This is a genomic window from Xanthomonas sp. NCPPB 1062 (assembly GCF_041481705.2).
Classification (GTDB): Bacteria; Pseudomonadota; Gammaproteobacteria; order Xanthomonadales; family Xanthomonadaceae; genus Xanthomonas; species Xanthomonas euvesicatoria.
Genome location: NZ_CM192987.1, coordinates 3,366,765 through 3,482,107 on the forward strand (window position 1 = coordinate 3,366,765; position 115,343 = coordinate 3,482,107).

The following is a 115,343-nucleotide window of genomic DNA, read 5'->3' on the forward strand; positions in this document are numbered from 1 at the left end:
CGCACACAGCGTTCCGTGCCGTGCACAGCAGGGAGACGATAATGCAGCGTTCCCCCGGCCAAGCCCCCATGTCTCAGCCCGTCCCCACCTTGCGCGCCTACGCCACCATCAAGCCGCTGCTGTGGCTGGTGTCGCTGGCCATCTTCATGCAGATGCTGGATGCGACCATCGTCAACACGGCGTTGCCGTCGATGGCGCGCAGCCTGCGCGAAAGCCCGCTGCAGATGCAGTCAGTGGTCTTCAGTTATGCGCTGGCAGTGGCGATGTTCATCCCTGCCTCGGGCTGGATCGCGGACCGCTTCGGTACGCGGCGCACCTTCCTCGCCGCGATCATCGTGTTCACCTTGGGCTCGCTGCTGTGCGCGGCAGCCCAGCACCTGCCGCAGTTGGTGGCCGCACGCGTGGTGCAAGGCATCGGCGGCGCGATGCTGCTGCCGGTCGGGCGGCTGGCGGTGCTCAAGACGGTGGCACGCGCAGACTTCCTGCGCGCGATGAGCTTTATCGCCATTCCCGCCCTGATCGGCCCGCTGATCGGCCCCACCCTGGGCGGCTGGCTGGTCGAAGTCGCCTCGTGGCACTGGGTGTTCCTGATCAACCTGCCGATCGGGGTGCTCGGGTTTATTGCCGCGCTGAAGATCATGCCCGACCACTATGGCGATGCACGCAGGCGCTTCGATCTGGTCGGCTACCTGATGCTGGCGTTCGGCATGGTGGCCTTGTCGCTGGCGCTGGATGGCATCTCGGAACTCGGCCTGCGCCATGCGTTCGTGATGTTGCTGGCCATCGGCGGACTGGCTGCACTGGCCGGCTACTGGCTGCATGCGGGCAACACCGCCAACGCGCTGTTTCCGCTGGCGCTGTTCAAGGTGGCGAGCTACCGCATCGGCATTTTGGGCAACTTGTTCGCGCGCGTGGGCAGCGGCTCGATGCCATTCTTGATCCCGTTGCTGTTGCAGGTGGGCCTGGGCATGAGCCCGATGAATGCCGGGCTGATGATGGTGCCGGTGGCACTGGCCGGCATGGCCGCCAAACGCGCGGCGGTCAAGCTGGTGGGGCGCTTCGGCTACCGGCGCGTGCTGATGCTCAACACCGTGTTGGTCGGCGTGGCCATGGCCAGCTTTGCGCTCATCGATATCGGCCAGCCGCTGTGGCTGCGCCTGGTACAACTGGCCTGCTTTGGCGCGGTGAACTCACTGCAGTTTACGGTCATGAACACCGTGACCCTGCGCGATCTGGACCGCGACCAGGCCAGCCCAGGCAACAGTCTGCTGTCGATGGTGATGATGCTGGCCACCGGTTTCGGCGCTGCGGCAGCGGGCAGCCTGTTGGCGGCATTCAATACCCATCTGGGCGATACGCATGGCGCTACCGCCGCCTTGCATGCCACCTTCCTGTGTGTGGGCGGCATCACCTTGTCGTCGACGTTGATCTTCTGGCAGCTGGCCGAGACGCGCCCCCACCCCAAGGAAGTGGAAGCGGTTGCCGAGTAGGTGCTGCGCTGGGGCACTGTCACTTCCGCCGCGGCTACGCCCCATCGCGCGCGCGGGCATGCCGCAACGCCTCGGCGATGGTATTGGCCAACATCTCGCCGGTGAGTGGCTTGCGCAGGAAACGGTCGAAACCCGCTTCCTGCGCGTTCGGTTCGGCGGCTTCATCGGAGCGTGCGGTCACCGCGATCAACGGCATCTCGTAGCCGAAGACGCGCAACTGCCGCGCCAACGCAAAACCATCCAGCCCGGGCAGGTCCAGATCCAGCAATGCCAGATCGAACGTGTTGTCGGCCGCTTCGGTCAACGCCGCCAGTCCGTGCGGCGCATGCACCACCGAGTGCCCCTGCGCGCGCAGCAGGCCGATGATGACCTCGGCGATGGTCGGGTCGTCTTCCACCAGCAGGACGCGCTGCGGATCGACGGGGCTGGCGGCATGCGCCACCTCGCCGTCCAGCGTTGCATCCGACGCCACCCAGCGCAGCGGCAGATCCACCACAAAGCGCGTCCCGGCGCCGAGCCGGCTGATCACCTCGATATGCCCGCCCATCGCCATCGCCAGCTCCTGACAGATGGCCAGGCCCAGGCCACTGCCGCCATAACGTGAGGTGGTCTTGGCACCGTCGCCCTGCTCGAAGCGCTGGAACAAGCGCGCCTTCTGTTCGGCATTGATGCCCGGGCCCGTGTCGGCCACTTCGAAGCGCAGGCCTTGATAGGAACCGAGCGTGGTCAGCTTCAGCGCGACCACGCCGCGCTCGGTGAATTTGATCGCGTTATTGAGCAGGTTGAGCAGGATCTGCCGGATACGGGTGGAATCGCCGCTGGCGGTGATGTCGCCCAGCAGCCCGATGTCCAGGCTGAAACGCAACCCGCGCTCTTGCGCCAATGGCGCCATCAGCGCTTCGACTTCGGCCACGAGCTGACGCACCGAAAATGGCTGGAAATCCAGTTCAAGCCGGCCCGATTCGATGCGCGCCAGATCCAGCGCATCGTTGACCAGCCGCAACAGATGCGCACCCGCACGACGGATCGACTCGGTGTAGCTGCGCTGCGTGGCGTCCTGCGTGGTCTTGAGCAGCAATTCGCTCATGCCCAACACACCCGTCATCGGCGTGCGCACTTCATGGCCCAGCGTCGCCAGAAACCGGGTCTTGGCCAAGGACGCCTGTTCGGCCAGCTCCTGTTTGTGCACGGCCAGCTGCCAGGCATTCAGGCGCCGCAGCCGACGGCGATACAACAAGATGGCCGCGGCGATCACGCACACGCTCAGCACCGCCAACAGGCCCAGACCCCACGGTGACAGCCACCACGGCGGCAATACCTGGAAACGGACGATCTGGCTGGCCGACCAGATGCCATCTGCCGTGCGCCCCTGCACTTCCAGCGTGTAATGCCCGGAAGGCAGGCGCGAAAACAGGCGTTCGCCGGTGGAGCCCACGTCGACCCAGTCCGGATCGTAGCCACTGAGGCGGAAGCGGTAACTGGTGGATTCGGGATTGGTGAACGTGGGCATCCGCGCCACGATATGCAGGTCGCGATCGCCGTCCTGCACCTGCAGCGGCGCCTTGCCGGTGACATCCAGTTCGCGCTCGCCGCGTCGCAGGCTGACACGTTCGATCAACAGCTGCGGTCGGCGCAGATTCGGACGCATCGTGGCCGGATCGAACACCACGATGCCATCGGATGTGCCGCCCAGGATCTGCCCCGTGCTTGCCTGCACCAGCGTGGCCACCTGCATGGGCGAACTGGGAAGTCCGTCGTGCACGTCGTACACACGCACCAGCTTGCTGCCGGGGTCGACCCGGATCAGCCCACGATGACTGGAGACCCAGGCCACGCCACCGGCATCGATCACCAGGCCGGTCGGCGAGACCATCGGAAATTCCTGGTCCTTTCCCACCGTATCCAGATGCGTGAGCTGCTTGCCGTCCCAGAGATAGCGCCGCAATTGTCCGGCCAATCCGATCCAGACGATGCCACCATCTCCCTGGCGAAACACATAGGTTGGCAGGAACGGCGCGCCGCGTACCGGAACGAACTGGTCGGCAAGCGGATCCCATCGCCACAGCCCGGCATTGTTGCTCAGCCAGATCTGCCCATCCGGCCCGATCCGCATATCCAGGACAGTCAGCGCCTTCAGCCCGTGGCTTCCGTAGTCGAGCGTCCTGAGCAGCTGGCCCTCGCTGCTCCACAGCTGCACCCCGTGCGTCAGCAGCGCCACCCAGATGCGACCCTGTGCATCTTCGGCCATCCTGCCAGGCCTGCCGACATCTTCGAGATCGGCTGCGGAATCCTGGTGCCCGAGCAGTGGCCAACGCCTGGCCTCGCCCGTCTTCGGGTTGTACCGAACCAGCCGTTCCTGCACGCCGATCCAGACCATTCCCTGCCTGCTTTCGATGACCGTATCGGGAATGCGTTCCGGATCGACCGGGGCCAGGCGTGGCTCCACGCGGCCGGTGACGGGATCGAAATGCTCAAGCGTTCCACGCGTGCCGACCAGCCAGATGCCGCCGGTGACCGAAGGCGCTGTGGCGACAACCGAGGGATTGGCGAGCGATTGCGGATCATCTGCGCGATGCGAAAACAACGCGAAGGTGTCCCAGCGCGGAGGCAGGTGCCACAACCCGCCCTCCAGGCTGGCGAACCACAGACCTCCTTCGCGGTCCTGGTAGGCGGTGATCCAGTTCCGGTTGACCAGACCGTGCGCTGAAAAACTGTAGACCGGCACGCGTTCGACGCCACCGTCGCTGGAACTCATGCCCAGGCCGGTGGCGGTATCCAGCCAGTAGCGCCCGAGCCGGTCACGGAGCAGGACGCCCCGGACCTGCGCGGTGTCCTTACCGCTTTGCCAGCGGCGGGCCACGGGCCGCCCGACCGTGTTGAACTGGACGGGGTTGCCGTCGAAATCGGCAACCCAGAGCACCTTGCCGTCGGGCTCCTTGTACATTCGGTTGACCGACTGGGACGGGCCCGGAAGCGGCACGCGCTCCAGGCGCCGACCATCCCAGTGCACAAGCCCGCCCCAGGTGCCGATCCACAGGCCGCCGTCGGGCGCGACTTCCAAACCAACGATATTGTCGGACGGCAAGCTAGCGGCATCGCCCGCCTTGGCAGAAAAGTGCTGCATGCGCCCGTCGGGGCGATAACGATAGAGGCCCTGCTTGGCGGTGCCGATCCAGATATCCCCGTCCGGCGTTTGTGCCAACGACCACAGGATGGCGTCGCGCAGTTCGGGGAATTGCGGATCTTCCAGTCGTTTGAACGTGCGCGTGTTCGCTTCCAGATAGCCGACGCCGCCGTCCTCGAAGCCCATCCACACCCGATCGTTGGCATCGACACAGATGGTCCAGACCACGTTGCTGGTCAGGCCATCTTCCATCCGCCAGATCCGGTAGTTGCGGCCATCGAATCTGGCCAGGCCGTCATCGCTGGCAAGCCACAGATATCCCTGTCTGTCCTCGGCCAACTGATTGATCGTGTCCGACGGCAGCCCGTCGGCGATCGTCAGCTGGATGGGCACCGGTGTTGCAGGCGTCCGCGCCTGCACCGGAAGCACTGCCAGACACAGGCATACCCAGAGCACAGCGAGCAGCCGATGGGGCAAGCAGGATAGAAAGCGCACCGGATCAACTTCACGACAAGTCGGCGCATAGTGCGGGCCACGCGCGGTGCGGGCAAGCGCGCTCTGCGCGTTGTGCGCACGCGCTCAGGCTGCAAGCGCACGCGCGGCAGCGTCATTGGTCAGTCCGTTGCACGTTGCAGGGCTTGCGAAAAGCGGGCCCGACAATTCTTTCTGCCGACACTTGCTTGCAACGCAACCGCTCGCCGCGCCCCGGGTGGCAGGGCACCTGCAGCGCCCTTCCGCCTGGCCAGACCATCGCGACCCGCATCGCTGTTCGAGCGGCCCAGGAGCGGACGAACACGCCGCGTGATACTTGGATGCCTGCTCAGGTGAAAGAGCATCGGCAGCGCTTGTCAGCGCTTGCTGCGTAACGCTTCGGCAATGGTGGCCGCCAGCATGTCGCCAGTGAGCGGCTTGCGTAGGAAGCTGTCGAAGCCGGCTTCCTGCGCACTTGGTTCGGCGACCTCGTCGGCGCGTGCAGTCACGGCGATCAACGGCATGTCGTAGCCGAAGACGCGCAACTGCCGCGCCAGCGCAAAACCATCCAGCCCGGGCAGGTCCAGATCCAGCAATGCCAGATCGAACGTGTTGTCGGCCGCTTCGGTCAGCGCCGCCAGGCCATGCGGGGCATGCACGACCGAATGCCCCTGCGCTTGCAGCAGGCCGACGATGACCTCGGCGATGGTCGGGTCATCTTCCACCAGCAGGATGCGCTGCGGTTCGATAGCCGTCTCGGCATGCGCGGTCTCGCCACCGAGCGCGGCGTTGGAAGCCACCCAGCGCAGCGGCAGATCCACCACGAAGCGCGTCCCCGCACCGAGTCGGCTGATCACCTCGATCTGCCCGCCCATGGCGATTGCCAGCTCCTGGCAGATCGCCAAGCCCAGACCACTGCCGCCGTAGCGCGAGGTGGTTCTGGCACCATCGCCCTGCTCGAAGCGCTGGAACAGCCGCGCCTTCTGTTCGGCGTTGATGCCCGGCCCCGTGTCGGCCACTTCAAAGCGCAGGCCTTGATAGGAACCGAGCGTGGTCAACTTCAAACCGACCACGCCGCGCTCGGTGAATTTGATCGCGTTATTGAGCAGGTTGAGCAGGATCTGCCGGATGCGGGTGCAATCGCCACTGGCAGTGATATCGCCGAGCAGCCCGATCTCCAGGCTGAAGCGCAGGCCACGCTCCTGCGCCAGCGGCGCCATCAACGCCTCCACTTCGGCCACCAGCTGACGCACCGAAAACGGCTCCACATCCAGCTCCAGCCGCCCGGATTCGATGCGCGCAAGATCCAGCGCATCGTTGACCAGCCGCAACAGATGCGCGCCTGCGCGGCGGATCGACTCGGTGTAACTGCGCTGTTTGAGATCCAGCGAGGTCTTGAGCAGCAGCTCACTCATGCCCAAGACGCCCGTCATCGGCGTACGCACTTCATGGCCCAGGGTCGCCAAAAAACGCGTCTTGGCCAGGGACGCCTGCTCGGCCACTTCCTGTTTGTGCACCGCAAGCTGCCAGGCATTCAAGCGACGCAACCGCCGGCGGTACAACAAGATGGCTGCAGCAATCACGCATAAGGTCAGCAGGGCCAGCAGGCTCAAGCCCCACGGCGACAGCCACCATGGCGGCAACACCTGAAAACGCAAGGTCTGGCTCGCCGACCAGATCCCGTCTGCAGTGCGCCCCTGCACTTCCAGCGTGTAACGGCCTGAAGGCAGACGCGAAAACAGGCGCTCGCCACTGGGCCCGACATCGATCCAGTCCGGGTCGTAGCCGCTCAGGCGGAAGCGGTAGCTGTTGGATTCGGAGTCGGCGAAGCTGAGCAGGCGGGCGACGATATGTAAGTCGCGATCGCCGTCCTGCATGACCAAAGGCGTGACATGACTCAGATCCAGCCCGCTCTCGCCGCGACGTAGCCCCACACGTTCGATCACCAACGGCACCCGATGATCATTCGGCTTGAGTTCGGCAGGATCGAAGATCACCAGCCCATCCGGCGTCGCGCCGACGATCATGCCCTTGGACGATTGCACCAAAGAACGCGCAACGAATTGCGGATTGGGCAGGCCGTCATGAACTCCGAACACGCGCACGCCCCGCGTGGCCGGGTCAACGCGAATCAGGCCACGCATACTGGACATCCAGGCAACACCGTCGTGGTCGACCACCAGTCCCTGTGGCGCAAGCGCAGGGAAGTTCTGCTCGGGCCCCACTGTATCTAGATGTTGCAGGGTGCCGTTCTTCCACAAATAGCGATGGAGCTTCCCTAGCCCGGCAAACCAGGCGATCTGGTTGTCGCTGAAGCGAAAAGTGAAGATAGGTTCGTCGGGCGCGCCGGCAATGCGCTCGAAGCGCGCAACCGACGCGTTCCAGCGCTGCAGACCACGATTACTGGCCAGCCAGAGCGCTCCGTCCGGCCCAGCCTGCAGGTCGTAAACCACCAGATCTGCTGCAAGGCCGTGGGTCCCGCGCAACATGGTGCGCAGCAAGCGACCTTGTTCGTCCCGCTCTTGTAGCCCAAGCGTGGCATGGACCCAGATGTGACCATCGGCGGTCTGCTGCAGCGCTTCCAAGGAAGCGTCCAGTGTCGCGTCCTGTGCAGCCGCGTCCGAGCCGCTTGCTGCAGCCTTCCAGTGCTGCACCTGGCCAGTAGCGGGATCAAAGCGCACCAGCTCGGCAAACTGCCCGACCCAGACGTTACCCTTGCGATCCTCCAGCACGCTATTGGACCAGCTGGCAGACCCCAGGGTGGGCAATACACGCTCGATTTTGCCGGTGGCAGGATCTACGCGTTCGAGCACGCCCGAGGTGCCCACCAACCACATCCGACCATCGCGCGATTTTGCAGTGCCCTGGATCGCCAGGTTGCCACCTTGGCCACCGTCGTCCATGTAGTTGAAAACAACCGCGAAACGATGCCAATTCGAGGGGAGATGCCAGAGCCCGCCGTTGGGGCTGGCAAACCATACACCGCCCTCGCGATCCTGATATGCCGATTCCCAGTTGGGACGGATGCGCCCGTGCGCAGACAGACTGTACAGGGGGACATTGCGCACCTCCGCACCAGTCGTATGGCCTAGGCCGGCCAGGGTGTCCAGCCAATAGCTGCCGTCCTGGTCGCGCAACAACACGCCCAATACCGGATATTCTGCAGGTGCCTGCCAACGGTGCGGACTGAGATGACCACTTGGATCGCGCCGAAACAGCTTGTCGTCGCTGGTCCCGATCCAGATGCTGCCATCGGCATCGGCAGTTAGCCGGGTGATGATCTGTGCGGTGCCATCCGGAAATGCCTGCCGCTCGAAGTCATTACCCGTCCAATGCGCAGCACCATCGGCGGTCCCGATCCATAGTGTGCCGCGGGTATCGACATCGAGCCGATAGATCGCGTTGTCGGGCAAGCTGCGCGGATCGTCGGCACGATGTGCGAAATGCTCCAGCGAACCATCCGGCCGCAGCCGGTATAGCCCACTCATTTCAGTGCCGAACCATATGCTGCCGTCGTCGGTGGACTTGATGTTCCAGATCGCAGCGCCGCGAAGTTCCGGATAGCGCGCACCATCATAGAAAGTGAATTGATGGCGTGCGGGGTCCAGCATCGCAAGGCCTGCCATGCCGGTCCCGATCCAGACCCGGTTGCGCTTGTCGACGTGAACCGCCCAGATCTGGTTGTCGCGCAAACCGTCTTCGATGCGCCAGATACGGAAGTTTCGCCCGTCGTAACGCGCTAACCCATCGCTGCTGGCCAGCCACAAATATCCATTGGCATCCTCATCGAAGCCGTACACCACGTTGGATGGCAGCCCGTCGGCCACGGTCAGCTGCCGCGGCTGCGGCAGTACCGGCACGCCGGCCAGCGTAAGACTCGGCCAGCCTGACACGACGGCCAGGCAAAGCAGTAATAGAGCCCGCGTCATCAAGGCTTTCAGCGGCATGCGACGACTGGGGTGTTGTGGTGGTAGCAGCATGCGCTCGCGTGTCCTTTGCACGCATAGTGCGGACCTTGCCTGATGCTGGCAACACACATAAGCGCGCCAACGGTGATCGTTTACAGCAGGCAGGCATCGTACGGCCGTCTTTACGCGATTCGATGCCCGATGAGCACCGGCATCGTCAACGCATCGGGGCCGTGCACCCACGCTAGGTCGCGGCCTGCATGCCGGCGGCTGCGCGCGCAGCCGTCATCGCTTCCACCAGCAGATCGGCAGTGACCGGTTTGCGCAGGAATCCGTCGAAACCTGCGGCCTTGGCCTGGGTCTGCGCGGCGCTGTCAGCGCGTGCCGTGACTGCCAGCAGCGGGAAGCGATGGCCAAGTTGGCGCAGCTGCGATGCCAGGGCAAAGCCGTCCAGCCCGGGGAGATCCAGATCCAGCAGCGCGATGTCGAACCCGCCATCCACCGTTTCCGACAATGCAGCCAGCCCATGCGCGGCATGCACCACGCGGTGACCTCGATTGGTCAACAAGCCGCTGATCACCTCCGCCACGGTCGGGTCGTCTTCCACCAGCAGGATGCGCAGCGGCTCGCCTGCAGGCGCCTGCACCTGGCCGGTGGCGATACGTGTGCCGGAGCGGTCGATCGGCAAGGGCAGATCCACGGTGAACTGGGTGCCGACGCCAAGCCGGCTGCGCACGCGGATTCGGCCCTTCATCGCCACGGTGAGTTCCTGGCAGATCGCCAGCCCAAGCCCGCTGCCGCCGTAGCGCGAACTGGTGCGCGCACCCTCGCCTTGTTCGAAGCGCTGGAACAGTCGCTTCTGCTGTTCCGACCCGATGCCAGGACCCGTATCGCGCACCTTGAAGCGCAGGGCATCGCCGTGCTGGCTGACGGTGAGCGACACCTCGCCGCGTTCGGCAAACTTGATCGCATTGCCCAGCAGGTTGATCAGGATCTGACGCACCCGCGTTGCATCGCCCACGACCACCACATCCGTGGGAAGCTGATTGCGGTACTCCAAGCGCAGGCCGCGCGCGTCAGCGATGGGATGCATGAAATCAGCCAGTTCCTGGGTGAGCTGCGCGGGATCGAAGGGCTGCTGTACCAGCTCCAGTTTGCCGGCCTCGATGCGTGCCAGATCCAGTGCATCGTTGACCAAGCGCAGCAGATGCGTGCCGGCCTTGCGGATCGCATCGACATACCCGCGCTGCTTGGCATTCAGCGGCGTGGCCAGCAGCAACTCGCTCATGCCCAGCACGCCAGTCATGGGTGTACGCACTTCGTGGCCAAGCGTCGCCAGGAAATGCGATTTGGCGATCGATGCCTGCTCGGCCAGCTGTTGCCGCTGCTGTGTCAGCACCCACTCCTGCTGCCGCCGCACGCGCTTTCGCCAGGCCCAAACACTTAAGTACAGCAGCAGCATGCAGAGCGCTGCCGCCGCCAATTGCGCGGCCGTGCTCAACCACCACGGCGGCCGCACCTCCAGTTGCAACACCGGCGCAGCGACCCAATCGCCATCGCCGGCACGCGCCTGGACCTCGATGCGGTAGTCGCCAGGCGGCAATCGCGAGATCACGCGCTCGCCGCTGGCACCCTGCTCCACCCAGCGTTCGTCGTAGCCATTGACACGGTAGCGGTAATGCGCGGAGGCCGGATCGACAAACGACAACAGCCGTGCGCTGATGCGCAGATCGCGATCGCGCGCCTGCAGGATCACCGGCGCGTTGTGGGCAACCGTCTGCGGGCGCTCGGCATCGTTGCGCCGCACCTGCACCGATTCGATCACCAGACGGGCCAGCGGCGCAGGCGCAAATGGCCGCGACGGATCGAACAACACGATGCCGCTGGTCGTCAGCGCCAGCACCTGGCCGTTGGGACCAATCGCCGGCGGACGCATCGAAAACTCGCTATCTGGCAGGCCGTCGCGTGGACCGAACCGGCGGACCTGCGGCTGGCCGCGCTTGTAAGCGAACAGGCCCCGCGAGGTGGTGGCCCAGACCGTGTCGTCGCCGCCCAGCGCCAGGCCGCGTATCTCGGTAGGAGGCAGGCCGTGTTCGTGCCCGACCCGCTCCAGCAGGCGCGCCTGCCGCCCGTCCCAGCCGTAGCGTTCCAGCGCACCGGAACGCCCAACCCAGAACTCGCGCGGCGACACGAAGGCCAGCGCATAGACTTCATGATTGGCGTCCTCGATCACTGCGCGAAAGCGTTCGCCCTGCCAGACCCACACACCATCCCCGGCTGCGACCCAGGCGGTGCCATCCGGCCGCACCGTCAGTTGCTGCACCATGCCGCCGACTTCACTGAGATCGGTGCCGAAGCGGAACGTGGCCAGCAGCCGTCCATCCGCGGCACGTCGCTGTACGCCACCTTCCACGATCGAAACCCAGAATTCGCCATCGATGCCGGGTGTCATCAGTTCCACCCGATGCGTTGCGGAAACACCGATCTGCATTGCGAGCTTCTGCTGCTGGCCGGTCTCCGGGGTATAGCGCGTCACGCCATCGCGCAGCGCGATCCACAAACTGCCGCCGCCGGCCGGCAGCACCGACTGCACGGTGCCGCCGCCCAATGCGTCGCTGTGCAGGACCGGCACCAGCTCACCGTCATTGCCGAGCCGGTAGACGCCTTCGCCGGTCGTCACCAGAAAGCTGTCGCCATCGGCCACAGCGTTGACCAGATACAGGCTCTCCAGCGGCTTGCCCTGGGTCTGGAAAATGGTGGAGAACCGCCGCCAGTCCGGCGGCAAATACGCCACGCCCTGCGAAATCAGTCCGAGCCATAGCCCGCCCTGCCGGTCCTGCATCACATCGAGCACGCCGCTATGTGCGGTGAGGAAGCCGCTGCCGCGATCGCCTTCCATCAGGCGCAGCGCGGTTTCTCCCGGCGCCACCCGGAAAAATCCGTCGGCTGCACCAATCCAGTAGCCACCGTGCACATCGTGTACCACGGTCGCGGCACGCAGGGCATCGGCCCCGCTCCAGGACGCACGTTCCAGCGCACCGGTAGGCGTTACCCTGTACACGCCCTTGCTGGTCCCGACCCACACCGTACCGTCGGCATCCTTGCTGAGCTTGAAAACCGTCGTGCTCAGTCGGTCTGGCGCGATGCGCACGAAGCGCTCGCCGTCGCGCATCACCAACCCGCTGTCGGTGCCGATCCATAGCCGGCCGCGCGCATCGGTCAGCAGGCTCATGATGGTGTTGCTGGGCAGTCCGTCCGCCGCATCCGGTGTGGCACGGAACGCCGTCACCCGACCATTTTCTTCGCGCCGGCACAGCCCGGCACTGCTGGTTCCTACCCAGATCGCATCTTGTGCCTGGGCCAGTGCCCAGACCTGCCCATCGCATGCGCTGCCAACGTCGGGAAATGTCGTAAACGCCGAGCGCGCCGCATCCAGCATGCTCGGTGGCAAGCCGTTGATGCCAACCCATATCCGGTCGCGATCATCGACGAACAGCGTTTCCACTTCGTTGCCCGGAATCGAACTGGCGACATGCGGATCGTGCTGCCATACCTGCAAACCGATGCCGTCATAGCGCGCCAGGCCATCGCTGGTCGCCGCCCAGACATAGCCTTGCCTATCCTGCGCCAAGGCCAGCACCATGCGCGAAGGCAGGCCTTCGGCACCACCGAAGCGGCGCATGCGCGGGGTCTCGATCTGATTCACCGCCGCCGCATCCAGCCCGCTCAACAGCAAGAGCACGGCCAGCACCGACAACAGCACGTTCTTCATCGTCATCCGTGTCCCCATCGCCGCGTGTGCGCCCGGCGCTCCTTGTTGGGACTGCACTTTACCCGCTACGCCGCAGTTCTTGGTCCCAGGAACTGGCTGGCTCCCTGGCCGAGTTGCCGTTCTGCTGCCCGCTGCGACTGACCCGGCATGCGACCAAATGCTTGGCCGGCCAGTGCAGCAGGTATCTGCTGCGCATGGCACTGGTCGTGGCGAACGCACTGCTGGTTTACTGTCTGCCGTGCGGAACTAAGACAGCGCCAGCGCGAGGCTGCTGTCGCGTCCTCGCCTGGCTTGCACGTGGACCTACGCGTCGCCGGCCTCGCGTTCGCGCTGGCCATCATCGACATCGGCAAGCACCCGCGCCAAGGCCTGCGCCAGCAAATCGCCCGTGACCGGTTTGCGCAGAAAGCCATTGCAGCCGGCGGCCATCGCCTGCGGTTCGGCATCCGTGTCGGCACGTGCGGTCACGGCCACGATCGGGAAGCGCACACCGCGCGCGCGCAACTGCGCCACCAGCGCCGCACCATCGAGGCCGGGAAGATCCAGATCGCACAATCCCGCATCGAAACTGCGCGTGCTCACCTCTGCCAGCGCGGCAAGACCATGCAGCACATGCGTGACGTGATGCCCACGCGTCTGCAGCAGGCCCACGATCACCTGCGCCACGGTCGCATCGTCCTCGACCAGCAGCAGCTGCAACGGCGCTTGCTCACGCAGCGACGGAGCGCGCACTGCAGGCAGCGTGACCGCAGGCAAGGTGGACACCCAGTGCAACGGCAGCTCGACCACAAAACACGCGCCCTGCCCCAATTCACTGGTGACCGTCACCGCGCCGCCCATCGCCGCGGCAAGTTCGCGGCAGATCGCCAGCCCCAGCCCACTGCCGCCGTGCCGTGCCAGCGTGAGCGCGCCTTCGGCCTGTTCAAACCGCTGGAACAGCCGTCCGCGCTGCTCGGCGCTCATGCCCGGCCCGGTGTCGCGCACTTCCACGCGCAGACCCTGCCGGGTGTACTGCGGCAACGTGGTAAGGCGCAGGTGCACGCTACCGCGCTCGGTGAACTTGACCGCATTGAACAGCAGATTCAGCAGGATCTGCTGCACGCGACTGGCATCGCCATGCAATGCCGGCGGCAATGCCTCGTCGAGCTCGCACTGGAAGGCCAGCTGCTTCTGCTCGGCACTCGGGCGCACCAGTTCCACCACCTGGCCGACCAACTGGCGCAGATCGAAATCGCGGTAATCCAGCGGCAATTTGCCCGCTTCGATCCGGGCCAGATCCAGTGCATCGTTGACCAGACGCAGCAGGTGCTTGCCGGCCAGCTGGATCGCGCTTGCATAGCCTTGCTGACGGCCATCCAATGGGGTCTGCAGCAGCAACTCGCTCATGCCCAGCACACCGGTCATCGGCGTGCGCACCTCGTGACCCAACGTTGCCAGAAAGCGCGTTTTGGCCAGCGATGCCTGCTCGGCCAACTCGCGCTTGTGTTGCGCCAGCTGCCATTGCGCGCGCATGCGAATACGTCGCCGATATGCGGCGGCCAGCAAGGCGCTCAACAGCAATCCGGAAAACCCAATCGCCGCAATCCCGATCTCGCTACGCCACCAGGGCGGCCTGACCGAAAACTGCAGCGAACGTACCTGCGAGCGATTGCCCAGCGGGTCGATGCCCTGCAGCGCAAGCGCGTAGTTGCCGGCAGGCAGGCTGGCGAATTCGCGGATGCCGGTGTTGCCTATGGTCTGCCAGTCCGTATCGAAGCCTTTCAGGAAGCTGCGATACCGATTGGACAGCGGGTCGCTGTAAGACAGCAGGCGGCTGACGATCTGCAGCTGGCGGTCCTCCGGGCCCAGCTGGAACGGGCGGTCCATCGGCAAGGCGATGCGTGCGCCATTGCGCAGCACGCTGACGTGTTCCAGCTGCAGTGCCGGTACGAACGGGGCAACATCCGGCATTGCCGTATCCAGCAGCACGGTAGAGCCATCGCTGGTTGCCCCGATCAAGGTGTCGCCCGAGGTCAACAGGCAATGCTGGATGAACTCCTGACTGGTGAGGCCATCGCGCGTGCCGATATTGCGGACCCGCGCCGGATGCACCGAGGGATCGATCCGCCAAAGCCCGCGCAGACTGGAAATCCAGACACGGCCACGCGGGTCGATCTGCATGGCAGAGGCATCGAACCCGCTCAGTCCATCCGCTTCGCCTACCTGACGCACGCGCTTCCAGCCGGCGGCGCGCTTTTGCCACTGCTCTGCACCGGAGGCGCGATATACCCAAAGTGTGTCCGCAGACTGGCTGGCGAATGCCTGGATCGGCGTCCCCTCAAGCCCTGCCACCGGCACGAAGCGGCTTGTCGCGTCGTCCCATGCGAACATGCCGCCCTCGCCGGCCACCCAGACGCGTCCGTCGGGGCCCTGGTCCAGTTGCTGGATGTCGATCGCGCGTAGGCCATGCAGGTCTTGTTGGGTCATCCGCTGCAAGACCTTGCCGGTGCGTAGATCGCGCTGCTGCACCATGTCGATGAAGGCCATCCAGACGGTGTCGCCATGCTCCATGATCCATTCCGGCGCCGACAACGCCGATGACGGCTCGGGCCCATCGGACGGCCAGTGCACGAAGTCACCGGTCCGCAGGTCCATCCGCGAAAGGCCAAAGGTCAAATTCCCTAGCCACACCCGTTGCAGGCGATCTTCCAATGCCGACACCAACTCCATCCCTTTGAGCTGCGGCGACTGCAGGCCTGTCTGGAACGAATCGCCGGTGCTCGGATCCACGCGCAACAGACGCCCCTGCGCATCGACCTGCCATAAGCCCCCTGAGCGCTTGGCAGGCGCCAGGTTGCAATAGATCGCATCGCCCATCGGCACCGCGGGCTTGAGCACGGCACTGCGTTTCCAGTCGGCTGGCAGATACCCGAGCCCGGTGCCATGCATGGGCACCCACAGGCCGCCATCGGCCGCCCCCATCAAGCCGATCACGTTACGACGCGACAGCGGCCCCTCCCCGCTCAGGGCGGGCACCGGTGGACGCTCTCCGCGCGTGCGCCAAAGACCACGTCCGCTGCCCAGCCAGAATTCGCCATCCGGCGTCGCGACTGCGCCCCAGAATTCATTGCCATTGCCGAACATCGTTGACCAGGCAAGCGGTTGCCAGCGACCGTCGGCGCGCAGCACGTGCAATCCCGATTCGCTTCCCAGCCACAAACGGTCCCCGGCCCACTGCAAACCGAAGATGGCCGCTTCCCGGTTTGGCTCGTCCGCGACGTATTGGCGGTGCAGTTGCGTGCCGTCGTAATAGGCCAGGCCATTGCTGGTACCGATCCACAGGCGGTGCTGGTTGTCCACCGCCAGGTTCATGACCATGGCGTGATCCAGCGCGCCTTCGATCCCGCCTAGGTTCACCGACGACATTCCTCCGTCGGCACCGATGCGCACCAGCGCACCGGTGGTGGTGCCGGCCCAGATGCCGCCATCGAATGCGGCGATGCTGAAGATCTCGCCGTCCTTCAGCAATGGATAGTCTGCAGCGCGATAGTGAACAAAGCGCCTGCGGCCGGCATCCAGCACGCTCAGCGTCTTGCCGCAGCCCACCCAGACCCGGTCCAGCGCATCGATATGCAATGCCTGCACCGCGTTGCAGGGCAACGACCCGGGGTCGGCCGGATCGTGCCGCCAGGTCCTGAAGCCCGCGCCGTCGTACCGCACCAGACCGTCGAGCGTTCCAAGCCATAGATAGCCGGCGCGATCCTGGCTGATGGCAACCACCATCGTCGAAGGCAATCCTTCGCTGGGTCCCACGATCCGAAAGCGTGGCACTTCCGGAATCTTTGCCGCGCACGGCCAGATCGCCAACAGCACGGCCAGCACCACGATGAGTACACGCATGGGGGAATCCTTTCCTCGTCCAGCCGGCATGCTCGCAACGGATCGTTGCGAGCGCAAGCCGAGCGCGCGTTGCCGGGATATGTCTAGAATCCGCCCATGACAATCCTCGCCCGCCTATTGGTGTCCTCTGCCCTGGTTGCAACCAGCCTCGCCGCCACCGCTGCGCCTGTGCGGTATGCGCTGGATCCGGTGCATACCCGGGTGTTGTTCGCGGTGGAACATGCCGGCTTTTCCAAGGCATTGGGTACCGTTTCCGGAAGTAGCGGCACCTTGGTCTTCGACCCGGACGACTGGGCCGCCGCCCGGCTGGATGTCACCGTGCCGCTGCACCGCGCAGACCTGGGCGATGCCAAGTGGAACCAGGCCACCCTGGCACGCAACCTACTCGACGCCGAGCGCTTTCCCGACGCGCATTTCGTCTCCACGCACGTCGAGGCCAGCGGCGAAAACCACGCCAAGGTCAGCGGTAACCTGACCCTGCACGGGGTCACCCGCCCGGTTACCCTGGACGTCACCCTCAACGCGCTCAAGCGCCATCCGCTCCCGCCGTTCCGCCGTACGGCCGGTTTCTCCGCCACCGCCACGCTGAGCCGTTCCGAGTTCGGGATTGATGCCTGGAAATCGATGATCGGCGACAGCGTGGAGTTGCGCATCGAAGCCGAAGCCGTGCGCGAAGGGCGCGCCGACGACGAGACCCCCGAGCCGCAAGCCGCACCCACGCCTGCGGACGCCGCCACCACCCAGGAATCGGGCACATGAGCATGAAGAACCTCGAGCGCTGGGGCGGTGTGAGCCAGACCCTGCACTGGTTGATCGCACTGCTGATCCTGGTGCTGGGCATCGTCGGCCTGACCATGGGCGAGCTGCCCAAGACCCCGAAATACTTCTGGGTGTACACGGCGCACAAATCGGTGGGGCTGACTGTCCTGGCCTTGGTGATCGTGCGGCTTGGGTGGCGCATTTACGCCGGCGCACCGCCGCCGGTGGCCGGTACGCCGCGCTGGCAGGAGCGCATCGCCGGGTTCACCCACTGGCTGCTGTACGCCATGATCTTCGCCATGCCGCTGTCGGGCTGGTTGTACGACTCCACCAGCGGCCTGCGGCCGTTTCGCTGGTTCGGCCTGTTCAATGTGCCCAAGCTCAGCCCCCCGGACGAACAATTGCGCGCCATTGCGCACTTCGTCCACGAATGGGGTTTCTGGTTGCTGATTGCCGTGGTATTGGCGCATGCCGGCGCTGCGTTTTACCACCACCTGTTCCAGCGCGACGCCACCCTGGCGCGGATGTTGCCGCGTGGCTGGCTGGCTCCCAAACCATAAGGATTTCCCATGTCGTCCAAGTTGTTTGTCTCTCCGATGCTGGTCGCGGCCTCGCTGGTTGCCACGTTCGCCGCCGCCCCGGTGCTGGCCGCCGATTACGTGCAGGCGCCCGGCTCCAGCCTGGTATTTGCCAGCAAGTACGACGGTGAAGTGTTCACCGGCAAGTTCCCCGGCTTCGACACCACGCTGAGTTTCGATCCGGCCAATCTTGCCGGGGCCAAGCTCGATGTGCGTATCCCGCTGGCCAGCGCGGTCAGCGGCAACAACGATCGCGATTCCACCCTGCAGGGTCCGGATTTCTTCAATGTCGCCAAGTTCGCCACTGCGCGCTACCGCGCCGACAAGTTCCGCGCCCTGGGCGGCAACCAGTACGCTGCCGACGGCACCTTGGAACTGCGCGGTGTCAGCAAGCCGGTGATGCTGACCTTTACCTGGACGCCCGGCGCGCAGCCGGTGCTGTCCGGCAAGGCCGTCGTCAAGCGGCTGGACTTTGGCGTGGGCGGCGGCGACTGGGCCGACACCAAGACCATTCCCAACGAAACCGCGATCAGCACCAAGGTCGTGTTGAAGGCGAAGTAACGCCACAGGCTGCAACCGGACGCAGCCACTGAGCGGCGGACTACTCGTCGGGTCCGCCGCTTTTTTGTGCCCACATGGCGTGGGACAGCGAGCCGGTGCTCACCGGCTGCTATAGATTGCGGAGCCGGCGCGTTGTCGTGCCGCTCCTACCGCTTGGCGACGTCGTCGTCCAGCCATGCGCGCAAGCGCACGCGATCGAACGGCCAATCCAGCTCGCGTCCACGCGCATCGCGCAGCACCGGCACGCGCGCGCCGTAAACGACCTCAAGCGCCGCGTCGTCGTCGATGAACACGCTGTCGAAATCGCCTGCACGCGCCTGCGCCAGCACTTCCACGGCCTGGTCGCACAGGTGGCAATCGTCGCGCTGGTACAGGGTCAGGTGCATCGGCCGGGCTCTCATGCTGCGCTGCAGCCGTGCCGCAAGCGCCGAACGACTAGAATAGCTGCCTTTACGCTCACCTCTCCGGCACGCATGGCTGTCAGCACGTTCGACCTGTTCAAGATCGGTATCGGCCCAAGTTCCTCCCACACCGTGGGGCCGATGCGCGCCGCCGAGCGCTTCGTGCATCGCTGGCTGCTCGATGCCGGGCGCCTGCAGGACGTGGTGCGCATCCGCGCCGAAGTGTTCGGCTCGCTCGCCCTGACCGGCCGCGGCCATGGCACCGACAAGGCGGTGCTGCTCGGGCTGGAGGGCCACCGCCCCAACCTGATCGACCCGGACATCATCCCCGCCACGCTGGAGCGCATTCGTACCAGCAAGCGCATCACCTTGATGGGCCAGCACGCCATCGTCTTCGACGAAAAGCGCGACCTTCCGATGAACAAGCGGCAGAAGCTGCCGTACCACACCAACGGCATGCGCTTTACCGCCTACGATGCCGATGAAGCCGTCATCGCCACACGCGATTACTATTCGGTCGGCGGCGGCTTCGTGGTCAATCAGGACGACGCCGCAGACGACCGCATCGTGGCCGACGAAACGCCGCTGCCCTACCCGTTCCTCAGCGGCGACGAACTGCTGGCGCAGTGCGCGCGCAGCGGCCTGAGCATTGCCGCGCTGATGTTCGAGAACGAAAAGAGCTGGCGCAGCGAAGAGGAGATCCGTGCGGGCCTGCGCGAACTGTGGAATGCAATGCAGTCCTGCGTGACGCGCGGCATCCGCGAAGAAGGCACGCTACCGGGCGGCCTGAATGTCTCCCGCCGCGCACCAGCGCTGTACCGCGAACTGTCCTCCAAGCCGGAGGCGGCCATGCGCGACCCGTTGACCACGCTGGATTGGGTCAACCTGTACGCACTGGCCGTCAACGAAGAAAACGCCGCCGGCGGCCGCGTGGTCACCGCGCCGACCAACGGCGCGGCCGGCATCATTCCGGCGGTGCTGCATTATTTCGACCGCTTCTGCGCAGGCGCATCCGAACAACGCATCTTCGATTTCCTGCTCACCGCAGCGGCCATCGGCATTCTCTACAAAGAAAACGCCTCGATTTCCGGTGCCGAAGTCGGCTGCCAGGGCGAAGTGGGCGTGGCCTGCTCGATGGCCGCCGGCGGCCTGGTTGCCGCACTCGGCGGCAACCCCGGGCAGATCGAAAACGCTGCGGAAATCGGCATGGAACACAACCTGGGCCTGACCTGCGATCCGATCGGCGGGCTGGTGCAGATTCCGTGCATCGAACGCAACGCCATGGGCGCGGTGAAGGCCATCAACGCCAGCCGCATGGCCATGCGTGGCGACGGCAAGCACAAGGTCTCGCTGGACAAGGTCATCAAGACCATGCGCGACACCGGCCGCGACATGCAGGACAAGTACAAGGAAACCAGCCGCGGCGGGCTGGCGGTGAACGTCATCGAATGCTGAGCCAATCGTAGGCGGAGTGCTGCTCAACCCAGCGCGCGCAGCGACGAAAGAATCCGCTCCACGGATGCATGCCCTTGCATTGCCGTTCTCGTGCACGCAGGAAGAAGATGCGCGAAATGCAGATGAGGGGACGCACCAGCCGCGGGGAACGCGCTGCCCTTCTCCCCGCACGGGGGAGAAGGTGCGCGAAGCGTGGATGAGGGCAATAGAGGTCGGCGCACGCATCGGAGCCGGGTCGCCAGCCATCGTCAGCAACGCGCCTGCAGCGCCCGCCAACCGTCACCCAGCTGTACGTTCCCACCACATTCGCCGCTGTACCGTCAGGGCTGGATTGATGGAGATCACGATGCGAAAGCGCGTTTGCACCCTCATGCTCGCCCTGGCCAGTAGTCCGCTCCTGGCGCAGGAAGCCAGTTATGGCCCGCGGCTGGAAGGCTTCGACTACCCACATCCAGTCAAGACTTATGCATTCACCTCGCAACAGCAGCCGCTGGAAATGGCCTATCTGGATGTTGCGCCAACCGGCACGCCCAATGGCCACACTGCGGTGCTGTTGCATGGCAAGAACTTCTGCGCCGCCACCTGGGAAGACAGCATCGCCGCGCTAAGCAAGGCCGGCTACCGCGTCATCGCGCCAGACCAGATCGGTTTCTGCAAGTCCAGCAAGCCGGCCGCCTATCAGTTTTCGTTCGCGCAACTGGCAGACAATACGCATGCGTTGTTGAAGACGCTCGGCATCGAACGTGCGGTGGTGGTCGGCCATTCGATGGGCGGCATGCTGGCCATTCGCTATGCGCTGATGTACCCGCAATCCACCGAGCATCTGGCGCTGGTGGACCCCATCGGGCTGGAAGACTGGAAGGCCGAAGGCGTCCCCTGGCGCAGCGTGGATGCGTGGTACGACAACGAGCTGAAGACCAGCTTCGAACGGATCAAGAAGTACCAGATGGACGTGTACTACGCCGGTCAATGGAAGCCGGCATTCGAACGCTGGGCGCGCATGCAGGCCGGTATGTCGCTGGGCAAGGGCAAGCAGGCCGTGGCGTGGAATCAGGCGTTGACCTACGACATGGTCTTCAACCAACCGGTGGTCTACGAGCTGCCCAGACTTGCGGTGCCGACCACGCTGTTCATCGGCCTCAAGGACCGCACCGCCATCGGCAAGGACACCGCACCGCCCGAGGTCAAGGCACGCGTGGGCGATTACACCAAGCTGGGCAAGCGCGCGGCAGCCGCGATTCCGAATGCGAAACTGATCGAGTTCGCCGATCTGGGCCATTCGCCACAGGTGCAGGACCCGGCCCGCTTCAATGCTGCGCTGTTGAAGGCGATCGCGCCGTAATGCTGTGGATCTATGGGAGGGCAACGGTCGGTCGCCCTCTCATCTTCACCGCGGCCGGTCGAAACCGGCTGCAGCCAGCACCGATGGGCAGATCGCGCCGGCACGGCAGTTGGCGTGCCGGCAGTTGTAAACACGCACGCGCCAACTTTCATCCATCACGCATCCATCTCCGGCATCCGATCATCTTGCGACCACGCCCAGATCGAACGAGCGGTCGCCTGTAACCCGCACATTCGAGGCTCCAGGGGTGTCGGCACGCGCAGCATCGATCGCGCGCGCACCGCAGCGCCGCAAGGCGCACGGCAACGCACCGGCGTCAGCTCGGTCGCGCCATCAGCCGGCCACGATCCGCAACACGTCATCCAGCAACGCCGCTGCAGTCACCTCGGCGCCCGCGCCCGGGCCCTGGATCAGCAGCGGCTGCGCGCGATAGCGGTCACTGCTGATCGCCACGCGGTTGTCGGTCCCGGCACCGCCGGCCAGGGGGTGGTCCAGCGCCAGCTCACGCAATCCCACGCTTGCACCATGCGCGTCCACACGGCCGACAAAGCGCAGGCAACGCCCTGCCGCACGCGCTTGTTGCCAACGCGCGCCCACCACCGCATCCAGCGCGCCCAACTGCGCATCCAGTTCAGCAAGCGGCGCCTTGGCAACGACGGCAGGCACCAGCGATTCCACATGCACCTGCTCGGCTTCCAGTTGCCACCCCGCGGCACGCGCCAGGATCAGCAGCTTGCGCCGCACATCCTCGCCAGCGAGATCGATGCGTGGATCCGGCTCGGTATAACCAGCCGCCATCGCTTCGCGCACACAGGCAGAAAACGCGCCACTGCCGTCGTAGCGATGAAACAGCCACGCCAACGATCCGGACAACACGCCTTCGATCGAATGAATGCGATCCCCGCCGGCGACCAAGGCGCGCACGCTGCTCAACACCGGTAGCCCGGCGCCCACAGTGGCGCTGTCTCCGTAATACGCGCCGCTGGCATGGCGGGCCGCATGCAGCGCCTGCGCACGCGACAACGCGGTGCCCTGGCCCAGTTTGTTGGCGGTGACCACATGCACACCGCGCTGCAACCATTCGACATGCCAATCGGCCACGACATCGCTGGCAGTCGCATCCACCAATACATCGCCGGCACGCAGTGCGGTGGTTTCTGCCCAGGGCTGCAAGAGCGTTTGCCCGCGCGGCGCCGCATTGGCGTGCTGCAGGGCCTGCTCGGCGCTGACGCCACAATCCTGCGCAACACGCGAATTGGCCAGCCAATCGAAGCGCGGCAAGCGCAGTTGGCGCTGCTGCAGCGCGGTGTAGCGCGTCACGAACGCGCGCCCCACGGTGCCGGTCCCCAGCAAGGCCAGGCGCGGTGTGGGCGTCACTGCTGCGACCGGAGCGCGGCGCGAAACGGGCAGGACATTGCTCACGCGTCGACCTGTTTGCGGCTGGCGGTGGTCAGGGTCGCTTCGGCACGGGCCAGGCCGGCGCGCAGATCGATCAGCAGATCGTCGGCCGATTCGATCCCGATCGACAGGCGCAGCAAGCCATCGGAAATACCGGCTGCCGCACGCGCTTCGGCGGTCATTGCCGCGTGCGTCATCGAGGCAGAATGCGCGATCAGGCTTTCCACGCCGCCCAACGATTCGGCCAGGGTGAAGTAACGCAAGCCATCGACGAACGCACGCACGGCCGCTTCGCCGCCTTCCAGTTCGAAACTCATCATCGCCCCGAAGCCCTTCTGCTGACGCGCGGCCAGTGCATGGCCCGGATGCGAGGCCAGCCCCGGGAAATACACCCGATTCACCGCCGCATGCCCGTCCAGCAACGCAGCGATCGCATCGGCGTTTTCCTGATGCACGCGCAGCCGGGCATCCAGCGTGCGCAGACCGCGCAAGGTAAGGAAGGCATCGAACGGCGAGCCGGTCAGGCCCAACGCATTGGCCCACCACACCAGTTGCTGATGCAGTTGGGCATCGCGTGCCACCACCGCACCGCCCACCACATCGCTATGGCCGTTGATGTACTTGGTGGTGGAGTGCAGAACCAGATCGGCACCGAAATCCAGCGGCTTCTGCAGCGCCGGCGACAGGAACGTGTTGTCCACCACCGTCAATGCGCCGACCTTCCTTGCAGCTTCGATGACAAAGCGCAGATCGGTGATGCGCAGCAGCGGGTTGGACGGGGTTTCGATCAGCACCAGCTTGGGCGACTGCGCCAATGCGTCGGCCAGCGAACGCGGATCGGTCAGATCCGCGGTGATCAGCGCGAAGTGGCCTTTCTTGGCCAAGGCATTGAACAGGCGCCAGCTGCCGCCGTACGCATCGTGCGGCACCACCAGCGTATCGCCGGGTTGCAGCACCGCGTTGAGCACCAGATTGATCGCGCCCATGCCGGTGGAGGTGATCACGCCGCCCGCGCCGCCTTCCAGTTCGGCCAGCGCTTCGCCTAACAGGTCGCGGGTCGGATTGCCGCTGCGGGTGTAGTCGTACTGGCGCTTGTTGCCGAAACCATCGAACGAGAAATTCGACGACAGCACGATCGGCGGGGTCACTGCCCCGTAGGCGGTGTCGCGATCGATACCGGCACGCACGGCGGCGGTGGCAGCAGTACAGGGGGCGTCGGTGGGGTCACGAAAGCTCATGCGGTTTCTCCGGTGCTGCGAAGGGCGGTAGTGAGGATTGCGTCGATGCGATCGATTTCTTTCAGGAAGGCGTCGTGCCCATACGGCGAGCGCAACACGCGCAGGCTGCCGCGCGGGCCGAGGCCTTCGACCAGGCTGACCATGTCGGCCAGCGGCACCAGGCGGTCGCCCTCCACCGCCACCACCACGGTGGGCACGCGCACTTGCGCGGGGGCGATGCGATGCAGGTCGATCGATTCGGACAGGCGCAGATACGCGTTCACCGGCGTGCGCGCCACGTACTGCGCACCGGCGGCGTCCAGATAGTCCTCGGCGGCCACACGCACGCGGCCGTTGATGACCTCCGGCGGCGCATCGAAGCGCTCGCTGAATTCTTCCGGCGTGCGGTAGCTGAGCATGGCGAACTGACGCGCCAGCGCCAGGCCATGCTGCTCCGCGCACTGCAGCTGGCCCAGCGCCACCGCGCGGCGCTGCAGGGCACGCCAGGCCGCCGCATACGGATGCGCGCGGTGCGCGCCGCTCACCGCGACCAGGGTGCCGACACGGGCCGCATGGCGAATTGCAAATTGCAATCCCACCAGCGCACCGTAGGAATAGCCGACAAAGCCATGCAAGCGTCCGATGCCCAGCGCGTCCAGCAAGGCGGCAATCGCATCGGCCTGATCGGCGGTATCGATCGGCGCGTCCAGGTTGCCGTCGGCACCGAGAAAGTCGAATGCCAGCAGGCGACGCGCGGCAGGATCCAGTGCGCGGCCATCGCCGACCAGCCCATCCACCCAGCCCTTTTCGGGGAACAGGTCGCTGGCGGCCAGATGGCGGTGCGCGGAAATCCCGCCGGCCACGAACACCACCGGCGCATTGGCCACGCCGATCAGTTCATAGCGCAGCCGCAGCTCGCGCATGCCGGCATGGCGCATCGGCAGGGCGATGACGCGTTCGCCGCGCACGGCAGTGATGCCGTCGTCGCTGCTGGCGGGGGTGTCAACGAAATCGTTGGTAGACGGCGATGCTGTGTTCACGAGGCTCATGGCGGTATCCAGGTGGATCGGCCATCGAGCTTCGCGGAGCTCGCGTTCGACGTGCGCAAGGCACGATTCGAACCATCTTTCGGCGGACGCGGAGGTCCCCGCAGGATTTGGCACCAAACGCGGACGCTTGCGCGCTCCGCTGGCTGCCCCGGCATCAAAGGGCCTGTCCCTCCGCCGGTCTCGATGGTGAGCCTAAGATGCCACCGGAATTTTGCGATGTCAATCTCTTCATACGGATGGAAAGATATATTTTCATCCGTTACCACTCGGGTCGATGCTGGGCCGCATACTTGCGCCCCCTTGCTCGAGTCGATGGCGTGCCCTACCACGTGTCTCGTACTGCCCTGCCCGCCCTGATCGCGGCATGCGTCTTGCTGCCGGCCTGGGTACCTGCGGCACACGCACAACAGCCTTGGCACTGGCCCGGCGCTGCAAAGCACTCGCCCCAGGCACCTGGCGCACAACCCGCGACGACAGCCACAGGCACTGGCGCCTCGCTGCAACTGGAATGGCAGGCACCGGTGTATCTGGCCTGGGTCACCAATCCACTGGCCGGGCCTGCGCAACTGCGCCTGAGCGCACCGCCCAGCGAGGATTACCGCGCCGTGCCGCAATTACCGCTGACGCTCGAGTTGGCCGCACACGAGCGCCGCCTCGTGACCCGGCTGTATCCAGCCAGCAATCAGCGCACCCTGGGCGGTTTCGGCCTCACGCTCGAGGTGGTTCCGGGCGATCCGAGGGCCGCCCCGCAGCCTGTGCGCTATCAATTGCCATTCCACGACGTGCCGGTGCAGGTGGCGCAGGGCTTTGGCGGGCAGTTCAGCCACGCCGATCCGCCCAACTGGTATGCGGTGGACTTCGCCATGCCGCAGGGCACGCCGGTGCTGGCAGCACGCGAGGGCGTGGTCATGGAAGTGCAGCGCGATGTCCTCGACAGCACCCCAAGCGACCCCGCCGCTGGCGGCGGCAACCTGGTGCGCGTCCTGCATGCCGACGGCAGCATGGCCCTGTACGCCCACTTGGCGCCCGACGGCGTGGCGGTGCGACCTGGCCAGGCGGTGCGCACCGGCGAACGGCTTGGCGCCTCAGGCAATACCGGCTTCAGCACCGCGCCGCATCTGCATTTTGCAATCCAGCGCAATGCCGACATGCAGTTGCTCTCGTTGCCGTTCCGCATGCTCGGCCCGCAGGGCGAGCTACGGTTTCCCTCGCCGGCGCCCTGACCGCCGCAGGCTTGACCGACGTCCGCCGCCCAAATCGCCGAGCCCAACCCCTGCCGCAAAAGCGTGCCGCAGCGAAGCCGCTATAATCGTCGGCTTCCTCAGTTTCCGCAGGCGTCCGACCGGGCGCGCCCCCGCCCATGTCCGAAGTCTCCAACGAAGCCGCGCGCCGGCGCACCTTCGCCATCATTTCCCATCCAGATGCCGGCAAGACCACGCTGACCGAAAAGCTGTTGCTGTTCGGCGGCGCGATCCAGATGGCCGGCTCGGTGAAGGGCCGCAAGGCCGCACGCCATGCCACCTCGGACTGGATGGCGCTGGAAAAAGAGCGCGGCATCTCGGTGACCTCCTCGGTGATGCAGTTCCCGTACGAGGGCAAGATCGTCAACCTGCTCGACACGCCCGGCCACGCCGACTTCGGCGAGGATACCTACCGCGTCCTCACCGCGGTGGACTCGGCGCTGATGGTCATCGACGTGGCCAAGGGCGTGGAAGAACGCACCATCAAGCTCATGGAAGTCTGTCGCCTGCGCGACACGCCCATCATGACCTTCATCAACAAGCTCGATCGCGAGGGCAAGAACCCGATCGATCTGCTGGATGAAGTGGAAACCGTGCTCGGCATCCAGTGCGCGCCGGTCACCTGGCCGATCGGCATGGGCCAGCGCCTCAAGGGCGTGGTGCACCTGATCTCCGGCGAAGTGCATCTGTACGAACAGGGGCGCAATTTCACCCGTCAGGATTCCACCATCTTCCCCTCGCTGGAGGCGCCCGGCCTGGTCGAAAAGATCGGCGAACAGATGCTGGACGAGCTGCGCGAGGAGCTGGAACTGGTGCAAGGTGCCAGCAACCCGTTCGATCTTGACGCGTACCGCGCCGGCCAGCAGACCCCGGTGTTCTTCGGTTCGGGCGTCAACAATTTCGGCGTGCAACCGTTGCTGGATTTCTTCGTCGAACACGCACCGCCGCCGCAGGCGCGCGAGACCACCGGCCGCCGCGTGGAGCCGACCGAAGCCAAATTGAGCGGCTTCGTGTTCAAGATTCAGGCCAACATGGATCCGCAGCATCGCGACCGCGTGGCCTTCATGCGCGTGTGCTCTGGCAAGTTCACTGCCGGCATGAAGACGCTGCATGTGCGCAGCGGCAAGGACGTCAAATTGGCCAATGCACTGACCTTCATGGCGTCCGATCGCGAGATCGCCGCAGAAGCGTGGCCGGGCGATGTCATCGGCATCCATAACCACGGCACCATTTCCATCGGCGACACCTTTACCGAAGGCGAATCGCTGTCGTTCACCGGCATTCCCAACTTCGCGCCGGAACTGTTCCGCCGCGCGCGCCTGCGCGATCCGCTCAAGCTCAAGCAATTGCAGAAGGGCCTGGCGCAGCTGTCCGAAGAAGGCGCCACGCAATTCTTCCGCCCGTTGATGAGCAACGACCTGATCCTGGGCGCGGTCGGTGTATTGCAGTTCGACGTGGTCGCGTACCGGCTCAAGGACGAATACGGCGTGGATGCGATCTTCGAGCCGGTGAGCGTCACCACTGCACGCTGGGTGCACTGCGACAATCCCAAGAAGCTGGAAGAATTTCGCGAAAAAAATGCCGGCAACCTGGGCATCGACGCGGCCGGCCAGCTGGTGTACCTGGCACCGACTCGCGTGAATCTGCAGCTGGCACAGGAACGCGCGCCGGATGTGCGCTTTTCGGCCACCCGCGAACATGCGCATGTCAAGGCGATCGATTGACCTGCACATGACCTGCGGCAAGCGTGCGGTACCGCTGGCGATGCGAATTGCTCGCAATTGCGGTACCTTTTTGGCATGAACGCAGACGCCTCCCCCTCGACCGACCTGCGCGACGAAATCGCCAGTGCCGTCACGCACGGCCTGGGTGCGGTTGCCGCACTGGCTGGTGGTTCGGTGCTGATCACGCTGGCCGCCATCTATGGCGATGGCTGGCAACTGGCCACTGCCATCGTGTTCAGTGCCACGCTGGTATTGCTCTACGTCGCCTCCACGCTGTTCCATGCCATTCCGCATCCGGGCGCCAAGGCGCGCCTGCAGGTGCTCGATCATTGCGCGATCTATCTGCTGATCGCCGGCACCTACACACCGTTTACGTTGATCAATCTGCGCGGCCCCTGGGGCTGGGGATTATTCGCCGCCATCTGGACGATCGCCGCCGCCGGGGTGATCTTCAAACTGTTTTTTACCGGTCGCTTTCGATTGCTCTCGACGGTGCTGTATCTGGCGATGGGCTGGCTGATCATCGTGGCTATCGAGCCGCTGCTGCGCTCTGTCGACACCTGGTCGCTGTGCTGGCTGCTGGCTGGCGGGCTCTTCTACACCTTGGGCACGTATTTCTATCAGCGCGACACCCAGCGTTACTTCCATGCCATCTGGCATCTGTTCGTGCTCGCCGGTAGCGCTTGCCACTTCGTTGCGGTGACCGCGCAGGTGATGTGATCTGTGACCGACAGCGCGTTCGCGCGCCGTGCACGAGCCATCGCCAACCATTGTGCACGTGAACAACGTGCCCTCCTCTCCCGCTCGATCGCCCGCCCGCGTCTCGCGCCGTCGCCGCTGGTGGATCGGGCTCGGCATCGTTGCTGTCCTCATAACGATCTTCGTCCTGCTGTTCGACTGGAACTGGTTACGCGGGCCGGTCGAACGCGCGGTCAGCGCGAAGACCGGGCGCGAATTTCATCTGGGCCATCTGGATGTCGATCTGGGCCGTATCACCACGGTGCGCGGCGAGCGATTGAGCTTGGGCAATGCGCTTTGGTCCAAGCGCGGCGCGATGGCAGAAATGAACGCGGCCGAGATCGATGTCGAATTCTGGCCATTGCTGCGCGGCAGTCTGCGGCTGCCGGAGATCCGGCTGGAGCACCCCACCCTGTTGCTGGAAGCCGGCAACGACAGCCATCCGGGTAACTGGGTCTTCGACCAGAGCGATGGCGACGGCAGCATGCCGCGCCTGGGCCGCCTGTTGGTGAACAACGGGCGGCTGCAATATATCGACGATGCCAGCCGCTCGGACGTGGATGTGGCGATCAACAGCCTGGCGCCGCCCAGCAGCGACCAGCGCGCTGCGCCGATCGGCATCGATGGCAAGGGTCGCTGGAAAGGCTACCCGTTCTCGCTCAAGGGCAATACCGCCTCGCCACTGGAATTGAGCCAGACCGAACACCCCTTCCGCATCGATCTGCGCGGCAGCGCCGGCGCCACGCGGACGCACGTGCGCGGCACCTTGACCAATCCGTTTCAGTTCCGGGTGTTCGACCTGCAGATGGCGCTCAGCGGGCAGGATATGGAAGACCTGTACCCGCTGATCGGCGTCGCGATGCCCTCCACGCCGCCTTACAAGCTGGACGGCCGCCTGCGCCGCGACGGCGATGTCTGGCGCTATGAAAAGTTCACCGGCACTGCCGGTGACAGCGATCTTTCCGGCACTGCAGAGATCGACCTGCGCAACAAGCGCCCGTTCCTGCGCGCAGACCTGGCGTCCAAGCGGCTGGATTTCGACGATCTGGCCGGGTTCGTCGGCGCGCCCCCAAAGACCGGAACCAACGAATCGGCAAACGCCGAGCAGAAAAGGCAGGCCGCGCAGCTTGCCGCCAGCCCTCGCGTTCTACCGGCAACGCCTTACGACTTGTCCAAGTTACGTGCGATGGATGCCCAGGTCCGTTGGCGTGCGCAGCGCATCAACGCGCCGTCCTGGCCACTGGACGACATGGATGCCGCGCTGACTTTGAAAGACGGCTTGCTGCGGTTGGACCCATTGAACTTCGGCGTTGCCGGCGGCGACATCCGCTCCACCATCGGCATGGATGCGCGCAATGCAGTCATCACCACCCAACTGAAGGCCAGCATTCGCGGCATTCGTCTGGATCAGCTGTTTCCCGATGCCGCGCTCGCCAAGCAGGCCTCGGGTGCGATCGGCGGCGAGCTGGATCTGCGTGGCCGCGGCAACTCCATCGCCGCGATGCTCGGCAGCGCCGATGGCAGCATCGGCGTCGGCATGGGCCGCGGCCATGTCGGCAACCTGATCATGGAGCTGGCTGGCCTGGACATCGCAGAATCGCTGAAATACCTGCTCACCAAGGACCGGCAGATCCCCGTGCGCTGCATCTTCGGCGACTTCGGCGTGCAGGACGGGCTGATGCAGTCGCGGGCACTGGCCTTCGATAGCACCGACACCATCATCGTCGGCGAAGGCAACATCAGCCTCAAGAACGAAACGCTCGATCTGCTGCTGCGTCCGCGCCCGAAAGATCGCAGCATCCTCAGCTTGCGCTCGCCGCTGCGGATCGGCGGCACCTTCAAGGACCCAAGCTTCCGCCCCGACTTCAAGGCGTTGGGCGTGCGCGGCGCGATCGCGGTCGCGCTCGGCAGCGTCGCACCGCCCGCTGCCCTGCTTGCGACCTTCGAACCAGGCCCGGGCAAGGACAGCGATTGCGGCGGCAAGTACGCGCAGTAAGGCAGCGCAGCGTCAGCTGGCGATGTAACGCTGCAGCTGGTCGATATCCTGCCGCTGCGCTTCGATCACCGCCTTGACCAGGTCGCCGATCGAAATCACGCCTTGCACGCGGCCGTTTTCGACCACCGGCAGATGGCGAAAGCGTCCGTCGGTCATGAGTTGCATGCAGCGCTCCACCGTGTCCGACGGCGTCACTGTCACCACCTCGGCGCTCATGATCTCGGCGACGCTGGTCGTGGAAGACGCGCGATCGCGCAGTACCACCTTGCGTGCGTAATCGCGCTCGGAAACGATACCGACCAAGCGCGTCCCTTCCATCACCAGGACCGCGCCGATAGCCTTTTCGGCCATCAGGCGAATCGCCTCGATCACCGCGGCATCGGCGGCAACCGCAAATACCTCAACCTGCTTGGTCCCCAACAGCTGTCGTACGGTCTGCATGGCCCGCTCCGCGCTTGGTCTGGTGATCGCAGACTACTCCCACCGCGCCGCGGTGGGTATCGACCAGATACAGCGGGCGCTGCTTGGCCTCGTCGTACAGGCGGCCCAGGTATTCGCCAATCAGGCCCAGGGCAATCAGCTGAACGCCCCCCAGAAACAGGATCACCGACATCAGCGTCGGCCACCCGGCCACTGGGTCGCCCATCAGCGCAGCCTTGATGACGACCCACGCGCCGAACAGGAACGCCAGCACCGCGGTCAGCAGGCCCAGATATGTTGCCGCGCGCAGCGGCACCGTGGAAAAACTGGTAATGCCATCGAGCGCGAAATTCCACAGCCGCCATACCGTGAACTTGCTGTGCCCAGACAGACGCGGCTCACGCCGATACGGCAGCGCTACCTGGCGAAACCCGACCCAGCCGAAGAGCCCCTTCATGAAACGGTGGCGCTCGCGCAGCTGCTGCAAGGCTTGCACGACACGCGGCGACAGCAAGCGGAAATCGCCGGTATCGGCAGGAATCGGGGTACGCGACAAGCGCCGGATCACCCGATAAAACGCGTGCGCAGCGCTACGCTTGAGCCAACTCTCGCCCTCGCGAATGACCCGCGTACCGAAGATGTTGTCGTAGCCGCCACGCCATAGCGCAACGAATTCCGGGATCAGCTCCGGCGGATCCTGGCCATCGGCATCGAGCAACACCACCGCACCCGGGAGCACGTGGTCCAGTCCGGCAGAAATCGCCACTTCCTTGCCGAAATTGCGCGACAACCGCACCGCACTCACCTGCGCATCCGCTTCGGTCAGCGCATGCAACACCTCCCAGGTGCCATCGGTGCTGCCGTCGTCGACATACAGCACGTGCGTCTGAAGTCCGGGCAGCTGCGCCAACACCGCGCACAGGCGCGGATGCAGCAGCGGAATGCTGGTTTCTTCATTGAAGGCCGCGATGAGCACCGTCAGGCGTTCGGGTGCCGGCGGCAGTTGCGCAGTCTCGATCGTGCTCACCGTGATGGCCCCTGCAGATAGGCAGGGCCGCCCAACTGGCGCGCCTGCCGCTGGATCCACGTCGCACGCCGCTGCACGAATGCACCAGGACGACGCGCGTCATAGCGCCGTGGCGATGGCAACACCGCTGCCAGGCGTGCCGATTCGCTTGGCGACAAGCCTGCCGCATCCTTGCTCCAGAACTGCTGTGCAGCCGCCTGCGCGCCATACACCCCGTCGCCGAACTCGGCCACGTTGAGATACATCTCCAGGATGCGTTGCTTCGGCCAGAACAGCTCGATCAACACCGTGTACCAGGCTTCCAGACCCTTGCGCACCCAGCTGCGGCCCTGCCACAGGAACACATTCTTGGCGACCTGCTGACTGATGGTGCTGGCGCCGCGCACGCGTCCACCGCGGGCATTGTGATCGCGCGCCTTCTCGATCGCCTGCAAGTCAAAACCGTGGTGCATCGGAAACTGCTGATCCTCCGCAGCCACCACCGAAATCGGCAGGCTTGCGGCGATCTTGTCGTAAACACGCCACTGCTGATGCAGCGAAAAACGCCAGTCGCCCTCGCCCCAGGCTTCCAGGTAACGCCCCACCATCATGCTGCTGATCGGCGGATCGACCACCCGCAAGATCAGCACCTGCAGCACGCTCGCCGCTGCAAACAGCAGCGGTGCCGCCATCAGCCAGCGCAACCAGCGCCGCGGTGGCGCCGCCTGCTTGCCATCCCATGCATCCGTCCCCATTGTTCGCTACGACCTTCAATCCCGATGCCTGCCGCATTATCCGGCAACCCGCGTCCCTTACGCCCGATGTTTCCATGACCGATCACGATCAGCTTTCCCGTTTCCTGCTGCCCGCCGCCGGCGTGCGCGGCGTCCATGTGCGCCTGACCAAGGCCTGGCACGACATCCAGGGTGCCGCCGCCTACCCACCCGCCGCGCGCCAGCTGCTCGGCGAAGCTGCGGTGGCCGCTGCACTGTTCACCGGCCACACCAAGGTCGACGGGCGCCTGTCGGTGCAACTGCGCGGCAACGACATCTTGCGCACCCTGTTTGCCGAATGCACCGCCGCCGGCACCTTGCGCGGCATCGTGCAGCTGGCCGAGGATGCGGATGCGCCGACCGACCTGCGCGAACTGGGCGAGGCCGCGCTGCTGGCGATCACCATCGAGAACCCCGGCCTGGACCCGCGCGAGCCGCAGCGCTACCAGAGTCTGGTCGGCATGCAGGCACCTGATCTGGCCGAAGCCTTCGAAACCTATTTCCAGCAGTCCGAGCAGTTGCCGACGCGCTTGCTGCTGGCCGCTGGCCCGGATCAGGCCGCCGGCCTGCTGCTGCAGAAGCTCCCCGGCGATGAAGGCGATAACGATGGCTGGACCCGCATCGGGGCCCTGTTCGACACCCTGGGCGCACCGGAGCTGCTCTCGGTCGCCGGCCAGGACCTGCTGCATCGCCTGTTCCACGAAGAAGCGCCGCAGTTGCTCGGCAGCAAGCCACTCAGCTTCGGCTGCTCCTGTTCGCGCGAGCGGGTTGCCTCGATGCTGCAATCGCTGGGCGAAGAGGAGGCGCGCGCGGCCGCCGAGGCTACTGGCGAAGTCGAGGTGCGCTGCGAATTCTGCGGTCGTGAGTATCACTTTCCGTTGACCGCGCTGGACGTACTTTTCAACGCGGCGCAGCCCTCGCAGGAAGCGCCGGAAAGGTTGCAATAGATAGGATGACGGTTGCGTTCTGGGGGCACGCGACCACTTGTTAAATAATCATAAACACCCTAGCATCCTACTTGCCCGCTCTCGGGAACTTAACAACTGCCCCTGGGTCTGACCTCTGGTATGCGATACCTCCTGCGCCTCCCGCTAGCTTTGATGGTTGCCCTCGCGGCGGCCACAGGCGTGCATGCGCAGTCGGCGCAACAGTTGCGCGAAAGCACGATCCTGCCGGTGTGGAACAAGGGCAGCGGCAAGGTGGAAGCCTTTCTGTACCTGGAGCCGACCGGTGAGCAGAAAGCCGGTGCACGCTGGCATTTCGGCCGCAACTCGCTCGATGCGGCGTTTGGCCTGAGCTCCGGCGACTCGCTTGGCCTGCTCTGCAACAGCAGCCGCGGCACCAACATCAGCGGTCTTGCCAGCCACTGCCTGCTTGCAGGCATCGGCGATGACGAAGAAGACAGCGCGGCTGCCTCGCGCCGCGTGTCCGGCACGCTGGGCTTCAATCGCGGCACTGGCCGGGTGGGCGTCACTGCCGGCACTGGCCGCGACACCCTGCCCGCCTGGCTGATCGGTGCAGGCAAGGCCCCGTTGACGCGTGTCGAGCAAAACGACCTAACCGTCTTCGGGCAGAAGAACATCGGCCGCGAAGGCTTTGTTTCGATCGGCGGCACGTATGCTCGCGCACGCCTGGTCCCGCTGGCCGATGTATCCCCGGCCATTGCCGACCAGTGGGACAGCAAGACCTTGAGCGTTGGCGGCGGCTACGGTGCCTTTAGCGCAAATGTCATTGGTCGCGTCGTCGATGTCCCGGGCCAGCCCGAAAAGTGGGAAGGCCTGGGCCTGGGCCTGACTTGGCGCACCCCCTGGAGCGGCCAACTCACCGTTGGCGCCGAGAACGTCATTTCCCGCGGCAAGAACCCGTTCGCACCGAGTAACGAGAGCAACAGCGACGGTACGGTTCCGTACGTCAGATACGAGCAGGACCTGTAACCCACTGATTCCATAGCAATTCTCATAACGCCATCGGCCCGCAGCCGGTGGCGTTTTTCGTTGCGGATCACGCGCCCGGCTGCCACTTTCACAACCTTCTTCTTTTTCGTTAACGGGACTTTAATTTCTCTCGCAACGCATATACCATCGGTTCACCCTGACGTTTTGGATCCGCTTTTTTCGGAACCCCCGGCAGGCAAACAACCCTTGGCAGTACCCAAGATCACTTGGAGAGAGAGCTAATGAATTGCAAGTCCAACAAGCTGCGCGATGCAGTTGTCCTCGCGCTCGTCGTGGGTGTGGGCGGTACCGGCACCGCCATCGCCCAGGAAGCCGGCACCACCAACCTCGACAAGATCGAAGTGACGGGTTCGCGCATTAAGCGCGCCGACGTCGAAACATCGCAGCCGGTCTTCAGCATGAGCCGTCAGCAGATCGAGTCGCAGGGCTTGACCTCGATCGGCGATGTAATCCAGAACATCGCAACCAATGGTTCCGCGCTCAACACTAACGTCAACAATGGTGGCAACGGCGAAACCCGCGTCAACCTGCGCAACCTCGGCTCCAACCGCACCCTGGTGCTGGTCAATGGTCGCCGCTGGGTTGGTGGCACGGGCCTGGGCGGCGCGGTCGACCTCAACACGATTCCGACTGCTGCCGTCGAGCGCATCGAAGTCCTGAAGGACGGCGCCTCCACCATCTATGGTTCGGACGCCATCGCCGGCGTCGTCAACATCATCCTGCGCCAGAATTTCGATGGCGCGGAAGCCAACGCCTATTTTGGTCAGTACGACAAGGGTGATGGCAGCCGCGAATCCTACGACTTCACGATCGGCTCGACTGGCGACCGTTGGCACGCCACCCTGGGCGTGGGTTACGTCAAGGAAGAGCCGGTTTGGGCAGGCAATCGCGAGATCTCCTCCGTCCCGGTGTTTGGCGCTGTGCCCCGTACCGGCAACAGCACGACCATTCCGGGTGGACGTTTTGGCATTTTCGGATCGACTGGTCCGGACCCGACTACCGGCGCACCGACATTCGGCTCAACCCGCTTCAATGGCACGCCCGGCTTCTCGATCACCACCGATGGTGGCACCACCTCGCGCAACTACACCGCGGCCGACAGCTACAACTTCGCACCCGCGAACTACTTGGTGACGCCGCAGGAGCGCAAGTCGGTCTTCGCTGACGCTGGCCTGTCGATCACCGACAATGTCCGTTTCAAGACGACTGTTACTTATAACGAACGCGAATCGACGCAGGTGCTTGCACCGATGCCGATCGTTCTCGGTCGTTCGGCGCCCGGCACCAACGGTGCTGACATCGTCATTTCGGCTGCAAACATCTACAACAACACCGGCCGCGATATCGACTACATCCAGTATCGCGCCGAGGAAACCGGCGGCCGTATCTTCACCCAGAACGTAAAAACGTTCGGCTTCAACGGTGCATTCGAAGGCGACTTTGAAGTTGGCCAGCGCTTCTTCAGTTGGGAAGCAGGCATGTTCTACGGCAAGAACGACCAGACCGAGCGCACCACCGGCCTGTTCAATATTTCTGCGCTGCGTAACGCCCTCGGTCCGTCGTTCGTCGACGCCTCCGGTGCAGCGCGCTGCGGCACTGCAGCAAACACCATCGATGGCTGCGTCCCGATGGACATGCTCCACGGGCCCGGGTCGCTCACTCCGGAAATGCTGCGGTATGCCGGCTTCAATGCCCATGACCTTTATGGCTACGAGCAGAAGACCTACTACGGCAACGTCGGCGGCGAACTCTTCGATATGCAGGGAGGCGCGTTCGCTTTCTCGCTGGGTGTCGAGCACCGCGAAGAATCCGGTTTCGACGATCCGGATGCGCTGATCAATTCCGGCGATACCACCGGCAACGCGCGCACCGCCACCAGTGGTGGTTACAAGCTCGACGAAGCCTATCTTGAATTGGCCGTGCCGCTTCTCGCCGATCTGCCGGGCGCTCAGCTGCTGGATTTCAGCCTGGCTACCCGTTATTCGGACTACAGCAACTTCGGCGACACCACCAACAGCAAGTTCGGTTTCCGCTGGAAGCCGATCACTGACTTGATGATCCGCGGTAACTGGTCGCAAGGCTTCCGTGCACCTTCGATCAGCGAACTGTTCCAGGGCGTCAGCGATACGTTCGAGGACGTCCGCGATCCTTGCGCAGGCTCGTACGATACTGGAGCAGTGAATACCTCGCGTCCTGGGTCTTGCGGCTCGGTGCCGGCCTACGCGCAGGCGAACCCGCAGGTCCGTACCGCGACGGGTGGCAACCAGCGTTTGAAGCCTGAAACGTCCACCTCCAAGACGTTGGGCTTCGTTTTCAGCCCGGGCTGGGTGACCGGCCTGGATGTTTCGCTCGATTGGTGGAACATTCAGATCGAAGATGCGATCGACACTCAAACCGTGCAGGAAACGCTCAACAGCTGCTACTTGGCTGGCGTGGCGAACGCCTGCTCTCTCATCCAGCGTGAAGCCACCGGTGAAATTTCGAACCTGCTGGCGGTCCCGAACAACATCGCCAGGATCGAAGCAGAAGGCTACGACCTGACGATTGGTTACCGCCTGCCTGATACGGCCTGGGGCAATTTCAGTTTCGTGTGGGATTCGACCTACCTCAGCAAGTTCGTGGTTGAGAAGCCGCTCCAGGATCCGGAAACCCGCGTTGGCCTGTATCGGGGCGGCTCGGCGCAGGACAATAACTGGCGCATCCGCTCTAACCTGATGGCCAACTGGGAATTGGGCGACATCGGCAGCTCTGTGGCGATGCGTTACTACAGCTCGCAGGTCGAAAACTGCATCGGCGCCAACGTCAGCAACCCGGTCAACATTGGCCTGCTCTGCTCGGATCCGAATCGTGTCACCAGTGCAGGTGCAGCACCTCGCAACCACATCCCGAGCGTGACCTATACCGATATCAGTGCGTACTGGAAGGCGCCATGGAATGCGCGTGTCACGGTCGGCGTCAACAACGCGTTTGATCGGGATCCGCCGCAATCTGCTACGGCGTTTGCAAATAGCTTCGATCCGCAGTACGAAATCCCGGGTCGCTTCTATTACATGCGCTACACCCAGAAGTTCTGATAATTGGTTTAGAAAAAGTCAGTATCAAAAGGCCGCGATTCGAAAGAATCGCGGCCTTTTCGTTAGTCCTCACTGTCAGACATCTCGCTGGCGCTGCTACGCACGCCCAATAGCTCACCCCGGAATCAACGTCTGGATCACATGCTCGACGTAGGCTTCGAAATCTTCCCGGGCCGGCTTGGGCTGTTGCAATTGCAGCGAGAGTTGCAGGAAGCCGACATAGGCGGCGTAGGCCAGGCGAGCGCGGTGCTGGGCGTCGGTGCGGGTCAGGCCGGCTTGGCGGAACGAGGCGATCAGGTAATCGAGGCGACGTTGCGAAACGCGGTCGATGACCGGGCGCACGGCCGGGTGGTCGAGTGCCTTGAGCAGTTCGCTATAGATGACGTGCGGTTTGACTTCGTGGGCAACCAGCTGAAACAACGCGCGCAGGCGAGCGCTGGGGTCGGGTACGTCTTCCAGGCTGCCGAACACTTCTTTTTGCTCGAAGATTTCCCAGCGCTCAAGGGCCGCCTGCAGCAGAGCGTCGCGCGAGGGGAAGTGCCAGTAGAAGCTGCCTTTGGTGACGCCGAGCCGGCGCGCCAGCGGCTCGACTGCAACCGCGCCCACCCCTTGTTCGGCGATCAGGTCGAGCGCGGCCTGTGCCCAATCGTCCGCGCTGAGGCGATTGCCGCGACCGGAGCTGGCGCGGGGCGTGGTGAGGCTGGAGTCGATGGTGTCGTTCATGCCGCGATTTAACCATACGCTTGTGTCAGTTGCAGTATGCATCACGAAATTGACATATCAGCGCCATGATTCAGTGGCTTAACCGTCCATACGATTGAGTATTGACAGTCGCCATCGTGCATCCATACCATTAAGTATGGTCATCTCACCCGCTAGCCTCGCCTCCACTGCGTCCCTGTCCAGCGTCAACGCTGGCGACGCAGTGCTCGCGGTGTCGATGCGGGGTGCCGAACACGCGCCGTCGGTACTGTTCGCACATGGCTTTGGACAGACCCGACATGCCTGGGACGCCACTGCCGCGACGCTGGCTGACAGGGGCTACCGCACCCTGTCGTACGACGCGCGCGGGCATGGCGATTCCAGCGCCAATGCGGCGGATCACCCCTACTCGGCAACGCAATTCACCGACGATCTGATCGTGCTGGCCGGCGAGCAGCCCGAGCCACCGGTGCTGGTTGCTGCGTCGATGGGGGGCTTGTTCGGGCTACTGGCCGAAGCGCGCTGGCCCGGCCTGTTTCGTGCCATCGTGCTGGTCGACATCACGCCACGCTGGGACACCACGGGTGTGGAGCGCATCCTGCGCTTCATGACCGCGCATCCGGACGGCTTTGCATCGCTGGATGCGGCCGCCGATGCGATTGCCGTCTACCTGCCGCATCGGCCGCGCAAAACGCCCGGCCAACTGCAGGCATTGCTGCGGCAGCGTGCCGACGGGCGTTGGCATTGGCACTGGGATCCGCGCCTGGTCGACGAGCTCGCCGGTCAGGACGCCCAGCTCCAGCAGCATGCATTGCTGGAGGCGGCAGCACAGGTGCGTTGCCCGATGCTGCTCATCAGCGGCGGACGCAGCGATCTTGTGACGCCAGCCAACATTGCCGAATTCCTCTCCATCGCGCCGCATGCGCAGCACGTGCATCTGCCCGATGCCACGCACATGCTGGCAGGCGACGACAACACCACGTTTACCGCCACCGTGTTGCATTATCTGGACGCACTGCCGGCGGCTTGCACCATCGCAGCGTCCAACACTACCGAGCATGTCACTGGAGCAAGACCATGAGCATCATTGCACCGTTCCTCCTCGTCATCCTGGCGGCGGGTATCGCTGCCTATCACCGGATGCGCCTTGCCACGTGGGTTGCGATCAGCGCCTGTGTGCTGGTGGCGTGCTGGCTGCTGGGTGCCAATCTCACCGCCACCCTCGTGGCCGCCGCGCTGGTGGTGCTAGTGTCCGCACCGGTGCTGCTGCCGTTCCTGCGCAAGCCGCTGCTGACCACGCCGCTGATGGGCTTCTTCCGTAAGGTGCTGCCGCCGCTGTCGCAGACCGAGCGCATTGCCCTGGAGACCGGCTCGGTCGGTTTCGAAGGCGAGCTGTTCACCGGTGACCCGGATTGGCAGAAGCTGCTGAACTATCCCAAGCCGCAACTCACCGCCGAAGAGCAGGCCTTCCTGGATGGCCCGGTGGAGGAGTTGTGCAAGATGATCAACGACTGGGAAATCACCCACGTCCACGCCGACCTGCCGCCGGAGCTGTGGGATTTCATCAAGAAGAACAAGTTCTTCGGCATGATCATTCCCAAGCAGTACGGCGGCCTGGGTTTCAGCGCGCTGGCGCACCACAAGGTGATCCAGAAGCTGTCCTCGATCTCCAGCGTGGTCAGCTCCACCGTGGGCGTGCCCAACTCGCTCGGCCCCGGTGAGCTGCTGCTGCACTACGGCACCCCGGAACAGAAGGACTATTACCTGCCGCGGTTGGCGGTCGGTGCGGAAGTGCCGTGCTTCGGCCTGACCGGTCCGTTCGCCGGCTCCGATGCCACCTCGATTCCGGACTACGGCATCGTCTGCAAGGGCGAGTGGAATGGCGCCAATGTGCTGGGCGTCAAGCTGACCTTCGACAAGCGCTATATCACCCTGGCACCGGTCGCCTCGCTGATCGGCCTGGCGTTCCGCGCCTACGATCCGGATGGCCTGATCGGCGACAAGAAGGACATCGGCATCACCCTGGCACTGCTGCCGCGCGAAACCCCGGGCGTGGAAATCGGCCGTCGCCACTTCCCGTTGAATTCGCCGTTCCAGAACGGCCCGATCCATGGCGAAGAAGTGTTCATCCCGCTGAGCCAGCTGATCGGTGGCGTGGAGATGGTGGGCAAGGGCTGGAACATGCTCAACGAGTGTCTGGCTGTCGGTCGCTCGATCACCCTGCCCTCCACCGCCAGCGGCGGTAGCAAGGCCGCGGCGGTGGTCACCGGTGCGTATGCGCGTATCCGCAAGCAGTTCGGATTGTCGGTGGGTCGTTTCGAGGGCGTGGAAGAAGCGCTGGCCCGGATCGGCGGCAAGGCCTATGCGATCAGTGCGCTGTCGCAGGCCACGGCCGCGGCGGTGGATCGCGGCGACGTGCCGTCGGTGCCGTCGGCGATCGCCAAGTACCACTGCACCACCATGGGCCGCGAAGTGGTCAGCGACATGATGGACGTGATCGGCGGCAAGGGCATCATCCTGGGGCCGCGCAACTTTGCCGGCCGCGCCTGGCAGGCCGCGCCGATCGGCGTGACCGTGGAAGGCGCCAACATCATGACCCGCAGCCTGCTGATCTTCGGCCAGGGCGCCATCCTGTGCCATCCGTGGGTGTTGAAGGAGATGCAGGCCGCACAGGATCCCGATACCCGTCGTGGCCTGGAGCAGTTCGACCAGAGCCTGTTCGGTCATATCCGCTTCGGTATTTCCAACGCCGTGCGCTCGTTCTGGTTCGGTCTGACCGGTGCGCGCATCGGTGCGGCGCCGGGCGATGCGTATACCCGTCGGTTCTTCCGCAAGCTGGATCGCTATTCGGCCAATCTGGCCTTGATGGCCGACGTGTCGATGCTGATGCTGGGCGGCAAGTTGAAGTTCAAGGAGTCGCTGTCCGGTCGCCTGGGCGATGTGCTGAGCCATATCTACATGACCAGCGCGATCCTCAAGCGTTATCACGACGAAGGCGCGCCGGCGAGCGACCAGCCGCTGCTGGCCTGGGCTTTCCACGACAGCGTGCACAAGATCGAAACCGCGCTGTCGGCGGCGCTACGCAACTTCCCGATCCGCCCGGTGGGCTGGTTGATGTGGGTGTTGATCTTCCCGCTCGGCCGTCGCGCCGAAGCGCCTGGCGATCGCCTCGGCCATCGCGTTGCTTCGCTGTTGATGACGCCCAACGAGGCGCGTGACCGTCTGGCCAAGGGCGTGTTCCTGACGCCGTGCGCCAACAATCCGGGCGGTCGTATCGCCAGCTACCTGACCAAGGCGGTGATGGCCGAGCCGGTGGAGCGCAAGTTCCTGAAGGCGCTCAAGACCAAGGGCATCGAAGCGCTGGATTTCCCGGCGCAGCTGGACGAAGCCGTGGCCGAAGGCGTGATCAGCTTGGAAGAGCGCAAGCTGCTGGAAGAGCTGCGCGAGATCATGATGGACACCATCACCGTGGACGACTTCGATCCGCATGAGTTGCGTGCGGCCAGCTTCTACGACAAGCCGCAGGCGCAACAGCCGCGCGAAGCCGCGTAAGGCGTCAAGCTTGGGCGAGAATGGACGACGGCGGGCTTCGGCCCGCCGTTGTTGTTTGTGGAGATGGGTGTTGTCTCCGGCATGCTGCCTGCAGACCTGATCAGCTGCAGTTTTCGACAGCACGCATGTGTGAGCGACGCCACGCAGTTGGCGGCCATCGAATGAGCGGGTGCCAGGGGCCGAACACGCGCGCAAGTTGCGCACGTCACGCGCTTGAGGCAGTCAGGCGCTAAGGCTATGAGCAGGAGCTCATCGCAGCAGTGCCCCACTCCTGCGTGCAGCGGACAACTACCGCAACCGGATCAGAACGGCAGCCACGCCAGCGCCAAGGCGATCAACGCCGGCAGCGCCTGCACGAAGAAGATGCGGCGGTTGACGCTGTAGGCGCCGTAGCAACCTGCCACGACCACGCAGACCAGGAAGAAGCTCAGCACGTCGGCGCGGGCGGCCAGTGCGCCCCAAAACAGGCCAGCGGCCAGAAAGCCGTTGTAAAGCCCCTGGTTGGCCGCGAGCACGCGGGTGGCCTGCGCCTTTTCGAGGCTATTGCGGAAGGTCTTCAAACCCAGCGGGTGCGTCCACAGCACCATTTCCAATACCAGGATGTAGACGTGCAGCAGTGCGATGCACAGGCCGGCAATGATGGCGAACAGGGACATGGCAGACCGCCTCGGAAAATGGTGCCGCCAGCATAGCCGCGATTGCGGTCGTTCTGTTCGGCACACCTGCACTACCGGGCTGGCGCCTGCGCTTCTGGCGCTGCCAGTGTGAGACGCAGGCCCCCTGCCTGGTCGATGCCGAGCGCCAAGCTGCATCTGCGCATGTGCTGTCGCGGTGCTTAGTCGGAAACGCGCTTGTCCGTCTCCACGTCGCGCTCGGCGGGTAGCTTGCGCGCTTGCCGCAACAGGCCGAACGCACCGACCGTCATGCCGGTCGCCACGACCAGGCCGACGCCGAACACCGCGCTGGAGCCGAACGCAGAGACCAGCTTGTGCACCCAAACGAAGGTGAGATCGCCACCGCGATAAACCACCGTATCGATCGCGGCGCCGGCCTTGTAGCGCCACTCGCGATTTACCCGTGTGTACAGCGTTTCGCGCGCGGGCTTGGCCAGTGCGAATTCGCTGGAGCGGGTAATCACCTGCACGATCGCAATCATTAGTGGCAACGGCGACGCCGCCAACGCCGCATAGCCCAGCATGATGGCCACACCCGGGATCAACAACGCCGGCGCGATACCAAAGCGCGACAGCAACGCGCGCGTCACCAGCAGCTGCAGCACCAGCGCGAGCGCATTGATCGCCAGGTCGATGCTGGAGTAATAGGCGGTGGCCGCCGCTGCATCGGTGTAAAGCCGCCGCACCAGCGCCGCCTGTTCGTTGTAGAGCAAGGTCCCCACGCCCACGCCGAACAACACCATGAAGGCCAGCCAGCGCAACAGCGGTTCACGCACGATCAGCTTGAGGCCGCCGAGCACATCGCCGCCCATGGGCACTTCGCCGGAGCTCAGCTGGCCCTCCTGTTCGCGCGCAACGGCCCACAGCCGCAAGCGCAGCACGCAGAGCACGCATACCGCCAGGAACCCGGCCGACACCAACATCAGATGTGCGATGCCGATACGTTCGACCAGTACGCGCGTCAGGACCGGGCCCAGAAACGCACCCAGCGTGCCTGCCGCGCCGATATAGCCGTAGTAGCTGCGCGCTTGGGCATTGCTGAAGACATCGGCCATGAAACTCCAGAACACCGCCACCGCAAACAGGTTGAAGACGGTCACCCACAAAAAGAACGCCATGCCACGGCCCGGCACGCCGGTGTCGAACAGCACGTAGAACAGCAGCAGGGTGGCGATGAAGAAGCCATACACCCCCGGCAGGAACACCCGCCGCGGATAGCGGCTGACCAAAGCGCCGTAGACCGGTTGCAGCAGCACCATGATCAGGAAGGTGCAGGTAAACAGCACCTGCAGCGTGAAGTCCTTCAAGGGCACACCGTGCGCGGCGAAGAACGCGATCATGCCGGTGGGAAAGAGCGCCTCTACGTCGGCCGAGGCGCCCATCGCTTCGCGCACCGGGCGCAACACGTAGTAACCGCTGAGCAGACAGAAAAAGTAAAGAAACGACCATGCCAATGGTGGCGAGCTACGCAGTGCCGCGCTCAAACGGCCAGCCGCAGATCGCGGCGCAGAGGGGCTGGTCATGGGGTAACGGCCGCTCGCGCAGGCGGGCCCGACAGAAAAAACATGGCAAAGGCAGCACCTGTGAAAGAAGCGCGCAAGTTAGCCGATGCGAGGCAGCGCCACCAGCGACCAGTCGCAGGAGCCTGCGGCCCAGGTGCCCTCCGCGCCGGCACGCTGCTTGCTTCTTGTATCGCACCAGCGCGTGGCAACGCTTCGGCGGTACCGGAATACTCGAATTCTGAATCTAAAATCATCAATAGGATCAATGCGATGCCCATTCATCTTCCGGCAGTTTGTGCTATTGCAAAGCGCGGCGCTAGAATCGCCGGAGGCAGCGGAACAGGCGGGACAACCATGACAGAAATGCGCACGCGCCGACGGTTCCGACCGTTGGCTATCGGGCTGTTCGGGGCGTTGTTGCCCCTGGCCCTCTCTTCCACCGCGCAGACACCCGCGCTCACCGCTACTGCATTGCAGGCGGCCACTGTGGCGCAGTCGCCCACCGCACCGCTGCCCTATCGCACCTCGCTGCCGGCCAACCAAGTGTTGGCACCTGCTGCCGGTTTCGATGTGGCGGCATTCGAATCGATGGCGGACCAGCTGACCTACGGCAACCGGGTGCCCGGCATGGCGATGGCCATCGTGCAGGGCGGCAAGGTGCTCAGCGCGCGCGGCTATGGCGTCACCGATGTCAATCATCCGCAGCCGGTCGATGGCCACACGGTGTTTCGCCTGGCTTCGCTGTCCAAAGCCTTCGCCGGCACCATGGCCGGCCTGCTGGTCAACGATGGCGTGCTGCGCTGGGACAGCAAGGTGGTCGACTATGTGCCGGGCTTCCAGCTCAGCGACAACGCCGCCACCCGTCAACTCACCGTGGCCGAAGTGCTCAGCCATCGCGTCGGCCTGACCCGCAACGCCTACGACCGCGATATCGAATCCAACGTCGATTACTACTCGCTCAGCCATAAGCTGGCTGCTGCGCCGCTGCGTTGCGCACCGGGCGATTGCTACGCGTATCAAAACGTCGCCTTCAGCCTGGTTGGCGATGTGGTGTTCGCCGCATCGGGCAGCTTCTACGAGCAATCGGTAGAGCGTCGCATCTTCAAGCCGCTGGGCATGAACGACGCCAGCATGGGGCTGGCCGGTATCCAGGCGAGCCCGCACTGGGCACGTCCGCATGTGCGCAGCCGCAATGGCTGGGTCTCGCTGACGCCCAAGCCCACCTACTACCGTCTGGCGCCCGCTGCGGGCGTCAACGCCAGCGCCAGTGACATGGCGCAGTGGCTGCTCGCGCACACCGGCCATCGCACCGACGTGCTGCCTGCACCGCTGCTTGCGACGCTGCACGCGCCGCTGATCTCCACGCCGGGCGAAATGCGTTCGGGCTGGCGCCACGAGCGCGTGGATGCGGCCAGCTATGCGCTGGGCTGGCGCGTGTTCGACTACGCCGGCCATCAAGTGGTGTTCCATGCCGGCGCGGTGCAGGGTTATCGCGGCTTGGTCGCACTGCTGCCGGAGCGCGACCTGGGTGTTGCGATCCTGTGGAACGGCGAAAGCGGCCTGCCCTCGGGCATGCTGCCGACCATCCTGGACCGCGCGCTTGGCCTGCCGGCCAAGCGCTGGCTGGACATCGATGTGGATGGCGACTTCGGCAGCGAAAACATGCTGGCAGAAAAGCCCGACCCGGCTGGCAAGGGCGCGTCTTCCGGCAAGTCGGTGGCCTCGCCGCGCTGAGTGGACGTCGTGCACTGACCTCGTGTCGGTGACGTAGGCAAAGGCGGCTTCGGCCGCCTTTGCTGTTTCTGTGTTTCCAATGCGCGTTGGGCGGCTCGCCGATGGCATGCCTGCCGGGCGCGCAAGAGCAAGGCCGTGATTGCACGCTATGCCCGAATTCTTTGGCTGGCGTAACGCCCATTGCCACCAACGCTGAGACTGAGCCGATCTGTTCGGCGTGCCGACGTGGCGAGCCCGAACGGTTGGCTCTGGAATCTCCTGGCTTGGTCCGCCGCATGATCTTGCTCTGCGACCTGCTGCATTGCCGGCCCACCATCAAGTCAGGCAGCGGCGGCGTGCTGTCGTGCCCTCGCGCGAAGGACCGACAACTGTCCAGGTTGGCCGGCAGAGCCAGAATGATCGCGCGGCGACGCCTGCACTGCCGACCGGCATGCGCGTCTGGCGCCTCGATGCCGCGAACTTGAATCAGCGACGTTGCTCGGCCGCAACAGCTACACCGTTTGCAGACTGGCAACGCGCAGCCTGGCACCGACCACGCCAGTGCCAGGCACATAAAAAAGCTCCCTCCCCGCTGGGCGTCGGGGAGAGAGCTCGATGTTTACGGCGATCGGGTATTACAAGATCAGATCAGCGGTGCCGGGGTTGCGGGCAGCGCGACCGGAGCGGCCTTCTTCTTGCGAACGGCCGGCTTCTTCTTGGCGACCTTCTTCACGGCGGGCTTCTTGGCAGCGCTCTTCTTGGTGGCGGACTTCTTGGTCGCCTTCTTCGCGACTGCCTTTTTGGCGGTCTTCTTGACGGCCTTCTTGGCGGTCTTCTTGGCGGCTGTCTTCTTGGTCGCCTTCTTTGCAGTCTTCTTCACTGCCTTCTTGGCGGCAGTCTTCTTGGTTGCCTTCTTCGCAGTCTTCTTGACTGCCTTCTTGGCGGTTGCCTTCTTTGCAGTCTTCTTGACGGCCTTCTTGGCAGCAGTCTTCTTCACTGCCTTCTTGGCGGTTGCCTTTTTGGCGACCTTCTTGACTGCCTTCTTGGCGGCAGTTTTCTTCACTGCCTTTTTGGCAGTGGGTTTCTTTTTCGCAGCTTTTGCAGTGGCCATGTAATTGGCTCCTCGTCAGTGAACTATGGAGGTGAAACGCCCAGTTGAACCAAACCCCGCGACGGCATGCCGTCGTCGGGAACCGTCCGCAGATGATGCGCGACGGAACGGATACAGAAACACCCGCATCGAACGGCGACACGGGTGCGTAGTCGGAACGACAACTGCTTTCTTGGAGAGAAGCGGACCCGACTCCACCGTGATTAGCGCTTCGGTGGACATCCGGAACAAGCTTGTCGGCGCGATGTCGATTCTGCTCACTCTCTTCCGCAGCAATGTCTGCTGGGCGAAACCTAATCACGCTTTTTTTTACTGTCAACACTCTTTTGCAATTTTTTTTTTGCCCACCATCGCTGCGTGCCATGTCCACGCCAGCCAATCACCCCGCGTCTGCACATACTCGTCCAAGCGAGAAGCGCGCTCGCCCAACAGCGTTTTCAAAAAAGCGCTTCTTTTCCGCTGTTTTTTTTGTGTCGCGCGTTTGCGTGCCTGCCTGGGCGCTTGGACGGCACGGCGGTCAAGCCGATGCGATGGCATTGCTTGCCGCCTGTCCGCCAGCTGAAAATTTTTTATCCAACGGCTGCACTTCCGGCGTCGCATGAGCAGAAATGCGCAAACTTATTGAGCGCCTAGAGCGTCATGCACGCACCCGCGCGCACCGACGACCGCATCCATCGCGTGCACCAACCGATGATCGAGACAGGCGCCATGGCGCAGAATTTTTTCACCGGGCACACGCCAAACCCTCACGAACGACTCACGTCAGAAATCCGGCGCAGTGCAGGTGGGCCAGCAGTGGATGCACGTTGGATCGTGCCGAGCCACCGCATCGACATGCCACCGACGGCGTCGCGGTCGGCGGTCGACCGAACGACGCCTCCCTCTCTGCGATTGCGCGCCGGCTCGCGCCGCATCGCTGCACCAAGGCACGCATCACCGACGCAGGCGCGCTCAAAAAAAATGGCCGCTCCATGAGCGGCCATCGGATACCGGCTGCAACGACACCTGATCAGTGATCGTCGTCTTCGAGCAGCTCGGCATAGTCGTCCGGGTCCAGCAGGTCGTTGAGCTGTTCCTTGTCGTCCATCTCGACGACGAAGATCCAGCCTTCGCCATAGGCGTCTTCGTTGATGGTTTCCGGCTTGTCGCTCAACGCGCTGTTGACGTCGACAACGGTGCCGCTGACCGGGCTGTAGACGTCGGAGGCGGCCTTGACCGATTCCACCACCGCAGCGCCGTTGCCGACCTGCACGGTGTCGCCGACGCCCGGCAGTTCGACGTACACCAGGTCACCCAGCAATCCCTGCGCGTGGTCGGAAATGCCGACGGTCACGCGACCGTTGCTTTCGACGCGGGCCCACTCGTGGGATTTGAGGAACTTGAGGTCGCCAGGGATCTCGCTCATGGGTGTGCTCCGGGAAAGATGATGGTTGGGGACAGGTGGCTAGTTTAGACCGCGCGACAAGACAGGTGCACGCACGGCGGTGGGGCGATGGCGATACGGATACGGACCCGGGCGCAGCGCCGCGCGCAATACGCGGCGCTACACGAGTCAGTCGCCGAGCACGCCGGGCTGTGCCTGGCCATCGCGCACGAACGGAAACTTCACTGCGCGCAGCGGCACCTGCTTGCCGCGGATGTCCACCCGCAGCTGCTCGATGCTGCCGGCCGGCACGCGCGCGAAGGCGATCGCCTTGCCCAGCGTGGGCGAGAACGTGCCGGACAGGATCTCGCCTTCGCCACTGGCGGTGAGCACGGTCTGGCCATGCCGCAACACGCCCTTCTCGTCCATCACCACACCGATCAGCTGACGCGGTGCGCCCTGCGCCTTTTGATATTCGAGCACGCTGCGACCGATGAAGTCGCGTCCTTCGTCCAGGGCGATCGTCCAGGCCAGCCCGGCCTCGTAAGGGGTAACGCCATCGTCCATGTCCTGCCCATAGAGATTCATGCCCGCTTCCAGACGCAGGGTGTCGCGTGCACCCAGGCCTGCGGGTTTGACGCCCTGCGCGAGCAACGCATTCCAGAATGCGACGGCAGCCTCTTGCGGCAATACGATCTCGAAACCGTCTTCGCCGGTGTAGCCAGTGCGCGCAAGGAACAAATCAATGCCATCGCGCGAACGCGTCTGCAGCGCGGCGAAACGGCCGAGCTTGCTCGCCGCTGCGGTGTCGGCCGGGTCGAGCAGGTCGATGACCTTGGTGCGCGCGCTGGGACCTTGCACGGCAATCATGGCGAAGTCGCTGCGCTCTTCCACCCGCACGTCGAAGCGTGCGGCCTGCTCGCCGATCCACTGCAGGTCCTTTTCGCGGGTGGCGGCGTTGACCACCAGACGGAAGAAGTCTTCCGTCATGTAGTAGACGATGAGGTCGTCGATCACACCACCCTGGGGATTGAGCATGCAGGTGTACAGCGCCTTGCCGGAGACCTTGAGCTTGTCCACCGAGTTGGCGAGCAAATAGCGCAGAAACTCGCGCACGCGCGCACCGTGCAGGTCGACCACCGTCATGTGGCTGACGTCGAACATGCCGGCGTCGCGGCGCACCTGGTGGTGCTCGTCCAGTTGCGAGCCGTAGTGGATCGGCATGTCCCAGCCGCCGAAGTCGACCATCTTAGCGCCAAGCGCACGATGGGTGTCGTTGAGGATGGTCTTCTGGGTCATGTGCGCCGTTCCAAAGGAAAGACGGCCATTATCGCCGTCCTGTCACGCTTGGGGGAACGGCATACCGCTGTGTGGTTGCGCCGCCTGCGGGCGCGAACGCAGCGCGACGCTACGCCGCGCTGCAACAACGCCGAGGTCGGCACCGCAATGCCCTGCCCTGCCCGCATACATCAACCGGCCGGCTGCACCAGCAAGCCCATGCCATCGGCGCCGACGATGCGCACCGGCGTGCCGGCCGGCAGATCCGGGCCGGCCACCACCCAGAACGCATCATCGACCTTGGCGCGGCCGCGACCATCGTGGATGGCCTGATCGAGCAGCACGCAGCGGCCGATCAACTGCTCGGCACGCCGATTGTGCAGCGGCGATCACTCTGGCGGCCATTGCCGCGGAACCAGGCGCGATACACCTGCACTGAGACGATGCTGAGCAGCACGAATGCCACGATCTGCCACAGCAACGCGATGTTCGGCAACACCAGCACCAATACGCACACCGCTGCGGCAGCGATCCCCATCCACAGCAGGAAGGCACCCGGCACCAGGGTCTCGGCCGCAATCAGCAGCAGCGCCAGTACTGCCCAGACCGCCACGTCCCAGCGCATGGCTCAGGCTCCTGCGCGCGGCGGCATCGGCGGTACGCGCACGGGCGCGTCGGGCTTGCCGGCCGCCTCCTTGGCCAGCTCGGCAATGCCGGCAATCGAACCGATGATGCCGCTGGATTCCATCGGCATCAGCACCAATTTCTGGTTGGGCGCGGTGGCCAGCGCCTTGGACGCTTCCACATACTTCTGTGCGACGAAATAGTTGATCGCCTGCACGCTGCCGTTGGCGATGCCGATGGCGATGGCGTCGGACACCATCTGCGTCGCGCGTGCTTCGGCTTCGGCCAGACGTTCGCGCGCTTCTGCGTCGCGGAAGGCGGCTTCGTGAGTATGGCTCAGCGCTCCCGGCAACCAACGCCGGCCACGTGCGGGGCAGGCCCGGGCGCAGCCGCTGCACCCGGCCGCTGTCGCAAGGCAATCAACGTGTGCGCGCACATGCAAACGCGCTCAGGCGCTACGTGGCGAGAACATGATCACCGCCATGCCGAGCAGGCAACAGGCGGCGCCAAGCAGATCCCAGCGCGTCGGCGTCACGCCGTCCACCCACCACAGCCACAGCAGCGCGCTGGCGATGTAGACCCCGCCATAGGCCGCGTACACGCGACCGCTCGCTTCCGGATGCAAGCTCAACAGCCAGACGAAGACGGCAAGGCTCAGCGCAGTGGGCAGCAGCAGCCACACGCTGCCCCCTTTGCGCAGCCAGAGATAAGGCAGGTAGCAACCGACCAACTCGGCGAGCGCTGTCGCGGCAAACAGCAGTAGCGTGGTCGGCGCGATCGTCATGCCGGCCGGGGCGTATCGGAGGCGGCGCCATCAGGGCCGGTTTGATACCCCGGTGCGCTGCGGGAAGCCTCACCGCCAACGGACGGGTCACTGCCGGCAGCGCTGTCTACAGGCGGTGCGTGGGACAGCGGGGCGTGCAAGGCCGATGCGTCGCCCGCGGAACCGTCGATGGCCGGCACATCGCCGCTGCGCTCCTCGCGTTTGACCTGTTGCCACAACGCTTCCTGCTCGCCCAGCGACAACGCGTTCAACGGCGTGCCGGCAGTACGCGCCCGCGCTTCCATCGCACGAAAGCGACGTTCGAATTTCAGATTGGCGTGCCGCAACGCGGCGCCGACATCCACCTTGGCATGGCGCGCCAGATTGGCGCAGACAAACAACACATCGCCCAATTCGTCTTCCAGCCGGGCCTGATTGTCGGCCACCGGGCCGCGTGCGAATTCCACGCGCAACTCTTCGATTTCTTCCTGCAGTTTTTCCAACACCGGCACCGGGCCAGGCCAATCGAAACCCACGCGCGCCGCGCGCGACTGCAGTTTGGTGGAGCGCTGCCATTCCGGCAGCCCGCGCGCGATGCCGGAAAGTGCGGAGTCGTCCTGGTTGCCAGCGGCACGACGCTCTTCGCGCTTGATCTGCTCCCAGTTGGCGCTCACCGCCTGCGCATCGGGCGCCGGTTGCGCGGCGAACACATGCGGGTGGCGACGTATGAGCTTGTCGCTGAGCGTGGCGACCACGTCGGCGAAGCCGAACGCTCCCTGCTCGGCCGCCATTTGCGAATGGAAGACCACCTGCAGCAACAGGTCGCCCAACTCGTCGCGCAGGCCAGCCAGGTCGTTGCGATCGATCGCATCGGCCACCTCGTAGGCTTCTTCGATGGTGTACGGCGCGATGCTGGCGAAGGTCTGCTGTACATCCCAGGGACAGCCGTGTTCGCGATCGCGCAGACGCGCCATCAAGTGCAACAGCTGCTGGATATCGCCGGTGGAAGGGGTCTGAGACATCGTGTATTCCTGGAACCTCTGAGTGAGTGCGCCGCCAGCGCATGTCCCACGCGAGGCAAGCGACGTACGCGGCCGTTGCACACCACCGCAACGGCGCGCGGCACGCAAGCGCGTGCGGGGATACCGGAGTGTACCTTTCAGTGCGTCAGGGCCTTGCACAGCCATGCCGTCGCCAAGACGGCACGCATGCCGCTCAGGCCAGCCAATCGCGCCAGGGCAGATTGGGGTCGCCCAGTGCGATGAAGTCGCCGTTGAGCAAGGTGTCGCGGCGGTTGTAGCGGAACGGTTTGCCGCTGGCGCCGGCCAGCAACACGCCACCGGCCGCATGCAGCACGCACTGGCCGGCGGCGGTGTCCCACTCGGAGGTGGGACCGAAGCGGGGATACACGTCCAGATCGCCTTCGGCGATGCGGCAGAACTTCAACGACGACCCTTGCGCGACCACGTCGATCTCGCCCATCCGCTCCAGCGCGGCGGCGGTACGCGCGTCGCGATGAGAACGGCTGGCCGCCACCCGCAAGGGCGTGGCGGCCGGGGTGCGCGTGTGCAGCATCTCGTCGCGGTCGCCATCGCGGCGGAAGGCATTCTCGCCACGCGCGGCGTACCAGACCCGCCCGTCGACCGGCGCCTGCACCACCCCGAGCACCGGTGCGCCCATATGGATGAGTGCGATGTTGACGCTGAACTCGCCATTGCGCTTGACGAATTCGCGGGTGCCATCGAGCGGATCGACCAACCAGTAACTGGTCCAGTACTGGCGTTGTTCCCAGGCCACATGCGCAGACTCTTCCGACAGCACCGGCACGTCCGGGGTGACACGGCGCAGGCCTTCGACGATGACGCGGTTGGCTGCCAGGTCGGCCTGGGTCAGCGGGCTGGCGTCGTCCTTGATCTCCACCGAAAAGTCCTGGGCGTAGACCTCCATGATTGCGGCGCCGGCATCGCGCGCGATGGCGATCACGGTTTCGCGCAGCTCCATCGGGATGCGGATCATGGATTGCGCTCCAGCCACTCGCGCGCAATGAACAAGGCGGCCAGCGAGCGGCCTTCGGAGAAATCTTCGCGCAGCATCAATTCGTCCAGACGTGCGATCGGCCACGGCACCACGTCCATCTCTTCCGGCTCGTCGCCCACCAGGCGCTCGGGGTAGAGGTCGCGTGCCAGCACCAACCAGGATTGGTGACTCATATAAGTAGGAGCGAGCGTCATTGCGCGCAGCACCTGTACCTGGCGTGCGCCATAGCCGGCTTCTTCCTTGAGCTCGCGGTCGGCGGCCTGCTCGGGTGTTTCGCCGGCGTCGATGCGGCCCTTGACCAGACCGAGCTCATAGCGATGCACGCCGGCGGCATATTCGCGCACCAGCAGTACGGTTTGCGCATCGAGCATCGGCACCACCACCACGGCGCCGTGGCCCTGGCTGAGTTGGCGTTCGTAGATGCGGCGCTGCCCGTTGGAAAATTCCAGATCCAGCTGCTGCCGACGGAACGGCCCGTCGCCCAGATCGGTGATCTTGTGGATGATCGGCAGACGCGAGCTCATGCGTCGCACGCAGCCGCAAAGCGGGCCGATAGAATAGGCGGATGCATCGACATGTCCATGAACCCGAAATCCTAGCAGACCCTGCAGCCGCACAAACTGCCGAACATTGGCGACAACGCGATCTCGGCGTGGTGTGGCACCCCTGCACGCAGATGCGTGAGCACCCGCACACGCTGCCGCTGGTGCCGATCGCGCGTGGCGAAGGCGCATGGCTGGTCGGCCATGACGGCCGCCGCTATCTGGACGCGGTGAGCAGCTGGTGGACCAACCTGTTCGGTCATACCGAACCGCGCATCGGCGCGGCCATCGCGCGCCAGGCCGGCGAACTGGAACAGGTGATGCTGGCCGGCTTCACGCATACGCCGGCCGTGCAACTGGCCGAGCAGTTGCTGGCGATCGCGCCACGCCAGGCCGGGCGCGCGCCGTTGTCCAAGGTGTTCTACGCCGACAACGGATCGGCGGGCGTGGAGGTGGCGCTGAAGATGGCCTTTCATTACTTCCACAATCGCGGCGACCACCGGCGGACGCGGTTCATTGCACTGGAGAACGGCTACCACGGCGAAACCATCGGCGCGCTATCGGTGGGCGATATTCCGCTGTACCGGCGCGTGTATGCGCCGCTGTTGCTGGAGGCAATGTTCACGCCCTCGCCCGATGCCTACCTGGCCGAACCGGGGCAAAGCGCCGAAGACTATGCGCTGCAGGCAGCCGATGCGTTGCAGGCACTGTTCGAACGCTCGCCCGGCGAAATCTGTGCGCTGATTCTGGAGCCGCGCGTGCAATGCGCGGGCGGGATGCGCATGTACCACCCGGCGTATCTGCGCCGCGCACGCGAATTGTGCGATGCCCATGGCGCATTCTTGATCGCCGACGAGATCGCCACCGGCTTCGGCCGTACCGGCACCCTGTTCGCCTGCGAACAGGCCGGCGTGATGCCCGACCTGTTGTGCCTGTCGAAGGGGCTGACCGGCGGCTTCCTGCCGCTGTCGGCGGTGCTGGCCACGCAGCAGTTGTACGACGCGTTCCTGGACGATTCGCGCGAGCGTGCGTTTCTGCATTCGCACAGCTACACCGGCAATCCGCTGGCATGTGCGGCGGCGTTGGCGACCTTGAAGATCTTCACAGACGACGACGTGATTGCGCGCAACCAACCCATCGCCGCGCGCATGCGCGAGCTCGCTGCGCAGATCGGCGCACACCCGGCCGTGGCGGACGTGCGCCAGGCCGGCATGATCGTGGCGTTCGAGCTGACCCAGGGCGGCGACAAGCGCACGCCGTTTGCGTCCGCCGCGCGCGTCGGCCTGAAGGCGTATCGCGCGGCGCTCGAGAAAGGCGTGGTGCTGCGCCCGCTCGGCGACGTGCTGTACTGGATGCCGCCGTATTGCGTGGACGAGGCCCAGCTTGCGTTGTTGGCCGACACCACCGGCCATGCCATCACCGAGGCGGTCGCATGCGCCTGACCCGCTCGCATGTCGCGCTGCCGCTGCACTGCGACCAGGAAGTGACGTTGCCGGAAGAGTCGGCCAATCACCTGCTGCGGGTACTGCGGCTGCGCGAGGGCGATGCCTGCATCCTGTTCAACGGCGACGGCAGCGACTACCACGCACGCATCACCGTGGCGGGCAAGCGCGATGCACGTGCGCTGGTGGAACGCGCCGAGCCGCTCTCCAACGAATCGCCGCTGCGCATCACCTTGATGCAAGGCATCGCGCGCGGGGAAAAGATGGATCTGATCCTGCAGAAGGCCACCGAGCTGGGCGTTGCGGCGATCGTACCGGTGATCGCCGAGCGCACCGAGGTCAAGCTCGATGCGGCGCGCACCGAAAAACGCGTGGCGCACTGGCGCAGCGTGGTGGTGTCGGCCTGCGAGCAATCCGGGCGCGCACGTCTTCCCAGCGTGGCCGTGCCGCAGGGTCTGCAGGACGCGGCGCAGGCTAGCGACGCGCATGCGCTCCGGCTGACGCTGGACCCACAGGGCGAGCATCGCCTGGGCACGTTGGCATCGAGCATCCAGCAACACGTCGTCGTGGCGATCGGGCCGGAAGGCGGCTGGTCGCCGCGCGATCGCGCGCTACTTGCCGAGGCGGGCTTCAGCGGCCTGCAGCTGGGGCCACGCATCCTGCGCACCGAAACGGCGGGACTGGCGGCGATTGCGGCGCTGCAGTCGCGGTTCGGGGACCTGTAGCACCATGGCACTGTAGGAGCGCACCGGTGCGCGACAGGGCGTTTATCGGTAACGCCTCATCGCGCCCGGGTGCGCTCCTACGGGATGCGGAGGTGATCGATCTGGTGCAGCCGGCTTGCTGCACCGGCCGCTGTACGAGCGCTCAGCGGCCGTGCTGCAGGAACCAGCTGGCAGCACCGATGACGCCGAGCTGGCCGTGCTCGACGATGCTCACCGGCACCTGCTCCAACGCGGGACGCAAGGCGCCCTTGTCGAGCAGGCGCGCGACAAAATCGCTCTCGGCGATGAAGCTGGCGATTTGCGGCAGGAAACCGCCGGCCAGATAGACGCCACTGCGCACGCCATACAGCAACATCAGGTCGCCGACCACGCTGCCCATAAATCCGCAAAACGCCTGCAGCGCGTCGTGCGCCAATCCATCGTTGCCGGCCATTGCGGCCGCGGTGATGTCGGCCGGGGTGGCATGCACCACGCTATCGCCGCGCAAGGCGGCCAGCGCGGTGTACAGATTCAACAGGCCCGGGCCGGACAACAGCGTTTCGGTACCCACGTGAGTGCGCGTGCGCCGCAGTTCCTGCAGCAACGCCATTTCCAGATCGCTGGCCGGCGCCAGTGCCGCGTGGCCGGCTTCGGTGGGCAGCACCACCGGATGGGCACCGTTGGGGATCCACAGCGCCGCGCCCAGGCCCGTGCCCGGACCAAGCACCAAGGCCGGGCCCGCGGCACCTTGCGCCGGGCCAGACAACTGCATGACCTGGTTGCCGATCATGTAATTGGCCGCGTAGGCGACCGCTTCGAAATCGTTGACCAGATGCAGGGCCTGCATGCCGAGCTGGCGGCGGATCTGCTCGGGTGCCAGCACCCAGGGCAGATTGGTGGTGATCACGCTGCCGTCTTCCAGCGCGTAGCCGGCGCTGGCGATCACGCCCCGGCGGACTGGTGCACATCCCAGTTCCGCGAAGAACGTGGTCATGATGTCGGCCAGACCCGGATACTCGGCGCAGCGGTACTTGCGGTAGTCCAGCACCGTGACCGGCTTGCCTGCGTCATCGCTTTCGCACACCAGCGCCAGGCGCACGTGCGTCCCGCCCACATCGGCGGCAACGAAGGTTTCGTGGCGCGGAAAGGCCACCGCTTCCATTGGACTGCTTGCGCTCACGCATTCTCCTGATCAGTGGCGGCGGCTGGCGTCGTCGCGCGTTGTCCGACGAACGGCCAACGGGTAGACAACGTTGTCAGCAATCGTCCTGTAACGCAACCGTGGCAACCGCGACGCGTCCCGGACGGGGCAGCGCGCGTCATTCGCCAAAAATACGCGGGCGTAACGGCGATTCCTGCACAACCCCAGGGCGAACCGGGGCAGCTGCGACATTTTCGATCGTATGCGCCGATGGTAGCAGTCGCGCTCGCAAAGCGTATTGCGCAAACCGCTGCGAGGCAAAGTCGGCTTTCGCCTGAAAATGCTGCATTGCAGCGCAATCGCAGCCACATCAGAGATCTGTGACGACGTGTTGACAACGCTGTCAGGGCTACGCGAGACTCGATTCAAATCGGAGTTCTGGCAGGAGGGGCCATGGACTGTTCGGTACTGAAGAACGGGCATTCCCTCGCCTGGCATTCCAGATTCGCGAGTCGTGCGTCGCCCGACGTTCCCGCTCGCTGATGTGCGTTTAGCTCCACCGCTTCACCACACGGGGGACACCTCCTTCACCACGCGAATCGCCTGCACCCTGCTTCGAAACAAGCGTGCCAGCGCAATCATCGCGATCGGTCAGGGCGTGTTGTTTTGCCGGCCACGCCGAGCGCGTTGTGTCCTATTGCAGGGCAGCACGCTCACAGCACTAACCAATGAGGTTTAGCCATGCACAGCCGCACCACGACGTTAGCACTCTGTATCACCGCCGCTCTGTACTGCTCCGGCTCTGCAATGGCTGCCGGACAAGAACAACAAGCCCCGGCCAGCACGCCGTCGGCCACCACCGAGCTGGATACCATCACCGTCACCGGCTACCGCGCGTCGCTGGAGAAGAGCCAGGCAGTCAAGCGCTCGGCCAACTCCATCGTCGATGCGATCAGCGCCGAAGACATCGGCAAGTTCCCGGACGTCAATGCGGCCGAATCGCTGTCGCATCTTCCGGGTATCAGCGTCGACCGCCAGTTCGGCGAAGGCGAAAAGGTCAGCATCAACGGCACCGACCCGGCCTTGAACCGCGTGCTGCTCAATGGCCAGACCATCGCCTCGGGCGACTGGGGCGGCAACCCGACCGATACCAGCGGCCGTACCTTCAACTACACGCTGCTGTCGCCGGAAATCATCGGCCTGATGGAGGTCTACAAGACCCCTGAAGCGCGCATCGACGAAGGCTCGATCGGCGGCACGGTGATCGTGCACACCCGCAAGCCGCTGGACCTGCCCAAGAACACCATCCGCGGCTCGGTCGGCTACAACTACAACGACCGCTCCGAAGAGGGCAATCCGCGCGGTTCGGCGCTGTGGAGCTGGAAGAACGACGACGAAACCTTCGGCGCGTTGATCTCCGCCACGCACGACAAGCAGGACCTGGCACGCGCCGGTATCGAATACTTCGGCTACACCACCGGTGCCAACATTCCGCCGACCGCCACCATCACCGGCGACGGCAGCGATGTGGCCACCGCGCGCGTGCCGGCCGGCATCAACAGCGCATTCTTCCAGCAGACCCGCGAACGCAGCGGCGTGCAAGGTGCGTTGCAGTGGAAGCCCGACGAGCAGAACGAGTTCAACCTGACCGGCCTGTACATCAAGGGCAAGTACAACAACTTCAGCGAGTCGCGTTACGTCTGCCCGGCCTGTAACAACGACATCCAGAAGATCACCAGCGCCAACGTCGAGAACGGCGTGGTCTCCTCGGCCACGGTATCGGACAACACCCGCGGTGGCGTCAACGATCAGCCATACGCGCAGCTGGATGCGAACTATCGCGAGAGCACCGTCACGACCAAGAGCCTGAACCTGCGTCACGACTGGTCGGGTGAAAAGTGGGTGTTCACCACCCAGGTTGGCGACACCCAGGCAACGGGCGGCAAGAACCCCGAATACCTGATGAAGTTCCTGATGACCGATGGCGGCTATAACTACGACTTCGACGGTTCGCACACCGCAGTCAATTACGCCAATGGCGGTGCATCGAACTGGACGCTGCCCGGCTCGCCGGCAGGCCTTGCTCCGGGTTCGCAGGATGCCAGCGCCACGCAGGCTGGCGGCATCTTCTATCAGAAGAGCAAGGATGAAGAGAAATATTTCCAGTGGGATGCAGCACGTGACCTGGCGGTTGGCCCGTTCACCAAACTGCTGTTCGGCTACAAGTACATCAACCATAACAATGGTGTAGACGCACGCGGCAACCGCATCAACACCACCGATCCGGTGTCGCTGACCCAGTTCAACCCGGGCACCACCCCGAGCGGTCTGTATGACGGTTTGGGTGCAAGTGGCGATCTGACCACCTGGCCAACCGCCAGCCTGAGCTCGGTCCGCAACTATCTGCTGTCGCAGCCGCAGGGACCGTACCGTACCGACTTCGGCTCCTCGTTCGACGTGAAGGAAATCACGCAGAACTTCTACACGCAGTTGAACTACGAGACCGGCAAGTGGCGCGGTAACGTTGGCGTGCGCCTGGTCGACACCACCGACAAGTCCGAGTACTGGCAGAGCCAGGACGGTGGCACCACCTTCAGCCGTGTTGCCGAAACCAACGACTACCGCAAGGCGCTGCCGAGCTTCAACATCGCCTATGACGTCACCGACGACACCGTGCTGCGCTTCTCGGCTGCCAAGGTCATCGCACGTCCGCGTTATGCCGATCTGGCCGGTTCGTTCACCATCAACAGCGGCAACGGCAACCTGACCGCCAACGGTGGCAACCCGGATCTGAAACCGTACGAATCCACCAACTACGATCTGGCTGCCGAATGGTATTTCGCGCCGTCCAGCATGTTGTCCGGTGAAGTCTTCTATCGCGATATCAGCTCCTACATCGTCAATACCACGGTCAGCCAGCAGCTCAATCCGGCGCCGCCGGCGGTGGCGGGCGTCTACCAGGTGACCACGCCGGTCAACGTTTCCGATGCGAAGGTCAAGGGCGCATCGATCAACTATCAGCAGGCGTTCGGCCTAGGCTTCGGATTGCAGGCGAACTACACGTTTGCCAAATCTGATGCGAGCACTGGCTTAAACCTGCCCTACCTGTCGCGCGACACCTACAACGTGATCCCGTATTGGGAACACGGCGACTGGACGGTGCGTGTGAACTACAGCTACCGCTCGAAGTACTTCACCCAGATCGGACGCCTGGGCTCGGAAGACTTCGCAGACAGCTACAAGCAGCTGGATTTGACCGCCTCGTATCAGATCACCGACTACATGGGCCTCACCTTCGGCGCCACCAACCTGCTGGATTCCACCTACCGCTTGTACAGCGGAACCAGGGACACCCCGACAGCGTTCTACAAGAACGGCCGCGGCTACCAGGCCCAGCTGAACTTCAAGTTCTGATGTAGTCCCGGCGCGCCACCGACCCTCCACGGTGGCGCGCTTTTTTTTGGACCTGTCGCTGTCCGCAGCGGCAGGTCGATGTCGCAACAAGGAGTGGTACTGGCCACGCCCCTTCGCCGCCGAGGGGGCGTGGCAAGGCCCGCTTTCGCCATCTACGCGCGGCCGCAGCATGACCGACGCGTTTCGCTTACAGGAGTGCAGTTCCCATGACGACCGATAGCCGCCAGTTCGCGGCTCCATCCCGCCGCCACGCCGGAGCTGCACCCAGGAGCCGAATGCTCGCGTTCGCTCTGTTGCTCGCGCTGCCCGCGCTGCACGTCAACGCGGCGCAATCGCCCACCGCCCCTACCGCCACCACGCTCAGCCCCGAGGCGATCGACCAGCAGTGGCTCGATGCCACCGCTGCCTATGCGCCCGAACGCGAACGTCTGGTGCGCGAAGCCGAAGCCGGCGCGCGCAAGGGCCCGTTCCGTCCCGACTGGGCCGCTCTGAAGGCGTATCAATCGCCGGCGTGGTACGACAACGCCAAGTTCGGCATCTTCATCCACTGGGGCGTGTTCTCGGTACCGGCGTTCGGCAGCGAGTGGTATTCGCGCAACATGTATCTGCAAGGCTCCAAGGAATTCGCCCATCACGTGGCGACCTACGGGCCGCAGGCGAGTTCCGGCTACAAGGATCTGATTCCCAAGTTCACCGCGCCCAAGTTCGACCCGAATGGCTGGGCCAAGCTGTTCCGGCAATCCGGCGCGCGCTATGTAGTGCCGGTGGCCGAGCACCACGACGGTTTTGCGCTGTACAACTCCAAGCTGTCCGACTGGACCGCAATGAAGATGGGGCCCAAGCGCGACCTGCTGGGCGAGTTGTCCAAGGCCATCCGCGCACAGGGGCTGCATTTCGGGCTGTCATCGCACCGTGCCGAACATAACTGGTTCTTCGATGGCGGGCGCACCTTCGATTCGGACGTCAACGATCCGCGTTACGCCGCGCTGTATGGTCCGGCGCAGGTGCGCCTGCCGGGCAAGGACGATGCCGATGTGGCCAACGACTGGACACCGGTCTCGCAGGCCTGGCTGGACGATTGGCTGGCGCGCACCACCGAGTTGATCGACACCTATCAACCGGACCTGATCTATTTCGATTGGTGGATCGCCCACCCCACCTTCCGCCGCAGCCTGCCGACGATGCTGGCGTATTACTACAACCAGGGCGCGGCGCGTACCGAAGCAGACCGCGGCGTGGTGGTGAACTACAAGCTGGGCGCCTTCCCCGAAGGTGCAGGCACGCTGGATATCGAGCGCGGCCAGCTCACCGGCATCCACCCCACGCATTGGCAGACCGACACCTCGGTGAGCAACGCCTCGTGGGGCTATATCGAAAACGACACCTACAAGTCGCCCACCTTCATCATCCACATGCTGGCCGACGTGGTGGCCAAGAACGGCAACCTGATGCTCAACATCGGCCCGCGCGCCGATGGTTCGATTCCGGAGACCGAGCGCGGCATCCTGCTGGCGATCGGCAAGTGGCTCAAGACCAACGGCGGCGCGATCTACGACAGCAAGCCGTGGCGCGTGTATGGCGAAGGCCCCACCGAAGTGGTGGGCGGCACTTTCCAGGACATCAAGACCAAGCCGTACACGGCCGAGGATTTCCGCTTCACCACGCGCGATGGCGCGCTGTATGCGATCGAACTCGGCTGGCCCAGCAATGGCGAGGCGGTGATCCGCTCGCTCAAGGCCGCCGACGGCGTGCACGCGGTGACCTTGCTGGCAAACGGCAAGAAGATCCCGTTCGAACAACGGGCCGACGGCCTGCATCTGCGCCTGCCGGTCAAGCCGGTTGGCGAAAGTGCCTACGTCTTCCGCATCGACCTCTCCTCCCCCACTCCCTGACGGATGTTGTCTTTCATGAGCAAGCGATTGACCTGGATGTTGCTCGCGCTGGCATTTGCCTGCGCCCCGGCCTTGGCCAAAAACCCCACGGCGTTGTTCTATCTGATGAACACGCAGAAATCGACCAACTCGTTCATTGCCAACGTCGACAAGATCGATGTGGTGGTGCCCACCTGGTACGGCGTGGACCAGAACGGCCTGGTCAACGGCACCCCCAACATGTACCTGTACGACATCGCCAAGCAGCACAAGCTGCGGGTGATGCCGATCCTGTCGATGACGACCGGTCGCGAAGGCTTCCACAAGCTGATGCATGACGAAGCCGCCAAGAAGCGCATGATCGAATCGCTGCTCATCCACGGCAAGCAGCACAAGTACTACGGCTTCCAGTTCGATTTCGAAAACATCGCCTGGACCGACCGCGACGCCTACACGCTGATGGTCAAGCAGACCGCAGATGCGCTGCACAAGGCCGGTTTCAAGATGTCGGTCGCCGTGGTGCCGAATGCACCGGGTTATGCCGAAGGCGGCCAGTTCTCCAAGTGGATGTGGGAATACTGGCGCGGTGCGTACGACCTCAAGGCGCTGGGCCAGGCGGTGGATCTGGTCAGCCTGATGACCTACGACCAGCACACGCGCTGGACCACGCCGGGCCCGGTCGATGGCATGGTGTGGATGAAGAAGCACCTGGATTACGCCATCACCCAGGTGCCGAAGGACAAGCTGTCGCTGGGCATCGCCACCTACGGCTACCGCTGGTACACCGGCAACCCGGTGAAGGAAGACGGCACCGAGGCATCGAACATTTCCGCAACGTATATCGATGCAGACGAGTCGTTCCCGCTGGCGCAGGAACAGAACGCCACCGTGCAGTGGGATCCGGTCGAGCAGGAATCGTGGTTCTACTTCTATCGCGACGACATGCGCGAGTGGGTGTTCCGCCCGGACGCGCGCAGCTTCAAGGCACGTTACGAGCTGACCAAGCAATACGGCCTGGAAGGCTTCAGCTGCTGGGTGCTGGGCGCCGAAGACCCGAAGGTGTGGGACGAGCTACCGACCGCGCAGCGCTAAGCGCAGCCGACGCTACGATGGCACAGTGATCAGGCGGGCGCGGCTGGTGCAAGGAATCGGACTGCGTGGCTGCATTCCGATTCCAGCGTTGCCCGCGCCCGTTTTGCAGCGACCGACGCCCCTGACGTGATCGCATGACCACGCGGTGCCCACGCTGCGCAGCGGGACCAAGCGTGCGCCAGTCACTGCGTCTTCCGACACGGCTTTGCTACTGTGCGTGGCTGCCGTGTACCGCCGCCATACCGGGATGTGATTGCATGACGTCGAACTCCGCACCCACCGCACGCCTGACAGCCGTCGCGCCGTTCTCCTCGCGCCTGCTTGCGCTTGCGTTCGCAGCAGTGTCGCTGGCCGGCTGCGGTCAACGTGCGCCAGGCACCTCGCCGGCCGCTGCCACCGCGGGCGCACCTGCTGCCGCAACCGCAGACACTGCGGGTACCCCGTTGCCACTGATTCCCGCAGCAGTCGAGGTCAAACGCGGTAGCGGCAGCTTCACGGTGGGCGCCGGCACGGTGATCTCGATCGTACCCGGCGATGCCGATGCACGCCGCAGTGCCGAACATCTGGCCGATTTGCTGCAACGCACACGCGGGCTGCGGTTGGAAGTGCGCGCCGAAACCAGCGCATCGCCGGGCAGCATCCGCCTGGAGCGCAGCGCGCAGGCGCCGGTAGCGCACAAGGAAGGCTACAGCCTGGAGGCCGACGCCAGGGGCGTGCGCATCGCCGCGCGCGATGGCGCCGGCTTGTTGTACGGCGCAATCAGCGCCTGGCAATTGATGACACCGGATGCACGCAAGGGCGAGGTCCAGCTGCCGGCGGTGGCGATTCGCGACTGGCCGCGTTTCAGCTGGCGCGGCCAGCACCTGGATGTGGCCCGGCATTTCCATGATGTGGACACGGTCAAGCATGTGCTCGATACGATGGCCCTGCACAAGCTCAACGTGCTGCATTGGCATCTCACCGATGACCAGGGCTGGCGCATCGAGATCAAGCGCTATCCCAAGCTCACCGAGGTAGGCGCATGGCGCACACCGCCCGGCGCCGGCCAGCACGGCACGCCGCAGCGTTATGGCGGCTTCTACACCCAGGAACAGATCAGCGAGATCGTCGCCTATGCGGCGCGCCTGCATATCACGGTGCTGCCGGAACTGGACATGCCCGGCCATGCACAGGCAGCCGTTGCCGCCTACCCCGAAGACGTGGGCGTACCCGGCGCACGCACGCAGGTGGGCGTGGACTGGGGCGTCAACCCGTACCTGTTCAACACCAGCGAACGTAGCCTGACCTTCATCACCAACGTGCTGGACGAAGTGCTGACCTTGTTCCCATCGACCTACATCCACATCGGTGGCGATGAGGCGGTGAAGGATCAATGGGAAGCCTCGCCGGCGGTGCGCGCGCAGATGCGCAAGCTCGGGGTCAAGGACGCGCATGCGATGCAGGGCTGGTTCAACGAACAGCTGGCGGCCTACCTCACCCAGCACGGCCGGCGCATGATCGGCTGGGATGAAATTCTGGAAGGCGGCGTGCCGGCCAGTGCGTCGGTGATGTCGTGGCGCGGCATCGAAGGCGCGGTGACTGCAGCACAGCAAGGCCACGATGTGGTGCTGGCGCCGGGCGACTGGCTGTATCTGGACAACCTGCAGACCACCCGCAGCGACGAACCGAACGGTCGCCTCACGGTGTTGCCGCTGTCGAAGGTCTACGCATTCGACCCGGTACCGGCCGAGCTCAGCGCCGAACAGGCCAGGCATATACTGGGCGCACAAGGCGCGTTGTGGTCCGAATACATCCCCTCGCAGTGGCATGTGGATCACGCCTTGTTCCCGCGTTTATCTGCAATAGCGGAAGTGACCTGGTCGCCGCCGGCAGCGCGCAGCTGGAACAGCTTTCTGGCCCGCATGCCGGCGCAGCTGCAGCGCTACAAGGCGCTGGGCATCGATTACAGCGACGGCGCCTTCGCTGCCGATATCGCGCTGGAAGGCGGACCCAATCCGGTGCTCGCCGGCGGGCCGGCCAAGGTGACACTGAGCACGCAAGCCGGCGCGGGCACGCTGCACTACACCATCGACGGCAGCGAGCCCACGCCGGCATCGCCGCGCTACAGCGCGCCGTTGACGATTCGCTTGCCGACCACGGTCAAGGCCACGGCGTTCGATGCGAACGGCACGCCGCTGGCGGCCACGCGCAGCCGTACCTTCGATCGCGCCAGTTTGTTGCGGGTGGATACGCAGGGACTGCAGCACTGCGTCGAAACCGGCGCGCTCGGCTTGCGGCTGCCGCTGCTGCCGGAGATGACCGGCGCCGACACGCCGGTGTACAACGTCGACCTGTTCCATGCCTGCCGCCTGTATCCGCAGGCACGGCTGGACGGTATCGGCGCAATCCGCATCGACGCCGCACGCCTGCCCAACAACTTCGGCCTGGCGCACGAGCAATCCAAGGTCGTGCAATACCCCGCCAAAACCCGCGGCGGTGAGCTGGAAGTGCGTCTGGGCTGCGACGGCGATCTGATCGCCAGCGTGCAGCTGCCGCGCAGCGACACCCTGGGCGAACAATTCACCCTGGAAACCGCACTGCCTGCACGCACCGGCATCCACGATCTCTGCCTGCGCTTCACCGCGCCGATCCGCGGCCCCCTGTATGCCATCGGCGCCGTCCAACTGATTGAAACCACTGCGCAGGCGCCCCCCGCTGCCACGCGCTGAGCCACCCTAGGAGAGTCACGCATGCCCCTGTCCCGTCATCGTTTTGTTCCCGCCCCCGCCCGTCTCGGGCTTGCCCTGGCCTTCGCTATCTCGCAGGCCTGGGCAGCACCGCCGACGGCAGTGAATCTGGACAGCGGCTGGCAGGTGCGGCTGGTGCCGGGTCAGGAGCAGGGCAAGACGTATCCGAAGGCAGCGGCGTGGCTGCCGGCGCAGGTGCCCGGTGCGGTGCAGACCGACCTGATCGCCGCCAAGATCGTGCCCGACCCGTTCTATCGCGATAACGAAGGCAAGATCCAGTGGGCGGGCCTGAGCGATTGGCAGTACCAGACCCGTTTCAATGTCGATGCGGCCACACTCAAGCGCGAACATGTCGAGCTGGTGTTCGACGGCCTGGACACGTTTGCCGAGGTCACCCTCAATGGCAAGCAGCTGCTCAGCGCCGACAACATGTTCCGGCAGTGGCGCGTGGATGCGAAATCCTTGCTCAAGCGTGGCGATAACGTGCTCGAGGTCAAGCTGTATTCGCCGATCAAGAAGATCCAGCCGTGGCTGGCCAAGCAACCGTATGCGCTGCCGGGCGCCTACGATTCGGCGTTCGGGGACGAGCCGGAGGCACGCCACAGCTCTACCTACGTGCGCAAGGCGCCGTACAACTTCGGTTGGGATTGGGGCCCGCGCATGGTCAATGCCGGCATCTGGAAGGATGTGCGCGTGGAAGCGTGGGACGCCGTGCGGGTGGATGGGCTGCATATCGCCCAGCAACGCGTGGATGCCGATAGCGCGCAATTGCAGGCGCAGCTGGAACTGCAGGCCGGCCGCAGCGGGCCGGTGCAGGTGACGCTGGATGTACTGGGCCCGGATGGGCAAAACGTCGGCCAGTTCACCCAGGACGCGGTGGTCGATCCCGGCCAGAACCGCATCGAGCTGGCGGTGCGCATCGCCAAGCCCAAGCGCTGGTTCCCGGCCGGCTACGGCGCGCAGGACCGCTACACCTTCGTGGCCAACGTACGCGATGCCGATGGCGACAGCCAGCAGATCAAGCGGGTCACCGGCCTGCGCTCGGTGGAGCTGCGCCGCGAAAAAGACCAGTACGGCAAGAGCATGGAGATCGTGATCAACGGCATCCCGATCTTCGCCAAGGGGGCCAACCTGATTCCGCTGGATGCCTTCCCCGCACGTGTCACGCACGCGCGCATGCGCAGCACCTTGCAGGACGCGCGCGATGCCAACATGAACATGCTGCGCATGTGGGGCGGCGGGCATTACCAGGACGACTATTTTTACGACGTCGCCGACGAGCTTGGCATCATGATCTGGCAGGACTTCATGTTCGGCGGCGCGGTGCCGCCGTACGACGTGGAGTTCCGCGAGAACACCCGGCAGGAGGCGATCGAACAGGTCAAGCGGCTGCGCGATCACCCCAGCATCGTGTTGTGGTGCGGCAACAACGAAGTGCAGACCGGCTGGGAAAACTGGGGCGACCGGGTCAAGTTCAAGCAGTCGGTGGACCCGGAAGAACGCGCCCGCATCGAACGCGGCATGACCACCTTGTTCGGCACCGTATTCCGTGAAGTGGTGGCCACCTACGATAACGACGTGCCGTACTGGGCCACCTCGCCGGGCACCGATTTCGATGGCGCGGCCGACCAGACCAACGATGGCGACATGCATTACTGGAAGGTGTGGGGCGGCCCTGCCCTGCCGGTCACCGAATACCTCAACGTCACCCCGCGCTTCATGTCCGAGTACGGCCTGCAGTCGTTCCCCGATATGCGCACCGTGCGGGCGTTTGCCGAGCCCGGCGACATGGATCCGGAATCGCCGGTGATGCGCGTGCATCAGAAGTTTGACAAGGGCAACGGCAACAAGCGGCTGATGCTGTACATCCGCCGCGAATTCGGCGAGCCCAAGGATTTCGACAGTTTCGTCTACCTGAGCCAGCTGATGCAGGCCGAAGGCATCAACATCGCCGCTTCGCATCTGCGTGCCTCTCGCCCGCAGTCGATGGGTTCGCTGTACTGGCAGCTCAACGATGTGTGGCCGGGCGCGTCGTGGTCCAGCGTGGATTACTACGGCCGCTGGAAGGCGCTGCATTACCACGCACGGCGCTTCTACGCGCCGGAAATGATCGCCGCATTGCGCAGCGACAAGGGCCAGACCGAGGTGTCGCTGGTCTCCGACCGCACCACCCCGCTGGCAGCGCGCTGGCGCATGCGAGTGATGGGCATGGATGGCAAGGTGCTGAGCAAGCGCGAAGAAAAGGCCAGCGTCAAACCGCTGAGCAGCCTGCAGGTGGGCAACTTCAGCGACAAGCAATTGCTGGGCAGCGCCGATCCCAAGCGCACCTACGCGGTGTTCGAGCTGCTCGACGGCGACACGTTGCTCTCGCGCGAGGTGGTGTTCTTCGCGCCGGCCAAGCAGCTTGCATTGCCGGCCGCGAAGATCGACAGCCAGTGGCGTGCCGATGGCGATGGCTACGCACTCACCCTGACCAGCAACACGCTGGCGCGCGAGGTGTGGCTGTCGTTCGGCGATGTGGATGCCACGCTGTCGGACAACGCCTTCGACCTGCTGCCGGGTGAGCCACTGACCGTGCGGGTGAGCAGCAAGGCGGCACTGGCGCAGTTGCAATCCACGCTGCAGGTGCGCGACCTGGCCGCCACGCTGGCTGGCGCGCCGCCGGAGCCTGCCGAAGCAAAGTAAACCGCCAGGAACAGGTCTCAGCAGACGACGCAGCACGCGCGTAAGCACGCTGCTTTATCCGCGAAGACCGCATGTAGCGCTGACGGCTCCATGCAATGCATCGCACGCAAGGCAGTCAGCGATTTGTAATGACCACTGCCCGCAGCATCACTGCGGGCGACCCAAGCGCAACGCGTGACGGCCATGGCCGCCGCGCAGGAGTGAACCGATGTCGTTGTCCGTCTTTCCGTGCCGTCTTGCCGCTGCACTCAGTGTGAGCCTGGCCCTGCCGCTCATCGCTGCACCGGCAGTGGCCGCAAAAAACACCGATGCAACGCCCGAACAGCGCGCCGCCGCCCTGGTCGCGCAAATGAGCCGCGAAGAAAAAGTGGCCCAGGCCATGAACGATGCACCGGCGATTCCGCGCCTGGGCATCCCCGCCTACGAGTGGTGGAGCGAAGGCCTGCACGGCATCGCGCGCAACGGCTACGCCACGGTGTTTCCGCAGTCGATTGGCCTGGCGGCGAGCTGGAATACCCGCCTGATGCAGCAGGTGGGCACGGTGGTGTCCACCGAAGCGCGCGCCAAGTTTAACCAGGCCGGTGGTCCGGGCAAGGACCATAAACGCTACGCCGGTCTTACCATCTGGTCGCCCAACATCAACATCTTCCGCGACCCGCGCTGGGGCCGTGGCATGGAAACCTACGGCGAAGATCCGTTTCTCACCGGGCAGATGGCGGTGGGCTTTATCCGCGGCCTGCAGGGCGAGGACCTCAACCATCCACGCACGATCGCCACGCCCAAGCACATCGCGGTGCACAGCGGCCCCGAGCCGGGCCGGCATGGCTTCGATGTGGATGTCTCGCCACGCGATGTGGAAGCGACCTATACGCCGGCCTTCCGCGCTGCCATCGTCGAAGGACAGGCCGGCTCGGTGATGTGTGCGTACAACTCGCTGCACGGCACGCCGGCGTGCGCGGCCGACTGGTTGCTCAACGGCCGCGTACGCGGCGACTGGGGCTTCAAGGGCTTTGTGGTGTCCGATTGCGATGCGGTCGACGACATGACCCAGTTCCATTATTTCCGCCCGGACAACGCCGGCTCGTCGGCCGCCGCGCTCAAGGCCGGGCACGATCTCAACTGCGGGCATGCCTATCGCGAACTCGGCACGGCGATCGCGCGCGGCGAAGTGGACGAAGCCTTGCTCGACCAATCGCTGGTGCGCCTGTTTGCCGCCCGCTACCGCCTGGGCGAGCTGGAGGCCCCGCGCAAAGACACGTACGCGCGGCTCGGCGCAAAGGACGTGGACAACGCGGCGCATCGTGCGCTGGCCTTGCAGGCGGCCGCCGAGTCGATCGTGCTGCTGAAGAACGATGCCAACACGTTGCCGCTCAAGGCCGGCACGCGGCTGGCGGTGATCGGCCCGAATGCGGACGCACTGGCTGCATTGGAGGCCAACTACCAGGGCACCTCGTCCGCGCCGGTGACGCCGCTGCTGGGCCTGCGTCAGCGCTTCGGTGCGCAGCAGGTGAGCTACGCACAAGGCGCACCGTTGGCTGCCGGCGTGCCCGGCATGATCCCGGAGACGGCATTGCGCAGCGATGGCAAGCCGGGACTGCGTGGCGAATATTTCGACAACGTCGACATGAGCGGTGCTGCACGCGTGGTGCGGCAGGACCGCACGGTGAGCTTCAACTGGGATCAGGTCGCCCCGGCAAAGGGCGTACCGGCCGACCGCTATGCCGTGCGCTGGAGCGGCGAGCTGCTGCCGCCCAGCGCTGGCGATTACACCCTGGCAGTGCGCGTGGCGCGTTGCTTCGACTGCAGCGGGCACGACCCGGTGCGCCTGTATATCGACGACAAGCTGGTGGTTGCCGGCAACGCCGAAGACAAGCACGTGCCGCCCGGCATGCACAACGCCGACGGCCGGAGCGTGGAAACCGTGCTGCATTTCGACGACACCCGCCCACGCAAGATTCGCCTGGAAATGGAGCATCGCGGCCAGGATCAGGGCGTGCGCCTGGAATGGCTGGCTCCCGCCGCCGCGCAACTGGCCGAAGCCGAGCAGGCCGTGGCACAGGCAGACGCTGTGGTCGCCTTCGTTGGCCTGTCGCCGGATGTGGAAGGCGAAGAGTTGCGGATCGATGTCCCCGGCTTCGACGGTGGCGACCGCAACGACATCGCCCTGCCCGCCCCGCAGCAAGCGCTGCTCGAACAGGCAAAGGCGTCCGGCAAACCGCTGGTGGTGGTGCTGATGAGCGGCAGCGCGGTGGCCTTGAACTGGGCCAAGACGCATGCCGATGCGATCGTGGCCGCGTGGTACCCGGGCCAGTCCGGCGGCACCGCGATCGCGCGCATGCTGGCCGGCGACGACAATCCCGGCGGTCGCCTGCCGGTGACCTTCTACCGCTCCACCAAGGATCTGCCGGCCTACGTCAGCTACGACATGAAGGGCCGCACCTACCGTTACTTCAAGGGCGAGCCGCTGTTTGCGTTCGGCTATGGCCTGAGCTACACCCGCTTTGCCTATGACGCGCCGCAGCTGTCCACCACCACGCTGCAAGCCGGCAGTTCGCTGCAGGTAACCACGACCGTGCGCAACACCGGTGCACGTGCCGGCGACGAAGTGGCGCAGGTGTATCTGCAATATCCGGACCGCCCGCAGTCCCCGTTGCGCAGCCTGGTCGGTTTTCAGCGCGTGCATCTTGCAGCGGGCGAGCAACGCACGCTGACCTTCAACCTGGATGCACGCGAGTTGAGCGACGTGGATCGCAGCGGGCAGCGCGCGGTGGAAGCCGGCAACTACACGTTGTTCGTTGGCGGTGGGCAGCCGGGTACCGGCGCGGCCGGCGACACGGCGGCGTTCTCGATCTCGGGGCGTTCGCCGTTGCCGAAGTAGGCGCCGCATCGCGCTGACGCACGCAGTCGCCGGCCATGCCGGAGCAGGTGGACAACAGCGGCGCGGGTGTCGATGGCGTGTCGACGAGGCACCATGGCTGCCGGAGGCAGCGACGTGCATGCCTACGCGCCCTTGTCGGCGTGTTGATCGGCACTGACGATGCCGCTGGAGGGCGGCCGGACGAGTGCCGACGTGCGTGTTGCAGGCCGGAGGTCGTGGTGCCAAGCGTGGCGTTGTCGAAGGCGGTTTGCGGCCCGCATCCAGAAGGGCAGACCGCGGACCGGACCGCGACTGCGCCATCGAATAGTCCACATGCGGCAACGAATTGTGCGACCGCACTATGCACATTCGGCGCACACGTTGTATGGTCATCGGGAATTGGTCATGCATAGGTCTCATCCTCAGCCGGCAGGTCGCGCGGCCCTGGAGCGGCACTGGCGTGCGGGCCTGCTGTCGACATCCAAGGAGTTCCAGGTCATGCATACCCGCCGCGACATCCTTCAGTTGCTCGGCGCTAGCGCCGGTGCCGGCCTGCTGGCCAGCGCCCTGCCCGCGTTCGCGGCCGCGCCCGCCACCGGCGCGTCCAGTGCAGCCGGCCGCTTTGTCAGCAAGCGTCCGCCCAGGGCGCAGCGCCGCTTCGTCAGCAAGGCGGTCGAGCAGCAGATCGCGCAGATCAAGGCGCGCATCGCCGACCCCGAACTGGCCTGGCTGTTCGAGAACTGTTACCCCAACACGCTCGACACCACCGTGGAAACCGGCACCCGCAACGGCAAGCCGGACACCTTCGTCATCACCGGCGACATCCACGCGATGTGGCTGCGCGACTCCTCCGCGCAGGTGCACCCGTACGTGCCGCTGGCCAGGCGCGACCCGGCGTTGCGGCGCATGTTCCATGGCCTGATCCAGCGCCAGGCTGCGTGCATCACGCTCGACCCCTATGCCAACGCGTTCCTGCCCGACGGCCAGACCCAGCGCCTGAAGTGGTCGCTCAACGACATCACCGAAATGAAGCCGGGCGTGGGCGAGCGCAAGTGGGAAGTGGATTCGTTGTGCTACCCCATCCGCATTGCGCACGAATACTGGCGCGCCACCGGCGACACCGCACCGTTCGACGACGACTGGCGCGCGGCAATGCACGTGGTGGTCAAGACCTTCCGCGAGCAGCAGCGCAAGGACAACCGCGGCCCGTACGTGTTCCAGCGGCCCTCGCCACTGGCCACCGAAACCCTGGTGCTGGAAGGCTACGGCCAGCCGACCAAGCCCAACGGCATGATCCACTCGATGTTCCGCCCCTCCGACGATGCCTGCGTGTTTCCATTGTTCGTGCCGGCCAACCTGTTCGCAGTCACCTCGCTGCGGCAGCTGGCCACGATGAGCACGGCCTTGCATCGCGACACCGCCTTCGCCGCCGAGTGCACCGCGCTGGCCGACGAAGTGGAAACCGCCACCCGCCGGTTCGGCCAGCAGCGCGATGCCGACGGGCAGGCGTACTGGGCGTTTGAAGTGGACGGCTTCGGTAACCAGTTATTCATTGACGACGCCAATGCACCCGGTCTGCTCAGCCTGGCCTACCTGGGCTGCTGCGATCGCGCCGACCCGGTGTTCCTGCGCACGCGCCAGCTGGCCTGGAGCGAACGCAACCCGTATTTCTCGCGCGGCAAAGCGGCCGAAGGCGTCGGCAGCCCGCACAGCGGCATGGGCACGATCTGGCCGATGTCGATCATTCAGTACGCGCTGGTCAGCGACGACGACGCGCAACTGCGCCAATGCCTGCAATGGTTGAAAACCACCCACGCCGGCACCGGCTTCATGCACGAGGCCTTCGACAAGGACAACCCGAGCACCTTCACCCGCGACTGGTTCGCCTGGGCCAATACCTTGTTCGGCGAACTGATCATCGACCTGCATCAACGCAAACCCCAGCTGCTGCGTAGCGCCTGACCTTCCCCTCTCCCATCGGGACCTCGGTCCCCTTCATGGGGAGAAAGTGCCCGAAGGGCGGATGAGGGTACGGCGCACCCACCTCGCGACATCAGAGATCACACACATGGCAACACGACGCGGTTTTCTCCAAGGCGCCATCGCCGCAGCCCTGTTTGGCAGCGTCGGTCTGCCCGGCCTGGCGCGCGCGCGCGCCGGCAATTACGCGCTTCCGGCCGACGCGCGTGCCCGCGCCGACCTCACCCGGCATGTGGATGTGTTCATCGGCACCGGCGGCCACGGCCATACCTTCCCCGGCGCCACGCTGCCGTTCGGCATGGTGCAGCTCAGCCCGGACACCTATAACGCGGTGTGGGATTCGTGCTCGGGGTATCACGAGTCCGATGGCTCGATCATGGGCTTCTCGCACACGCACCTGTCCGGCACCGGCATCGGCGACATGCTGGACGTCCTGCTGGTGCCCGCCACCGGTGAGGTCAAACTGGTGCCCGGCCCGCTCGACAACCCGGATGCCGGCTACCGCTCGCGCTACGACCACGCCGACGAAGCCGCATCGCCCGGTTACTACCGCGTGCGCCTCAAGGACAGCGGCGTGCATGCCGAACTCACCGCCACCGCGCGGGCCGGCCTGCACCGCTATCACTTCCCCAAGGGCAAACCCGCGCACGTGTTGCTGGACCTGTGCCACGGCATGCAGGACAAGCCGGAAATTGCCACCCGCGTGAGCGATGCGCAGCTGCGCGTGGTCGACGAACGCACCCTCACCGGCGGACGCCGCGTCTACCAATGGGCCAAGGGCCGCTACATCTATTTCGCCATGCGCCTGTCGCGCCCGTTCAAGCACGTGCAGCTGTACAACGAAGACCAACCGCTGCCCGCCGGCACGCGCAGCACCGACGGCACCCACCTCAAGGCCGCGTTGCATTACCCCGATGCCGCCGATGCCCCGCTGCTGATCAAGGTCGGCATCTCGGCCGTCAGCGCCGACAATGCATTGGCCAATCTGGACGCCGAATTGCCGGACTTCGACTTCGCGCGCGTGCATGCGCAAGCGGTCGCCGCCTGGGAAAAGGAACTGGCCCGCGTGCGCATCGACAGCGATGACGACGCGCAACGGCGCATCTTCTACACCGGCCTGTATCACAGCCTGCTGGCGCCCACGCTGTTCTCCGATGTGGACAACCGCTACCGCGGCATGGACCTGCAGATCCACACCGCGCCGAAGGGCTACAACAACTACAGCACCTACTCGCTGTGGGACACCTACCGCGCCGCCCATCCACTGCTCACGCTGGTCCAGCCCGAGCGCGTGCCGGACCTGGTGCAATGCCTGGTGCGCGGCGCCAACGAATGCCCGGACGGCGTGGGCATCTGGCCGCTGCAGGGCGTGGAGACCGGCTGCATGATCGGCTATCACTCCGCCGTGGTGCTGGCCGAGGCGCATGCCAAGGGCTTTACCGGGATCGACTACAAGGCCGCCTGGCCGGCGTACCGCAAGCGTGCGATGGACGACACCACCCACGGCCTGGGCGAGTACCGCAGGCTCGGTTACATCCCCGCAGACAAAGTGGACGAATCGGTCAGCCGCACGCTCGAATACGCCTACGACGACTGGGCCTGCGCACACCTGGCGCAGGCCGCCGGCGCCAGCGCCGATGCACGCGCATTGCGCAAACGCTCGCGCAACTACCGCAACGTGTTCAATCGCGACAGCGGCTTCGTGCAGGCACGGCTTGCCGACGGCAGCTGGGCCACACCGTTCGACCCGCGCGGAATGGGCCACATCGCCAAGTGGCGCGATTTCACCGAATCCAACGCCTGGCAGGCCACCTTCCTCAACCAGCACGATCTGTACGGCTACATGGATTTGTACGGCGGCCGCGACGGTTTCGTCGCCAAGCTGGACGAGCTGTTTTCCACCAGTTCCGAACTGCCCGCCGATGCACCGCCGGATATCGACGGCATGGTCGGCCAGTACGCGCATGGCAACGAGCCCAGCCACCATGTGGCGTATCTGTTCGCCTATGCCGGCCAGCCGTACAAGACCCAAGCGATGGTGCGCCGGTTGCTGCGCGAGCAGTATCACGACGCGCGCAACGGCCTGTCCGGCAACGAAGACTGCGGGCAGATGAGCGCCTGGTTCGTGCTCAGTGCACTGGGGCTGTATGCGGTGGATCCGGTCAGCGGCAACTACATCGTGGGCAGCCCCTTGTTCAAGCGTGCCACGCTGGACGTGGGCAATGGCCGCACGCTGCGCATCGTGGCCAAGGACAACAGCGCGCAGAACGTTTACGTGCAGTCGCTGACCTTCAACGGCAAATCGCTCACCCGCGCCTGGCTACGTCACACCGAGCTGGCCGCCGGCGGCACGCTGGAGTTTGCGATGGGGCCCAAGCCTAACCCGGCCTTCGGCGCAGACAAGAAGGATCTGCCACCGTCGTTCGCGTAATGCCAGTACGTCGCTTGCACAAGCGGCGCGTTCGGTGCTTGCTGCGCGAATGGGGAACGCCCTTTCCCGTGTACGCAAACAGGGATCGCTTGTTCATTTGCCAGTGGAAGTTGCTTTCTCATTCCGCAGGCGGGGATTGCTCTTCCCTTCTCCCGCAAGCGGGCATTGCTCTTCCTTCTCCCGCAAGCGGGTATTGCTCTTCCTTCTCCCGCAAGCGGGAGAAGGTGCCCGCAGGGCGGATGAGGGCAGAACGCGAGCACCGCCGCCTGCCATCCACCCGCACCACCGGCCCACCTACATCGAGACCTCCATGCTGCGTACCACTCTTGCTCCCCTGGTTCTGGCCCTGGCGCTCGCGCTTCCCGTCGCCGCTGCCACACCCGAGCCCTGGCCCGCCTTCGGCACGCAGGGCACGCAGTTCGTGCGCGACGGCAAGCCGTATCAAGTGCTCTCCGGCGCCATCCATTTCCAGCGCATTCCGCGCGCCTACTGGAAAGACCGCCTGCAAAAAGCGCGTGCCCTGGGCTTGAACACCGTAGAGACCTACGTGTTCTGGAACCTGGTGGAACCGCAGCAAGGCCAGTTCGATTTTTCCGGCAACAACGATGTGGCCGCGTTCGTGCGCGAAGCCGCCGCGCAGGGCCTCAACGTCATCCTGCGGCCCGGCCCTTACGCCTGCGCAGAGTGGGAAGCCGGCGGCTACCCGGCCTGGTTGTTCGGCAAGGGCAATATTCGCGTCCGCAGCCGCGATCCGCGCTTTCTCGCCGCCAGCCAGTCCTATCTGGATGCGTTGGCCAAACAGGTGCAGCCGCTGCTCAACCATAACGGCGGGCCGATCATCGCCGTGCAGGTCGAGAACGAATACGGCTCCTACGCCGACGATCACGCCTACATGGCCGACAACCGCGCCATGTACGTCAAGGCTGGCTTCGACAAGGCCTTGCTGTTCACCTCCGATGGCGCCGACATGCTCGCCAACGGCACCTTGCCCGACACCCTGGCGGTGGTGAACTTCGCACCCGGCGAGGCCAAGAGCGCATTCGACAAACTGATCAAGTTCCGCCCCGATCAACCGCGCATGGTCGGCGAATACTGGGCCGGGTGGTTCGACCATTGGGGCAAGCCGCATGCCGCAACCGATGCCAGGCAACAGGCCGACGAGTTCGAGTGGATCCTGCGCCAGGGCCACTCGGCCAATCTCTACATGTTCATCGGCGGCACCAGTTTCGGCTTCATGAATGGCGCCAATTTCCAGAACAATCCCAGCGACCACTACGCGCCGCAGACCACCAGTTACGACTACGACGCCATCCTCGACGAAGCCGGCCACCCCACGCCCAAATTCGCGTTGATGCGCGATGCCATCGCCCGCGTGACCGGCGTGCAACCGCCCGCATTACCGGCACCGATCGCCACCGCCACGCTGCCGGCCACGCCGCTGCGCGAATCGGCCTCGCTCTGGGACAACCTGCCCGCGCCGATCGCCATCGACACCCCGCAGCCGATGGAACAGTTCGGCCAGGATTATGGCTACATCCTCTACCGCACCACGGTCACTGGCCCGCGCAAGGGCCCGCTGTATCTGGGCGACGTGCGCGATGTGGCACGCGTGTACGTGGATCAACGGCCGGTCGGCAGCGTTGAGCGGCGTTTGCAGCAGGTGTCGCTTGAGGTAGAGATTCCTGCAGGCCAGCACACCCTGGATGTGCTGGTCGAAAACAGCGGCCGCATCAACTACGGCACGCGCATGGCCGACGGCCGCGCCGGGCTGGTGGACCCGGTGCTACTGGACAACCAGCAGCTCACCGGCTGGCAGGCCTTCCCGCTGCCGATGCGCACGCCCGACAGCATCCGCGGCTGGACCCGCAAGGCAGTGCAAGGCCCGGCGTTTCACCGCGGCGCCCTGCGCATCGGCACGCCGACCGACACCTATCTGGACATGCGCGCCTTCGGCAAGGGCTTTGCCTGGGCCAACGGCGTCAACCTGGGCCGCCATTGGAACATCGGCCCGCAGACCGCGCTGTATTTCCCCGCGCCGTTCCAGCGCAAGGGTGACAACACGGTGGTGGTCTTCGACCTGGACGATGTCGCCACCCCCAGCGTGCGCGGCCTGAAGCAGCAGGTGTGGCTCACGCCGAAAGAGTGAGTCTTGCAAGGCGGCTGCAGACGCGTGCTCGCTCGCACAGCCGCCATCAGGTGGTGGACGCAGGGGCTACGGCAGCCGCCTGTTCGCGGATGCGTGCTGCCTGGACTTCGGTCGCCAGCAGCGTGCCGCGCACATGGGTGGTGTGCTGACGGGCCTGTTTCATGCAGAACCGGGCGAACCCTGCAACACCTTCTTGCGGCACGATCGCGTTCGAGGTCAGCACCCGGATCAGGCGCTGCTGCAAACCGGGCATCCTGGCGGCGGCGCGCGCCTGGCTTCGCACATCTGGGCTCGCCAGTTCCTGCTCGGCCATCTCCAGTTCCTGCAGCATCAGGCTGATCGCGCGCTGTTGGGTGGCGTCGCGCGTGCGCACCTGGTGCAATTGCGCCAGTAAACGTTCCGAAGCCTGATCGACCGTCGCCACCGGCGTTTGGTCATGAGAATGCGGATCATCGTGCACGTCGGGCTGCGGAAGGTCCGCCTGCGCGCTGAGCTTGGCGTCGAGATACTTCTTTTGCAGTTCAAGGCAGCATTGCATGTAGGCAATCTGCGACTTCACCGAGCCGGGCGTTTGCAGCCACTGCGCAAGCGCGGTTTCGGTCAGCACCGCGCTGTGCTTGGCATGGCTGCGCATCGCCTTGCCTCGCGCCTCCTGCGGCTTGCCGGTCAATACCGCGCGTCCATAGTTCGCTGCAGCGCGCAGGGCTGCATTGATGCGCCGACCCAGCGGCGCCGCAGGTGCCGGTCGACCCGAGCCCTTGCCCTGATCCGTCGAGCGCGGCTTGGCCGGATGCAATTTCTGCAGGTCGTCGGCACCGGCCTGCACAAACGCGTCCAGCGCCTTTTCCTGCCCGTCGATGCAGGCGTAGAGAGCGCTCCGCAACTCGAATCCATGGTGGGGCACCACGTCATCTGCTGCTGTTGCGCCCGACCTGTCGGCAGTCGAAGCGGCGGGTTCCGGCATCGCCGGTTGCGCATCACCTGCGGCAGAGGCGCCTTGGCGATGCTTCGGCTCCAGGCCGGGATCGGGTTCTGCAACGATATCGTCTTCATCGCTCCCCTCCGCTTCCTCCGCCACTGGCGTCAGTGCAACGTCCACCGCAGTTGGCGGCAACTGGTCGGCGACGTTGGGCACCTCCCGGGATGGCGCACCCTCCGCCTCGCGTGCAGGCAACAGATCCGCCACCGCCAGCAGCGCGCGATCGACGCCGGGCATGTCCTCGGTCTGGTACCTGCGATAGCGCTTCTGCTTGCCGTGCGCCAGCAGGAACTGATGGCTGCCGACCCCCATCGTGGCCGCACCGAGCAGGCCTGCGCCGATGATCAGGCCGGTGCCCACCGGGGCGGCCACCGTGGCGCCGGCAACGACGGCCGCGCTGACGCCGACCTTGGTCAACGTACTGGCGGTGTAGGTGACTCCACCCACGACAAAGCCCTTGTTCCACTGGTTGAACCGATGCGCAAAGCGGTCGTACTTGCCCAACTTGGTGTTCACAAAGTGCTGGTAGCGCTGTGCGCCAGGACTGAGTTCGCCAGGTTCGAGATCTTGCAGGAAGCGCTGGACCCTGCCGACATCCACGGCAACACGCGTCCTTTCCCGACGCGACTGGTGCAGGAAGGTGCCCCCCAATGCGGTGGCCGCCACGCTCGCCAACGGCGCGAGCACGAAGCTGCCGGCGATGCCCGCCGCAGAGGCCGCACCTGCGGCCGCGGCACTGTGGCCCACCAGGCCCGCCGCATTTGCGCTCTTGCTGGCGATTGCCAGCCCGCCCTGGATGCCGAGTTCGCTCGCTGCCTTGGTGAAGATCACCCCGGCCGAGGCCATGGAGGTTGCGGCAATGGCGCCGTCCCGCGTATTTCGCCGCTGCAGGTAGGCGTTGGTCTCGATCGCCTCGCTCAGTGCATGCGCGTAAGCATTGGCAGCGCCTGCAGGCGCTGTCGTGCCCAAGGCGGATTGCAGTGTCGCCTGCTCCGCGCGCAGGCGGCGTTCCTGCTGCCGCAAGTGCGTGCGCTGCTCGGCAACTTCGCGGGTTTCCTTGTACGCGGCATAGATCGCAAGACTCGACAGCGGCAGCATCGCGCCGCTGATGCCCAGGCTCATCGCCAGATCGAATGTGCCTGCCGGCGCGCCTTCCTCGGCAAGGGCGTGCAGGACGCCGTCCTCCGCTGCATGCCCAACCACGTGCGGATCCGCCGGATGCCCGGCGTCGGCGTGTGGCCCATGGTGCCCTTCAGGCGTCGGCGCATGCGGGGCATCTGCAGCGTGCGGCTGTGCGGGATGTGCGCTCTGCGGTGGGTGTGGCAGGTGGTGGCCATCCGGTGCCGCTGCATGCTCGGCCGGTGAGTGCTCGGGTGGATGCGCCGAGTCCCCAGCGTCCGCGGACTGCTCAGGTTCGCCGCGGCGGGGAATGTCGTTGATCAATTCGGCCGTTTTGTCCGCGGTTCCATGCAAGGGGTCGGCCACGTACTTGGCGACCACGAAGACGTCATAGGCGGTCTCCGCTTCGGCAACCCGGGCATTGGCGTCTCCGTGGTGCGCTCGTCGCTCGCTCTCATCGCGGTGTGTGCGTCTGGGCAGTGGCCGGGTCTGCAGCACTTTCAACCCAAGTGGCCAACCCTGTCGATCTTGCGGCGATTCCGCTGCGGGCGGCGTTTCAACGGCCGCAGCAGAATCGCCTGTGACAAGGTGCTGTGCAGTGGATCGTTGGACACGCATGAGCAAACTCCAACCGGTGCGAAGCGGCGATGGTGCGCCTGTCCTCTCCAGCCAGTCTTGTTGCGACGAACACGCGATTCCGTAAACGAACTCTCCGGCCCAACCACGCGTGGCGCGATTTATCCCGGAGAAAGCCGGCCATTGGGTACCTCCACGCCGGATGGGCAAGATGCAAGACGTCGCACCGATGGCCTGGCGGAGTTGGCACTGCGCCACACAGGCGCGGGCACGGATCCTGCTGTCGAGCCGCCGCGTTCTTGCACAACGCCCCCATCGCCTTGGGCCCTGTTGCGCAATCAGAAATAACCGCCGGAACAGTTTTCTGCCGATCGTGCTTTAGACCTGGCCGCAGCCGCCGTTATCAGAACGTCCGGTGCCGCTGCGCCGCCCGCATACCGTCGAGGTATCGGACGGCACAGATTCCAGGCAATATCACCGGCTGACTCCGTTACGGATGCGCTTGCTTGCGACGTAGACGGCTTGATTGCAGGTTCCAGGAGCGTTGCATGTCGTCGTCCACCGTTGCACAAGAGTCCGTTCCCGCCGTTGCCGAGCACACCCAGAACGCCTTCGCCGAGCAGATCCACAGCAAGCCCATGGGCAGTGCCGAAGCCGCACACCTGATGACGTTCCTGTGCCAGACCGAATCGGCCAAGAAGCCGCAAACGCTGCTGCCGCCGCAAGCGCGCGACGAGAACGCGGCCTGAGCGAGGTATTTGCGCAGGCAAGAATGGCGACAGCTGTGACGCTGTCGCCATGGGCGGTTACTTTGCAGTGTCGAACGAGGTGAGCACGGTGAGCAGACTGTTCAGATTCTCTGCGGCACCGCCTTGCGCAACGTTCTCGACATCTGCCGCGCAAGCGCCGGTATCGGCACCGTAGGTCTGCATCACGCCTTGGTTGTTGGCCGCCTGCGCCAAGGGGGTTTGCTGCTGTTGTGCAGCGAGGGCATTCTGAAACAGGATGCCGGCCGAATGGGCCACGCTTTGGTAAATCGAACCCATCGCAAACGCTGGCGCTTCGCCAACGACCTTGACGTTGGCCTGGGTGACGGCATCGGTGATCTGCGGATTGACTGCGGTTGGAAAAGCCATCGACGCCCTCCTGAGTGAATGGATGCACGGCGGTCTGCGTTGTACCGGCCCAGCGGGGCTAACAGCGCATCGCGGTCATGTCCCCGCAACGCCCCGCTGACAAACCGCCACACCACGCTCGCGATGCCATCTCGATAGCGGCCGGCCCGCGCGCAACTCGACCCTCGCATCGCCACGCTTCAGCGCACGTCGCAACATCTGTGTGATCGTGCGCGCGTGCGCACAGTCGCGCCCAGTCAGGCCAAGTGCCACCAGCCAGTAGAGGCCGACGCAGAGCGGCCACATCGCTGTATGTCTGGCAGTGCAATTCGACCAAGCCGCCCGAAGGACGGACCACGTGGTATTTAAGAGATAATAAAAAGGTCTTTCAAACTTCGCACAGGACCGGACCACGATGCATCCGCCACGCCTGCTGAGCCGCCTCGTAGCGAGCCTTGCTGCAAGCCTGGGTGTAGTTGCTGCCCAAGCCCAATCGCCTGCGTCGCCGCCCTCGCCGATCGTGCTCAGCGAGTTCATCGCCGACCCGGCTCCTACCCCGCAAGCACACGCGTCCACCTTGCTGGAAACGCGCGATGGTCGCCTGTTGGCCGCCTGGTTCGGCGGCGAGCACGAAGGTGCGGCCGATGTCGGCATCTGGCTGGCTCAGCGCGGCCCGCAGCAATGGCAGACACCACGCCGCATTGCCGATGGCGCCCACGCAGGCGTCGATGGCGTTGCAGTGCCGGCATGGAATCCGGTGTTGTTCCAATCGACCACCGGGCCGGTGCAGCTGTACTACAAGCTCGGACCCACTCCGCGCCAATGGTGGGGGCTGCGTCTGCTTTCCACCGACGATGGCGCGCACTGGTCGCCACCGCAGCGGTTGCCCGACGGCATTCTCGGGCCGATCAAGAACAAGCCGGTGCAATTGCCGAACGGCCGCATCCTGGCGCCCAGCAGCAGCGAAGACCGCGGCTGGCGCGCCCACCTGGAATGGAGCGACGACGACGGCGCGCACTGGCAACGCGGCATGCCGCTCAACGATGCGAAGGCGATCGGTGCGATCCAGCCCAGCCTGCTGCTATATCCGGATGGCCGTCTGCAGGCGTTGGGCCGCAGCCAGCAAAACAAGCTTTTCAGCACGTTCTCGCTCGATGGCGGCCTGCATTGGCAGCCCATGCACTTGCTGGACGTGGAAAACCCGAACTCGGGCACCGACGCGGTGATGCTGCGCGACGGCCGTGCGTTACTGGTCTACAACCCCGCCATTGCCGGCAAGGATTGGTGGGACGGCCGCGGTACGCTGGCCGTTGCCGTCTCCAACGATGGCGTGCACTGGCAACGCGTGCTGACGCTGGAAGACAGCGCCCATGATGAATTTTCTTATCCGGCTGTGATCCAGACCCGCGATGGGTTGGTGCATGTCAGCTACACCTGGAAGCGGCGACGGATCAAGCATGTGGTGCTCGATCCCACGCGGTTCGGCGCATGCAGCCCCTGCCAGGCACCCGCCCCCGCCACGCTGTCTGAGCGCTGCACAACGGCATGCGGCCACGCGGCTGATCCTTCGTCATGATGACGATGGCTTCGCCCCTGGCGATTCGCCCATCGCGTTGCGTGCCAATCATCGTCATCGAGCGACAGCCAAGACGAGGAATGCGATGCGACGCGTCGATCAACCACGCCCGCCGGGCGCGCCTTTCGGACTGCGGGAGCAGACTACGTCCGATGCGGATGCGCCCGCGCGCACTGCCCCACCCGCACACCCCGCGCCCGAGCGCCCTACCGGCATGCTCGGCGGCCTGACCAGATATGTGCCTGGCGACCGGTCCGGGCGACCGCCAGCAATGCCTGCCGCTGCCGAGACCTCTCGCCGGCCAACCACCTCCGCCCGCCCGCTTCCCTACGGCGGATCCGGCAGCGCCGCGCGGATGAACGAGGCGGCTTTACATCCTTTGCGGACGCCTCAGTTGCCACAGCTCAGCGACATAGAACGCGCTCGCTTCCACTCCGTCACCACCGACTCGCAACACTTGCGGCCGGTGCGCCCCCGTATGCCACCAACCGAGGGCGCGTCACCCTTACGGCGCTCCACAGCGCTTCGCCCGTACCGCGACGTCCTGTCGCAATGGCAACGCCACTACAACGCAGATCGCAATCGCTGGCACAGCGCATGGCGCCAGGCCAACAGCAACAACCCGCAGATCGAGACACGCACAGGCCGGGCGCTGAAGGCGACAGCCGACCTGCTGGAGGACGCAACCCAACCGGGCCGGGTCGCGCTGGAGCTGCGCTCAGTTCCGCTGCCGCAATTTCCCGACCAGGCATTCCGTCTTTCGCATCTGCAGCACATGACGATCGACGCGGCAGGGTTGATGGAGCTCCCGGACACCATGCAGCAATTTGCGGGCCTGGAAACACTCACGCTCGCACGCAATCCGCTTCGCGCGCTACCGGCATCCATCGCAAGCCTCAACCGATTACGCGAGCTCTCCATCCGCGCCTGCCCGGAATTGACGGAACTTCCCGAACCCCTGGCAAGCACCGATGCATCCGGCGAGCACCAGGGCTTGGTCAACCTGCAGAGCCTACGGCTGGAATGGACCGGGATCAGATCGCTTCCGGCGTCCATCGCCAACCTGCAAAATCTGAAAAGCCTGAAGATACGCAACTGCCCGCTGTCCGCCCTTGGCCCGGCCATCCATCACCTGCCAAAGTTGGAGGAGCTTGATTTGCGGGGCTGTACCGCGCTGCGCAACTATCCGCCGATTTTCGGCGGCCGTGCGCCACTGAAGCGACTGATTCTGAAAGACTGCAGCAACCTGCTCACGCTGCCACTGGACATTCACCGCCTGACGCAGCTGGAAAAACTCGATCTGCGAGGTTGCGTCAATCTCTCCAGACTGCCCTCGTTGATCGCCCAATTACCTGACAACTGCATCATCCTGGTGCCGCCGCATCTCCAAGCGCAGCTCGACCAGCATCGTCCAGTTGCGCGCCCCGCGGAACCAGGGCGGACTGGCCCGACCACCCCAATTCTCTCGTCCCCTGGTGCCAGCAATCGCGCCAGGGCATCCTCTTTGGCGACCACCACCGAACTGCTTCGCACGGTTGCGCTCGAACTGAACAAGGTTGCGCTCGAACGCATCGAACACACCGCACAGGCCATGCTGAGCACGGTCATCGATGAAGAAAGAAATCCCTTTCTGGAAGGTGCTCCATCCTATCTCCCAGGAAAACGCCCTACCGATGTCACCACCTTCGGCCAAGTTCCGGCATTGCGGGACATGCTGGCAGAAAGCAGGGATCTTGAGTTCCTGCAACGGGTAAGCGACATGGCAGGCCCATCCCCCAGAATCGAAGACCCGAGCGAGGAAGGCCTCGCCCGCCACTACACGAACGTCAGCAACTGGAAGGCGCAGAAGAGCGCACACCTGGGCATCGTCGATCATCTCGGGCAGTTCGTTTATCACGAAGGAAGCCCGCTCGACGTAGCGACATTGGCCAAGGCAGTGCAGATGTGGAAGACCCGTGAGCTGATCGTCCACGCACACCCGCAAGACCGCGCGCGCTTTCCCGAGCTCGCTGTGCACATTCCCGAGCAGGTCAGCGACGACTCTGATAGCGAACAGCAGACAAGCCCGGAACCTTCAGGCCATCAGTAGAGAGCCAACGCGACAGGCGCAGCAGCCCATCGAGCATCGCCCTCAGCGTGCCTGCGCAACGCGGGCAGCGCCTCCCTGGCGAACGGGGCGTTGCGCGCGTTTCACGCCTGTTGCAACGCGTCTACCATCCGTTGTACCCGCGCGGTATCGGTCCGTTGGTAGTCGCCGCCCAGATCGCGGATATACGGGTGCGGCGACGGCACCTGGGCGGCGATCACGCCACGCGCCGACGCATGGAATTCGTGGGCGCCGGTGTGCTGCCGCAGGGTGCGGATGTTGTGCTCGGAAAGCCCGGCACCGGGCATGATGCCGATGCGCCCGGCTGCCTGCCGCACCAACGCGGCAATGGTGTCGATTCCCTCCAGCGCACTCGCACGTGCACCCGAGGTCAGCACCCGCTCGCACCCCAGCGCGATCGCATCCTCCAGCACACGCGACGGATCGGCACTGACATCGATCGCACGATGAAACGTCACCCCCAACGGCCCTGCTGCCTGCATCAACACGCGCATTGTCGCCAGATCGACCTGCCCATGCCGGTCCAGCGCGCCAAGGACCACGCCATCGCAACCAAGCCGCACGCACTGCTCCACATCGCGGCGCATCACCTCGACTTCTGCGGCGTCGAACACGAAGTCGCCCACGCGCGGACGAATCAGCACATACAACGGAATCCGCAAACGCTCGCGCACCACCGCCAACGTGCCGAACGATGGTGTCAGCCCACCGCCATCCAGCCCGCCGCACAGCTCCACGCGCATTGCACCGCCTGCTTGCGCGGCCAATGCCGAGGCCACCGAATCGGCAGCCACCTCCAACCCTAACGCGCTCATGCCGCCGGCTCGCTGGTGTAATGGCTCTGCCCAGGCACCAGCAGATCCTGCCGCTGCGCGTCGCACACCGCGTAACTGAAGCCCTTCTGGATCGCGAACGCACCCACTTCGCCGCGCTTGTTCATTGCCAGAAAGCCGACCTGCAATGTGCGCGTCAGCTCCGGCTTGCGACGGATCAGCCGCATCACCACCTCGCGGCAGGCATCGGCCGGCGACTTGCCCTGCCGCATCATTTCCACTACCGCAAAACTGCCGACGTTGCGGATCACCTCCTCGCCCACACCAGTCGAGGTCGCACCGCCCACTTCGTTGTCCACGTACAGGCCCGCACCAATGATCGGGCTGTCGCCCACGCGGCCGTGCATTTTCCACGCCATGCCGCTGGTGGTGCATGCACCGGATAGATTGCCGTGCGTATCCAGCGCCAGCATGCCGATGGTGTCGTGATTGTCCTTGCCGCCGGGCAACTTGGCATCGCGCCACGCACGATTTTCGACATTGGCTTCTGGCGAATACTTGGAAGTCTTCAACCACTCTTTCCAGGCCGCTTCGGAGCTTGGGGTCAACAGCTTGGTTTTCGGAAACCCCTGTTCGAAGGCGAATTGACGCGCACCATCGCCTACCAACATCACGTGCGGCGTTTTCTCCATCACCGCACGCGCCACCGAAATGGCGTGCACCACGTCTTCCAGCGATGCCACCGCGCCGCAATTGCCCAGGTGGTCCATGATGCAGGCGTCCAGGGTGACCCGGCCATCGCGGTCCGGATAACCGCCCAGGCCGACGGTGGGATTGCTCGGGTCCGCTTCCGGCACTCGCACGCCGGCCTCCACCGCATCCAGCGCAAGACCGCCGCTGCTGAGAATCTTCCAGGCTTCCTGATTGGCGGCAACGCCAAAATCCCAGGTGGAAATCACCCGCGCCGCTCCACGCGGCAGCGCCGTCGGCCGCGCGCCCGGCGTGGCGCCTGCCGCGGCTTGCGCGCGGGCGCCCCAGCCGGCCAACCCGGACGCAATCGCGCCCAGCGTGGCGCTCTTGAGGAAGTGACGACGTTGAAGCATGCGGATGACTCCATGACGGAAACGGGCGGCCGCGCAGTGCGGCACCAGCCTTCCATCATGCGACAGCATGACGTGCGGATAAACCTTCTTGCGGTGTTGTCGCATGCGGATCCGTGCACAACCCTTGCTTGGCTGGGCTAACCCTGTCTCGGCCGCTGCGCATCCGATGCATGGATGTGGCTGGCGGCAAGCGACGGACGATGCGATGCGCAGCCACGATTGGCTCGGGGCTGGACCAACGGACGAGCCAGCCTGGGCCTTCCCCTTCGTCGCCCAGCATCCGCGCTTCGCGCCAGCTCCGTCGGAGCGAGAGCCCCCTTGTCGTCAGACGGTTGGGAGTGAGGTCCGGCGGCACCGCCGCAGCCCAGGCATGGCCGGCAAAAAAATTTTCCGACCGGTTAACCCCATTCGCCGCACTCGCCCGTTTCACTGACAGAGGCGCAGTGCACGGCGACCTCGGGCTGTCCGGTTGTCCATCCATCCCACCTCGCCACGCAAAGGATTCCCATGTCACGTCACAGCCTGATTGCGCTCGCCTTGTTGCTGGGCGCCTGCTCGCACGAACCCACTGCACCGCCGCACGAACCATCACGCAGCGAGTCCGCACCACCACCCGCGACAGCGCAGCCACCGCAGCCAGCTAACCAGACCGACGCGCTCCCTGAAGTCAGGCCGCAAGCGCAGCTCGCAGCACCTGCCCCCGCGCATGCACTGCAAGCGCCATCGGCGCCTAGCCCGCCGTCGCCCCCCATCGAAGCGATGCCGGCCCCGGTCAGCGCCAGCCACCTGTCACGTCAGGCACCGGCAGCGATGCTGATGGCCCATCGCCCGGTTCTCGATAGCCGAATGCCGATGCCGCCAGTGGCACCCGCGCCTGCCCAAGACCGCGAGCGCTACCAACACATCGACGACAACGCCATCGTACAAGCCGCGCAACACCCGATCTCCACCTTCAGTATCGACGTCGACACCGGCAGCTACAGCAATGTGCGGCGGTTCCTCAACGCAGGCAGCCTGCCACCAGCGGATGCCGTCCGCGTGGAAGAATTGATCAACTATTTCCGCTACGACGACCCGGCGCCGACCAATGGCCAACCCTTCGCCGTGCGTACCGAACTGGCGACTACACCATGGAACAAGGACAGCCTGCTGCTGCGCGTAGGCATCGCCGGCCGCGACATCGCCACCGCCGATCTACCGCCCGCCAACCTGGTCTTTCTGGTCGACGTCTCCGGCTCGATGGACGCGCCGGACAAGCTGCCGTTACTGCAATCCTCGCTCAAGCTGCTGGTGCGCCAGCTGCGCGCGCAAGATCGCATCACGCTGGTGACTTACGCCGGCAACACATCGGTGGTGCTGCCGCCCACGCCGGGCGATCAGCAGGGGCGCATCGTCGAAGCCATCGATGCCTTGCAATCGGGCGGGTCCACCGCCGGCGCCAGCGGGATCGAGCTCGCCTACAAAGCCGCGCAGCAAGGCTATCTGCGTGGTGGCATCAATCGCATCCTGCTCGCCACCGATGGCGACTTCAATGTCGGCGTCACCAACTTCGATCAGCTCAAGGGCATGGTGGCCGAAAAGCGCCGCTCCGGTATCGCACTGTCCACGCTCGGCTTCGGTACCGGCAACTACAACGACAACCTGATGGAGCAGTTGGCCGATGCCGGCGACGGTGCCTACGCCTACATCGACACCGCGCTGGAAGCGCGCAAGGTGCTCACCCACGAGCTGGGCGCCACGCTGGCGACCATCGCGCGCGACGTCAAGATCCAGGTCGAATTCAATCCGAACACCGTCAAGGAATATCGCCTGATCGGCTACGAAAACCGTGCGCTGCGCGATGAGGACTTCAACAACGATCAGGTCGATGCGGGCGACATCGGCGCCGGCCATACCGTCACCGCCTTGTACGAAATCACCCCGGCCGACGGCACCGCATCGGTCGACCCGCTGCGCTACGCAAGCGCCGCACAGCGTACGCAGGCACGGCCCCTCAACGGCGAGCTGGCGCACATCAAACTGCGCTACAAGCGGCCCGATGCACAGCGCAGCCAGTTGCTGGACACGGTGGTACGCAGCAGTCAACGCAAGGCACTGAATGCCACCAGCGATACCTTCCGTTTTTCTGCAGCGGTGGCCGGTTTCGGGCAGCGCCTGCGTGGCGGCAACCAGCTGCGGGGCTGGGATTACCCGCAGGTGCGCGCCCTGGCCGCCGGCAGCCTGGGCAGCGACCGTTTCGGCTATCGCGCCGACTTCCTGCAACTGGTGCAGCAGGCCGACGCACTGAGCACCCGGCCACTCGCCGACACCGACTGATGCGCGCAGCGCCTGCCTATACTGAGCGCATGCATCCTGCCGATCTTGCGCATCTTCCCGACGAGGAGCTCATGCTCCTCGTCGCCAATGGCTTTGTCGAACAACCGGCGACCGAATTGTTCAAGCGCCACAACCGCGCCTTGTTCAACTTCCTGGCCTGGTTGTGCGAAGGCAATCTGAGCGAGGCCGAAGACCTGGCGCAGAAAACCTGGGTCAAGCTGATGACCCGCTGTAGCGACTATCGCCCCGGGCAGGCCGCCTTCACCAGCTTTCTGTTCCAGATCGGCCGCAATGCCTGGCGCGACACCCGGCGCAGCGCATACCACGCCACCTCGGTGGCGCTGGACGATGTGCATCTGCAGTTGCCCGACGACGAGCTGAGCGCCGAGCGCCTGGCCATGCTCGGCCAGCAACAACATCGCGTGCGTGCCGCACTGATGGCACTGCCGGATGCGCAACGGGAAGTGGTGGTGCTGCGCTTCTTCGCCGAGCTGGGCATCGAAGAGATCGCGCATGTGATCGGCGAAGGCTTCGAAACGGTCAAGAGCCGGCTGCGCTACGCCTTCGCAAAGCTGCGCGTGAGCCTGGAGGCCGCGCCGTGAGCACGTCCTTCGATCGTTTCCTTGCCGGGCATGATGGCCTTGCTGCCTTGCTGCGTGCGCTGCCGCTGCATGCCCCGCCCGCGTCGATGGATGCCTGGTTTGCACACGCCGCGCAAGAGGCAGAAGCCGAGCGCGCTGCAGCGACCGCGACACAGGACACCTTGCAGTTTGAAGCGCCTGCCACCATGGCCAGCCTGTTTGCTGCCGCAGCAGCGCAAGCCGAACAGACGCAGGCTGCACAACGCGCGGCCGTGCAGGCACGTCTTGCGCAAGGCGACACCGCCGACCACACACTGGGCGCGCCATTGAGCGAGGCTGCACGCGAATGGATTGCGCAACAGATGCGCAATGCTGCCGATGCTGTGCCGGTCATGCCTGCTGCGCCTGCCGTGACAGGTACGTCGAACCCTGAATCGGTGGCTGGATCCGTGCCTGCAGCGGCCTCGGCTGGCACATCCAACCCAGTGCCGCTTTCCTCGCTCGCCGATGCCGGCAGATCTTCGGCTCAGGGAGCCGGCTCGATTCCGGATTCTTCTGACGCTCCCGCTTTTCATGCCGCTGCTGCTTCAACTTCGACGCAGGGTTCAACCCCGGCATCGGCTGCTTCGTCAACGCAAGCCCCTACACGGGCGCCATCGGGCATCGGCCCAGCGCCTGTTCGACGCAGTGCCCGACGCCTGCGCTGGATGCCGCCCTTGGCGCTCGCCGCGTCGGTCACGCTGGCGGTTGGCCTCGGCCTGCAATGGCAGGCCAGTCGACCGGTGCCGGATGCGCTCACACCGGCTGCGGCGATCCCTGCGGCAGCCGAATCAGGAAGAGTTCCCGCGCGCCCCGCTGCGGCAGACGGAGCAGATCGTGCCTCAGAAGGCAGCGTCCAAGATGTTGCGCAGCGACCTGCCTCCGCATCCGCCGACGTACCCACTTCCGCGCAGCAGGTGGAGAGGCAGCCGGCACCTTCGCTGCAGGAGCTCGCGCCAGCCGCCATGCCGGCCCCGGTCAGCGCGCCCCTGCCTGCACGTGTGGTGACGCCGCCAGCTTCCGCGCGCCCCACCGGGATGACGTCCACCCAACCGCCAATGGTGCCGGAGCCGACGCAAGACGATGCGCACGCCGCGATGGCGCCGCCCCCACCGCCTGCCCCCATCACCGCGAACAACGACGATGTAAAGGCCAGTGGTGCGCCCGCGGCAGGCACGGATAACAGCGCACCTGCCCCGCGACCCACCGAGCGTGCGCCAGCGCCTGCGGCGCCCGCGGCGGCGGCGAAATTGCCGATGTTGCCGGTATTGCCGGCACCGTCGCAGGATCCATCGTTGCGGATCGAACGCATGGCCGCCAACGCACCTGCGACCACCGAGCTAGTGATATCGCGCAACACCTCGCGTGCCGCGCCAACAGCTGCACCTGCACCAAGACCGGAACCGCAGGCCGGCAAGCCGCAGCCCGGAGCATCACGCGACAGCTGGTCGTCCACCTCGGCCACCCGCATTGCGACACAGCAGGCACAGCAACAGCGCGAGACAGACACGCGCGAGCAGACACACCGCACTGTTTCACTGAAACTTTCCACATCACCAAGCGATTGGCTGGAGGACCGTGCTGCTTCCGGGAACACGCAGACACCGATAACGATCCGCATCATGGCTGCCACGCCGAGTGCATCGGCCGTGCAGACCTGGGCGGCGCAGTTGCGCAAGCAATTCAAACAACGTGGCCGGCCAACGCAGATCGAGCTTGCGCAAGACAGCACGCTAGCCGCCGATGAATTACGGCTTGAGCTCTCGAGCGCTGCGCCCTAAACCCGGCTCATCATCCACCGCGCCTTCGCCAGGCGCGCCGTCGTCGCGCAATCTGCTGGTGAGCACGTGATCGCGCCAGTGGCCATTCAACTGCAGATAGCGCCGCGCATAGCCTTCGATCTGAAAACCCAGCCGCCGCAGCACGCGCGCACTGCGCAGATTCTCCGGAACGTATTGCGCCATCACCCGGTGCAGGCCGAGCTGGCCGAAGGCAAAAGCGATCCCTTGCGTGGCTGCCCACTGGATCAAACCCCGTCCCTGCTGCGCCGCGTCCAGGCCATAGCCCATGTGGCACGCCTGGAAGGCGCCGCGCTGGATCTGCGTGAACCCGGTGGTGCCGATCACCTGCTCGCCCTGCAACAAGACCAGTTGCAACTCGCGCTCGCCAGGGATCGCGCCGCGGTATGCCATGCACAGACGGCGCCAGCCTTCGACGGTGTAGAACGCGGGCGGCCGCAGCGGCATCGCATCAGCCAGATGAGCGCGGTTGCGCGTGTGGTAGTCGGCCATTGCAGCCGGATCGACCACGGCCAGATCGCACAGCACCACGCCGTCGGCGCGGCGGATCGGCGCAAACAGCGGAAGACTCATGGCAGCCACGCCTCAACCACGCGTGTCATCTTGCTGCCAGGTGCATCCGGCTGATGCATACCGATCATGCTCCGCAAGCCGTCTCCAAAGCAGGGCGTCATCCAGTGCGTGAGATGGAACGCCCGACAGTCAGCAACATCCTCCCTGTGCATCGCTCAGTGCGCGGCAGCACGCTGCACGGGGCCACTGCACCCGCCTGACGGCAAGCGCAGCAGGCGGCCTCCCGCTCTCAGGCGGCAGCGACCGCAAGCGCCTGGCCGACCTGCGCTTCGATGGCGTCCAGGTTCGGCAACAGCGCGCTTTGCTCGCCCAGCAGCACGCGCATGTGCACACCGTCGGGCAGCGCATCTTCCGAGGCATCGGCCAGCAGGCCATCGCGCGGCACCGAAATCAGCTGCGGGAACGAGGCGGTCAGCAGCGCGAAATACGGCAATGCCGGGTTGCCACCCAGCGCCTTCAACACGATGACCTTGTTGTTGACCGCGGTGGGTTCATCGCCCATGCCGCTGAGGCGCGCGAACGACAGCAGCGGCACCTTCCAGCCGTACCAGTCGATGCGCCCGACCACCCAGCGCGGCATGTCGGGCAGCGGCTCGACCGCCACCCGCGACATCACCTCGGCCACCGTTGCGTTCGGCAGCAGCACGCGCTCGCTACCGGCCTGGATCAGGACGCCGCGGATTTCGTCGTTATTGGCGTAGCTCATCGCATGATTCCGATTCGAATGGGAGCGCCCGGCTTATGCCGGCCAACGCTGCGCCAGCGCCTGCGCCAACTGCGCAGGGTCGCCGGTCAGAATGCCTTGCCGCGCCAGACGCGCGGCGGCGGCCGGGTCGTAACAGCCGTCGGTGGATTGCCCGGCCAACCAGCCGCCTTGCTCGGCCAATGCCAGCGATGCCTCCACCAGCGCCTCGTTGGCACCGCTGAGCATCAGCACCGCACTGTCGGCCGGCGGCAGCGCGCCGATCAGCCCGGCCGGATCGGCCGGTGCCACGAACGCCAGCGCGCCGGCATGCTGTTGCACGCCGACCTCGTCGGAGAGCACATACACCTTGCCTGGTGCGACCACCTGCCCCGCTTCACCCAGTTCGACCGGCAACGCAGACACGCGCCCCATCTGCCGCACCAGGTTGCCGTACTGGCCGCCATCCAGGGTCATGCGCACCAGCACCGCACGCGGGAATTCCGGCGGCAAGGCGGCCAGCAGGCGACGGATCGCATCCGGCCCACCGATGCCAGCGACGACCAGCACAGCGCCGGTGACGCTGCCGCTGTGCTCCAGATCCACCAGCGACAAGCCGCCGGTGGACAGGGCCGCCACATCGGGTTCGGCGCGCGGGCGCACCACCACGGCCACCTCGTCCACCAGGCCCCAGGTACTGGAATCGCCCAGCGTCAGCCCCGGCTTTTCCACAGCGGCCGGTGCCGCCTCCTGCATGGAGGCATGCGCGAACAAGGCATCGCCGGGCACGCTGTCGAACGCGTGCGCGGCCGCTTCCAGGTGTTGATCCAGTTGCAGGTCCGAATGCTGCTGCGGTGCCAGCGTCAGGCCGGGCTCGGGCTGCAGCGAGGGCTCGCTTTCGGTGCCCGGCGGCAGCACGTCGGCGTGGCCGTGTAGCTTGGCGGCCAGATGGCGCACCCAGCGCTGCGCTTCCCAGCCCTCGCGGCGCACCGTCAGTTCGGCCTCGTCGAAGATCACGGTGACACCGGGCATGTTGAAGGCCGGCTCCAGCGCTTCGAGCGCGTCTTCGATCGACGGTTCGAGTGCGACCAGCACGGCTACCGGCTCGGCGTCGCGCAGCATCTGCACGTCGACCGCCGCTGGCTCGTCTTCCAGCACCACCTGCGCGCCGGCCAGGCCAAGCGCCTCGCGCAGGCGCTCGCGCGCCTGACCGGGACGACCCAGCAAAGCAACCGGAGTTCCCATTGCGCCATTAGTCTCGGACACGGGCGATCCCCAGCAGGTCATACACGTTTCGCATCAGATCCAACTCTTGGTAAGGCTTGCCCAGGTAACGCTGCACGCCGATCTCGAAGGCGCGCTGGCGATGCTTCTCGCCACTGCGCGAGGTGATCATCACGATCGGCACCGCCTTGAAGCGCGGGTCGGCCCGCATCGCGGTGGCCAGCTCGTAGCCGTCCATGCGCGGCATTTCGATATCCAGCAGCATCAGGTCGGGCACGCGCTCTTCGAGCAGTTCCAGCGCCTCGACACCGTCGCGTGCGGTCGTGACGTCCAGGTTGTGGCGTTCCAGCACGCGGCTGGTGACCTTGCGCATGGTCAGCGAATCGTCGACCACCATCACCAATGGCACCTGGCGCTGCGCTTCGGCCTGTGTTTCCAGCGACGGCCGCGCCGGCTGGGCGAGGAAACGACGCACCAGCGGGGCGACGTCCAGGATCACCACCACGCGGCCATCGCCGGTGATGGTGGCGCCGTAGATGCCCGGCACCGAGGCGATCTGCAGGCCCACCGGCTTGACCACGACTTCGCGATTGCCCAGCACCTGATCGATAGCCACTGCGGCACGCAGGTCGCCCGCCCGCACCAACAGCAACGGCACCTGCGCCTGGCCATCGGCACGCGCGGCGGCCTGGCCGACCAACGAGCCGAGGTCGTGCAGCACGTACTCTTCGCCGGCGTAGTGATACCCGCCCTCGCCCGACTCGTAACGGGCGCGCGAGATGCGGCCGATACCGCTGACCGAGCCCACCGGCACCGCGAACGTCGTTTCGCCGATGCGCACGAACACCGCCTGGGTGACCGCAAGCGTTTGCGGCAGACGCAAGGTGAACGTGGCGCCCTGCCCGCGTACCGAGTGGATATCCACCGAGCCGCCGAGCTGACGCACTTCGTTGCGCACCACGTCCATACCCACGCCACGGCCGGCCAACTGGCTGACCTGCTCGGAAGTGCTGAAGCCGGAAGCGAAAATCAGGTTATCGAGTTCGGCCTCGCTCAGCTCCTGGCCCGGTTCGATCAGGCCGCGCTCCTCGCCGCGCCGACGGATCGCCTCGCGATCCAGCCCGGCGCCGTCGTCGGCCACTTCCAGCACGATTTCCGAGCCTTCGCGGCGCAGACGGATCGCAATGCTGCCTTCTTCCGGCTTGCCTGCGTCGCGGCGTTGCTCGGGCGTTTCCAGCCCGTGCGCCACCGAGTTGCGCAGCATGTGTTCCAGCGGCGCGACCATGCGATCGAGCACGTTGCGATCCAGTTCGCCCTGGGTGCCTTCCAGCACCAGGTGCACCTGCTTGCCGGTGTCGCTGGCTGCCTGACGCACCACACGACGCAAACGCGGCACCAGACCGTCGAACGGCACCATGCGCGCGCGCATCAGGCCATCCTGCAGCTCCGAACTGACGCGCGACTGCTGTTGCAGCAAGCCGTCGTACTGACGCGACAGATCTTCCAGCACACCCTGCAAGCCGCCCAAGTCGGCTGCCGATTCGTTCAGCGCACGGCTGAGCTGCTGCAAGGTTGAGAAGCGGTCCAGTTCCAGCGGATCGAAGGTGCGATCGCCCTGGTCCTGTTCGCGCTGATAACGCGCCACGATCTGCGCTTCGGTTTCCAGATCCAGGCGCCGCAACTGGTCGCGCAGACGGGCGTTGGTGCGATCCAGTTCGCCCATGGCGCCGCGGAACGCGCCCAGCTGCTGCTCCAGGCGCGAGCGGTAGATCGCCACTTCGCCGGCGTGGTTGACCAGGCGGTCGAGCAGGTCGGCGCGCACGCGCACCTGCTCCTGCTGCACGCGCGGCAGGAAGTCTTCTTCGGCCTGGCCTTCCACCGGCACCGGGGCGGACAGCGGCGCCGGTTCCACCGACGCCTTGGCGATCGCGCGGACATCGGCGTCGCTAGGCGGTGCGGCATTGCGGCCACGGGTACGGGTTTCGAAGGCTTCCACCAGATCGGTCGGCATCGTCACCGCACGGTGCATGCCGGTGCGGGTCAGCAACTGATGCAGGCGGTCGAAGCCACGCTCGAACAGACGCACGTCGTCGCGATCGATGTCGGTGCGGTTGGCCGCCACGGCTTCGAGCAGCGATTCGATCGCATGCCCCAGATCGCCGATGGCGTTGATGCCGGCCATGCGCGCACCGCCCTTGAGCGTGTGCAGATCGCGCTGCAGTCCATTGAGGACATCGCGGTCTCCCGGTACTTCGCGCATGCGGGCGATCAGGCCGTCGCAATGGTCCAGCAGGTCGCGCCCTTCTTCGACGAAGATGTCGACCAGCTCGCCGTCGAGTTGATCGAAGTTCAGCGGGCCGGCATCGAATGCCGCACCGATATCGTTGTTGGCCGCACCGGCACGCGTCGCATCTTCGACCGGGGCGCTGAACGCAGCGGTGGTGGTGTCTTCCGGCTCGTCGGCGCTGCGGTCGGTTGCGTGCTGATCTGCGGAGTCGTCGGCATGCTGATCGGCACCGGCGTGGTCGCTGGCTTGCGCTGGTTCCGCGTGCGCTGCCTGTCTTGCGCTTTCGAACTGTTCTGCGCGCGCGGCATGATCGGCGTGATCGGACACGGCAAACGCATCGACTGCGGCCTGCTCATCGGCCTGCGCCGCGTCGTCAGAGGTGACAGCCTGCGTGTCGTGCAGCTCCGGCGCAGTATCCGATTGCGGATCGCCGGTCTCTTCCACCTGATCGGCCGCATGCGCCATTTCGAATGCCTGCACCGATTCGACAGTGTGATCGGGCAGGACGTCGGCACCGGCCTGTGCGGCGTCAACTCGGTCGGCGTCTGCATGCTCGGCATCGGAATGCGCCGCTTCGGTCTGCTCGGCAGCCACATGCTCGGCGTCGGAATGCTGCGCTTCGGTATGCGTGGCTTCGGCGTCCAGGTGTTCCGTCGCGTGCTCTGCGTCGCTGGCATGTTCGTCGGAATGCGCGTGCGTTTGCAGCTGCTCACCGGCGTCGACGTACTGGTCAGACGGTACTTGCTCGTGGACGTGCGGCTGCGCATCGGCAGGCGCGTCATCGCCCGAATCCATCTGCTGATTCGAAGATGGTTGCGCTTCCAGCTCTGCATGCTCGCCCAGCTGCGCGGCTTCTTCCAGCGGTTGCTGTTCGCCCGCATACGGCTCGCCGGCATGCGGCAACGCTGCCTCGCCGTGCTGCGCCGCCTGGTCTACCGACTGCTCGCCCGCGTATTCCTGCGTGTCGGCATGGCCAGACTGATCGGACGACACGCTGTCCAGCGCTGCGGTTTCCGGGGTCCAGTCTTCCGCGGTCGTTGCATTGGCGTCATCAGCCAACGCTGCGTCGGCGTGCACGGCCTCCAGCGCTTCGATGCTCTCGACCGCCTCGTCAGCGCCTGCTGCAAATTGCTCGTCGTGCGCGGGCGCCTGCTGTGCCTGCCCGTCCACTGCCTGCTCGGCATCGGCTGCAGCCAGCGTCTGCGCATCGCCCAAGGCAGCTTCCGCATCGGCCAGCTCATCTACCGCAATGCTGTCGGCGTGCGTGCTGGTGGCGTCGGCGTCGTGCTCGCCGGACACACGCTCAGCAGATGCCTCACTGGGCACCTCTGCCGCGTGCTCGCCGGAAGCGTGATCGTGCGGTGCGGTCTGCGCATGCTGCAGTTCAGTGGCATCCCAGGCCTCGGCTTCAACCAGCGGCTCGTCGGCCGGCAGGTCGTGTGCGTCGATGCCCTGCGATGCGGCCCGGTCTGCCTCTTCGGCTGGCGCAGCATCGTCGTGCAGCGCATCGGCAAGCTGCTCGGATTCGGCAATCGGTACCAGCGCGTCGTCGCTCGATGCAGGCACGGACTCGGCAGAGGCGTGGACATCTTCGTGCACGGCGGCATGACCGGCATCGTCGACCGCATGCGGTGCAGGCGCGTCCAGTGCGAGTGCCGACTCATGCTCGGCTTCGGCTTCGGCCAGCTCGTCCACGGCAATCGGCGCATCGTCCGGCTGCGGCTGCGCGTCTTCGGCATCTTGAGCCGATGCGGGGGCGTCGGACGGTAGCGCGCCGGCATCCAGGTACTGCGACAGATCCTGCGCACCGGTCAGTTCGACCGAGGCATCGCTGCCGTCTACCGTGGCGCTCGGGGCGTCGACATCGTCCAGCTCGTCCAGGAACACCTGCGGCGGCCACTGCGCTTCCGGCAAGCTGTCCACCAGCGTGCGCAAACGCTCGGTCAACGGTGCGAACGACGGAATCAACGGCGCATCGGCACGCAGCGCGGTCACCGTGGTGGCAATCGCAGCAGCGGTGGCGGTGAGTGCTTCGAGCCCTTCCGCCGACGGCATGACCGAGGCGGCCAGCAAGCGCTTGACGTAGCTTTCGGCCGGCGTCGTCACCAAGGTGATTTCCGGCACGTCGGTCATCGCGAACGCGCCACTCATCGTGTGCACGGCGCGCAGCACGTCTTCGGTCGCCAACTGCGGCTCGGCCTGGCTGGCCTGCAGCCACCCGTTCACCGTGTCCAGATGCGTGGCGACCTCGGCTTCCAGGATCTCGCGCAGCACGCTGTCCACCGAAGCCGGCGTTCCGCCGCTGGCGACAAACACGCCTGCGGCTGCCGCCGGAATCGCCACGGCCTCGGCCACCGGTGCCGCGGCTGCGGGCACGTAATAGACCTCTTCGCCAGCAGCAACGCGTTCGGCAATGCCCTGGATTTCAGGCAGATCGGCGCTGATGCGGCCCTGGTCGCGCAGCGCGGCGTTGAATTGCGGCAACACCTCGTAGGCCAGTTCGACCATCGACACGACCGCCGGGCTGGCCGGCCGCGAATTATCGAGCACGCGGTTAAGCATGCTCTCGATCTTCCAGCTGAACTCGCCGAGCACGCTGGCGCCAACCAGACGCCCACTGCCCTTCAGGGTGTGGAAGACGCGGCGGATCGGGCGCAGGGCTTCCGGGTTGGTGGGCGCGGCGCGCCACACCGGCAACAGCTGCCCCAGGTTGACCAACTCTTCGTCGAATTCTTCCAGGAACACGTCGCGGATATCGTCGTCGATATCGCTGTCGCCGAAGCCGCCGAAAATGCCGGCATCGGCAGCCTCCTGAGCGCGTTCGCTGGACACCGATTCAGAGCTTGCCTGCGCGGTGTGCGCATCGGCGGCAGGTGCCGGCGCCTGCGGGCGCTCCACGTCGAACTGCGCGGCTGCTGCATCGAGCTGGGCCAGGAACGCAGCGGAGGCGTCGTCCAGCTCGAATTCGCTGACCACTGCCTGTTGCACGCGCGGGGCGACCGGCCCGGATGCCGCTTCGGACGGGACGTCCTGCGGCTCCTGCACCGGCTCGACGAACGGGTCGTCCAATTCCTGCGGCGGACTCGGCGGCGGCGAGAAGGCGTCTTCGATGCTGGTCTGCGCGCGACGCGTTGCGTTCTCGGCGATGAACTCCAACGGTGCTTCGGTCTGATCGGCATCGCCCGGCAGGTCGATCTGCTCGATCTGCAGCGGCGCGTCCTCGGCAGGCACCGGCTCGGCGGCGTGCTCCTGCTCCAGCGCGCTCAGATCCACCGTGTAGCTGACCTGCGCGACCTCGTTGCCATCCTGCTCGGCCGACACCGGGTCGAACGCAGAGGTGGCGATCGGCGCGGCCTGCTCCGTGGTTTCCAGATGCCAGTCGCCAGGCGCCTGCGCGCCGTCGTCCGAAAGATCCAGCGGCGCCACGGTGAACGGCACATGCGACTGGCCGGACACGGTTTCTTCGGCGGCGACCGGGTCGAAGGAGAACACCGTATCGGTCGCGGCAGCGCCGGTGTCGTGCACCACGCTGGCAGCGAACGGCGTCTCGACGACGGTTTCGTTCGCCCATTCCAGCGACGGCAAAGACGCATCGTTGGCGGCCTGCGGCGTGTCGGCGTGCTGCAACGGCGGGGCGGCCACCGGCTGCGGCTCGGCCGCGCTGCCCGGCTGGTCCGTGCCGACCGGCAAATCGGACGGCTGGCCCGACGGCAGCGGCCAGTAACGCAACGTTTCCAGGCTGTTGCGGGTGATATCCAGAATCTCTTCGCGGCCGGGACGGCGCTCGCGCAGGGCTTCCAGGTAGTACTCCAGGCTGGCCATCGCATCGGCCAGGGTATCCAGCTGGCGTCCGCTGGGCACGCGCTGCTTGCCGATCAATTCCAGATCGACGTAGCGACGCACGCCTTCCAGATAATCGGCGGCCTGCGGCAGCTCGAGAATGCGCAACGCACCGCCGACTTCGCCGAGCAGGTGCGGCACCTCGGCCAGGCGCGCGTGGTCCCAGTTGGTTTCGATGAAGGCGACGAAATGTTCGCGCGCCGCTCCGAAGTTGGCGATCGCCTCTTGCGCCAGCACATCGACCGTGCGGCGTACTTCCGAGGAGTTGGCACTGTTGCTGACTTCGGTACCGTCGCCCGGGTCGGCGCCGAGGCTGGCGACCTGATCGTCCAGCGAGGCATCCACGTACAGCAGCGCGCCGGCAATATCCAGCAGCACGCTTTCGTCCATCTGGGTCTGGCCATCGACCACACGCGCCAACGCATCGCGCTGCTGCACGACGACGCTGCGCGCCACGCCCAGGCCCATCATGCCGAGGGTGTCGGCAACGCTGCCCAGATCGTTGACCTGGGTCTGCAGCTCGCCGATCTCGCCGCCGGTGCGCAGATGCAGGTCCAGCGCGTCTTTCACGCGCAGCAATTCTTCCTTGACCGCATTGCCGACGGTGTCGAGCAACTCGCGATTGCGCCCGCTCAGACTGCCGCGCGCGTGATCCAACTCGGCCTCGGTGGCAACGCCGGCCTGCGGGTCGAACGCGAACAGCACGCTTTCGCTCAGACCCGGCTGGCCACGGGTGGCACGGATTTCATTGAGCAGCGGCAGCAACACGATCGGAATGTCGCGATGCCCGTTCTGCAAGCGCTCCAGGTAATCGGGCAGCAGCACGGTGCCGCGCATCAGCATCGCGCAGGCCTCATCGCGGTCGGCGACCTCCCCTGCCTGCACGGCCTGGGCCAGTAGCTCGAGCTCTTCGGCCACCATCGCCGGCGCATACAACTCGACCATGCGCAGCGTGCCCTGCACCTGGTGCAGGTAGCCGGCGCAGAACCGCATCCGACTGGTGTCGGACGGTTCTTCGGCAAAGTACTCGATCTCGTTGCGCGCCTGGCGCAACGTCTCGTCCAGCTCTGGCTTGACCCAGCCCAGTGCGGCGTGACTCATCGCATCGCGAAGCGCGCTCATTGCAGCCCCCTGACTACGACCGACTCGCCGCCAGCGCGGCAACCGGTCACTTCCTGCATCGACGTAACGCTACTACGCGCCATCTGCTGATCCTTTCCCGTTCCGCGTCGTGGTCACGCCGGCAGCTTGAAGTCGGCGACCGAACGGCGCAGATCGGCAGCGAGCTGAGCCAGGTTGCCGATCGATTCGGCCGTCTGCTCCGCACCCTGCGATGTCTGGCTGGTGATCTGACGGATCACGCCCATGGTCTGTGTGATATCCGTCGCTGCGGCCGACTGCTGGTGCGCAGCGATGGAGATGTTCTTGATCAGGTTGTTCAAGGCGTTGGACACGCGCTCGATTTCGGTCAGCGCGGTGCCGGCGTCTTCGGCCAGGCGCGCACCGGACACCACTTCAGAGGTGGTCTGTTCCATCGAACTGACCGCTTCGTTGGTATCGGCCTGAATGGTCTGCACCAGACCTTCGATGCGTCGGGTCGCACTGGAGGTGCGTTCTGCCAGGCGCTGCACTTCGTCGGCCACCACAGCGAAACCGCGACCGGCTTCGCCGGCCGACGCTGCCTGCACCGCGGCGTTGAGCGCCAGGATGTTGGTCTGCTCGGAAATGTCGTTGATCAGTTCCACGATCGAGCCGATCTCCTGCGAGGATTCGCCCAGTCGCTTGATGCGCTTGGAGGTTTCCTGGATCTGGTCGCGGATCTGGTCCATGCCCTGAATCGTCTCGCGCACCACGCCGGCACCCTCGGCGGCGATGACCACCGAGCGCTGCGCCACTTCGGCCGACTCGGTGGAGTTGCGCGACACCTGTTCGATGCTGGCCGCGATTTCGCTGATGCGCTCGGAGGCAGTGGTGATCTGGTTGGCCTGCTGGCCGGCCGCTTCGGCCAGTTGCATGGCCGTGGCCTGGGTTTCCTGGGTCGACACGGCCACCTTCGCGGAGGTGTCGTTGATGGTGGTCACCAGGTGGCGCAGTTCGTCCACGGCGTAATTGATCGCGTCCGCGATGGCGCCGGTCATGTCCTCGGTCACCGAGGCCTTCACGGTCAGGTCGCCCTCACCGAGCGAGCTGATTTCGTCCAGCAATCGCATAATCGCCTGCTGGTTGCGGCTGTTGAATTCCACCTGCGACTGGTAGCGCACGTCCTGCTCGCGGGTCCGCACGCGCACCGAGCTCCACACGAAGCCGATGATCGCCAGCAGCGCGACCAGGCCGGACACCACGCCCAGCCAGAAGTTCGGGAACAGGCGCGTGTCGCGCACCGAACCGAACGCCGAAAACGCATCGAACAGCTTCTTGCTGTCTTCGAGCATCTTGCCGGAGCCAGCCGTCAGCGCGGCGGCCGAGGACTGTGCGGCGAACAGGTTGCGCGAGCTGGCGAGGATGGCGTCGACGTCTTTCTTCATCGTCGTCCACTGCGCCTGCGACTGCTCCAGCGCCGACAACGCGGCCGGGTTGCGCACCGCGGCGATGCCGAGTTCTTCGTTGCCCGTGCGCAGGCCTTCCAGCATCTGCGTGAACACCACCGAGTCGCGTGCCAGTGCGTCGCCCGAGGCGGCCGCATTGGCGCCACCGGCGCGCATTTCCGTGACCCGGCGTGCCATGGTGCCGGCGACCACCACCTGCTGCAGCGTGTTGTAGATCTGCGAGGCAGGCGCGCCGCTGACCGTCATCGCGCGCACCACTTCGTTCAACTGCGCCTGCAGCTGCGGCACGCTGCCGGAGAAGCGTTCGGCGTTGCCGGCCAGACCGAGCACCGCCGGTTCGCTGGCGATGACCTGATCGGCGTTTTTGCTCAGCGGTACCCAGGTCGCCTTGAGTTGCGCCATCGAGCTTGCGATCGAGGTTTCCTGGCCGTAACGGCCATCCAGCTCGCTGACCGTGCTGTCGATACGGCCCTTGGTTTCCTTGAATGCGGCAAACGCCTTGGCATCGCCGGACACCGCTTCGCGGCCCTGGTTGGCCAGCTGCTGCGAGAGCACCTGCAAGTCGGCCGCGCCGGTGCCGGCACCGGCAAGACGACTGCCCTGCCAGGTCGCGACGCCGGTATTGGCGCCAAACACGATCATCGACAACACCAGCAAGCCAAGCCAGAAGCTGGTGCTGACGCTGCCGAGCTTGTTGGTCTTGCGGGCGTCCGGGGCGGTACTCATGGTTCGACCTCGATCTGTATGACGTGGCGGGGTCGCGGATTAGGCCGCGGCCTGCCGGAATTCAGGAGTGCGCGACAGCAACGCCAGGGAAAACACACCCCAGTCCTGCGTCTCGTTGCGGAAGGCACGGTCGATGAAATGGGCGTAGCGGCCTTGCGCCAGCTCGCCGGGTTCCACCGCCTGGACCTGCTCGAAGCTGCGTTGGCCGTACAGCTCATCGATGGTCAGCGCGACGTCGCCGCCGCTCTGACGCATGATCAGCACTCGTTGGCCTTCCTGCAGCACCGTGCGACGGCCCTCCAGGAACTGCTTCAGATCGATCACCGGGAACAGATTGCCGCGCAGGTTGCCCACGCCCAGCAGCCAGGGCTGTGCGCCCGGCACTGGAGTGACCGGCGGCATCGGCACGATTTCCGCAACTTCGCGGAAGTCCGAGACCAGTCGCCGGGTCCCGACGCGATACCCCACGCCGCGCCAGATATCGGCCGAGAACTGGCGTTCCGGCAGCGGCGTGGCGTGCGCCAGACTACGACGCTCGTAGTCTTCGAGAATGTCGAATGGAGAGCGCATCAACGCACCAATTGTCTGATGCGCGCGATCAGATCGTCTTCGCGCGGCGGCTTGACGATGTAGTCGCTGGCACCTTGTCGCAGACCCCAGGCCCTGTCGGTTTCCATGCCCTTGGTGCTGACCAGCAGCACGGGAATGTCCTTGGTTGCCTGGTCGCGTGCGAGAGCACGGGTTGCCTGGAAGCCGCTCATGCCGGGCAACACCACATCCATCAACACAAGATCAGGCGCCTGGCTGCGAACCAGCTCAAGCCCCTCTTCTGCATTATCGGTGGCGACGACCGTATGGCCTGCTTTTTCCAGCCATTGACTGAAGACTGCCCTGTCGGTGGGCGAGTCCTCGATCAATATAATTCGAGCCATGTTGCCTTTCCCCCTGGTCAGGCGTGGACGTACGTGCGGATCGCGCTCAGTAGTTCTTCACGGGTGAACGGCTTGGTCAGATATTGCTCGGAACCGACGATGCGGCCGCGAGCCTTGTCGAACAGGCCGTCCTTGGACGACAACATGATCACCGGCGTCGATTTGAAGAGCTGGTTGCCCTTGATCAACGCGCACGTCTGGTACCCATCCAGGCGCGGCATCATGATGTCGACGAAAATGATCTGAGGTTGCTGGTCCGCAATTTTGGCCAGTGCCTCGAAACCATCCGTTGCTGTCACTACTTCACAACCTTCCCGCTTCAGCAGCGTTTCGGCGGTGCGGCGAATGGTTTTCGAATCATCGATCACCATCACCTTCAGTCCTGCGAGTTCCCCACCCGCAGCAATGTTTTCACTCATGCAAATATCCCCGGGCGCGCGACGCTTCATCCCTTCCGACGTCGCTACGAAACTGCATGTATATCCCAAGACCCGCATCGACTGTCAAGGGTGCATTGCCGGGGCCCCGCCAGGCGGACGTTCCGACCACGTCTGGGTGCGTCCCGGCCGGCAAGTCGCGCACTACGACCCACCGGGCGCGCCATCGCCCATCGCTTGAAGTTACCATCGGCAGCTTGTTCGAAAGGTTTAGCCCCATGTCGCTCGACGTCGTTGTGGTGATGGATCCCATCGCCTCCATCAAGATCGCCAAAGACACTACGTTTGCCATGTTGCTGGAAGCCCAGCGCCGTGGTCACCGACTGCACTACGTGCGCCCCGGCGGGCTCAGCCTGCGCGAAGGGCGCGCGGTGGCGCAGGTGGCGCCGCTGAGCGTGCGCGAGGACAAGACCGGCTGGTTCACGCTGGGCGAGTTCGCCGAACGGGCGTTCGGGCCCGGCCAGGTGGTGCTGATGCGCAAGGACCCGCCGGTGGATGCGGAGTTCGTCTACGACACCCAGGTGCTGAGCGTGGCGCAGCGCGCCGGCGCGCAGATCGTCAACGACCCGCAGGGCCTGCGCGACTACAACGAGAAGCTGGCCGCACTGCTGTTTCCGCAATGCTGCCCGCCGACCCTGGTCAGCCGCGATGCCGCCGCGCTCAAGGCCTTCGTGCTGGAGCATGGCCAGGCGGTACTCAAGCCGCTGGACGGCATGGGCGGACGCTCGATCTTCCGTAGCGGCAGCGGCGACCCCAACCTCAACGTGATCCTGGAAACGCTGACCGACGGCAACCGCAAGCTGACCCTGGCGCAGCGCTTCATCCCCGACATCACGGCCGGCGACAAGCGCATCCTGCTGGTGGACGGCGAGCCGGTCGATTACTGCCTGGCGCGGATTCCGCAGGGCGACGAATTCCGCGGCAACCTGGCCGCCGGCGGACGCGGCGAAGGCCGACCATTGTCCGAACGCGACCGCTGGATCGCCGCGCAGGTGGGTCCGGAAATGCGCCGGCGCGGCATGCGCTTCGTCGGCCTGGACGTGATCGGCGATTACCTGACCGAGGTCAACGTCACCAGCCCCACCTGCGTGCGCGAGCTGGATGCGCAGTTCGGCCTGAACATCGCCGGGCTGCTGTTCGACGCGATCGAGGCCGGCACCGCGCAATGAGCACGGCCGCGGCCCTGCCGGCACCGATGGACGACGGTCGCCGGCTGATGATGACGCTGGTGATCTCGCTGCTGCTGCATGGCGTGCTGATCCTGGGGGTGGGCTTTGCGGTCAGCGAGGACGCACCGTTGGTGCCGACGCTGGATGTGATCTTCAGCCAGACCAGCACGCCGTTGACGCCCAAGCAGGCCGACTTCCTGGCCCAGGCCAACCAGCAGGGCGGCGGCGATCACGCCACCGCGCAACGCCCCCGGGACAGCCAGCCGGGCGTGGTGCCGCAGGAACGCACCGGGCTGGCGCCACAGGCGCAACGCGCCACCAGCGTGAACGCACCCGAGCCCACCCAAACCCGCGTGGTAACCAGCCGTCGTGGCGAGCAGGCCGTGCCGACGCCGCAGCCGAATCCGCAGACCGACCCGCTCACCCCGGCCGAGGCGCAGCGCATCCAGCGCGATGCCGAAATGGCCCGGCTCGCCGCCGAAGTGCATCTGCGCTCGGAGCAGTACGCCAAGCGCCCGAACCGCAAGTTCGTCTCCGCCAGTACCCGCGAATACGCATACGCCAACTATCTGCGTGCCTGGGTGGACCGCGCCGAGCGCGTGGGCAACCTGAATTATCCGGACGACGCGCGCCGCCGCCGGCTGGGCGGCAAGGTGGTCATCAGCGTGGGCGTGCGCCGCGACGGCAGCGTGGAAAGCAGCCGCGTGCTGGTCTCCAGCGGGGTTCCGTTGCTGGACGATGCCGCGTTGCGCGTGGTGCAACTGGCGCAGCCGTTTCCGCCACTGCCCAAGACCAAGGACGACGTGGACATCCTGCAGGTCACGCGCACCTGGCTGTTCCTGCCCGGCGGCGAGCTGCACGACGATCGCTGAGCCCCCTAGGCGTGTACTGCCCCATGCACTGCACCACAGCCGAGCGGCGCAGGCCTGAAAGAAGACAGAAGCGCAGGATCAGCGGCGCTGCGGCGCGCGCGCCTCGTGCCGTGATGCCAGCGGCTTGAGCGTGGACGCCAGGCGGGCACTCCTGCGCAGCCTGGTCACCCTCTTGCACGCCTGCGCGACAGCAACCCGCCATAGCGGCGCGCACATACAGCAAGCCGGCAATGACGACCTGCGATCGGCTGGCGCACAAACCTGGACCGCGCGACGACATGGCCGATTGCGCCATCTGCTGCGTGCAGCAGACGGCGCGGCAGGTCCGCGGTGGCCAGTGTCTCAGGCCACCTGCGCCGCAGCGTGCAACCGGTCGGCCAACGCCATGATCTCGGATGCATCCTGCACGCGTTCGCGCCAGGCGGCGGGAATGCCCTGGACACCGTAGAACGCGCCAGCAAGCTGGCCGCAGATCGCCGCGGTGGTGTCGGCATCGTCGCCCAGGTTGGCCGCGCGCAACACCGCATCGGCGAATGTTTCGGTGGTGGCGAAGCACCACAGTGCGGCCGACAGCGCGTCGACCACGTAGCCGATGCCGCGAATCTGCACTGCCGGCACCGCTGCATGGTCGCGCGCGGCCAGGACATGCACCGCCGGGGAGACCATTCCGTCGCAAGACGTGCGCAGCACCTGCTCGCGCGTTGCGCCGAGCAAGGCGGCCCGCACCTGGGCCGCGAACAACCGGCAGGCGTCCAGCGCCTCGGCGGCGGCATGGGTGGTGCGCGAGCTGTCGGCGGCACGATCGCCCAACTCGTCGGGGCGATGCGCGTAGTACATCGCCACCGGCGCCAACCGCATCAGGGATCCATTGCCGGCCGCACGCGGATCGGCGCTGCCGCTAGAGCACGTCATCCACTTTGAGATGAGGTGCGTTGGTCGTCAGCGGTGCGAAGCGGGTGTTGCGTGGCGCCGGCTTGGCTGGCCGCCAAGGCAAGCCGCGCGGCGCCCGCTCCGTGCCGCTGACGGCCAACCCTCCGGGAAGTGGCCTGTGGCGCGCCGATACTGCGTTGCGCGCTTTGCCCAGGCAGCCAGCCTGGGCCGCAGCGCACGCCTTGTTTCAACGCGCCACAGGCCGCTTCGCACTCATCTCAAAGTGGATGACACGCTCTAGGCGGGGCCGCCATCGAGATAGCGCTCCAGCGCCTGGCGGACGGTGTTGCCGATATCGAAACAGTGGCCGGTGCTGCTGAGGTAGCCGTGCTGATACCAGTTGCAATAGCGATTCATCTGGTCGGCGGGGTCGAAGCCTTGCCGATGCAGCAGGCTGTGCGCCAGGCACAGCGCCATCGAGGTGTCGTCGGTCCACTGCCCTGCACGCAGGGCGAACGGACCACCGCCGTGCATGTCGTCGATCGGCGTGAAGCTGCCGGGCGCCTGGAATTCCAGCGTGGTGCCCAGCGCATCGCCGACCGCCAGACCGAGCAGACAGCCGCGAAACCGCGCGCGTTCGAGATCGCCGTGTGTCATGGCGCGGCGGTGGCCGCCTTCGCTGCGCGGGCGGCCTGCTGCTCGACCAGGGTGAGTGCAACGTTGTCGCGCAGGTACGCCGGTTCCACGCGCTCTGGCGCCAGCCCTTCGCCCCGCTGCAGCGCGGGCACCGCAAGCGTGAGCAGATCGGCGGCATGCGGCAAGGCGCTGGCATCGACGCTGCTCAGCTGCGCGGCTAGGCGCTGCTGCAGCAGTCCGTCGGCGGCCGCAAATCCGGTTCCCACCCCAGCCACGCGCTGCACCGTCTCGGGCATGACCACCGCATCGGGCGTGCACACGCGCTCCGGGGCAAGTTCCAGCAACCCATCCTCGTTACGCGCGAATACCCCGGCGTAGACCTCGCCCATGCGTGCATCGATGCAGGCCAGCACCTGGCTCGCCTCGGCAGGCGCACGCAAGGCCAGCACCTGCAGCGTGGAAACGGCCAGCACCGGCAGATCCAGCGCCAGCGCGATGCCCTGCGCAATGCCGATCGCCAGACGCACGCCGGTGAACGCGCCGGGGCCGCGGCCGACCGCAATCGCATCGAGCTGGCGACGGGTGATGCCTGCCTCGGCCAGCAATTGTTCGGCCCACGGTAGCGCCAGTTCGGCGTGGCGGCGCGGCGCCAGTTCGAAGCGCTCGATCACGCGCCCGTCGACCTGCAAGGCGACGGAACAGGCTTCGGTGGATGTCTCGAAGGCGAGGACGTTCATTGGGGGAGCCGGGACCGGGGACCCGGGATTGGGGACCCGGGAGGGCGCAAAGTTTAACTGATCGATCCGAGTGGCCGGCACGGTACCTGGGATGACAACCGCTGCACACCCGCCAACCAACCGGCAACGACGCCCACCCGGGTGCCGGAAGCGGTTCGCACGCCTTTACCCGGGTGCCCGGTCCCGGGCCCCCGGTTCCGGCGCGAAAAACGCCTGCACATCGGCAATGGCATGCGTGCGCGCAAACGGCGGCAGCGATTTCATGAAGGTGCGGCCGTAGCTCTTGTTCACCAGCCGCGGGTCGCACAGCACCAGCACGCCACGGTCGGTTTCGCTGCGAATCAGCCGGCCCACGCCCTGCTTGAGCGCGATCACCGCCTGCGGCAACTGCTCGTCGCGGAATGGGTTGCCACCCTCGCGACGGATCGCATCCAGGCGCGCTTCGAACACCGGGTCGTCGGGTGCGGCGAATGGCAGCTTGTCGATCACGACCACGCTCAAGGCATCGCCCACCACGTCCACGCCCTCGCGGAAACTGGCCGAGCCCAGCAGCACGCCATTGCCGGAATCGCGGAAGCGCTGCAGCAAGGTCGCGCGCGGCGCCTCGCCCTGCACGAACAACGGCCACGGCGCGCCGCGCAAGGCTTCGGCGGCTTCACGCAGCGCGCGGTGCGAGGCGAACAGCAAGAACGCACGGCCGTTGGAGGCTTCCAGCACCGGCGTCAGCGCGCCGATCAAGGCAGTGCCGAACCCGCGTGCGGCCGGATCGGGCAGGTTCGGCGGCAGGTAGCACAAGGCCTGGCGTGCCCAATCGAAGGGGCTGGGTTGCAGCAATGTCACCGGATCGCTCAAGCCCAGCCGCTGCGCGATGTGGTCGAACTCGCCGCCCACCGCCAGCGTGGCCGAGGTGAATACCCAGGCCGCCTGCGATTTTTCGCGGTGTTCGCGCAGCGGGCCGGACACATCCAGCGGCGTGCGCTGGCAACGGAAGCCGCGCGGGCTGAGTTCGTACCAGAGCACATCGTTGTCGACCACCTCTTCCGGCGGGTCCTGCGCGAAATCGGCCACCGGCTGGTCTTCGCCGAGCCAGCGCGACAGGCGGTTCAACGCTTCCTGCGCACGTGCCGTGCAGCCGTCGAAACCCGGTGAGGCCTCACGCAACGGCAGCAGGGATTCACCCAGCCGTGCCAGCGACGACAGCACGGCGTCGAACCCTTCGCGCACCTGCGGCTTGGCCAGCGCACGCCATTGCGTGCCGCGCGGCGGCAGCCCTTCCATGCCGGCACGCAGGCTGCGCAAGGCTTCGTCCAGCGCCAGGATCGGTGCCTGCAGGCTGGCCTGCGCGCCGGCCACCAGGCGCGCTTCGACCATGCAGTCGCGCGCCAGCTCCTGCCATGGCCGCATGCCGAAACTTTCGCCGAAGAAATTGGCCGCCAGTTCCGGCAACTGATGTGCCTCGTCGATGACGAAGGCCTGCGCACCGGGCAGGATTTCGCCGAAACCTTCCTGTTTGAGCGCCAGATCGGCCAGCAGCAGGTGGTGATTGACCACCACCAGATCGGCCGCCTGGGCACGCTGGCGCGCCTGCACCACGAAGCATTCGCTGTAGAACGGGCAGTCGGTGCCCAGGCAGTTGTCGACGGTGGAGGTCACCATCGGCAGCAGCGGCGAGTCGTCGGGCAAGGCTTCCAGCTCGGCCATGTCGCCGAACTGGGTGCGCCCGCTCCAGGCCACGATGCGCTGGAACTGCGAGACCTGTTCGGGCGTGGCAAAGCGCGGTTCGCCGCGCGCCTGCTGGGTGCGGTACTTGCACAGGTAGTTGGCGCGCCCCTTCAACAACGCACTGCGCAGCCCCACGCCCAGCGCGGCGCGCACGCGCGGCAGGTCGCGATGGAACAGCTGATCCTGCAGCGCGCGCGTGCCGGTGGAGACGATGGTCTTGAGCCCGGACAGCAAGGCCGGCACCAGGTAGGCGTAAGTCTTGCCGGTGCCGGTACCGGCCTCTGCCAACAGCACATCGCGCTGTTCGAACGCTTCGGCGATGGCTCCAGTCAGCCGCAACTGCGCAGCGCGTGGCGCGAACGCGTCGAGCTGGCGCGCAAGCGCCCCGCCCTCGCTGAGCGCTTCGATGCTGGCAGTGGCAAGTTGGGACATGGGACCGAACGAAAAGCGGGCAGGAAGCACGACAGCCTAGCGCGTGCGCGATGACGCTGCCTGGGTTGGGCTTGATGGATTGCGCACATCCCCGTGCCTGCGCCAGCAACCGTCGGGCGCCCTGCCTGTGCTTGCTGAAACCGCACCACGCAGCCAGGAGTACCTCGTCAGCTTGGCCACGAGGTGCTCGGGCATCCAAAGCGCGCGACGACACGGCCACACCAGGCATCCACCGCGCCCGCCTTGCGGCGTGCGCAGTCGCTCCGATCGCCGGCCTCAGTACCGCTTCACGCCTGGCACGGTGCAACCGGCAATCTGCGCCTTGGCAGAGGCCGCGTTTTCCTTTTCGCCACGCGCCAGACGCGACTGCTCGATGGTCGCCCAATGCCGACGGCACAACGGCCCGGTCCTGGACCCCAGGTCGATCGCCTGCTTGGCGAAGCGTTCGGCCGCCGGCCAGTCGGCCTGCAGCACGGACACTTCGGCACGTTCCTGCAGAATCGCCGGGTCGCCCGACACCAGGCCCAGCGCCTGATCCAGGGCCGCAGCGGCGCCGGCCAGATCGCCGGCCTGGCGTTTGCTCTTGGCGGTGTCGCGCAAGTCATCCACCTGCGGGTCGCGCAGCGGCTGCACCGACAGTTCGGTGTCGTCTGCGCCGGCCTCGCGTTCGATCAGCAACAGCCGCTGGGTCGGAGTGGTCGGGTCCACCGGGGTCGGCGGCGGCGCGGGCGGTGCGCTGAGGCAGGCAGTGAGTGCGGCCAGGACGCCGATCAGGGCGAGCAAACGGTGCAGTCGGTTCATGGGGTCATTCCAATCAACGCGTGGGTTGGGCCGCTGCGGGGGCGGCGGCAGGGTCTTCGGGCTTCTTTTCCAGGCCAAAGAAGCGGCGCCAGCCGCCGCCGCTGGATTGTTCGGCAGGAGCGGCCGCTTCGCCGGGCGCAGCTTCGATCGACGGCGCATTGCCCGCGCACGGCGCGTAGGCCGGCGTGAAGCCGACCACGAACGGAAACTGGCGCGCGCCCGGGCAGCCCGGGTCCGTCACGCCGGTGCCGCTGGCGTCCACCCACTGCCAATCCAGGCCTTTCCCACTGACCTTCAATGGCGCACTCGGCAGGCGGGCGAAGATGCTCGACCACACCCGCATCGCACCGGTGGCGCCATACAGGCCGGTCTCTGCGTTCTGGTCGTTGCCCATCCAGATCACCGCCAGATGGTCGCCGGTGTAGCCGGCATACCAGCTGTCGCGACCGTCGTTGGAGGTGCCGGTCTTGCCGGCCGACGACAGGCGCCCCAGGCCATCGCTCAGCAACTGGCGCGCGGTGCCGCCGCTGACCACCTGCTGCAGGCCGATGCTGATGAGGTTGGCGGCCACCGAATCGCCTTCCTGGGCCGGGGCCGGGGTCTTGTCGTAGCGCTTGAGCAGCTTGCCCTGCGGGTCGAGCACGCCGCGCACCGCATGCAGTGGCTGGATCTCGCCGCCGGCTGCCAGGAATTGGTACAGCTGCGCCATGCCATACGGGCTCTGGTCGGTGGTACCCAGGATCAGCGCCGGATTGGGCTCGGCCTTGATACCGGCCAAGACCTGGATCAGCTGCGCGATGCGGTCCGCGCCGACCTGCATGCCCACCCGCACCGTGGCCTGGTTGTAGGAATGCGCCAGCGCATCGACCAGGCGCACCGTGCCGTGGCTGCGATTGTCGGAATTGCCCGGCGACCAAGTCTTGCCGCGGCTGAGCTGCACGGTCACCGGCGAGTCGTCGACCCAACTGGACAGCGCCCAGCGGTCCGGCGAGGCCAAGGCCAGCATGTAGACGAACGGCTTGAGCAACGAGCCCACCTGCCGCTGCGCTTCCACCGCACGATTGAAACCCGGCTTGGCCACATCGCGGCTGCCGACCACGGCCAGCACATCGCCGTTGTGCACGTCGGTGAGCACCAATCCTGCCTGCAGCGGCGGTCGCTTCTTGTTGTCCAGCCGCTTGATGGTGCCGGTCACTGCACCTTCGGCATACGCCTGCGCAGACGGCGACATGCCTGTGAGCACGCTCATGCCGGCGCCCTGCAGCACGCCTTCCGGATAGTCGTGCGCCAGCTGGCGTCGCACCAGGTCCACGTACGCCGGGAAGCGGTTGGCGGCGACCAGGCCGGGCTCGGTCGGCACGCCCAACGGCGCAGCCAGTGCGCGCTTGTATTCGGCGTCGTTGATCAGGTTGTTTTCGTGCAGCTTGCCGAGCACGAAATTGCGCCGGTCCAGCGCGCGTTCCGGGTTACGCCGCGGGTCGTAGTACGAGGGCCCCTTGACCAGCCCGATCAACAATGCGATCTGCTCGGTGGTCATTGAATTGAGGTCGCGGCCGAACCACAGCTCTGCGCCCGAGGACACGCCGTGGATCGCCTGGCCGCCGCGCTGGCCCAGATAGACCTGGTTGAGATAGGCCTCCAGGATGGTGCGCTTGTCGTAGCGCGCCTCCATGATCACCGCATACAGGATCTCGTTGAACTTGCGCGTGAGCGTCTGTTCCTTGCCGATGCCGAGCAGGCCGCTGCGGGCCAGCTGCTGGGTCAGGGTGCTGGCGCCCTGGCGGACCTGGCCGCCGGAGCGCGCCATGATCCAGGCCGCGCGCACCATGCCGCTCAGGTCGATGCCGTGGTGGTTGTTGAAGTCGCGGTCTTCCACTGCCTGCAGGCCGGTGACCAGCAGCTCGGGCACTTCTTCCATGCGCACCAGGCGGCGCTCTTCCTGCTTCTGGCCGTACAGGGTGGCGATGCGCGCCGGGTCCAGGCGTGCGCTTTTGAGCGCCTTGCGGTCGCCGGCGTCGCGCAGGCTGGCCACGCGCCCACCGGCCAGGCTGACTTCGACCCGGCGCGCCGGCACGCGTCCATCCACATCGATG

Annotated in this window: 73 protein-coding genes, 5 pseudogenes and 1 riboswitch (1 of these 79 only partly in view); of the genes and pseudogenes, 36 read left to right on the forward strand and 42 right to left on the reverse strand. The window is 65.5% G+C overall.

Annotated features, from left to right (window positions below; all coding sequences use genetic code 11):
- Positions 1-68 precede the first annotated feature (68 nt).
- Positions 69-1,490 carry a multidrug transporter subunit MdtD gene (gene mdtD / locus ACCQ16_RS14720; protein ID WP_014090726.1) on the forward strand — a complete coding sequence of 474 codons (1,422 nt, stop codon included), beginning with the start codon at positions 69-71 and terminating at the stop codon, positions 1,488-1,490.
- Positions 1,491-1,524: 34 nt separating this feature from the next.
- On the opposite strand, the gene ACCQ16_RS14725 is transcribed toward mdtD, so the two are convergent.
- From ACCQ16_RS14725 to ACCQ16_RS14740, 4 genes are all read right to left on the reverse strand, one after another.
- Complete coding sequence (locus tag ACCQ16_RS14725) at positions 1,525-5,070, reverse strand: hybrid sensor histidine kinase/response regulator (protein ID WP_277572595.1); 3,546 nt, start codon at positions 5,068-5,070, stop codon at positions 1,525-1,527.
- 392 nt (positions 5,071-5,462) lie between these two features.
- Positions 5,463-9,032 carry a sensor histidine kinase gene (locus tag ACCQ16_RS14730; protein ID WP_372379997.1) on the reverse strand — a complete coding sequence of 1,190 codons (3,570 nt, stop codon included), beginning with the start codon at positions 9,030-9,032 and terminating at the stop codon, positions 5,463-5,465.
- A 205-nt stretch (positions 9,033-9,237) separates the two neighbouring features.
- Positions 9,238-12,765 carry a sensor histidine kinase gene (locus tag ACCQ16_RS14735; protein ID WP_372380353.1) on the reverse strand — a complete coding sequence of 1,176 codons (3,528 nt, stop codon included), beginning with the start codon at positions 12,763-12,765 and terminating at the stop codon, positions 9,238-9,240.
- Positions 12,766-13,068: 303 nt separating this feature from the next.
- Positions 13,069-16,644 (reverse strand): hybrid sensor histidine kinase/response regulator, encoded by a 3,576-nt coding sequence (locus ACCQ16_RS14740; protein ID WP_127167366.1) that lies wholly within the window; start codon positions 16,642-16,644, stop codon positions 13,069-13,071.
- 96 nt (positions 16,645-16,740) lie between these two features.
- On the opposite strand from ACCQ16_RS14740, the gene ACCQ16_RS14745 reads away from it, so the two are divergent.
- From ACCQ16_RS14745 to ACCQ16_RS14755, 3 genes are read left to right on the forward strand one after another with little or no spacing between them, the layout of a single operon-like run.
- Positions 16,741-17,403 carry a YceI family protein gene (locus tag ACCQ16_RS14745; RefSeq protein ID WP_277572593.1) on the forward strand — a complete coding sequence of 221 codons (663 nt, stop codon included), beginning with the start codon at positions 16,741-16,743 and terminating at the stop codon, positions 17,401-17,403.
- Positions 17,400-17,963 (forward strand): cytochrome b, encoded by a 564-nt coding sequence (locus ACCQ16_RS14750; RefSeq protein ID WP_008575305.1) that lies wholly within the window; start codon positions 17,400-17,402, stop codon positions 17,961-17,963. The genes ACCQ16_RS14745 and ACCQ16_RS14750 overlap by 4 nt, the downstream gene beginning before the upstream one ends.
- Positions 17,964-17,972: 9 nt before the next feature.
- Positions 17,973-18,542 (forward strand): YceI family protein, encoded by a 570-nt coding sequence (locus ACCQ16_RS14755; protein WP_008575303.1) that lies wholly within the window; start codon positions 17,973-17,975, stop codon positions 18,540-18,542.
- 146 nt (positions 18,543-18,688) lie between these two features.
- Here the strand turns inward: ACCQ16_RS14755 and ACCQ16_RS14760 are convergent, their stop codons facing one another.
- The gene (locus tag ACCQ16_RS14760) at positions 18,689-18,928 is read right to left on the reverse strand and encodes a glutaredoxin family protein (protein ID WP_008575301.1); all 240 of its coding nucleotides are present in this window, start codon (positions 18,926-18,928) and stop codon (positions 18,689-18,691) included.
- Between the two features lie 87 nt (positions 18,929-19,015).
- On the opposite strand from ACCQ16_RS14760, the gene ACCQ16_RS14765 reads away from it, so the two are divergent.
- Together ACCQ16_RS14765 and ACCQ16_RS14770 are read left to right on the forward strand one after the other, a co-directional pair.
- Complete coding sequence (locus ACCQ16_RS14765) at positions 19,016-20,398, forward strand: L-serine ammonia-lyase (protein WP_031423666.1); 1,383 nt, start codon at positions 19,016-19,018, stop codon at positions 20,396-20,398.
- Between the two features lie 334 nt (positions 20,399-20,732).
- Positions 20,733-21,740 (forward strand): alpha/beta fold hydrolase, encoded by a 1,008-nt coding sequence (locus tag ACCQ16_RS14770; protein WP_372379998.1) that lies wholly within the window; start codon positions 20,733-20,735, stop codon positions 21,738-21,740.
- 333 nt (positions 21,741-22,073) lie between these two features.
- On the opposite strand, the gene ACCQ16_RS14775 is transcribed toward ACCQ16_RS14770, so the two are convergent.
- The 3 genes from ACCQ16_RS14775 to metX are packed head-to-tail and all read right to left on the reverse strand — an operon-like array spanning position 22,074 to position 25,404.
- On the reverse strand, positions 22,074-23,162 hold the full coding sequence (locus tag ACCQ16_RS14775) for a homoserine dehydrogenase family protein (protein WP_277572591.1): 1,089 nt from the start codon (positions 23,160-23,162) through the stop codon (positions 22,074-22,076).
- Positions 23,159-24,376: an O-succinylhomoserine (thiol)-lyase gene (locus ACCQ16_RS14780; protein WP_277572590.1), complete on the reverse strand. Its 1,218-nt coding sequence runs from the start codon at positions 24,374-24,376 to the stop codon at positions 23,159-23,161. The genes ACCQ16_RS14775 and ACCQ16_RS14780 overlap by 4 nt, the downstream gene beginning before the upstream one ends.
- Positions 24,373-25,404, reverse strand: coding sequence for a homoserine O-succinyltransferase MetX (metX, locus tag ACCQ16_RS14785; RefSeq protein WP_277572589.1), 1,032 nt, complete (start codon positions 25,402-25,404; stop codon positions 24,373-24,375). Before metX ends, ACCQ16_RS14780 begins: the two co-directional genes overlap by 4 nt.
- A gap of 69 nt (positions 25,405-25,473) precedes the next feature.
- A riboswitch (SAM riboswitch) is annotated at positions 25,474-25,594 on the reverse strand.
- 127 nt (positions 25,595-25,721) lie between these two features.
- On the opposite strand from metX, the gene ACCQ16_RS14790 reads away from it, so the two are divergent.
- The 4 genes from ACCQ16_RS14790 (at position 25,722) to ACCQ16_RS14805 (ending at position 31,103) form a co-directional block, all read left to right on the forward strand.
- On the forward strand, positions 25,722-26,627 hold the full coding sequence (locus ACCQ16_RS14790; RefSeq protein ID WP_122272485.1) for a M23 family metallopeptidase: 906 nt from the start codon (positions 25,722-25,724) through the stop codon (positions 26,625-26,627).
- 137 nt (positions 26,628-26,764) lie between these two features.
- Entirely contained in the window at positions 26,765-28,369 is a 1,605-nt protein-coding gene (locus ACCQ16_RS14795; RefSeq protein ID WP_031423675.1) for a peptide chain release factor 3, read from the forward strand.
- Between the two features lie 75 nt (positions 28,370-28,444).
- On the forward strand, positions 28,445-29,089 hold the full coding sequence (gene trhA / locus ACCQ16_RS14800) for a PAQR family membrane homeostasis protein TrhA (RefSeq protein ID WP_008572085.1): 645 nt from the start codon (positions 28,445-28,447) through the stop codon (positions 29,087-29,089).
- 58 nt (positions 29,090-29,147) lie between these two features.
- Positions 29,148-31,103, forward strand: a complete 1,956-nt coding sequence (locus ACCQ16_RS14805) for an AsmA family protein (protein WP_277572588.1) — start codon at positions 29,148-29,150, stop codon at positions 31,101-31,103.
- Between the two features lie 12 nt (positions 31,104-31,115).
- Here ACCQ16_RS14805 and ACCQ16_RS14810 read toward each other — a convergent pair whose 3' ends face one another.
- Genes ACCQ16_RS14810 through mtgA form a run of 3 tightly spaced genes read right to left on the reverse strand, consistent with a single transcriptional unit; the run spans position 31,116 to position 33,284 of the window.
- Positions 31,116-31,544 carry a CBS domain-containing protein gene (locus ACCQ16_RS14810; protein WP_014090742.1) on the reverse strand — a complete coding sequence of 143 codons (429 nt, stop codon included), beginning with the start codon at positions 31,542-31,544 and terminating at the stop codon, positions 31,116-31,118.
- On the reverse strand, positions 31,504-32,550 hold the full coding sequence (locus ACCQ16_RS14815) for a glycosyltransferase family 2 protein (RefSeq protein WP_008572082.1): 1,047 nt from the start codon (positions 32,548-32,550) through the stop codon (positions 31,504-31,506). The genes ACCQ16_RS14810 and ACCQ16_RS14815 overlap by 41 nt, the downstream gene beginning before the upstream one ends.
- The gene (gene mtgA, locus ACCQ16_RS14820; protein ID WP_372379999.1) at positions 32,547-33,284 is read right to left on the reverse strand and encodes a monofunctional biosynthetic peptidoglycan transglycosylase; all 738 of its coding nucleotides are present in this window, start codon (positions 33,282-33,284) and stop codon (positions 32,547-32,549) included. The genes ACCQ16_RS14815 and mtgA overlap by 4 nt, the downstream gene beginning before the upstream one ends.
- A 74-nt stretch (positions 33,285-33,358) precedes the next feature.
- On the opposite strand from mtgA, the gene hslO reads away from it, so the two are divergent.
- From hslO to ACCQ16_RS14835, 3 genes are all read left to right on the forward strand, one after another.
- On the forward strand, positions 33,359-34,249 hold the full coding sequence (gene hslO / locus ACCQ16_RS14825; RefSeq protein WP_109290808.1) for an Hsp33 family molecular chaperone HslO: 891 nt from the start codon (positions 33,359-33,361) through the stop codon (positions 34,247-34,249).
- Positions 34,250-34,402: 153 nt separating this feature from the next.
- Positions 34,403-35,236, forward strand: coding sequence for an XOO1806 family protein (locus tag ACCQ16_RS14830; protein ID WP_029819951.1), 834 nt, complete (start codon positions 34,403-34,405; stop codon positions 35,234-35,236).
- A gap of 242 nt (positions 35,237-35,478) precedes the next feature.
- Positions 35,479-38,331, forward strand: a complete 2,853-nt coding sequence (locus tag ACCQ16_RS14835; protein ID WP_218196228.1) for a TonB-dependent receptor domain-containing protein — start codon at positions 35,479-35,481, stop codon at positions 38,329-38,331.
- 114 nt (positions 38,332-38,445) lie between these two features.
- On the opposite strand, the gene ACCQ16_RS14840 is transcribed toward ACCQ16_RS14835, so the two are convergent.
- The gene (locus ACCQ16_RS14840) at positions 38,446-39,054 is read right to left on the reverse strand and encodes a TetR/AcrR family transcriptional regulator (protein ID WP_003482399.1); all 609 of its coding nucleotides are present in this window, start codon (positions 39,052-39,054) and stop codon (positions 38,446-38,448) included.
- Between the two features lie 136 nt (positions 39,055-39,190).
- On the opposite strand from ACCQ16_RS14840, the gene ACCQ16_RS14845 reads away from it, so the two are divergent.
- Together ACCQ16_RS14845 and ACCQ16_RS14850 are read left to right on the forward strand one after the other, a co-directional pair.
- The gene (locus ACCQ16_RS14845; protein ID WP_065627447.1) at positions 39,191-40,114 is read left to right on the forward strand and encodes an alpha/beta fold hydrolase; all 924 of its coding nucleotides are present in this window, start codon (positions 39,191-39,193) and stop codon (positions 40,112-40,114) included.
- Positions 40,111-42,585: an acyl-CoA dehydrogenase gene (locus ACCQ16_RS14850; protein WP_008572075.1), complete on the forward strand. Its 2,475-nt coding sequence runs from the start codon at positions 40,111-40,113 to the stop codon at positions 42,583-42,585. Before ACCQ16_RS14845 ends, ACCQ16_RS14850 begins: the two co-directional genes overlap by 4 nt.
- A gap of 302 nt (positions 42,586-42,887) precedes the next feature.
- Here ACCQ16_RS14850 and ACCQ16_RS14855 read toward each other — a convergent pair whose 3' ends face one another.
- Together ACCQ16_RS14855 and ACCQ16_RS14860 are read right to left on the reverse strand one after the other, a co-directional pair.
- Positions 42,888-43,241: a DUF1304 domain-containing protein gene (locus ACCQ16_RS14855; RefSeq protein WP_277572586.1), complete on the reverse strand. Its 354-nt coding sequence runs from the start codon at positions 43,239-43,241 to the stop codon at positions 42,888-42,890.
- Positions 43,242-43,420: 179 nt separating this feature from the next.
- A complete protein-coding gene (locus ACCQ16_RS14860) occupies positions 43,421-44,782 on the reverse strand; it encodes an NTP/NDP exchange transporter (RefSeq protein WP_011348210.1) in 1,362 nt (453 codons plus the stop codon).
- Between the two features lie 333 nt (positions 44,783-45,115).
- On the opposite strand from ACCQ16_RS14860, the gene ACCQ16_RS14865 reads away from it, so the two are divergent.
- Positions 45,116-46,495: a serine hydrolase domain-containing protein gene (locus tag ACCQ16_RS14865; RefSeq protein WP_011348211.1), complete on the forward strand. Its 1,380-nt coding sequence runs from the start codon at positions 45,116-45,118 to the stop codon at positions 46,493-46,495.
- Between the two features lie 622 nt (positions 46,496-47,117).
- On the opposite strand, the gene ACCQ16_RS14870 is transcribed toward ACCQ16_RS14865, so the two are convergent.
- Positions 47,118-47,585 carry a hypothetical protein gene (locus tag ACCQ16_RS14870; RefSeq protein ID WP_008572071.1) on the reverse strand — a complete coding sequence of 156 codons (468 nt, stop codon included), beginning with the start codon at positions 47,583-47,585 and terminating at the stop codon, positions 47,118-47,120.
- A gap of 806 nt (positions 47,586-48,391) precedes the next feature.
- Between ACCQ16_RS14870 and ACCQ16_RS14875 the strand changes: the two genes are divergently transcribed.
- Complete coding sequence (locus ACCQ16_RS14875; protein WP_126952652.1) at positions 48,392-48,601, forward strand: hypothetical protein; 210 nt, start codon at positions 48,392-48,394, stop codon at positions 48,599-48,601.
- Here the strand turns inward: ACCQ16_RS14875 and gcvH are convergent.
- The 8 genes and pseudogenes from gcvH to nudE form a co-directional block, all read right to left on the reverse strand.
- The gene (gene gcvH, locus ACCQ16_RS14880; RefSeq protein WP_277572585.1) at positions 48,595-48,990 is read right to left on the reverse strand and encodes a glycine cleavage system protein GcvH; all 396 of its coding nucleotides are present in this window, start codon (positions 48,988-48,990) and stop codon (positions 48,595-48,597) included. The genes ACCQ16_RS14875 and gcvH overlap by 7 nt on opposite strands.
- A gap of 147 nt (positions 48,991-49,137) precedes the next feature.
- Positions 49,138-50,247 carry a glycine cleavage system aminomethyltransferase GcvT gene (gene gcvT / locus ACCQ16_RS14885; protein ID WP_008572070.1) on the reverse strand — a complete coding sequence of 370 codons (1,110 nt, stop codon included), beginning with the start codon at positions 50,245-50,247 and terminating at the stop codon, positions 49,138-49,140.
- A 170-nt stretch (positions 50,248-50,417) separates the two neighbouring features.
- Positions 50,418-50,851, reverse strand: a pseudogene (locus ACCQ16_RS14890) (NfeD family protein).
- Positions 50,852-50,854: 3 nt separating this feature from the next.
- Positions 50,855-51,175, reverse strand: a pseudogene (locus tag ACCQ16_RS14895) (SPFH domain-containing protein); the annotation flags it as partial.
- Between the two features lie 123 nt (positions 51,176-51,298).
- Positions 51,299-51,634, reverse strand: coding sequence for a YnfA family protein (locus tag ACCQ16_RS14900; RefSeq protein WP_008572067.1), 336 nt, complete (start codon positions 51,632-51,634; stop codon positions 51,299-51,301).
- Positions 51,631-52,635, reverse strand: a complete 1,005-nt coding sequence (gene mazG / locus ACCQ16_RS14905; RefSeq protein WP_277572584.1) for a nucleoside triphosphate pyrophosphohydrolase — start codon at positions 52,633-52,635, stop codon at positions 51,631-51,633. Before mazG ends, ACCQ16_RS14900 begins: the two co-directional genes overlap by 4 nt.
- 193 nt (positions 52,636-52,828) lie before the next feature.
- Positions 52,829-53,629, reverse strand: coding sequence for a 3'(2'),5'-bisphosphate nucleotidase CysQ (gene cysQ / locus ACCQ16_RS14910; protein WP_008572065.1), 801 nt, complete (start codon positions 53,627-53,629; stop codon positions 52,829-52,831).
- Positions 53,626-54,174: an ADP compounds hydrolase NudE gene (nudE, locus tag ACCQ16_RS14915; RefSeq protein ID WP_003482427.1), complete on the reverse strand. Its 549-nt coding sequence runs from the start codon at positions 54,172-54,174 to the stop codon at positions 53,626-53,628. Before nudE ends, cysQ begins: the two co-directional genes overlap by 4 nt.
- Before the next feature lie 41 nt (positions 54,175-54,215).
- Between nudE and bioA the strand changes: the two genes are divergently transcribed.
- Positions 54,216-55,634 carry an adenosylmethionine--8-amino-7-oxononanoate transaminase gene (gene bioA, locus ACCQ16_RS14920; protein WP_071117363.1) on the forward strand — a complete coding sequence of 473 codons (1,419 nt, stop codon included), beginning with the start codon at positions 54,216-54,218 and terminating at the stop codon, positions 55,632-55,634.
- Positions 55,625-56,359, forward strand: a complete 735-nt coding sequence (locus ACCQ16_RS14925) for a 16S rRNA (uracil(1498)-N(3))-methyltransferase (protein WP_008572062.1) — start codon at positions 55,625-55,627, stop codon at positions 56,357-56,359. The genes bioA and ACCQ16_RS14925 overlap by 10 nt, the downstream gene beginning before the upstream one ends.
- A gap of 142 nt (positions 56,360-56,501) precedes the next feature.
- Here the strand turns inward: ACCQ16_RS14925 and ACCQ16_RS14930 are convergent, their stop codons facing one another.
- The gene (locus tag ACCQ16_RS14930) at positions 56,502-57,500 is read right to left on the reverse strand and encodes a glucokinase family protein (protein WP_014090755.1); all 999 of its coding nucleotides are present in this window, start codon (positions 57,498-57,500) and stop codon (positions 56,502-56,504) included.
- Between the two features lie 720 nt (positions 57,501-58,220).
- On the opposite strand from ACCQ16_RS14930, the gene ACCQ16_RS14935 reads away from it, so the two are divergent.
- The 9 genes from ACCQ16_RS14935 to ACCQ16_RS14975 all read left to right on the forward strand — a co-directional run bounded on the left by ACCQ16_RS14935 (position 58,221) and on the right by ACCQ16_RS14975 (position 78,681).
- Positions 58,221-60,893, forward strand: a complete 2,673-nt coding sequence (locus tag ACCQ16_RS14935; protein ID WP_014090757.1) for a TonB-dependent receptor — start codon at positions 58,221-58,223, stop codon at positions 60,891-60,893.
- 206 nt (positions 60,894-61,099) lie between these two features.
- Positions 61,100-62,785 (forward strand): alpha-L-fucosidase, encoded by a 1,686-nt coding sequence (locus tag ACCQ16_RS14940; protein ID WP_057680678.1) that lies wholly within the window; start codon positions 61,100-61,102, stop codon positions 62,783-62,785.
- A gap of 3 nt (positions 62,786-62,788) precedes the next feature.
- Entirely contained in the window at positions 62,789-63,856 is a 1,068-nt protein-coding gene (locus tag ACCQ16_RS14945; protein ID WP_017155577.1) for a glycosyl hydrolase family 18 protein, read from the forward strand.
- Between the two features lie 257 nt (positions 63,857-64,113).
- Positions 64,114-66,564: a family 20 glycosylhydrolase gene (locus ACCQ16_RS14950; protein ID WP_277572583.1), complete on the forward strand. Its 2,451-nt coding sequence runs from the start codon at positions 64,114-64,116 to the stop codon at positions 66,562-66,564.
- A gap of 21 nt (positions 66,565-66,585) precedes the next feature.
- Entirely contained in the window at positions 66,586-69,267 is a 2,682-nt protein-coding gene (locus ACCQ16_RS14955; protein WP_277572582.1) for a beta-mannosidase, read from the forward strand.
- Positions 69,268-69,475: 208 nt separating this feature from the next.
- Positions 69,476-72,145 (forward strand): glycoside hydrolase family 3 C-terminal domain-containing protein, encoded by a 2,670-nt coding sequence (locus tag ACCQ16_RS14960; protein WP_372380000.1) that lies wholly within the window; start codon positions 69,476-69,478, stop codon positions 72,143-72,145.
- A 477-nt stretch (positions 72,146-72,622) separates the two neighbouring features.
- Positions 72,623-74,086, forward strand: a complete 1,464-nt coding sequence (locus ACCQ16_RS14965) for a glycoside hydrolase family 125 protein (protein ID WP_277572580.1) — start codon at positions 72,623-72,625, stop codon at positions 74,084-74,086.
- 106 nt (positions 74,087-74,192) lie between these two features.
- Positions 74,193-76,535: a GH92 family glycosyl hydrolase gene (locus ACCQ16_RS14970; RefSeq protein WP_338339053.1), complete on the forward strand. Its 2,343-nt coding sequence runs from the start codon at positions 74,193-74,195 to the stop codon at positions 76,533-76,535.
- A gap of 310 nt (positions 76,536-76,845) precedes the next feature.
- The gene (locus tag ACCQ16_RS14975; protein WP_031423712.1) at positions 76,846-78,681 is read left to right on the forward strand and encodes a glycoside hydrolase family 35 protein; all 1,836 of its coding nucleotides are present in this window, start codon (positions 76,846-76,848) and stop codon (positions 78,679-78,681) included.
- A gap of 46 nt (positions 78,682-78,727) precedes the next feature.
- Here ACCQ16_RS14975 and xopK read toward each other — a convergent pair whose 3' ends face one another.
- Positions 78,728-81,397 (reverse strand): type III secretion system effector XopK, encoded by a 2,670-nt coding sequence (gene xopK / locus ACCQ16_RS14980; RefSeq protein WP_301541712.1) that lies wholly within the window; start codon positions 81,395-81,397, stop codon positions 78,728-78,730.
- Between the two features lie 506 nt (positions 81,398-81,903).
- On the opposite strand from xopK, the gene ACCQ16_RS14985 reads away from it, so the two are divergent.
- Positions 81,904-82,104, forward strand: a complete 201-nt coding sequence (locus ACCQ16_RS14985; RefSeq protein WP_008572048.1) for a hypothetical protein — start codon at positions 81,904-81,906, stop codon at positions 82,102-82,104.
- Between the two features lie 57 nt (positions 82,105-82,161).
- Here the strand turns inward: ACCQ16_RS14985 and ACCQ16_RS14990 are convergent, their stop codons facing one another.
- Positions 82,162-82,491 (reverse strand): RebB family R body protein, encoded by a 330-nt coding sequence (locus ACCQ16_RS14990; protein WP_057680672.1) that lies wholly within the window; start codon positions 82,489-82,491, stop codon positions 82,162-82,164.
- A gap of 394 nt (positions 82,492-82,885) precedes the next feature.
- Between ACCQ16_RS14990 and ACCQ16_RS14995 the strand changes: the two genes are divergently transcribed.
- Together ACCQ16_RS14995 and xopL are read left to right on the forward strand one after the other, a co-directional pair.
- Positions 82,886-84,046, forward strand: a complete 1,161-nt coding sequence (locus tag ACCQ16_RS14995) for a sialidase family protein (protein WP_029819973.1) — start codon at positions 82,886-82,888, stop codon at positions 84,044-84,046.
- A 355-nt stretch (positions 84,047-84,401) separates the two neighbouring features.
- The gene (gene xopL / locus ACCQ16_RS15000) at positions 84,402-86,135 is read left to right on the forward strand and encodes a type III secretion system leucine-rich repeat domain-containing effector XopL (RefSeq protein WP_277572781.1); all 1,734 of its coding nucleotides are present in this window, start codon (positions 84,402-84,404) and stop codon (positions 86,133-86,135) included.
- Between the two features lie 101 nt (positions 86,136-86,236).
- Here xopL and ACCQ16_RS15005 read toward each other — a convergent pair whose 3' ends face one another.
- Together ACCQ16_RS15005 and ACCQ16_RS15010 are read right to left on the reverse strand one after the other, a co-directional pair.
- On the reverse strand, positions 86,237-86,968 hold the full coding sequence (locus tag ACCQ16_RS15005; protein WP_136732826.1) for a copper homeostasis protein CutC: 732 nt from the start codon (positions 86,966-86,968) through the stop codon (positions 86,237-86,239).
- Positions 86,965-88,029 carry a glycosylasparaginase gene (locus ACCQ16_RS15010; protein WP_011348236.1) on the reverse strand — a complete coding sequence of 355 codons (1,065 nt, stop codon included), beginning with the start codon at positions 88,027-88,029 and terminating at the stop codon, positions 86,965-86,967. The genes ACCQ16_RS15005 and ACCQ16_RS15010 overlap by 4 nt, the downstream gene beginning before the upstream one ends.
- Before the next feature lie 810 nt (positions 88,030-88,839).
- Here ACCQ16_RS15010 and ACCQ16_RS15015 point away from each other — a divergent pair.
- The 3 genes and pseudogenes from ACCQ16_RS15015 to ACCQ16_RS15025 all read left to right on the forward strand — a co-directional run bounded on the left by ACCQ16_RS15015 (position 88,840) and on the right by ACCQ16_RS15025 (position 92,746).
- A complete protein-coding gene (locus tag ACCQ16_RS15015) occupies positions 88,840-90,345 on the forward strand; it encodes a vWA domain-containing protein (RefSeq protein WP_372380354.1) in 1,506 nt (501 codons plus the stop codon).
- A gap of 29 nt (positions 90,346-90,374) precedes the next feature.
- Positions 90,375-90,947 carry a sigma-70 family RNA polymerase sigma factor gene (locus ACCQ16_RS15020; RefSeq protein WP_033837329.1) on the forward strand — a complete coding sequence of 191 codons (573 nt, stop codon included), beginning with the start codon at positions 90,375-90,377 and terminating at the stop codon, positions 90,945-90,947.
- 1,582 nt (positions 90,948-92,529) lie between these two features.
- A pseudogene (locus tag ACCQ16_RS15025) lies at positions 92,530-92,746 on the forward strand (hypothetical protein).
- Here ACCQ16_RS15025 and ACCQ16_RS15030 read toward each other — a convergent pair.
- The 8 genes from ACCQ16_RS15030 to pilG all read right to left on the reverse strand — a co-directional run bounded on the left by ACCQ16_RS15030 (position 92,714) and on the right by pilG (position 105,993).
- Positions 92,714-93,337 carry a GNAT family N-acetyltransferase gene (locus ACCQ16_RS15030; RefSeq protein ID WP_122273521.1) on the reverse strand — a complete coding sequence of 208 codons (624 nt, stop codon included), beginning with the start codon at positions 93,335-93,337 and terminating at the stop codon, positions 92,714-92,716. The pseudogene ACCQ16_RS15025 and the gene ACCQ16_RS15030 sit on opposite strands and share 33 nt — an antisense overlap.
- Before the next feature lie 229 nt (positions 93,338-93,566).
- Positions 93,567-94,043: a chemotaxis protein CheW gene (locus ACCQ16_RS15035; protein ID WP_008575177.1), complete on the reverse strand. Its 477-nt coding sequence runs from the start codon at positions 94,041-94,043 to the stop codon at positions 93,567-93,569.
- Positions 94,044-94,076: 33 nt separating this feature from the next.
- Positions 94,077-95,264: a chemotaxis protein CheB gene (locus ACCQ16_RS15040; protein WP_218497146.1), complete on the reverse strand. Its 1,188-nt coding sequence runs from the start codon at positions 95,262-95,264 to the stop codon at positions 94,077-94,079.
- Between the two features lie 7 nt (positions 95,265-95,271).
- Positions 95,272-102,492 carry a hybrid sensor histidine kinase/response regulator gene (locus ACCQ16_RS15045; RefSeq protein WP_277572577.1) on the reverse strand — a complete coding sequence of 2,407 codons (7,221 nt, stop codon included), beginning with the start codon at positions 102,490-102,492 and terminating at the stop codon, positions 95,272-95,274.
- Between the two features lie 113 nt (positions 102,493-102,605).
- A complete protein-coding gene (locus ACCQ16_RS15050; protein WP_277572576.1) occupies positions 102,606-104,642 on the reverse strand; it encodes a methyl-accepting chemotaxis protein in 2,037 nt (678 codons plus the stop codon).
- 39 nt (positions 104,643-104,681) lie between these two features.
- Positions 104,682-105,212: a chemotaxis protein CheW gene (locus ACCQ16_RS15055; RefSeq protein WP_003482487.1), complete on the reverse strand. Its 531-nt coding sequence runs from the start codon at positions 105,210-105,212 to the stop codon at positions 104,682-104,684.
- On the reverse strand, positions 105,212-105,574 hold the full coding sequence (locus tag ACCQ16_RS15060; protein WP_005913708.1) for a response regulator: 363 nt from the start codon (positions 105,572-105,574) through the stop codon (positions 105,212-105,214). The genes ACCQ16_RS15055 and ACCQ16_RS15060 overlap by 1 nt, the downstream gene beginning before the upstream one ends.
- 17 nt (positions 105,575-105,591) lie before the next feature.
- Complete coding sequence (gene pilG / locus ACCQ16_RS15065) at positions 105,592-105,993, reverse strand: twitching motility response regulator PilG (RefSeq protein WP_005913706.1); 402 nt, start codon at positions 105,991-105,993, stop codon at positions 105,592-105,594.
- Positions 105,994-106,229: 236 nt separating this feature from the next.
- On the opposite strand from pilG, the gene gshB reads away from it, so the two are divergent.
- Complete coding sequence (gene gshB / locus ACCQ16_RS15070; protein ID WP_008575184.1) at positions 106,230-107,180, forward strand: glutathione synthase; 951 nt, start codon at positions 106,230-106,232, stop codon at positions 107,178-107,180.
- Positions 107,177-108,052, forward strand: coding sequence for a cell envelope integrity protein TolA (tolA, locus tag ACCQ16_RS15075; RefSeq protein ID WP_277572575.1), 876 nt, complete (start codon positions 107,177-107,179; stop codon positions 108,050-108,052). Before gshB ends, tolA begins: the two co-directional genes overlap by 4 nt.
- A gap of 342 nt (positions 108,053-108,394) precedes the next feature.
- Here the strand turns inward: tolA and ACCQ16_RS15080 are convergent.
- From ACCQ16_RS15080 to mrcB, 6 genes and pseudogenes are all read right to left on the reverse strand, one after another.
- A pseudogene (locus ACCQ16_RS15080) lies at positions 108,395-108,952 on the reverse strand (ADP-ribosylglycohydrolase family protein); the annotation flags it as partial.
- 270 nt (positions 108,953-109,222) lie between these two features.
- Positions 109,223-109,579 (reverse strand): annotated as a pseudogene (locus ACCQ16_RS15085) (ADP-ribosylglycohydrolase family protein); the annotation flags it as partial.
- Positions 109,576-110,295 (reverse strand): tRNA (adenosine(37)-N6)-threonylcarbamoyltransferase complex dimerization subunit type 1 TsaB, encoded by a 720-nt coding sequence (tsaB, locus tag ACCQ16_RS15090; protein WP_136732832.1) that lies wholly within the window; start codon positions 110,293-110,295, stop codon positions 109,576-109,578. The pseudogene ACCQ16_RS15085 and the gene tsaB, both read right to left, overlap by 4 nt.
- Positions 110,296-110,460: 165 nt before the next feature.
- Positions 110,461-112,449, reverse strand: a complete 1,989-nt coding sequence (gene yoaA / locus ACCQ16_RS15095) for a DNA repair helicase YoaA (protein ID WP_277572574.1) — start codon at positions 112,447-112,449, stop codon at positions 110,461-110,463.
- A 276-nt stretch (positions 112,450-112,725) separates the two neighbouring features.
- Complete coding sequence (locus tag ACCQ16_RS15100) at positions 112,726-113,250, reverse strand: hypothetical protein (protein ID WP_011348248.1); 525 nt, start codon at positions 113,248-113,250, stop codon at positions 112,726-112,728.
- A 13-nt stretch (positions 113,251-113,263) separates the two neighbouring features.
- Positions 113,264-115,343 carry the 3' portion of a penicillin-binding protein 1B gene (gene mrcB / locus ACCQ16_RS15105; protein WP_277572573.1) on the reverse strand. It continues 365 nt past the right edge of the window, so the window shows 2,080 of its 2,445 coding nt (coding positions 366-2,445); the start codon falls outside the window, past its right edge; its stop codon occupies positions 113,264-113,266.

What these genes read in the sequence shown, in the direction of transcription:
- ACCQ16_RS14740 (WP_127167366.1), bottom strand. Translation starts at nt 16,644, where the DNA reads ATGCGTGTACTCATCGTGGTGCTGGCCGTGCTGTTGGCGATCTGGCCG.
- ACCQ16_RS14860 (WP_011348210.1), bottom strand. Translation starts at nt 44,782, where the DNA reads ATGACCAGCCCCTCTGCGCCGCGATCTGCGGCTGGCCGTTTGAGCGCG.
- ACCQ16_RS15050 (WP_277572576.1), bottom strand. Translation starts at nt 104,642, where the DNA reads ATGAGTACCGCCCCGGACGCCCGCAAGACCAACAAGCTCGGCAGCGTC.
- ACCQ16_RS15030 (WP_122273521.1), bottom strand. Translation starts at nt 93,337, where the DNA reads ATGAGTCTTCCGCTGTTTGCGCCGATCCGCCGCGCCGACGGCGTGGTG.
- nudE (WP_003482427.1), bottom strand. Translation starts at nt 54,174, where the DNA reads ATGAGCTCGCGTCTGCCGATCATCCACAAGATCACCGATCTGGGCGAC.
- ACCQ16_RS15020 (WP_033837329.1), top strand. Translation starts at nt 90,375, where the DNA reads ATGCATCCTGCCGATCTTGCGCATCTTCCCGACGAGGAGCTCATGCTC.
- metX (WP_277572589.1), bottom strand. Translation starts at nt 25,404, where the DNA reads ATGAGCCTCGTGAACACAGCATCGCCGTCTACCAACGATTTCGTTGAC.
- tolA (WP_277572575.1), top strand. Translation starts at nt 107,177, where the DNA reads ATGAGCACGGCCGCGGCCCTGCCGGCACCGATGGACGACGGTCGCCGG.
- ACCQ16_RS14990 (WP_057680672.1), bottom strand. Translation starts at nt 82,491, where the DNA reads ATGGCTTTTCCAACCGCAGTCAATCCGCAGATCACCGATGCCGTCACC.
- ACCQ16_RS15045 (WP_277572577.1), bottom strand. Translation starts at nt 102,492, where the DNA reads ATGAGCGCGCTTCGCGATGCGATGAGTCACGCCGCACTGGGCTGGGTC.
- ACCQ16_RS14755 (WP_008575303.1), top strand. Translation starts at nt 17,973, where the DNA reads ATGTCGTCCAAGTTGTTTGTCTCTCCGATGCTGGTCGCGGCCTCGCTG.
- ACCQ16_RS14945 (WP_017155577.1), top strand. Translation starts at nt 62,789, where the DNA reads ATGTTGTCTTTCATGAGCAAGCGATTGACCTGGATGTTGCTCGCGCTG.
- ACCQ16_RS14975 (WP_031423712.1), top strand. Translation starts at nt 76,846, where the DNA reads ATGCTGCGTACCACTCTTGCTCCCCTGGTTCTGGCCCTGGCGCTCGCG.
- ACCQ16_RS14960 (WP_372380000.1), top strand. Translation starts at nt 69,476, where the DNA reads ATGTCGTTGTCCGTCTTTCCGTGCCGTCTTGCCGCTGCACTCAGTGTG.
- bioA (WP_071117363.1), top strand. Translation starts at nt 54,216, where the DNA reads ATGCATCGACATGTCCATGAACCCGAAATCCTAGCAGACCCTGCAGCC.
- ACCQ16_RS14735 (WP_372380353.1), bottom strand. Translation starts at nt 12,765, where the DNA reads ATGAAGAACGTGCTGTTGTCGGTGCTGGCCGTGCTCTTGCTGTTGAGC.
- xopK (WP_301541712.1), bottom strand. Translation starts at nt 81,397, where the DNA reads ATGCGTGTCCAACGATCCACTGCACAGCACCTTGTCACAGGCGATTCT.
- yoaA (WP_277572574.1), bottom strand. Translation starts at nt 112,449, where the DNA reads ATGTCCCAACTTGCCACTGCCAGCATCGAAGCGCTCAGCGAGGGCGGG.
- hslO (WP_109290808.1), top strand. Translation starts at nt 33,359, where the DNA reads ATGACCGATCACGATCAGCTTTCCCGTTTCCTGCTGCCCGCCGCCGGC.
- ACCQ16_RS14770 (WP_372379998.1), top strand. Translation starts at nt 20,733, where the DNA reads ATGGAGATCACGATGCGAAAGCGCGTTTGCACCCTCATGCTCGCCCTG.
- ACCQ16_RS14900 (WP_008572067.1), bottom strand. Translation starts at nt 51,634, where the DNA reads ATGACGATCGCGCCGACCACGCTACTGCTGTTTGCCGCGACAGCGCTC.
- ACCQ16_RS14935 (WP_014090757.1), top strand. Translation starts at nt 58,221, where the DNA reads ATGCACAGCCGCACCACGACGTTAGCACTCTGTATCACCGCCGCTCTG.
- ACCQ16_RS14955 (WP_277572582.1), top strand. Translation starts at nt 66,586, where the DNA reads ATGCCCCTGTCCCGTCATCGTTTTGTTCCCGCCCCCGCCCGTCTCGGG.
- ACCQ16_RS14810 (WP_014090742.1), bottom strand. Translation starts at nt 31,544, where the DNA reads ATGCAGACCGTACGACAGCTGTTGGGGACCAAGCAGGTTGAGGTATTT.
- ACCQ16_RS14970 (WP_338339053.1), top strand. Translation starts at nt 74,193, where the DNA reads ATGGCAACACGACGCGGTTTTCTCCAAGGCGCCATCGCCGCAGCCCTG.
- ACCQ16_RS15100 (WP_011348248.1), bottom strand. Translation starts at nt 113,250, where the DNA reads ATGAACCGACTGCACCGTTTGCTCGCCCTGATCGGCGTCCTGGCCGCA.
- mtgA (WP_372379999.1), bottom strand. Translation starts at nt 33,284, where the DNA reads ATGGGGACGGATGCATGGGATGGCAAGCAGGCGGCGCCACCGCGGCGC.
- ACCQ16_RS15005 (WP_136732826.1), bottom strand. Translation starts at nt 86,968, where the DNA reads ATGAGCGCGTTAGGGTTGGAGGTGGCTGCCGATTCGGTGGCCTCGGCA.
- ACCQ16_RS14855 (WP_277572586.1), bottom strand. Translation starts at nt 43,241, where the DNA reads ATGTCCCTGTTCGCCATCATTGCCGGCCTGTGCATCGCACTGCTGCAC.
- ACCQ16_RS14940 (WP_057680678.1), top strand. Translation starts at nt 61,100, where the DNA reads ATGACGACCGATAGCCGCCAGTTCGCGGCTCCATCCCGCCGCCACGCC.
- ACCQ16_RS15015 (WP_372380354.1), top strand. Translation starts at nt 88,840, where the DNA reads ATGCTGATGGCCCATCGCCCGGTTCTCGATAGCCGAATGCCGATGCCG.
- ACCQ16_RS14845 (WP_065627447.1), top strand. Translation starts at nt 39,191, where the DNA reads ATGGTCATCTCACCCGCTAGCCTCGCCTCCACTGCGTCCCTGTCCAGC.
- ACCQ16_RS15040 (WP_218497146.1), bottom strand. Translation starts at nt 95,264, where the DNA reads ATGGGAACTCCGGTTGCTTTGCTGGGTCGTCCCGGTCAGGCGCGCGAG.
- ACCQ16_RS14830 (WP_029819951.1), top strand. Translation starts at nt 34,403, where the DNA reads ATGGTTGCCCTCGCGGCGGCCACAGGCGTGCATGCGCAGTCGGCGCAA.
- gcvT (WP_008572070.1), bottom strand. Translation starts at nt 50,247, where the DNA reads ATGACCCAGAAGACCATCCTCAACGACACCCATCGTGCGCTTGGCGCT.
- ACCQ16_RS14850 (WP_008572075.1), top strand. Translation starts at nt 40,111, where the DNA reads ATGAGCATCATTGCACCGTTCCTCCTCGTCATCCTGGCGGCGGGTATC.
- pilG (WP_005913706.1), bottom strand. Translation starts at nt 105,993, where the DNA reads ATGAGTGAAAACATTGCTGCGGGTGGGGAACTCGCAGGACTGAAGGTG.
- tsaB (WP_136732832.1), bottom strand. Translation starts at nt 110,295, where the DNA reads ATGAACGTCCTCGCCTTCGAGACATCCACCGAAGCCTGTTCCGTCGCC.
- ACCQ16_RS14865 (WP_011348211.1), top strand. Translation starts at nt 45,116, where the DNA reads ATGACAGAAATGCGCACGCGCCGACGGTTCCGACCGTTGGCTATCGGG.
- trhA (WP_008572085.1), top strand. Translation starts at nt 28,445, where the DNA reads ATGAACGCAGACGCCTCCCCCTCGACCGACCTGCGCGACGAAATCGCC.
- xopL (WP_277572781.1), top strand. Translation starts at nt 84,402, where the DNA reads ATGAACGAGGCGGCTTTACATCCTTTGCGGACGCCTCAGTTGCCACAG.
- ACCQ16_RS14780 (WP_277572590.1), bottom strand. Translation starts at nt 24,376, where the DNA reads ATGAGCTTTCGTGACCCCACCGACGCCCCCTGTACTGCTGCCACCGCC.
- ACCQ16_RS14730 (WP_372379997.1), bottom strand. Translation starts at nt 9,032, where the DNA reads ATGCCGCTGAAAGCCTTGATGACGCGGGCTCTATTACTGCTTTGCCTG.
- mazG (WP_277572584.1), bottom strand. Translation starts at nt 52,635, where the DNA reads ATGTCTCAGACCCCTTCCACCGGCGATATCCAGCAGCTGTTGCACTTG.
- ACCQ16_RS14745 (WP_277572593.1), top strand. Translation starts at nt 16,741, where the DNA reads ATGACAATCCTCGCCCGCCTATTGGTGTCCTCTGCCCTGGTTGCAACC.
- ACCQ16_RS15035 (WP_008575177.1), bottom strand. Translation starts at nt 94,043, where the DNA reads ATGAGCTACGCCAATAACGACGAAATCCGCGGCGTCCTGATCCAGGCC.
- ACCQ16_RS15060 (WP_005913708.1), bottom strand. Translation starts at nt 105,574, where the DNA reads ATGGCTCGAATTATATTGATCGAGGACTCGCCCACCGACAGGGCAGTC.
- cysQ (WP_008572065.1), bottom strand. Translation starts at nt 53,629, where the DNA reads ATGATCCGCATCCCGATGGAGCTGCGCGAAACCGTGATCGCCATCGCG.
- gshB (WP_008575184.1), top strand. Translation starts at nt 106,230, where the DNA reads ATGTCGCTCGACGTCGTTGTGGTGATGGATCCCATCGCCTCCATCAAG.
- ACCQ16_RS15010 (WP_011348236.1), bottom strand. Translation starts at nt 88,029, where the DNA reads ATGCTTCAACGTCGTCACTTCCTCAAGAGCGCCACGCTGGGCGCGATT.
- ACCQ16_RS14930 (WP_014090755.1), bottom strand. Translation starts at nt 57,500, where the DNA reads ATGGAAGCGGTGGCCTTTCCGCGCCACGAAACCTTCGTTGCCGCCGAT.
- ACCQ16_RS14995 (WP_029819973.1), top strand. Translation starts at nt 82,886, where the DNA reads ATGCATCCGCCACGCCTGCTGAGCCGCCTCGTAGCGAGCCTTGCTGCA.
- mdtD (WP_014090726.1), top strand. Translation starts at nt 69, where the DNA reads ATGTCTCAGCCCGTCCCCACCTTGCGCGCCTACGCCACCATCAAGCCG.
- ACCQ16_RS14925 (WP_008572062.1), top strand. Translation starts at nt 55,625, where the DNA reads ATGCGCCTGACCCGCTCGCATGTCGCGCTGCCGCTGCACTGCGACCAG.
- ACCQ16_RS14765 (WP_031423666.1), top strand. Translation starts at nt 19,016, where the DNA reads ATGGCTGTCAGCACGTTCGACCTGTTCAAGATCGGTATCGGCCCAAGT.
- gcvH (WP_277572585.1), bottom strand. Translation starts at nt 48,990, where the DNA reads ATGAGCGAGATCCCTGGCGACCTCAAGTTCCTCAAATCCCACGAGTGG.
- ACCQ16_RS14950 (WP_277572583.1), top strand. Translation starts at nt 64,114, where the DNA reads ATGACGTCGAACTCCGCACCCACCGCACGCCTGACAGCCGTCGCGCCG.
- ACCQ16_RS14965 (WP_277572580.1), top strand. Translation starts at nt 72,623, where the DNA reads ATGCATACCCGCCGCGACATCCTTCAGTTGCTCGGCGCTAGCGCCGGT.
- ACCQ16_RS14870 (WP_008572071.1), bottom strand. Translation starts at nt 47,585, where the DNA reads ATGGCCACTGCAAAAGCTGCGAAAAAGAAACCCACTGCCAAAAAGGCA.
- ACCQ16_RS14835 (WP_218196228.1), top strand. Translation starts at nt 35,479, where the DNA reads ATGAATTGCAAGTCCAACAAGCTGCGCGATGCAGTTGTCCTCGCGCTC.
- ACCQ16_RS14795 (WP_031423675.1), top strand. Translation starts at nt 26,765, where the DNA reads ATGTCCGAAGTCTCCAACGAAGCCGCGCGCCGGCGCACCTTCGCCATC.
- ACCQ16_RS14985 (WP_008572048.1), top strand. Translation starts at nt 81,904, where the DNA reads ATGTCGTCGTCCACCGTTGCACAAGAGTCCGTTCCCGCCGTTGCCGAG.
- ACCQ16_RS14750 (WP_008575305.1), top strand. Translation starts at nt 17,400, where the DNA reads ATGAGCATGAAGAACCTCGAGCGCTGGGGCGGTGTGAGCCAGACCCTG.
- ACCQ16_RS15055 (WP_003482487.1), bottom strand. Translation starts at nt 105,212, where the DNA reads ATGCGCTCTCCATTCGACATTCTCGAAGACTACGAGCGTCGTAGTCTG.
- ACCQ16_RS14760 (WP_008575301.1), bottom strand. Translation starts at nt 18,928, where the DNA reads ATGCACCTGACCCTGTACCAGCGCGACGATTGCCACCTGTGCGACCAG.
- ACCQ16_RS14840 (WP_003482399.1), bottom strand. Translation starts at nt 39,054, where the DNA reads ATGAACGACACCATCGACTCCAGCCTCACCACGCCCCGCGCCAGCTCC.